This is a genomic window from Bacteroides sp. 43_46 (assembly GCF_001915455.1).
GTDB lineage: Bacteria > Bacteroidota > Bacteroidia > Bacteroidales > Bacteroidaceae > Bacteroides > Bacteroides caccae.
In genome coordinates this window covers 57672-162190 of record NZ_MNQN01000017.1, presented here as the reverse complement: position 1 = coordinate 162190, position 104519 = coordinate 57672, and the positions used below count along the sequence as shown (strand labels likewise).

Here is a 104519-nt window from a genome sequence, read left to right as displayed (position 1 = left end):
ACATTAAATAAGATATTCTTTCTTTATGTGGCAAATATTAGTTTATTTTGCAGAGTTTTTGCAAACGAGTAAAACATAAACCAATTGACGAAAATGAAAATAGTGCACACTATCAAGGACTTACAGGTCGAATTGACTGCCCTGAGAGCCCAAGGTAAAACAGTAGGATTGGTTCCTACAATGGGTGCTTTACACGCAGGACATGCATCTCTGGTAAAGCGCAGCGTAAGTGAGAATGGTGTAACTGTTGTGAGTGTTTTTGTAAATCCCACGCAGTTTAATGATAAAAACGACTTGGAGAAATATCCGCGTACATTAGATGCGGATTGCTGCTTGTTGGAAGAATGTGGAGCTGCATTTGTATTTGCTCCTTCTGTGAGCGAAATGTATCCGGAACCGGACACCCGCCAATTCAGCTATGCTCCATTGGATACTGTAATGGAAGGTGCATTCCGTCCTGGACATTTCAATGGTGTTTGTCAGATTGTTAGCAAGTTGTTTGATGCGGCACAGCCAGATAAAGCTTATTTCGGAGAGAAAGATTTCCAGCAATTAGCGATTATTCGTGAAATGGTCCGACAGTTGCAGTATAAACTGGAAATTGTAGGCTGTCCGATTGTGCGCGAGGAGGACGGATTGGCTTTGAGTAGCCGAAATAAACGTTTATCTGCACAAGAACGTGAAAATGCTTTAAATATTTCTCGGACATTATTTAAAAGTCGTAACTTTGCAGCCTCTCATACAGTAAATGAAACGCAAAAAATGGTGGAAGATGCGATTGACGTAGCTCCGGGATTGCGTTTGGAGTATTTTGAGATAGTAGATGGAAATACATTGCAGAAGATAACCAATTGGGAAGATACTTCGTATGCAGTAGGATGTATCACAGTGTTCTGCGGAGAAGTTCGGCTGATTGATAACATTAAATATAAAGAATAACTAAAAAGACGAAACCTTATGATGATTGAAGTGTTGAAGTCGAAAATTCATTGTGCGCGTGTCACGGAAGCGAATCTGAACTACATGGGTAGTATCACGATAGATGAAGATCTGCTGGATGCGGCAAACATGATTCCGGGAGAAAAGGTGTATATCGCTGATAATAATAATGGCGAACGCTTTGAAACCTATATTATCAAAGGTGAACGCGGTTCCGGCAAAATTTGTCTGAATGGTGCTGCCGCCCGTAAAGTACAACCGGATGATATTGTGATTATCATGTCGTATGCGTTAATGGATTTTGAGGAAGCGAAGTCGTTTAAACCGTCTGTCATTTTCCCCGACCCTGCGACGAACAAAGTAGTAAAGTAAAAAAGTATCTTTGATATTTTTATAAGAAAAACCCTGTCTTACAGAATGTAAGCAGGGCTTTTCTTTTTATCTATTCTATTTTCTTGTTACTACTTTGTTTTTAACTGTTCGTTCATAGCCGCCGCTGCCTTACGGCCGTCACCCATGGCGAGAATCACAGTGGCTCCACCGCGTACAATATCGCCACCTGCATAAATCATCGGGATAGAAGATGCCATGTTCTCATCTACGGCAATCGTTCCTTTCCGTCCTAACTCCAGTCCTTTGATAGAACTAGGGACAATCGGGTTCGGCGACACTCCGACACTTACGATAGCTAGGTCAATATCAATCGTTTCCGTAGCACCTGGGATAGCGACAGGACTACGACGTCCAGAAGCGTCCGGTTCGCCTAATTCCATTTTTTGTAGAATAACCTGTTTTACACAACCCTGCTCGTCTGCAATATATTCGATAGGATTGTGCAGTGTCAGAAATTCTACTCCCTCTTCTTTTGCGTGTTTAACTTCTTCGATACGTGCGGGCATTTCTTCTTCCGAACGACGGTAGATAATCATGGCGCGTTCGGCACCCAGACGTTTGGCCGTACGGACAGAGTCCATGGCTGTGTTGCCGCCACCGATTACTGCTACATTCTTACCGAAAGCTATCGGAGTATCAGAGTCTTCGCTGGCTGCATCCATTAGATTGACACGGGTAAGATACTCGTTGGAAGACATAATATTGATTGAGTTTTCGCCCGGAATATTCATAAAGTTAGGAAGACCGGCACCGGAAGCTACAAATATCCCTTTGAAACCTTCCTCTTTCAGGTCTTCTATACTAATTGTTTTTCCTACAATACAGTCTTTGATAAAGTTAACTCCCATTTTGGCTAGATTGTCAATCTCAACATCAACAATCTTGTTGGGCAGACGAAATTCAGGAATACCATATTTCAGTACACCGCCAATTTCGTGCAATGCTTCGAATACAGTTACGTCATATCCATATTTCGCCATATCACCTGCAAACGATAATCCTGCAGGTCCCGAGCCGATAACAGCCACTTTGATACCATTCTTTTCAGCAATGACTGGTACGGAGATTTGTCCGCTCTCGCGTTCGTAATCAGCTGCAAAACGCTCCAGATAACCGATAGCTACCGGTTTCTCATTCATTTTCAGATGAATACACTTTGATTCGCATTGTTTTTCTTGTGGGCAGACACGACCGCAAACAGCCGGAAGTGCACTTGTCTCTTTTAATGTCTTTGCTGCTTCCAGAAATTCTCCACGCTCGATGTTCTTGATAAAACGGGGAATGTCAATTCCTACCGGACAACCTTCCATACATCCTGGGTTTGCACAGTCGAGACAACGTTTGGATTCTGTTATAGCCTGTTCAGCAGTCAACCCTTGGTTTACTTCTTCCTTGCGGCTATGTGAACGATATTTTGCATCGAGTTCGTTCATCTCAACACGCGGGATAGCCGTGCGTTCTTTGGCTTTCATCGACTTACGCAACTCCTGTCTCCAGGCAACATTACGGCTTTTTTCGTCGGTCTCCTTTGTAGCTTCGCATACAGTGTCGAGTTTGTGCATTTCTTCTCGTTCGATGTTTTTGAATGCCCTCATGCGTTTCAGCATTTCATCAAAATCTACTTGGTGACCATCGAATTCCGGACCGTCTACACAAACAAATTTGGTTTTTCCTCCTACAGTGATACGGCAAGCGCCACACATACCTGTTCCATCTACCATAATCGTGTTCAATGAGACGTCAGTGGGAATTTCATATTTCTTGGTTAGCAAGCAAACGAATTTCATCATGATAGCAGGGCCGATAGCGAAGCATTTATCCACTTTCTCGCGTTTGATAACTTCTTCCACACCTTCCGTTACCAGTCCTTTGCGACCATAAGAGCCATCATCCGTCATGATGATAACTTCGTCGGAGCTTTTGCGCATTTCTTTTTCGAGAATGATAAGGTCTTTATTACGTCCTGCCAATACAGTGATCACACGGTTGCCGGCAGCTTTCAAAGCTTGTACGATAGGGAGCATTGGGGCCACACCTACGCCACCACCGGCGCAAACAACAGTTCCGAAGTTTTCAATGTGAGTCGCTTGGCCGAGAGGACCTACTACGTCTGTAATATAATCACCTTCGTTCAACTCACAGAGGCGGGTAGAAGATAGCCCTACCTCCTGTATCACCAGGGTGATAGTGCCTTTCTTTATATCAGAACCGGCGATAGTCAAAGGCATACGTTCTCCCTTTTCGCCTACACGTACAATGACGAAGTGTCCGGCCTTACGAGATTTAGCAATTAAAGGGGCTTCAATTTCAAATTTGAACACCTTTTCAGAAAAGCGTTTCTTGCTAATGATTTTGTTCATTATCTAATTAATTTGTTGGTTTTATTACGTAACTGCTAACAGAATGTTATAAATTATGGCAAAGATACAGCTTCTTTACGAAAAACAAAAAGAAAAGCCACTCTTTTGAAGAGTGGCTTTCTATATACAGATGAATCTATCTGTTTATTTCGTACGGATTTTGTACCCGGCTACTCCATAATACAAGATGAACAGGAAGCAAGGTAAACACAGCCAATAAGCTTGTTGCGGGCTTGCTACATCCTTTAGCCAACCATACAGGGTAGGGATAACGGCACCACCGAACATTGCCATGATAAGCAATGATGAGCCGGCTTTGGTAAACTTGCCGAGGTCGGCCATGGCAAGCGGCCACAGTGCCGGCCACATTAATGAACATCCTAATGCCATGAATGAAATAAAATAGATAGATATATGGCTCGGAGTTAGTACTACCAACAATGAACCGATAATAGCCAGGATAGAACAAATTTTTAGCGCAGTAGCTTGGCTGAGATATTTCGGAATGAAAATAATACCGCAGATATAGCCGATCACAATACCGATTGGAGCAATCCAGGCATAATTAGCTGCACCTTCTAGTCCAAGTTCTTTTGCGTAATCGACCAATGTACCCAATGAGACAGTTTCAACACCTACATAAAGGAATAAGGCCAGGCAGCCTAGTAATAAGTGAGGAAATTGAAAAACAGACGTTTTTGTGGCAGCATATGGACAGGCTTCGGCTTCATTCTCGCTTTCGTCTTCTCCTGCCGCTTTTACTTCGGGCAGTGGAGCGAAGAATGCCATAATACCCAAAGCTATAAAAGCACAGATGATGATAATGAACGGCTTGTTCAGATCTTCGATACCAATCAGATTGACATCTTTCCCCAGCAACCATACGATAAAGATAGCGGGGATAGGCCATGCCAACTTATTACAGATACCCATTATGCTAATACGTTTTGCTGCACTATCCAACGGGCCAAGAATGGTGATGTATGGATTTACAGACGCTTGTAGGTATGCATTGGCTGCTCCGCTGATAAAAGAAGCCAGCAAAAATAAGGTGAAGCTTTCCTGATCTGCCGATAAGATGAACAGGTAGAATGCTATGGCAAAAATAAAGAAAGACAGCGACATGGTACGTTTGTAACCTATTGCCTTAATTGTGAGTCCGGCAGGATAACCGAAAACTAGAAAAGGAATGAATGTCGCAGCGATAATCAGATAAGAAGCCGTATTCGAGATTCCTAATGATTTTTGTAATACCGGGACTAATAATGAATTGATTCCGAGTGCGAAACCAATCGCGAAAAACATAATGCCAATAAATGTCAATGGCAACACAAAGCTTTTAGTGTTTTTTGTCATGGGGGAAATGTGTTAAAGGTTATATAAAAATCTCTTGTAAGAAAAGGATATACCTGATTCTTACAAGAGTGAAAAATTCTTAGTCTATCATATCGAAACCGCAGTATGGAACCAATGCTTTCGGAATTTTGATTCCTTCAGGTGTCTGGTTGTTTTCGAGTAGGGCCGCAACGATACGTGGCAATGCCAGTGCTGAACCGTTTAGGGTGTGACAAAGTTCAGTTTTCTTTTCTCCACTACGATAACGGCATTTCAGACGGTTGGCCTGATAGGTGTCGAAGTTGGAAACGGAACTTACTTCCAACCAGCGTTTTTGTGCTTCTGAGTATACTTCGAAGTCGAAGCAAAGCGCAGCGGTAAAACTCATGTCTCCTCCGCAAAGACGAAGAATGCGGTAGGGTAATTCCAGTTTTTGCAGCAGTCCTTCTACATGGTCGAGCATTTCCTGATGAGATTGCTTGGAGTGTTCCGGTTTGTCGATACGCACCAATTCTACTTTGGAGAATTCGTGCAGGCGATTCAAGCCACGCACATCCTTGCCATAAGAACCTGCTTCGCGACGGAAACATTGTGTATATGCACAATTCTTGATAGGCAATTGTTTTTCGTCTAGGATGACATCGCGATAGATATTAGTAACAGGCACTTCTGCTGTCGGAATCAAATATAAATCATCTACTTCGCAATGGTACATTTGTCCTTCTTTGTCAGGAAGTTGTCCTGTGCCGTAACCGGAAGCGGCGTTGACCACTGTCGGTGGCATGATTTCAATATATCCGGATTTGCGTGCTTCATCCAGGAAGAAGTTGATAAGGGCACGTTGAAGTTGTGCACCTTTTCCTTTGTATACAGGAAAACCTGCTCCTGTGATTTTAACCCCCAAGTCGAAGTCTATCAAATCATATTTTTTTGCCAGTTCCCAGTGGGGAAGTGCATCTTTGGGAAGTTCGGTTTCCATTCCTCCCATTTTCTCGACGACATTGTCTTCGGCACCTACACCTTCGGGTACACTGTCATAAGGAATATTAGGAATCGTATAGAGTGCATTCTGCATATCGGTGGCAGCTTGTGTCATTGTTGCGTCCAATTCCTTATTACCTTCTTTTAATTCTGCTACACGTGCGCGTGCGGTTTCAGCTTCTTCTTTCTTGCCTTCCTTCATCAGTTGTCCGATTGTGCGCGAAAGAGAATTAACTTCTGCCAGATTTTTATCTAATTGATTTTGGGTACTACGTCTCTTGTCGTTAAGAGCAATAACCTGCTCTATCGTTTCTTTTGCATTTTTGAAATGCTTCTTTTCCAGTCCGCGGATTACCGCCTCTGTGTTTTCTGTAATTTGTTTAATGGTAAGCATATCTATACTTTTTATGAACTTTCACTTAATGGATGCAAAGATACAGAAAAAACGAACAATCAAGCAACGAAAATATCTAAAAAAGAAAAGGAGATGCAATCGCTTGGATTACATCTCCTTCTTTTAAATATTCTCAGTTGTGCAATTATGCTTCAGTTGCAGGAATTACAGAAACATATCTTCTGTCTTCTTTACCTACTTTGAAGTTTACTGTACCGTCTACTAAAGCGAAAAGAGTGTGGTCTTTACCCATACCGATGTTGTCACCCGGGTGGAATTCAGTACCTCTTTGACGAACGATGATGTTACCTGCTTTGCAAGCTTCGCCACCAAATATCTTAACGCCTAATCTTTTACTTGCTGATTCGCGGCCGTTCTTAGAACTACCGACACCTTTTTTATGTGCCATTTCTTTTTACTGTTTTTAATTGATTAAGCTACTACTTCTGTGATTGTTAATTCAGTGAACTGTTGACGGTGACCGTTCAGTTTTCTGTGACCTTTTCTTCTTTTCTTGTGGAAAACAAGAACTTTGTCACCTTTAACCAAGTTTGAAACAACCTGGCAAATAACTTTAGCACCTTCTACGATAGGAGCACCTACAGTTACGTTTCCGTCTTTGTCTACCAAAAGAACCTTTTCAAATTCTACTGTTGAACCGTTTTCTGCACCTTCGATGTGGTGAACGAACAACTTCTGACCAGCTTCTGCTTTGAATTGCTGACCGTTAATTTCTACAATTGCGTACATCTTATATAATAAATGTATAAGTTAGCTCCGGCGGGTGGTCTTTAATCACTTAGAGAACTCTTTATCAAACCCGTTGCGGAATAATCGGGCACAAAAGTACTGTTTTTATTTGTTTTCAACAAATATTTCTTTTGTTTTTTTAGTTGTGTTGCTATTACTTTGCTCATTTATAGAATAGTATGCACAAACTTCGTTGTCAACTATTAAGGGGGACTTTAAAGTAAATCGCTAAGATTTTTCACAATTATTCGGTGCGGATAAGCGCGAAGTTCGTCAGCGGTAGTCATTCCGTTGAGTACGCCTGCAAAATCGACTCTTGCATTCCGAGCAGTTTCCGCATCTACAATGCTGTCTCCGATATACAAAGTTTCTTTCGGGGTACTTCTCAAATGTTCCAAGGCAAATTTGACTCCTTCTGGTGAAGGTTTTGCAGCTTTGACATCTTCTCCACCTACCACTATATCAAGAAAATCTTCCGGTTGGTACTCTTCGAGGAAACTCAGTATCCTAAATCGGTATTTAGTAGAGATAATTCCGATACGGGCACTCCGTTTCTTCAGCTCTTTCAGTGTAGATAACGTGTCGGGGAAAAGCTGGGTGTTCACATTCATGTGTACATCGGCTTCCAATCTGTATTCCTGTCGGAAAGCTTCGAGTTGTATTGGGTCGGTGATTCCGGTAAGAATACTGAAAGATTCTTCCAATGTTTTGCCGATAGTACGTTTGATTGCTTCATCGGTAACGGTTAAATACTGGTGGCGGGTGAGCACAATTCGGAAACACTTAACGATACCACGTGACGAATCGGCTAGTGTATAGTCGAAATCGAATAAATAGGTTTTATAATTCATTGGGGAGAACTTTTCCGCAAAAGTACTAAAATCTTTTCTTATTTTACAGGTTCTACCGTGTATCCTTGTTTTTTTAATAAGTTTAGCAATCCTTTGTCACCGGGAAGGTGCAGGGCACCAACTGCAATAAAAGTAGGAGCTGTTTTCATAATAGCCGGAAGTTTTTCAGACCATGCCTTGTTGCGATTATAAATCATTGCGTCTTCTTCACCGGGAGTCGGGTCACATTGATTACCTTTACGCTCTTCGCTGATACGAAACATTTGGTTTAAGTCCTGTCGCATATAGGCGTTAGTGAGTTTTTTCAGGCTTTCCACTTCTGTATTGATGTTGTTGATCGTACACATTAGCAGTTGTGCTTGCCGTTGCAGCGAATAACCATTGAATAATAAATTGAATTGAAATTCCGCAGTTTCTAGTCCGTCTACTTTTTTCCCGTTTTGGGTAGCTTGTGATTGGAAGAAGGTATCTAGCTGTTCTTGAGGATTAAATTTGCCTATATGTTTTACATATGCTGCCACTACTACGTTGTTCAGCAGGAATGCAGGTTTCAGTTTGGGGGCTGCGCTTAAATCTAGCATCAGGTTTTCTTTGCAGAATTTGTTAGCCGTTGCAAAGTCTTCAGGGGAGAGGAGGGTGGACAGCGTACTGTCGTTGGCGATCATCATAGCTTGTTGCATTTTCTGCATGGTGACCGGTGACTGCATTTCCGACATTTTCAGCTCTCCATATACTTGTTGGGTTTCTTTCATTGCTTTTTGAAGTCCGGCAATACTGTCCATAATGCTGAATGGTGCCAAGTGATGTGTACCTATAATGTAAGAGGGCTGATTTAGTCCGTTGCCGGATACTTTCCATAAAAGTTGGGCGTTTGCGCTAAACGCTACACAGATAAATAGTACTGCTCCGATAAATGATTTCATAAATTTATTTCAATAAGAGTGAATGATTTGATTGTTAACGTATTCTACCACCGCTGATCCAATGCCTGAGATAATAGTCTTCGTTTAGCCTACTGACGATTACCCCGCGACTTGTGCTGGAATGAATGAATTTCCCACTTTTCAGATAAATGCCTACATGAGCTACTCTCTTTCTAGAACGATTACTGCTAAAGAATACCAAGTCACCTTCTTTGAGGTTTCGTTTAGCTACTTTGTTGCTCTTATTCTTCAGTTCTTCTGTGTTTCGTGGCACTTGGATACGATATACTTTCCGATAGATTTGATAAACCATGCCTGAACAGTCGGTCCCTCTTTTCGAATCTCCACCGCCACGATAAGGGGCTCCTATCCAGTCGGCAGCTTCTAGGTAGAGTTTATGGTCGTCTTCCAAGTTGATGTCTATACCCAATAAGACAGAAGCTCGCGCCAGTGCCTGATAATCCAGACGGGGGGCGGATGTGCGGCAGGAGCTGAAAATGACGGTTAGCCCTACCAATATGAAAAAGAGTTTAAAGTTAATCTTCATCGGCTGCCTTTCCTTTTTTGTTGATGATATTTATTCTTCTACATTGAAGTACGCTTCCAGCTCTTTTTCTGCAGAATTATCTTCATTAATTATATCCCGAATGATAATTCCGTATTCCAGCAGAGCAATTCGCGGACACACATCTACAGTATGGTTCAGGTTATGGCTGGAAATGATAACCGTAGCCTGATGTTCTTCATTATATCTTTTGAGCAGATGCTTGATAATGGATTGCGAACTCGGGTCGAGGAAATTGAACGGTTCGTCCAATATTAATAATTGTGGATAATGAAGCATGGCGGAGATTATACCGATCTTTTGTTTATTTCCGGCAGAATAGTTACGGATTAATTTTTTTTGTCCCATTACTTCCCCGTTCATGAAGCGTTCGAAAGGAACGAGGCGTTCATCTACCTCCTCTTTCTTTAATCCATACATTTTTCCGATGAAGTAGAAATATTCTTCCGGGGTCAGATAATCAATCAAAAAACCACTGTCGATAAAAGCACCGGTGAAGGCTTTCCAGTCCTCGTTTAAGCTTACATCAATATCATTTATAACTACTTTCCCATTGTCCGCTTTCAGCAGATCCAGCATTAACCGGAAGAGAGTCGTCTTCCCCGCACCGTTGTTTCCCACCAATCCGAGCATATCGCCTTGATTGATTTCGTAGTGTTCTATATCTACGGCAATCTTTTCACCGAAATTCTTTTTGAGCTTGTCAATGGTAATCATGATTTTCAATGTTTATATAATTAATGACCCATGTATGTCTATTGGCGGCTGTCTCTGAAACCTTCCATATTGTCATATCGCCGTTTCATGAAACGATGATATACATTCTTTATCCATAGCGGAGAAGTCAGGGTGAATCCTAAACCGATGATCAGTAGGATCGTGTAAGTAATTGTTTCTCCTAAAAGTGAGTTTAACAGGCTATATAGGATAAGCGGCACACCGAATGCTCCGAAGTTTACTAACATTTGTATTGCACTATTGGTTTGGCGGCTCGTTACTTTTTCGTTTAGCGGCACAGTTTGTTTATTGTAAACAGCCAGTTGGAAGAAGCAGAAATAGATGAAGCCGATCGTATAAAAGAACCAGGCAAAAGCTCCCAGCAATGTCAGTTTATTCATAATGATAGCGGGAACCATGAGTAGGAAAGGAATGATTTCGCCAATACTATATATATAATATTTAGCTTTCAACAGGCTCATAATAGATTCTTTGCGTGACATCAATCCGTCGATATAATTGCCCTCGAACGACATAATCTGTGACAGGATAATCATTCCGAATACAGCAAAGTTGTATACGCAGATGAAAGAAGTCATCAGGCGTCCATCGTAGACACTTGAGAAACTGAGTGCACAGGAAAAAGCTACCACCACGATAGCGACACTGCGTAGAGAACTTTTGCAACGGCGGTTACGTAAAAGCATTTTCAGTTCTAGTCTCATATATTCGCCGACTTCTCCGTAGCGTTCGAAGAATCTATATTCCGAGACGTGTTTGATTTGTGTATCATCTACTTTGGCCAATTCTGCGTAGATAAGTCCCGACATAAGCTTGCGGTTAACCAGCCACAAAGTGACTATCACAAGTATAGTGCCGAGAAAATAGAGAATATTTCCTTGGATATACCCGTCTCCCAAGTCCATAAAGAAATAGAAAAGAGGACTGTCCTCGGGAATAAAAAGGAGGCAGGCTATTCCACCATAAAAAACAATGGGCAATAGAACCCACCAAATACGTTCGTTGATGAGTGTACGGCACAGCAAGTACCAGTAATTGTTAGCAAGAATCAGCAGTAAGATACCAATAAGATAGGTGATAACACCGAGAATTCCAAAATATTTAGTAATAGTAATGAAAGAAAAAGGGACAAACATAAACAACCAGAATAGGTTGAATAGGCTAAGTCCGGAGCGGATAAGTAAAAAGTCGATGACACGATTTCGTTTAACCGGCAACAGGAGGTAAGGTTTTACCTCCTGTGTCGGTGTTTTTTGTAACGGAACACGCAACAGGAAATCCAGTGCCAGAATAAAGATCAGAACAACGGCGTTCATTACATGATATGGTTCTCGGTTGGGAACCATATTTGAGAAACCGAACGCGAATGTCGTACCGAAAAATATCAGGTAACCGGCCCAAAATGCAGCCATGACATAACCGAGTATTTTAGCAACTTTGTTCTTTTCATACATCGGGTGTCTTCTGGCGGCAAGTCTTCCGTGTTTACGTAGTTCGTTGAGTATCATCATCTATACAAAAGAATTTTTATTTGTTTTCTTCCGGCATAGTCATAACGACTTGAATTTCGTTGTTCTGTTTCAGCAGCTTGGCAAGGAAGTCTTGTACTTCTTTGGCTGTAATGCTGTTGACTAACTTTTCATAGTCTTTCGTATTGTCAATACCTGTGTAGAAATATTCGTCCAGATTATTTAGCCAATAGCCGTTTTCTTTCTGAGCGTCTTTGTATTTCTTCAACATATATTCTTTGATCTTCTGCATGTGTTCGGCAGATGGACCTTCTTTAGCCATTTTTTCTAATTGTTCCACAACGATAGCAGACAGTTTATCTTTCTTAGCTGGGTCAGTCTGGAATACAATCTGAAGTACCAGTTCTTCCTTCGGATATTTGCTGAGGTTTCCGTTACAGCTTACGCCATACGTGCCACCTTCTTTTTCGCGGATTTCAGCGGTGTAAACCATATCTAATGCCTGATCAAGGAAGCTGAGTAGTGTATTGCTACGCAGGTCGTATTTGCAAGTTCCGCTGTATAGGAACATGATGGTAGCCATTGGCGTTTCCTGTTTCTTTGCAAATTCATTCTTGTATTCCCCTTTGCGAATGTACATCTTATTATCCTTGAATGTTTCCTTGCGGTTGATAGAAGGCAGAGCACCCAGATATTTTGCAATCATCGGTTTCATCTGTTCTAGGTTTACGTTTCCTACCAGATAGAAAGTAAAATCGCTTGCATCTTTATAGCGGTCTTTGTACATTTCGAGGATACGGTCATAGTCGATCTGGTCTACCATGCTTTCTTTCAGCTTGATAGCGCGTGGATGGTCACCGTATAGAGCACGTGTCACTGTATCGCTGAATGCCGTCATCGGGTTAGCGTCTGAGTTTTGAAGCTGTGCTTTCAGGCGATTCTTGTATGATTCGAATGCTTCATTATCCTTGCGCGGAGAAGTGAATGTCAGGTAAGTCAACTGCATCATTGTCTCGAAATCTTTCGGAGAACAGCTACCTGAAATTGTTTCTGTTGTATTACCGATACCGGCTCCTACGGAAGCACGTTTACCGGCAAGGGCTTTGCTTAAGTCTACTTTGCTGAAATTACCGATACCGCCTACCAGAGCTACACCGTTTAATTGAGAAATATTGATGATTTCATCGTTCGGGAATACACTGGTACCACCAAGGCTTACACCTTTCATCATGATCTGGTCAGCTTTGAAATCTGTAGGCTTCACATAGACTGTTACACCGTTAGAAAGCACTAGTTTTGTGCTGCCGTAAACGTCATCGGCCTTTTCGGAAACAATCTTTCCGCCTTTAATGTCTTCAGAGATAAGAGGTTCGTTGGAAACTTTGTCTTCGTATGGTTTCAAATCGAATGAACTCATCTGCTTCAATAAAGCTGCAATTTCCTCTTTCGTCGGATATTTCAGACCTTCTTTTTGAGGACCCGCGAGCAGTACTACTTGGTTATTATCAGTAACCAGCTGTTTCATCAATTCGTTGACGGCCGTCACAGGAATGTTCGGAGCCATCTGCTGTACAAGCATATATTCGAATTCGATACCCGGAATCGGTTCTTTATCGAGGAAATTGTTCACATATTCATCGACATAGTTACCACTTTTTGTTTTTTCACGTTCGTTATACGCAGACTCCATAGCTTGCATATAGTTAGCACGCGCGCGTTCATATTCAGTTTCAGTGAATCCGAAACGACGTGCACGTTCTGCTTCTTCCAGAATAGTTTTCATCGCCAAGTCTACACCGTCAATCTTGCTGTTTGCAGTAAGGCTGAATGCTTCTTTGGTCTTGGCAAGGAAATACTCTCCATATCCTGCACCGGCACCGGTAAAAGGAGGATTGGCTGTTTGGCGGAGTTCGTTCAAACGGCTATTCAGCATATTGATAGCCATGTTGAGTACGTACTGTGTAGCATAATAAGAAATCGTATTTTTCAAAGAATCTGGCGTTGCATCTTGTTTGAAGAAGATGTTGATAGAAGGATTGGCAACTTCTTTGTCTGTGCCGATATAGATCAACGGTTCCTGATTGTCTGCTACCGGATAGTAAATACGTTCGGCAGGGTTTACCGGAGCTTTTACGTCTTTGAATACCTCTTTCAACTTGGCTTCCATTTCTTCAGCGTTGATGTCACCGACGATAACGATTCCCTGCAAATCGGGACGGTACCATTTAGCATAGTAATCACGGATATCCTGATAAGGGAAGTTGTTGATAACGTCAATACTGCCGATAGGCATACAGTCGGCATATTTAGAATCCGGATACATAGTAGCCTGTGCATCAGTCATGATGCGTAGCATACCACTGTTGCGACTTCTCCATTCTTCGCGGATTACACCACGTTCTTTGTCGATTTCTTTGTCGGCAAGGTTGATAGCGCTCGACCAGTCGTGTAGGATAAGCAGGCAGGAATCTACCACATTCTGGTTTTCTGTCGGTACGTTACTGATGTTGTAAACGGTCTGGTCGACACTGGTATAGGCATTCAGGTTTGTTCCGAATTTAATACCTTTAGTTTCACACCAGGGAATGATTCCAAGTCCGGTTTCATCGCCGGGGAAATGTTTGGTCCCGTTGAAAGCCATGTGTTCCAGAAAGTGAGCCAAGCCACGTTGCTGTGGTTCTTCCAGAATAGAACCTACTTTTTGTGCGATGTAGAATTCTACGCGTTTTTCCGGGAGTGCATTGTGTCGGATGTAATAAGTAAGTCCGTTATCCAGTTTGCCGATACGGACATTTTTGTCCACAGGCATTTGTTGCATGGGTTGTGCAAAAACGGACTGGAAATTGCAGCATATGATAAGGACTGCAATAAATAATCCACGTAATAAATGTTTCATGTTCTATTTAATTTAATAAAAGTTTCTGTGTTATCTGTCGTGATTGTCTATGGTAAATCACAAACAGGCAGAAAAAGAGTTATTTAATGGCTTGGCGTATCCTTACTAATTTTGTTAACAATCCTTCCAATAAATCAAGCTTCAGCATATTGGCACCGTCGCTTTTGGCTACGGCGGGATTTTCGTGTGTTTCGATAAAGATACCGTCTGCCCCTACGGCTATGCCCGCTTTGGCAATAGTTTCTATAAGTTGCGGCATACCGCCGGTCACTCCGCTTGTTTGGTTCGGTTGTTGTAGTGAGTGAGTGACATCGAGCACGACAGGATATCCGAATGATTGCATTTCAGGAATACCTCGGTAGTCCACTACAAGGTCTTGATAACCGAAAGTTGTTCCGCGTTCGGTCAACATAACATTCTTGTTGCCGGCTTCTATTACTTTGTCTGCGGCAAATTGCATTGCCATTGGAGAAAGAAATTGTCCCTTCTTGATATTAACGGTCTTTCCGGTTTTGGCTGCGGCTACGAGCAGATCGGTTTGGCGGCTGAGGAATGCCGGAATTTGAAGTATGTCTACGTATTCGGCTGCCATGTTAGCTTCGTCGGCAGCATGGATGTCCGTTACGGTAGGGATTCCGAAAGTATCATGTACCTTTTTCAGTATTTTGAGGGCTTTTTCATCACCGATACCCATGAATGAATCCAGACGTGAGCGGTTCGCTTTGCGGTAAGAACCTTTAAATACGTAAGGAATTTGCAATGTTTCGGTGATTTTGACTACTCGTTCGGCAATGCGCATGGCCATTTCTTCACCTTCTATAACACATGGGCCGGCCAGCAGAAAGAAGTTACCGGCAGGATTGTTTTTAAGTTCGATCATATTGTTAATTACAAATTATAAGTTACATTATATAGGTAATACAGGTATCTCCTTGTTTAGAGGAGGCGTGTTTGTTTTCTTAGTTCGGGATAATAAGCGTGGTCTTTTCCGGGAGAACGCCTACTTCCAGAGGAAAGTGTTTCGGCAGTATCCGTCCGTCCAGATCTACTGAAGCACTTTGTGCTCGGAGTACTTTCACTTTCTTTGTCCGATAGCACTTCACGACTTTGTGATTCAGAATCCTTCCCTGTATCAACATCCACAATCCGGAAATGATTTGCAGGAATTCCGGGCGATAGATCACAGATACATCCAGCCAGCCGTTGTAAGGAACGGCACTCGGTGTCTGTCCCCAGCCCCAGGCACTTCCCACACATACCGTCATGATGCGTCCACGGATATGTTCGTCGTTGATGCGGAGGTGCATTCTGTACAACTTACGTTCGAATATCAGAGAGAACAAGGCGGCAACATACGACAGGAATTTTACGCCCCAGAAACGCTTTGTCTGGTCGGTAATCTTGACGATTCGTGCGCCTAGTCCAATATTAACAGCGTTGAGGAAGTAACGGTGTTGATGTTCTTTTCCATCGTAGAAGTTGCAATAGCCTACGTCTATTTTCTTGAGTCGATGATTAATGATACAGTCGACAGCTGGCTTGTATTCGGTACTGAGTCCCCAATATTTGGCAAAGTCATTCCCGATGCCGTTCGGAATCATGCCAAGTGCGATATTGTCTTTATCCTCTGCATCGGATAGCATAATGCCGTTGATAGCGTCATTCAACGCACCGTCACCGCCCACAACGACAATCGTACGATAACCATTGTTGGCTAAAATCTTAGCGAGACGTTCTACTGAACCGAAACCTTCGGATTGCACATAGTCATAGTCGACGCCTTTGCTGTCCATGTATTCCTTGATCTCTTTCCAGCGTTTTTTTACCTTTCGGGTACCAGCTTTCGGGTTGTAAATCACACCCCATTTCTTCGGTTCTACACTCATATCCGTATTTCTATCCTACAATATTAAAAATCTCACTATATTTCACTGCCAAAGATACTAATTCCCCTGCAGTTTTTCTTTCACAAACGCTATCTTTTCTTCCATTGGCAGTTTCGCGCTTATCCAATGAATAGTAAATCCTCGTCTTTCCATGCCGCGAAACCAAGTCATCTGCCGTTTGGCGAATTGATGAATCGCAGTTTCTAATCCGTTAAACATCTCTTCGTATGTCATTTGTCCTGTGACATATAACGTCAGGTATTTGTATTCCAGACCATAATATATTAAATCTTCCGGTGAAATTCCTTCTCTGATCAGTTGTCGTACCTCATCAACCATACCTTCATCCAACCGCTGTTTTAATCGTAGCGTAATTTTCTCGCGGCGTAGTTCTCGTTCGATGTCTACGCCAATGATGAGGCTGTTCAGCTTCGGAAATTCCCGTTCGGGGACTGGGTGGGCGGCATAATATTCTTCAATCTCTATTGCACGAATGGCACGTTTCACTGTGTCTACGTCCGTAGAGTTATGCAACGTTTTGTATTGGCTTAAAATTTCCGTCAGTTCTTCAAGAGAATAACTTGCCAAACGGGTACGCAACTCCGGATTTTCCGGTACGGGCATTAGTTTATAACCTTTTAAGACTGATTCCAAATACATCCCTGTCCCTCCACATAAAACGGGGAGACAACCTTTTTGTTTGACTGTTTCGTAAGAAACCAGAAAATCTTGTTGATATTCAAAAACATTGTATTTGTATCCGGGAGCGGCTATATCAATCAGATGATACGGGATTTTATGTCCATTGACCGTATAATCGGCCAAATCTTTTCCGGTGCCGAGATCCATTCCCCTGTATATTTGACGGGAGTCGGCACTGATAATTTCTGTATTCAATTCATAGGCCAAAGCAGCGGCAAACGGAGTTTTGCCTGAGGCGGTAGGTCCTAATATGGTGATTAAATCATAGTTCGGCATAGTTTTATTTTTTCTACATCTGCAAAATTACGAAATAATTTTCACCTGCTTGGTATTCAGTTGTTTTTTTTGGTTGAAATGCTACATTCATACCTTTACTGCACTTTCTTTATCCGGTAGCTGTGTCGATCGTTCTATTTCTTCCTGTCTATTACCTCCCCTTCATTATTGTTATATAACCTTCCGCTTGGTGGAATATAAAGCACCGCTTTAGAGAACGTAAAGCATAGCTTTAGGTAGTCTAAAGCAGTGCTTTATAAAAGTCTAAGTGTTTGTTTCAATTATAAGGAAGAAAAATATATGAGGCTTTCAAAAGTCTGTTTTTTACTTTTTCAATCAAGGAATAAGGGTGATTTTATGTATTTTACTTTTAAACGGTAAATTCCCATGTCTTAATATTATTAATGCGAATCAGTATTTGGTTCGCATTAATAATATTAAGACATGGGAATTTACCACTCTATGGCAAATTCTTCGTCATCAATCAGCGTATTGATATTGCGTTGCATGGTCATGCTTCCTTCAACTCTGTAATGCGCCGTGTATCCCTGAGTTTCCCATGGATCTACAAATGTATAATTAAGTTCTCTTATCGTAACGGTTCTGCGCATCAGGGCAGGCCGTGAGGCATCCATCATTTCAGAAATCTCATACGTTGCTTGCTTCTTCGATTCAAATTCAATGTTTGGATTTTCTGCCCTCAACTCTACCGTACCTTTCATTTTGTCATCCGGGTCCTGATTAAATGTCGCATAAATTTTGAATTTTCTACGGTCGGTTCTTTTTTCTTTTATAGCACCCGCATAGAAGAATATGGTATTTTCGTCAACCACGTATGCTTCACGAGTGTCAACTACAAGTGGTTTGTTGGTATCTTCGGGAAAAACATTCAAAGCCGTGGTTCCATAGTTTCCCGAGAAATCATTGAAAGGAGTTATCCATAGTAGAGCATTGTTGAAATTTTTCCGTGGATGAGAGGTGTAATTATAAGAAGGATCATCCTTTATGATAAGGGGCAAAACCCACTTCTCCGACAAATCAAGCCCGTTAAAATTAAAATTGATATCCATCAGAGCCTGACATTCGCCGGCCGGAATATGTATGTCATAATTCGGAATAGAATAAAAATTCTCGGGTAACTGTTTGTAGTACAAATCTTCCCGTTCATAGTAATGTTCATAGTTATAGATGTCGAGTGTATCGTTATCTATACCTACATGTACATCGATGTCTTTATTATTCATCGTGGAACCGGCCACTATAAGAGGAAGACGATAGGGAGAAGGTTGTCCCTTTCTATACTTCAAACGGATACGAGATACGGTAGATGTAGGAGCTTTGAACGAAACATAGTGTTCATATTGCTCATCTGAATAAAATTCGCTGCAAGAACTCAGCATTACAAGTAACGTAACCAAAAGCAAAGAGATATTTTTTTTCTTCATAATCGTTTTTTTTAATAGTAATTACTTTTCACTCTGCCAACCCGGGTTTTGAGTCAATCTCACATTTTTTTCCAACTCGGAGCGGTCGATAGGCCAAAAATAAGTTTTCTCGGCAAAACAGGTCAAAACATCAGAAACAGGAACCGGTTTATAGAACAAGTCGCGTTCTCCTTTTGTCATAAAAACATTACATCCGTACATAGGCAGAGATTCTTCATCTTTAGCGTCTTTCCAACGTCTCAAATCAAAATAGCGTTGCCCTTCAGCCATAAGTTCAATCTGACGTTCGCGTTTGATTTTCTTACGGAATAGTTCCTTATTACCATACTCTTCTGGCGTAAAATCAGGTATTCCGGCACGGATTCTTACAGGCTGTACTCCTTTCTTCAGTTCATCCTCATTACGTGAAATACTATGAGTACCAGAGTTATCCCAAGTCTCAATCTGGTATGAACCATCAAGTTCATTCAATGCTTCAGCGTACATTAACAAGATATCGGCATATCTTATCAAAGGATCCGCCTTCTTTGAGATATGAGAAAATTCACCATTTATGTTCTTGTCATCATTGGTATCTGTTGGACGTACATACTTCATCAAGCCTATACCGGTTTGAAGCCAGTTTTCGGTATTGGACATACCTTCCGTCTCGCCCCGATAATACCAGCTTCTATAAGGGCCTCTATCACTGCTCAGTGTCGCATTTGTCAGCCACCAGGTCGCTCCGTTGTATGCTACCGATGCATAGAATCGGGGTTCTCTATTAGCATATTGAAGTGATACATTTTCTTCCAGTGGCTTATAAAGTCCTTTGCTCACGTCACTTGCGGTGACAAAACCAGTAGGCCTTTTTGAAGAACCATCGCCGCGGCCAATTTCAATATCTTTGCCCGGAACGTCTTTGCCATCTTTCATATAATAGGCATCACATTGTTTTTGGGTCACACAAGTTGTATTGTTTCCTTTAGCTTTACTAACCGGAAGTTGATAAAAGACCATATAGTTCACTCCATAACTACCCTGATTGTTTCCTCGTGTAAATATCAATTCAGGGTTTTCTACTGTTGACAGCTCACCGTTAAAGACCGAACGGTATGATTCAAACGGGTCTATGTCCTTATATCCGTTAGGCCAAGACTTTGTTGCAAAATTCTTGTCGTCATACGGTGGCAGTGTAACCGGATAACCGTCAAATCCTTCAGTGCGTTTATAGGCCACATACAGATTATAGGTTTTAAGGTCAATCACGTCTTTTGCCGCAGCAGCTGCTCTTGCCCATTTCTTTTCATCATAGGTAGCAGCAAGAAGTCGGTTGCCTTTGTCATCCACCAACTTTTCGGCATATCCATCGGTGTTACCGTTCATTAGCGGACTGGCTGCATATAATAGTGCTTTAGCACGTACAGCCAAAGCAGCACCTCTTGTGGGACGTGACACAGACATCAATTCACGCTTCAAAGGAAGATCCTTTGCAGCCAGGGCCATTTCTGAAGCAATGTAATCGGCACATTCATCGTAAGTGTTGCGAGGTATTGAAAGAGCTTCATAACTGTCAGTGTAATCCTGGCCCTCTTCAGGTACAATGGGCACAGGACCATATTTCTGTAACAGCTTCCAGTAATAATAAGCACGTACAAAACGAGCCTGAGCTTTATAGTCTGCACGTTCCTCCGGGGTCAGTTCATTGCACATATCCACATTCTGAATAAAGATAGCGGCCTGACGTATCCCTTGGTAACTGTATTTCCATGTATACGGCCATTGCTCTTCACCATAAGTCACTTCTTTAAAACTCTTGTAAATGGGATTATAGATATCGTCACTGAAATTAAAGGGGTTTGCACCGGTGATGCTGATATCGGCAAATTCACTGTTTGACAAGTAACTGTATGCATTGGCAAGCCATTGTTCCGTATAGGTTTCATCGGTAAAGACTTCTTCCAGTGACATTCTGTCCTTGGTATCGGTATTCACATCAAGATAATTACACGAAGCCATACTCAAGCCTGTTGCAATCAATAATATATTTCTTATAAGTTTCATATTCGTAAGTGTTTCTTTATAAACTAACATTCAAACCAAATGTAACAGATTTTGTAATAGGATAGAAACTACCATCGGTGCTTCTTGGTTCCGGATCCCACAATTTGAATTTAGAGAAAGTCAACAAGTTTGTTCCGGTAAAGAATAGTCTTATTTTACTAAAACGTATCTTGCTTACTATATTTTTGGGTAAAGTATATCCTATTTCTACTGTCTTAAGACGAAGATAAGAACCGTTTCTCAACCAATGTGTGGAATACTGGTTGTTGTTCACATTATTTTCTCCTCCAAATTTAAGTCTCGGATATACGGCATTCGGATTTTCGGTTGCTGGGTCGCCCGAAATATCTCTTGAAATCCAGCGGCTTGAATTGACAACATCCGTAGATACATTTCCCCAAGTTCCGCGGCTGAAAGGATGCACCAATACACCGTTGATGAAGAAAGAAGATTTACCGGTTCCTTGGAAATGGACACTTGCGTCAAGCCCCTTCCAATTGGCAGAAATACCCATACCATAAACGAAACTCGGTCTGTTGGTGTTTCCTACAGCCACGCGGTCATTATCGTTTATCACTCCATCACCGTTCACATCCTTGTATTTGATATCTCCCGGTTCAACGCTTCCCCAAGTGTTCTGTGTAGGACTGTTTCTTATGTCGTCCCAGTCCTTGAACAATCCGAGAGCAATCAATCCTCTTGACTGGCTTACACTGAAACCTGTTTCATACAAATAAGGATATAGCTTATGGCCTTCATCTTTTTCAAGAATTTCATTATCACTATAAGTAGCATTAGCTCTGATGGTAAGGCCCACGTTTCCGATGTTCTGATTGAATGAAAAGTTACCGTCCCAACCTCTGTTAATTACGCTTCCTACATTAGCATAAGGCTTGTCACCATCATAAAGTCCCACAGTAAGAGGCAATGAACCTCTTGACATGAAAATGCCGGTTCTTTTTTCATTGAAATAATCTACGGTAAGAGAAAAACGTTCGTTGAACAATACGAGGTCCAAACCAATATCATGCTTCTTGGCTATTTCCCAGCTTATACCGTTTGATGCCACACTTGTATAAGTAAGTCCGCTATAACTTTGGTTAAAGCCAAAATCGGCCCATTGATAGTTCTTGAAACTTCCGATAGTGTACATATAAGGGAAACGTACCGATACATTGTCATTACCTACTTTACCCCAAGAATAACGTACCTTAAACATATTCAGCCATTTGAAATTATTCTGTATAAACGGTTCTTCTGCTATATTCCATGCCATAGAGAAAGCGGGAAAAAAACCAAACTGATTACCTACAGCAAAGTTTTCGGATCCCGTATAACCGAAGTTGAAATTAACAAAGTAACGATATTTCCAGTTATAGGTGAAGCGTCCTGAGAATCCCTGATGACGAACGGGAACACTATTCTTCAAATCGTCACCCAGATTATAAGTACGTATTTTTGAATCCTGATTATACTTCAATACAGAACCTACATGATGATGTTTGTTGAAAACACGGTTATAATGCAACTCTGCCTCAAAGAATTCATGACGGTCGCCACTACCTCCTGCACTTTGTGTCATCTTTTGCTCCTCATTCAGTCGCTTGAAGACCAAATTACCTTCACTGTCTCTGAAACGTTCCGCTTTCCATCTTTCCGGCGCTTTCAACTTGTTTATATAATTAGAGTTGTTTGTATCGTAGCCAAAACGTCCGATAAACTTCAATCCTTCGGTTATGAAATCGAGTTTCTGATTTAAGGTCACGTTGGTCTGTATTTGGTTAGTCCAGTTTTGTCTGTAACCAGTCTGTGTAGACGCAATCCAAGGATTGTCACGATAATTTTCGTTATATTCTGATGCCGGGAAATAACCGTTCGAATAAACTTTAGGAATGGACACCGGAGTCTGTCCCATAAGGCTGTTCCACACAAGCGACGAACCTCGTCCGGTATCATTTACCTTTTTCAACATTCCGGATATGCCGACATTTAATAAAGTAGATTTAGTAATGTCTATATCCGCATTCATTCGATAGTTCCATCTGCGGGCATTGGCATTGGTATTATATTGCTTTTCAATTTCTTTATCCGTTTTATACATACCTTCTTCTTCCACATAGCTGGCAGATACAAAATAACGTGTGTTTGTACTACCACCGGTGATGTTGAGTGAAGCCTTGTATGTCATGGCTCCTTTCTTCAAAATCTCATCCATCCAGTCTACGTTAGGCAGTAAATCAGGGTCGAGTCCGTTCTTCAATATATACAGTTCATCAGGCTGATAAACCGGTTCTTCGTTTCTTGTGATTCTTGCCTCATTTATCAAAGATGCGTAAGTGGGTCCATCTATAAATTCCGGTGTTATGGTTCTGGTATTATAAGAAGTTTCCGCCTTGGCAGATATGGTAATCTTACTGGGTTTACCATGTTTGGTAGTTATCAATACCACACCGTTTGCACCACGGGCACCATAAATGGCGGTTTCTGAAGCATCTTTCAATACTTGAAACGATTCAATATCTTCAATACTGATATCATCCATATCTCTTTCAAAACCATCGACAAGTACAAGGGCGCTTGTTTTGGCACCAAAAGTAGAAATACCACGGATCCAGAATTCGGAAGTATTTTGGCCCGGTGCTCCACTGCTCTGCATGGATAATACACCGGGAACATTTCCTGCCAAGGCATTAACAAGATTTCCTGAAGGAGAAACATTCAGATGTGCTATATTAGCAGAAGAAACAGCTCCTGTAACGGTTATCTTTTTCTGTTCTCCTGTTCCGGTAATCACAACTTCATCCAATACACTAGATTTTGACTCTTGCATTATCACAGTCAGTGTTTTCTTATCTTTTATAAGTATCTCCTGACTCTCAAAACCAATGTATGAAACGATAAGACGTTGATATAACTCCACCTTTATCTTGAATTTTCCGTCAATATTGGTTATCACACCAAGTCCAGGCACATTCTTTACTACAATATTAGCACCTATAAGAGGATCTTTATTTGAATCGAGTACAATACCTGATACTTCTATTTCTTTTACGTCTGCATGATTTTGTGCCGTTGCCTGAAACACCAGCATAAACATACAAAAGAAAATAATAATAATGTTTTTCATTCGAGGTAACATTTTAATATTAAAAATTTATTCATCTTTCGCTATATTTCTAATTCTATAGTTTTCGATATCACCAATGTAAAATATCTTATTTACTTCATCGTAGTGTATTCCGAAAGGATAATTAAAGCGCGCCTCTTGCCTTAAATCACCATCTACATAACCATTAGGGTTATTGTTAACCCCCTGACTGCCACGACCGGCGTATGTGTGTACAAATCCTTCGGGAGTTACATAACGAATACAGTGTATCGAAGAGTCTGTGAAATAAAAATCGTAAATATCATCTTTGCCCTCTTTTATATATTGCTCGTTTTTTATGAATACGCCTTGTGCCGGATTACCTAACTTGGCATTTGTTCCTTGACCGTCAAGCCATCCTTCCTGTTTTTGTTGGCCACATAATATACTGGCGGTTAAAAGCGTCTTGCTCTTCCAGTCATAGGGTATTTTCAATATTGTCTTCCATTGGGAGAATGAGATATAAGCGTAATTGCCCGACGGATGCATAAAGATAAAAAACATCGGTTCGCCATCTCCTAAGGCATATAAAACCTTTTCTTCTTTTGTTTGCATATCAAAACGGATAAGTTCTCCGGTCTTTCTCTTTACATAATATAACTCCCCGTTGGGATGTACCGCAACAGAAACGATTTTTCTTCCGATAACAAGAGGTTGTGGTTTCTTAAAACCGTTTGCTCTGGTAGTATAAGAAATACCTATGGCATTTTCAGTATCCTGCTGATTTGTAATCAACATAGTGTCACCGCTTAAAGTGAAATCTATGGTACGAATACTTTCCCAGTTACCCTGTCCTTTGGTCAATAATGTTGAGACTTCCTTCTTTTTTAAATCCAGTACTCTGATACTTGTCCCGCCATACCTGTTTCCATCGACCACATAAAGTACGTTTGGGTCTTTCGGGTCAACAGTCATATATCCCGGACCGGAAAAGCCGGCCTCTTTAAATGAACCATCCTGAACCTTTACTTTACCGGTTTCATCCACATAGCCGGCTACGGTTCCGACAATCGTTTTGGAAACATAATTGAATTTCTCTGCCGCAGTAATGGGGTCTTGCCCTTTTATGCTTACTTCAATAGTTCCTTCTGAGGCTTTGAAAGGAACCATACAATATATAATATTTCCATTACTACCTATAACCTTGGCTGGTAAACCGCCGATTTTTACCTTTATATCATCTGTATTACTTCCAAAGTTATTTCCTTGGATATACAATCTTGTGCGAGCTCCTCCTTCCGTAGGTTCAAAACCTGTAATTTGAACCGGTTTTGAAGGATCGTGAATTGTACTAGTTGTAGTAGTTTCATCTTTACAACCAATAATCAATAAAGAAATTAGGAAAAAAATTAATGTATTTCTCATAAAGTTTAAATATTACATGAGTTCGTGATAATTTCAAAATAGAATAAGCCGATTTTTCAGGTTAAAAGGTCTGATTTCGGATAATGCGCTCGAATCTCTGATTCTGACCGAAAACATGCAACAGGATATTGCAGATGCCGTAAAAGATTTTTTCTTACTTAAAATAAATGTTTTCTGTTTCATATAGCTTGAATTTAAGATTAAATAATGGAATGAAAGTTTTTTCTCTGTTTTATATATTACTTCAATACTCAACTTTATAGTCTTTTCTGCTTGGTTTACCGCTCCAGATCTTGCAAGAAGTCCATTCTTCAAAACTATTTGTCCAAAAGTAATCATCTGCCGGAAGTCCCAGTGCTAAAAAACCAAGTGTTGCCATATACAAACTACCGGTAGTAGTATAATAATCAGCCAATTCAGGTTGATGACCATTAAATCCCAGTACCAACCAGCCGTTTTTGTCGAAATTCTGATTACCGTCGTACATATTCACAAATACGGCAGTGAGCGCACAACGTACTTGTGCAGGATGTATATAAGAAGGCAGTATTTTCATCAATGCTACTTGTGATAAGCTTTGAAATGCCCCTGTACGATAAGTAGCCGAACGTCCAAAAGCCGGAAAAACTCCGTCAGGCATTATCATACGCTCAGAAAAATCAGAATGGCGTATCATCCTTTTAACAGCTGTATTATATTGCCTTTCCGAGACTATTTTTTTTTCCTTTAATACCTGATAAATGTCTACCAGCATGGGATGAATAACATAATCATTATAATAATCCATAGAGAAACTTGGTCCGTCACTATACCAGCCGTCACCCACATACCATTCTTCTATTTTTTTACAAGCTAAGAATACTTTAGCTTGATCAACTTGTTCACCGACTTTCAACAAAAAAGTTTCTATGATAGCCGCAAATAACAAATGATTATTATACACGGGTTTATTTCTACGGAGTGACTTAAATGCGGTCACATATCTTTGTTTGGTGAGCGTATCCAGTGGCTCCCATAAAGCCTTGGGGGCACGTAGAAAAGCTTGTGCTAAATAAGCTGCATCTACAGTGGGCTGATAATTGCGGGTAAAGTTCAGACAATCGGGAGATTCGGGAGAAACACTATTTTTCAGTCCTTTAAGTACTGAAGTTCTAAAACTTTTCCTTAGTTTACCTTCTTCTGTATTGTCATCAGGTAAAGCCAACCAAGGAGCAATGCCGGCAAGTGTTCTTCCTACAGCCTCTAAGTAGGTAACGTCACGTGGATTACCATAGAAATTTTTTCCGGTCTCTACGGGCATGTTGGCCTCCAATGTTCCCTTGGCTAAATTGTCAATAACCGGTGAGGCTATACGACACAAATACTTTACCCATAACTCGCGGTCTTGCGCACCTGTACGCTTTGAAGCTACCATAGAACTGAAGGAACAAATGCAAAATAGTATAAAAAGAATTTTACGCTTCATAATTATAATATCGGTTTATTGTTTATCATTCGATTGTAACGTAAAAGAGCCTCTAAAAAATAATAGTCCGCATAAATTAATGGCACGTCTACTTCTGAACCGTGAGGAATAGCTCCTGTGCTGTGTTTTAAAATAAAGTTTCCGTTTTTACCTTCTTCTGCACGATATTCAGGACTCGATAATGAGGTGAGTATTTGTAGTGCTGTCTCTGTATAAATTTTCTTCTTGTCATCCTTTACATAAGAGGATAATTCTAACAAAGCAGAAGCGGTAACAGAAGCAGCGGAGGCGTCACGATAGTTTTGTATGTATTTATTGGTCTTAGAGAACTTGCCAGGGATAAACCCCGGTCTATGCGTATCAAAATCCCACCAAGGAATTTTATCAGACGGAAGATTCGGGTGATTGATGTAATAATCCGCCATACGCTGGGCTGTTTTCAAGAAACGCGGATCCTTTGTTTCACGATAACATAATGTAAAGCCATATATTCCCCAACCTTGTCCGCGAGACCACGTAGACTCGTTGGAGTATCCCTGTGATGTTTCGCCTTTAATGAAATTCCCGGTCTCAGGGTCATAGCATGCCAGATGATAACTGCTACCGTCTTTTCTTATCTGATATTTCATGGTCTTTTCCGCATGCGATATCGCTATGTTTCTGAATGAAGGGTCACCGGTTGCTTTTGAAGCCCAGAACAGCAATTCCAAGTTCATCATATTATCTATGATAACGGGATATTTAAAAACGTGTTTGTTTTCCCATGAACGCCATGAGTCCCAGGACTTGATTGTACCTACTTGAGGATTAAAGCGTGTAGCCAAAGAGTATGCGGATTGTATAAGTATATCCTTGTATTTTTCATTCTGCGTAAGGCGATAAGCATTACCGAAGCTACAATACATCATGAAACCTATATCATGATTACCTTTGAATGTTTTAACTGGTTCAAGCTTTTCTGTCCATTTTTTGGCAAAGCTTTCAAAAGCTTTATCACCTGTATATTCGTTTATATACCATAATATTCCAGGAAAGAATCCGGAGGTCCACCAATAGATGCTCCGACATGAAGTATTTCCTTTACCATTTATGGAGTGCGGCATTTTAGCTTCTCCTTGCGGTATATTTTCAAGCATGTGTACCATTTGCCTTTTGGCAAAATCAAAGTTATCACTTACTAATTTGTTTCCGTTATTCTGTGCCAAGGCATTACTTGAACATACTAAAACTGTGATAGCCCCCAATAATAGCAGCTTATTTTTTTTCAAATAAGGAAAATGTCTCTGTACTTTATTCTTCATAATTTGGTAAATATAGATTTAGTTATAATGGCTAAAACGATTCTTTGCGAAGGCAAAAATAGAAATAGCGTTTTCTATAACTGTACCAAAATGTCCGAACAAAGTATCCAAAAAATATGAGTGCCTATTTTAACGTTCTATGAATTAGAACGTTTTAGACTATCCCTGGTCTTGTTTCCTATATTGTAGCGGAGAAATTCCAAAATGATTCTTAAAGCATTTACAAAAATAGCGTCCTGAACTAAAGCCCAAATATGCAGCAATATCATCCATGCGAAGTGTCGGGTTCTTTATCAGTAATGCAGTAGCTTTATTAAGTCTACATTCCAAAATGAAATTGGCAGGGGTTGTACCTGTAATGTCTTTTATCTTTTCAAAAAAAGCACTACGTCCCATACATACCTCTGATGCAAGTTGCTCTATATTAAAATCAGGATTCTCGATATTTTTCTCTACTATCTCTTTTATTTTATCAAGTAGTTTTTTGTCACTTTCATTTTGAACCACTCCTGGAACATTTGTAGACTGGCTGTTATCAGTATTTGTATGATGAAGCAACTCTCTATTACGGAGTATGTTATTAATTTTAATCAGAAGAATTTTAGCATTAAAAGATTTGGATATATAATCATCTGCCCCCGACATTAATCCCTCCACTTGTTGTTCGGGAGATATTCTTGCGGTTAGCAGAACTACCGGAATGTGACATGTGTGTATATTATTCTTTATTCTTCTACACATTTCATTTCCACTTATACCGGGCATCATTACATCGCTTAATACAATATCCGGTTGTTCCTTTATTGTAATTCTCAAGCCATCGTCCCCATTTGTTGCTTTGTATACCTGATAAAGTGGAGAAAATATCTCCGCAAGCAAATTCAGGAGTTCTACATTATCTTCAACAATAAGTATTCGTCTGACATCGGCTTCATCAGGATCATTTTTATGATAGACTATCTTATTATTCTCTTTTAGTGTTTTCATAAAATCACTGTCCGGTATTGAATTCTGCACAATAGACTTGCTTTCTTTTATATCATGCTGTATGTCTACAAGCGGGTCATTTATAAAATGTTCATTACCGGTTTTCAGCATGACGCTGAATATGCTGCCATAGCCGGGTTTGCTTTCCACTGTAATTTTACCATGATGCAGATTGATAATCTCCTTACATAAAGCTAGTCCTATGCCTGAACTGAATGTGTAGAATTTACCTTTAGATTGATAATAACGTTCAAATATCCTATCAATCTCTCCTGCTTCGATTCCTATGCCATTATCTATTAATCGTATGATAAACATTTCGTTGCTTTTAATCAAAGAAAGTTCAACGCTTCCATTGTCGTTGGTAAACTTTAAGGCATTAGAAATCAGATTCGAGAACACTTTTCTTAATTGTACACTGTCAAACCAGCAAAACGCCGATTCGCAGCTTGTTGTAAACAGGTATTTGATGTTATGTGCTTCTGCCTGTTCTTTAAATGACAAATACACTTCATCTAAGAAAGGAATAAGATTTTTTTCTTGAACAGATAAACGCATTTGTTTTTGATCTAGCTTATGAAAATCAAGTAATTCGCTAATCTGGTTCCGCATATCAGATGCATGTTTGTGTAATTTTAATATTTTATCATAAACAGGTTTGGAAATATCCTTGCTGTTACTCAAGAGTAGTTCAATCTGAGTAGTTATTAAAGTAAGCGGAGTACGAAGTTCATGGCTTACATTTGTAAAAAAGTCAAGTTTGAACCGATTGATTTTCTCTATATTTTCTTTTTCTCTTTTTTCATTATCCAATAAGAGTTTAAATTTGAAAGATGTTATCTTTTCCTTTGCTATAATGAATAGTATTGATAAAACTATTATAAAATAAATCAACCATGCCCACCAAGTGTTCCACCAAGGTAATTTTACAACAATATCGAGACTTATTCCTTCGTCCTGTTCATTACCATAAATATTGTTTTCTCTGATATGCAACGTATAATTGCCAGGAGGAATATTGGTATAGGTGATATGATGTCCATTAGTTTTTATCCATTTTTTATCCAATCCGTCTAATTTATATTCATAAAATGTCGGAAATATAGAATAATAAAAATCGTTGTCCGAGAAAGTAAATTCCAGATTGTTCTGATTGTGTTTCAATACAATTTTATCTGTATATGAAATAATACGCTTCAGAATTTTGTTACTGTCATTGGGTAACATTAATGCGTTATTTACAAATAATTTTGAAAGATACAAGGACTTTTTGTTAGCTGAATTCTTTAAATTATCCACAGAAAATGCAGCCAACCCCTCCAAACTGCCCGCATATATATCCTTATTTTCGGAAACGTAAAGTCCGTTATCTACACCAAACGATGAAACTGGCAGTTTTTTCCCCGATATAGAATATTTCACTCTCTTTTCTTTTGTATCGAAAAAAGAAAGTCCGTTACTACACATAATTACCATAAATCTTTCATCGAGAGAAATACAATTAAAGCAATAATCATCCAATATTAGGGAATTCTTGGAATTATATATTTGAAAAGTATCTTCTTTAGCATTATATCCTAACATTCCACCACCTTCCGTACCTACATAAATCTCACCGTTACTTGTTTCACATATACATAAGAGTACATTGTGCTTTATGCCAAAATCACTCGATTGGTATCGTTTCATTGAATCTGGCACACCTATTTTCATACAAACTATATTTTTATTATATATCGCCCATATCTGGTCTGATTGATCGATAACAAACGCAAGTACTCCCTTAATACATAATAGCGGGGTAACTTCGTTGGTTTTTTCGTTAAACACATAAATACCATCACTTGAAGAGAATACAATTTTATCGCCATACATATATACATGTGTCACAGTGTGATGTAACACTCTATCCTTTGGAGACTTAAAACACTTGGTGAATTTTCCGGAAGGTATGTCATAAGCTATCAATCCCGATAAATAGGTACCAATATATAATTTATCCTTATTCTTATCATAACAGATAGATTTCATATTATCTGCTACAAGACCGGAGTCTTTCGTACTGAGGTGACGGAATATTTCAGTCTTATGATTCATATAATTAAGTCCTCCGCCATCTGTACATATCCACAAATCATCCCGTTTGTCTTTTACAATTCCACTGACAAATGGAAAATTGAGACAATCAGAGCGTTCCTTGTTTGCGGGATAGTATTTAAAAATTCTACTCTCTGGGGAAAAGACACTGACTCCTCCATAATAAGTGCCGACCCATAATCCTCCCTCCTTGTCCAAATAGAGGGCGAATATGGATGAATGTTTCATGTCACCGGAAAAACCTCCTGAGGCATAGGACTCTATATTACCGGTTGAGATAGAGTATTTGTTCAGTCCTTCACGAGTTCCGATCCATAAATTACCGGACTGGTCTTCGGTTACCACCCTTACGTCATTGCTGCAAAGACTATTCGCTGTTCCGGGATTATTGACAATATGGTTTACACAAATATCATTGTCAAACTGATACAGCCCGTTTGAACGAGTTGCCATCCAAATAGAACCATCTTTACTTTCATAAAGCATTTCGATGGAAGGTATGTCCAATATACATTTCCATAATCCATTTTTATATTCTTTGTAACATCCTTTTGACGTGACGATATACCATTCACTACTTCTATTGCAAAATATAGAACTTATTCTTCCTGAAGAGATTTCTATTTTTTTGAAGAAATCCCAACGATTATCGCCTTCATTCCATTCCAAAATTGAATCTTTAGCAGCTATATAAATTTTGCCACCAATAGAATTAACAGTGTTTATATCTCCTTCTCTGATACACTGAAAACGGTCTTCAGTCAATTTATAACAAACCAAAGAATTGTCAGCACGCAAAAATATATTGTGATTTGAATCTTCAACGATTCGATAAATTGTATTATTTTTAATATAGTTGTCAAAACGTTCTTCACCTCCTTTCAAGGTTATCATTTCATTTCCGTCATAGATACTCAAACCTTGCAATGTTCCGAACCACATCCTTCCCAATTCATCCTGATGAATACTTAGTATTGAAGGTTGCGAGAGTCCGTCTTTTACTCCTATATTTTTAAAATAATATCCGTATAAAGGAAAATGTATGAAGTTTATGCACAAAAACAAAATAATACGAATAAGACTTTTTTTATATAAGCCGGATTTCTGTTTCTTCATGATTGATTAGACTTTATGAGGTTCACGCAATTAAATAAATTGCGTATACAAATATCCTATTTAATTTAGAAATATCAAAAAAATATATGTCTTTTGAGGATATAGGAATAGATTTTCATTTATTTATTGTCTGCGTTAGCCTGTATACTTTCCCGTTTTCATCTATACCCTCAATAATAATGTCTTCCGGTGCGGTGCTGTCTGGAGTGTAATATTCTATTATTGCATTTCCTTCTTCATCCAATTGCAGTGCCGGATTCCAATAGATAGTACTCCTTAAATCTGAACGCCGGGCATCTTTCTTTTCGAGAGTATCATAGGTTGGGTGATAAAATTCCACCGAGTCACTGTACCCGAGTGGAGAGTAAGTGATGATTCCTTGTGCCGGTCTGGCCGGAAGATCTCTTCCGTCTTTTAATGTGATAACAATGGCACCGGCAGCACCACGGGAACCTAATATTGCCGCATCTGCTCCGCGGAGCAGACTTAAACTGGACATATCACTGGCTTGCAGGGTGGTCAGGATCTCATTGTCATCCTCGTACACTACATCGTCAATCACGATAACAGGCTGTTGCGGATTGTTGCGTATATGTATTTCGTTTCCATTCATTACGCTAACTCCCGGCAGTCTCATTACTGCATCAAAGGCTGTATGTGCACCGTATTTTTCCAGTTGCTCTCCTTCGACAGTATAGGTGTTGATTCCTCCTGTATAAATACTTGTTGAACTGGGCTTTTTCCGGTTTCCTGTAATCAGTACTTCTTTCAGATTGTAGACTCTTATGCCGCCTTCCATGTAATATTGGTCGCGGGTATTGAGCAAATAGTCTTCCATAAAGGTTGCTGCTCCGTCACGGAAAGGGGATTTATGGAAGGCAACCGGATACTCAGGTTTTTCTATTTCAATATCAACTCCGGCAAAACCTCTCTTTGTACGTGCTTGTATGAGGAAAGTGGTACTGTCTCTGAATGAGGTATTGACTATAAATTCTCCTTTCTCGTCTGTGGTTGTTGTGGCGATAATGTTTTGTTTAGGAGCTAATAATACGATAGGTCCTTTTTTTACATTCCCTCCGAAGAAACCTTTAATACGCCCACTGATAGTCTGTCCTTTCTCAATATAATTACTGAAGTTCAATGAGGGAGCACGCAGTACATTATCAAATTTGTATCTGCGCCAGCCATGTGTCATCATCAAGAAATCTAACGAGCGTAGGGTTCGTGCATCTTGGCGGAGAAAATAGAACCCCGGGTCTTCCACATATCCTTTCAGATCGGAAGTCAACAGTAGGTTTGATACAATGTTGTCAGCGAGAGAATCCGGTTGGATACTTTTCCGGTTGGTAATGCTGACGGAGAAACTACCGTTTACAGGATTTCCCTTGTCGTCTTTTATTGAAATATTTAATGATACTTTTTCTCTTTTTTCGTATGTCGGTCGGTCCGGAGTTATTTGCCATTGGGGAGTTTTGCGGTCGGGAACAAAGACTAGCCGTTCGCTGAGCGCATTCCCTTGCTGGTCGATTAACATGAAATGAGTGATCCCTTCTGTAAACAGGCTGTCATTCATTTTTCCGAAAGTCCTTGTCGGATTAATAGGTTGAAGTATGGAAAGTTTTCCACGGGTGTGAGCAATGAGAAATAGCTTTTGAGGCCATTCTGTTGCCTCTGTTTTCTGAATCTCATAACGTATTTCCTGTTTATAGTGACTTATGGAAAGTGTGATTCCCTTTTGTTCGATAGCCGGGAGGTCAAATCGTTTGGTAACTCCATCGCTGGACGTAGCCATTACGTAATAGGAACTGCCGTTGGAAGGGTTTAATGTGAAAATCCCCATTCCTTTGTGCTCGGAATGAAAAGATGTCAGTGTATCTCCTTGGGAATCCAGTAAGAAACCTTCTATTTCTTTGGAGAATCCGTCTGCTCCCTGAGCTTTGAACGCTATGTTCTGGTGCTGAACAGCAAGTAGTGCGCCTCCTTCCGGGAAAAAAGTGACGTCAAAGTCATTCGTAAATGTCGGCAAATAAAAAGTCTTTTTATAGATGTATTGCGGGTCGTCAAATTCCACTTCAATGCTGCGGGCAGCAGTTGGCTTCAAATCCGGTAAGGAAATGGAAATCAGTCCGTTTTCATCTGTCTTTTTTCTCCCTTTATCTTTTATTTTTCCGTTTACGATAAACCGATACCGGATTGCTGTGTTCTTAAAAACCTCTTGGGTATTGCTGGTAAACTTGACTTTTGCTGTATAATGGGTATCGTCCTCTTGTTGATATTTGATGTTTGAAAGGATGGTGTTATCTATGGAGTTTCCGATTTTCAGATTACGTGAATAGAAGAATTCCGGTCCTTCATTCAACATCCAGTTACTGTATCCTCGCAGGTAGTAATCACCGGCGGGGAGGGTAGGAGGCAGGGTAAAAGCATTGTGGAAACCTAAAGAGTCTCTACGGATTTTTTTTCGTTCTACGATCGAGTCGGAACGATTGATTAATTCTGTAATGATAAAGTTACTCTGGCTATCATCTTGGTGGGTAATGGCATTTATCAGGTAGCCTTTGAACCAGATTTTCTCTCCGGCACCGTAAAATGGTTTGTCCAGGTGGAGATAAACCTTCTCATGGGGTATTTTCTCTAACAGGCTAAAATTGGCAATAACCGTATCTTGCATACTTTGTGCTGATAGCATTGAAGTTGATAATAACATTCCTGTTATCAGAGCTATTTGACATATTTGTGTCAGTAAGGTAGTTTTGCTTTTCATACGATATATAATGTTAGAGTGTTAACTTTTGTGCATCCAGATAGAAAGTACTTTTCGTTTGACTGCGAGTATATTAATGATTGATACGATAAGGAACAGAAGAATACCCATGCCGATAGCTGCCCATAGTGAACCTGTTTCCAATTGGGGGAATAGCAGGCGGATACTTTCTATGTAATAGCTACGCAGCCAGGTTACTAATCCGATAGATAGCAGTAATACAACGATGTTCAACCCTACTGTGAGTATCTGATAAGGCAATGCTACTCTATTGGGGCTGTATCCTATTAATAAAAGACTTTCCAGCTTGGTCGTATTTTTTTGTAGCAGTAAGAAGATGCTTAACATCAGGATATAGAATGAAAGGATACTGATAAATAGGCCGACTCCCAGCACAATACCTACAATCAGGCGAAGGAAATAGGTCGTCTTGCCTGCATCCAACTTTCCGTCTTCCGTTTCATATCCTTTCTTTTGAAAATAACCGGCAATGGAGGAATCCGCAGGATTGCTGACTTCAATAATCAGTCGTGCCGGTTGTGCTTCCGCATTCGGGGCAAAGTTCTTGTTGGCCCATTCCATAAAAGACTGGGGGACCAAAATGGTGTTCAGTCGATTGGAGAAACCGACGATATTTCCTTTATACTGCTCTACCCGGCCATTTCCGCGCATCATGATGTCCATTTGGATCAGACTCATTAAGCCTTCCGATAGCTTGGGCAGGCTACGGCTTTGGGCAAAGCCGAAGTTATAAAGATTCAGGTAATTGCGGGGAATAATGATAGGAATGGTGTGTGTGGCTTCATCAAAGTGCCATTTATCGAGTTTAATATCAACAAATTCATCGGGAACCGATTCGAAAAACATATCGGTGGAAAGATGAATACCAGCTTCCTGCATACCCAGTCCCGCCGAAACTTTGAATTGGGAGGGGGTAAAAGCTCCGATTGTCTTGGTAAACGATTGTTTCTTCAGGTCGGCGATGTCTTCGGCAGAGAATGTGTTGTTTTTTCCTGCAAAAGAGCCGAGCGTGCTAATCTTCTTTGTGGCTATGATGAAATCTTTCTTCATAAAGCTGTCTCCTTCGGTGAATACCGGAATGATATCTTTATAAAACTGTACACTAAGCAATACAATCATCATACCGAATAGATTGGCTAAAAAGAAACCGGCTAACTGGCCGATACTGATATGTTGGCGGAGAAGTTTCCAGACAAGGGCTGACATTTTATTTATGATTTACAAATTATAATTTACAATAACTCATTACTCGCCACTTATCATAGCTGGAGTATGCGTTGATAAGGCAACTCAATATGTTTTCCTATGGAAGTGGCGATTACTCCGGCTTGTTGCTTTTCAGCTTCGCCAATAATAAGTTCTCCCATGATGCGGCTGTTGTCATCATCCAGATGACTGATAGGTTCATCCAGAAAAAGGAAATCGAAAGGCTGGCAGAGTGCTCGGATAAAGGCAACCCGTTGTTGCTGCCCGAACGAGAGTTTACCGGCCTTTACATTCAGCTTGTCCGAAAGTCCCAGTTTCTCGAAGAAGGCTAGGATTTCTTTCTTCTTTTTGTATCCGGTAAGATTATTTTTCAGTTGTACATTTTCAAGAGCAGTCAGCTCGGTGAAGATACGTAAATCTTGAAAAAGCATACTCAGTGAATGCTTTCTCAGGTCTACCCATTGCTTCACAGAATATGCTTTGATATTAGTCTCATCGAAATTGATAATCCCCTGATAGTCGTTGCGATAGCCATAAATATAGCTGCACAATGAAGATTTTCCGGTGCCGGAAGCCGCTTCTATCAGACACATTTCCCCTTTCCGGAAGATAAGATCCTGATGCCATATATCCGAAGTCACCGAATTACGGTCAGCAAACACTTGGGGAAGTGTTTGCTGTAAATGAATGCTATTCATGCCGTTTGTTTACGAATTACATACCGGTAAATTGTTTGCCGAAGTCAACGATTAATTTGAGCGCATTGACGTCTTTATCTTTCAGGCAAAGGTCGATTTCGCTTGTTTCTCCTTCTGAACTAACGGACAGATAGGAAACTTTTGATAACATCTCAGAACCGGTCCGGAACTTTTCACCACCAAATCCGATCAGCATTTTAACAACGGGAAGTTCAAGTATAGCTTCTGCGTTGATAGCCATGAATACGTTTTTTCCCTTCATTTCCGATGCATACGGAGCGTCTTTGATAGACTTGTCTGCCGCTTTTTCTATATTTTTGTAGAGTAACTCGTCATTGGTGGCATACATTTGTTTGTCTTTGATACCAAAGAATACGTTCATTCCTTTACTCTTATAGACATATTCGTTTTTGCCCAGTTCCAGAATATCTTCTCCTTTTTTCAGTCCCAATGCCTGCTTGTTCTTATAAAGGGCTTCGAGTGCATTGCCGTTTTTTACGTCTGCATACACTATAAAGGTAGGAGCGCTGTTCATGGTTACGTTGATTAACCCTGCGGAGATATCACCGTTGAAGGAACTGAACAATTCTTTAACTTCATCTGCTTTGGAGATAGATACTGTGTTACGGAATTCCTTATTTTCACTTAGGAGATTATAAAGACCTTCTCCTTTTATACCCAGATTGACAAACATCAGGGTAGAAGCCGGGAAGTATTTTACGAACGTATTATTTGCTTTTCCAAATGCTTCCAACTGTTTTTTCATCAAAGCTTTTACAGCCTCGTTCTCCGTGTAATTTTCTGTTTTCAAGGTAATTCTTCCTTTTTCAAAGTTTAATCCGGCTATTATGGTTATGTCTTCTGCTTTCACTTCAGCGGGAAGTCCCATACTGACTTGCTCTTGATAAGGTGCAGGAATAGCTGCCATGGAAGCGAAGAAATTGATGTCACTTTTTTGTTTTTCCATTTTCTGGAAAGCGCCGGATTTCGCAATGCTGTTATCTGCAGTTTGTTTCAACAGATTGGTGATGCCTTCTTTGGCTTTTTCTATTTGAGATGTTCCTTTTACGGAAATGAGCATTACGGCAGAATTGTTGAAAGCGACTAAACCTCCGTTCATGGTTGTAAAGCTATATCCAGCTGCTTCGTTGATTGGTTGGCAGATTTGCTCTTTTACCATTATTTCCAAGGAAGCGTGAAGGTCATCTTCGCTTTTGATTTTCGCAACTGCGGTAGAGTATGGGAAAGAGGGCGAAGTAAATACGTAGACAGGAGCTTCTACGTCAATTCCCGATTCACTGGGGTTATTCATCACTTTTTCTAATTGTTGGAAAGTGGCAGCGTTCATTCCACTTTTTAGTGCTTCCAATACTTTTTGCTTGGCAGCTTCATTCTCTTTATCATTCAATCCGGCCTTACTAGCCAAGGATTTTAGATTTATAGAGGTAACAACCGTAGCATCAGCCGGTATTATATTGGTATATTCCACTGTTTTGGAACATGCTGCCAGGAAAACAATCAGTACTGCAAGTACCGAGAGTCGTGAAATCATTTTCTTTGCCATACTCATATTTTTTAATGGTGTATAAATTTCAAATTAACTGTTCTTTTATTGTTGATTTAGCAGATTCAACGTGTGGCAAGCCACCAATGCCGCTGTTTCTGTCCGAAGTCGTGATTTACCCAGGCTGATCGGCGTGAATCCCCGTTCAATAGCTTTTTCTACTTCGCCCTCACTGAAATCTCCTTCCGGGCCGATCAGCACCAAGGCGTCTTCTCCGGCTTTTAGTACGTCCTTCAGCAGAGGTTTCTCACCTTCGTAGCAGTGAGCGATAAACTTCTGTCCCTTAAACTCCTGATTGATGAATTTATTGAAATCTGTCATCTCATTCAGTTTCGGCAGACGGGCTTTGAGTGATTGTTTGATTGCCGAGATAAGAATCTTTTCGATCCGTTCGTTCTTGATAACTTTACGTTCCGAGAACCGGCAGTTGAGAAATGTCAGTTCGTCGAATCCTATTTCAGTGGCTTTCTCGGCAAACCATTCATTACGGTCCATATTTTTAGTTGGTGCCATGGCGATGTGCAGGTGGCACGGCCATAGTGGTTTTTGGAAAATTGTCTCTTTGATAGCTACCAGACAACGTTTGTTGGTTGCTGCCGTAATTTCTGCCTTGTAGAAACTACCCTTTCCATCGGTAAGGGTGATTTCGTCTCCGATACTTAACCGCAAGACACGGGTACAGTGCTGTGCTTCTTCTTCCGGAAGCTCATTGGTTTTCTGTATATCGGGAGTATAAAAAACGTGCATATAGTAATTATTGATTTTTATTTCTTTGATTGATCTGGTCGCGTATTTTAGCGGCCAATTCATAGTTCTCGTCTTTAATGGCCTGCTCCAATGCTTGTTCAAGTGTTTTGGAAGTGGCACTGCGCGACGACGATTCATGTTCTTCTTCCATAGATTCCTTGTCACCAACTGTTTCTTCAGAACGGTTCCTTTCTTCATCCGGTATGCGCAGGCATTCCCGGTCGAGGATAGATTCATAAATCAGAATCGGGCAGTCGGCACGTACCGCCAATGCAATGGCGTCCGATGTACGTGCGTCAATACGTATAATATCTTCGTCTCTTTTCAGGTAAACATAAGAGTAGAAAATACCGTCTTTAGCTTTGTAAATCAGCACACGTATCAGGCTTACCCCCAATACGGTAAGGCTTGTGGTGAATAAATCGTGTGTTAACGGGCGTGGAGTTTTAATTCCTTTCAGATACAACGCGGTAGCCTGGGCTTCGGCGGGACCGATGATGATAGGCAGTTGCCGTTCACCGTCCACTTCACCCAATAGCATTGCGAATGCACCTACCTGCGCTTGGCTATTTGTGATATTTAAAACTTGTAATTCTACCTTTTTATCCATTGTTTTTTACTTAATTTGTTTTACTCTCCCGTCGGTGCTTATACTTGAATACCAAGGCAAACAGAATTCCGATAACCAACGCATACGCAGCAAAAATCAGCCAGATATCCGTCCATTCCCGACTCACCAATTTGCCGTCGGCATATACCGAGAAAGCATCTACCACAGCTCCGCTGGCATATCCTCCGATGATAGCTCCCAGACCGTTAGTCATCATAAAGAACAACCCTTGAGCACTGGCACGAATGGAGGAATTAGTCTCTTGTTCAACAAACAAGGAACCGGAAATGTTGAAGAAATCAAACGCCATGCCATAAACAATCATGGAAAGAATCAACATCCACAATCCGCCTCCCGGATCTCCGAAGCCGAACAAACCGAACCGGAATACCCATGCAAACATACTGATTAACATCACTTGCTTGATGCCGAAATGCTTCAGGAAAAACGGTATAGCAAGAATAAACAGTGTCTCGGACATCTGTGATATGGATAGCAGGATAACCGAATGTTTCACCCCGAAAGAATCTGCAAACTCCGGAATACCGGCAAAACTGCCTAGAAACAGGTCACCGTATGTATTGGTTATCTGTAAAGCCGCCCCCAAAAGCATGGAGAAAAGGAAGAAAATTGCCATTTTCTTTCTTTTAAATAACACCAATGCATCCAGCCCGAAAGCCGAAAGCAGTGATTTGTTTTCTGTTTTGGCGGGTTTACAAGCCGGAAGGGTGAAAGAATAAACTCCCAGTAACAGTGCGGATATGGCACCGACATAAAGTTGGGCGCTTGAGTTTTTGAATCCGGTAAGGTCTACCGCCCACATGGCACAGATAAAACCGATCGTTCCCCATACGCGGATAGGGGGGAAATCTTTGATTAAATCACATTTATATTGCTCCAATGCATTGTATGAAACGGTATTGGCTAATGACAAAGTAGGCATATATACCAATAGATTGAGTAACATGGCCCAATACATCTGGTCGTATCCCGTAGCGGTGGAAGCGTAGAAAAGACAGGCTGCACCTACAATGTGGCAAAGTCCGTATAAACGCTCTGCATTAAACCATTTATCGGCAATGATACCGATAATGCCGGGCATCACCAAAGAGGCAATTCCCATAGTGGCGAAAATGGCTCCGATTTGTCCTCCTTCGAAATGGAGTTCTCTGCCCATATAGCCACCTAGTGAAATTAACCATGACCCCCAGACAAAAAATTGCAGGAAGTTCATAATAATCAAACGAACTTTTATGCTCATGACTTTTTTAAATTTGTGTTTCTCTTTTGCTAATAATAGATGCAAATATAATATTTTCGTTGATTGGGTGAGCAAGTTAATTGATAAAAAGGCGATAAAAAAGGCATAAATGCAAAGAAGGAAGAATATCTATGATAAAAAATAAGAATGGAAAGGGTATATAAAAAAAGAAGGCTATCTATCCCAGACAGCCAATCTTTGTTAACCTTAAATCTAATACCATGAAAAACACAGTGCAAAGATAAGTGGTTTATGTTATACAACATAATGTTTCATCGAAAAACTGCATATTGTTAACTCTAATTAACTTTGAATACTCCTTTTTTCTGTTACTGCCTCCTGATTTCCTCTTATAATATTCTTTTTTATCCTTCGAATAGAAATCTGGTTCCGACATCTTGCCGGACTTATTCTACGTAGAGTACAAGTCCTTTCAGATATTCGCCTTCCGGATGATAGATATTCACCGGATGATCGGCAGGTTGGGTGAGCTGGTGCAAGATACGCACGCTGCGTCCCGACATGGCGGCTGCGGTGAATACTGCTGTGCGGAAATTATCTTTGGTTACTACCTGTGAGCAGGAGAAAGTAAACAAGATACCACCCGGCTTGATTTTCTCGAATGCTTTGGCGTTCAGTTTCCGATAACCCTGCAATGCGTTCCGCAACGCATCCTTGTGTTTGGCAAATGCGGGTGGGTCGAGGATAATCAGGTCATACTGGTCGCCCATACGGTCGAGGTATTTGAAGGCGTCTTCAGCGAATGCTTCATGGCGGGGATCACCAGGGAAGTTCAGTTCCACATTCTTGTTAGTCAGGTCGATTGCTTTCGCAGAGCTGTCTACCGAGTGGACGAGCTTTGCACCTCCGCGCATGGCGTAGAAAGAAAAGCCTCCGGTGTAGCAGAACATATTCAGTACCGAGCGATCTTTGGCATACCGTTCCAATAACGAGCGGTTTTCGCGTTGGTCTACAAAGAATCCCGTTTTCTGGCCTTTCAGCCAGTCTACATGAAACTTCAGACCGTACTCTTGTGCAATATTATCATTGCTTCCTCCTTTCAGGAAACCATTTTCGGGGAAAAGGTCGGCTTTGAAGGGGAGCGTTGTTTCTGATTTATAATAGATATTTTCAATCTTGTCACCCATGACTTCGGACAAAGCCTCGGCGATCACCATGCGGTCTACGTGCATTCCTGCCGAGTGAGCTTGCATGACGGCAGTTTTGGCATAAATATCAATCACCAGTCCGGGGAGATTGTCACCTTCACCGTGTACGAGACGATAGGTGTCATTGACCGGATTGATAGCGATTCCAATGGCACAACGCATGTCGTATGCAATTTCCAGTTTGCGTTTCCAGAAATCATGGTTGATCGGTTCTTGCCGGAAAGAAAGCACACGTACAGCGATACTTCCGATCTGGAAGTGTCCTTCGGCGATAAATTCTTTCTTGGAGGTGTATACTTCTACAACTTCACCTTCTTCGGGTTCTCCGTCGAAACGGGAGATAGCACCGGAGAAAATCCAGGGGTGAAATCTTTTCAGCGACTCTTCTTTACCGGGTTTGAGGTATACTTTATGCATAGTGTTTTATTTATCTGATTCTATTAAATGTTCTTCTTTCTTTTCTTCGGGAGCTATTTCATAATTACCTGTCCGCTTTAGTTCTTGCAGCAGGTTGTAGATGTTGAGGCATGCCCAGGCGTCGGTGGCGGCGTATTGTTTTTGTCCATCACTCAACACATCCGCTTCCCAATTGGACAGTCGTTGCGATTTGGAAATTTTTTCCTTAAATAAAATGGCATAAATCTTTTGGAGGCTTTTGTCCTGTATGCCGAACTGACGTACATAGTCCTGCAATTCGATACAACTCTGTTGGTTGAAAGGAGCACGTTTATGCAACATCATAAAGTCGTCTTTCAGCGAAAGCCCCACCTTAATAATTCCCGGGTTCTCAAGCAAGTCAACCAATGGCTGTGTAAGTCCCGTCATATTGAGCCGGAACAGAAAACAACATTCTTCGGAAGAAATCTGGAGAAGCGCTACTTTGTGTGATTGCCCTTTTGTGAAAGAGGGCCGCGTTTCGCTGTCGATACCCAATATCGGCTGCGACAACAGGTAGGCTACCGCCTTTTCCGTTTCCGATTCCGATTGGATAACATGGATTCTTCCCGGAAAAACTACTTTCGGGAGTTCCTTTAATTCGTCTTTATCAATGGTTCTTCTTACAATCATTTTTATTTTTCATCATCGTGACAATGGCAACTGCCTTCGTGGCAGTGACATTCGTCGTCATGGCAATGACAACCGCCTTCTTCACAACAACTGTCGTCTTCGCTTGGTTCGTAAAATCCTTCTTCGTTGTTTTCTTCCTCTTCTTCGTTGTCCTGCAGATTATACTTCACGTCGTGGAGGGCGCGCAGTGTATTAACCAGCTTTTGTCCCCACAACATTCCGAAGTTTTCCTGACAAATGGCCAGCGAATCGTTCATCGTTTCGTTCAATCCCAGTTGGAAAACAAAAATAAAGTCTTTGATATCTTGATAAATATCAGCCAAATCTTCAGATATGGACTTCTTGATAGGCTGGTCGCTGTATACCATATCCTGCACAAATACGTCCAGATAATCATCCTTGTCTCCCATTAATCCTGCAAGGTTGATACGAAGAATTTCATAAATTTCTTCAGTCACATACGTCTCGGGTGCCTCATCCCCGATCGTCTCACACTTCGGCAGCATGGAGGCTTTGAGATAGAGTAAAGGCAGTATTTTCAATGATGTATCAACGAAAGTGCTGCGCTTCATGCTTTCGGCACGTTCGAGGAATGCACAAAATTCGGCGGCTACCGTTACGAACTCAATTACATTCTTATCAAATATCGTTTGGCTTTCTTTTTCCATAATCAGCGTTGATTTGAAACGCAAAGGTAAGAAAAAGGATTGAATGAGCGTAGCGCTCGTTATTTTTTTATTATTTTTGCGGCTTAGATTACGATTCCAATTTTATAAAAAGAATAAAAGACTCATGGCAAAAAAAAAATTAGATAAGGAGGCCGAACGTACTTCCTCTTCTCCGGGTAAAATCGCAGCAATTTTAAAGAATGAGACTGTCCACTTTGTTATCGGATTAATGTTGGTCATTTTTTCCGTTTATTTATTGTTGGCTTTTTCCTCTTTCTTTTTCACGGGAGCTGCCGACCAGAGTATTATCGACAGTGGAAATCCGGCAGACCTGTCGGCGGTCAACAATCATGTGAAGAACTACGCCGGTTCGCGTGGGGCGCAGTTGGCTCATTACTTGATTAATGATTGCTTCGGTGTCTCTTCCTTCTTTATTCTTGTCTTTTTGGCGGTGGCAGGATTGAAGTTGATGCGTGTGCGTGTTGTCCGTCTGTGGAAGTGGTTTATAGGTTGCACATTGTTACTGGTATGGTTCTCTATATTCTTCGGATTTGTGTTTATGGATCATTATCAGGATTCTTTCATTTATCTGGGCGGTATGCACGGATACAATGTCAGCCGTTGGCTGATCTCTCAGGTCGGTGTACCTGGGGTGTGGATGATTCTGTTGATAACGGCTATTTGCTTCTTTATATATATAAGTGCGCGTACAGTGATTTGGTTGCGCAAACTCTTTGCATTGAGTTTCCTGAAACGAAAGAAGAAGGAGGAAGAAGAGCTTGCCACTACCGGAGAAGAACCGCAGGAATTTACGACCTCCCAACCGCAGGAAGTAGAATTTAACTTGAAACGGACATACAAACAGACACCGCCTCCGGCACCTGTAATGGATATACAGGCGGAAGAACCCCAAGAAGAATTTCCGGTGAGTGAACCGGAAACGGACGATATATCCTCCGCTTCATCCGATGAGAGTGAAGGGGTAACCATGGTGTTCGAACCAACCGTTTCCAATGTTGTTCCTCCTTTGGGGGGAGAGTCTTCGGAGGATGAAGAACCCGGTTTTGAAGTGGAGTCTGCCGCTTCGGAAGAAGAATATCAGGGACCGGAAATGGAACCTTATAACCCGACAAAAGATTTGGAGAATTATCGTTTCCCCACGATCGACCTGATGAAGCATTTTGAAAACGACGATCCGACAATTGATATGGATGAACAGAATGCCAATAAAGACCGTATCATCAATACGTTGCGCAGCTTCGGCATTGAAATCAGCACGATTAAGGCAACGGTCGGTCCTACGGTTACTCTGTATGAGATAACTCCCGAACAAGGCGTGCGTATCTCCAAAATTCGCGGATTGGAGGATGATATTGCGTTGAGCCTGTCTGCTGACGGTATCCGTATCATTGCCCCGATACCGGGCAAGGGAACCATCGGTATTGAGGTACCGAACAAGAATCCGAAGATTGTTTCCGGGCAAAGTGTTATCGGAAGCAAGAAATTCCAGGAATCCAAGTTTGACCTGCCTATTGTGTTGGGAAAGACTATTACGAATGAAGTCTTTATGTTCGACCTTTGCAAGATGCCGCACGTATTGGTGGCAGGTGCAACCGGTCAGGGTAAGTCTGTCGGTCTGAATGCAATTATTACTTCCTTATTATATAAGAAACATCCGGCTGAACTGAAGTTTGTCCTGGTCGACCCGAAGAAGGTAGAGTTCAGCATCTACTCGGTCATTGAAAACCATTTCCTTGCCAAACTTCCCGTTGGCGGTGAACCGATTATTACGGACGTGACGAAAGTAGTGCAAACTCTGAATTCCGTCTGTGTGGAAATGGATACCCGTTATGACCTGTTGAAAATGGCTCATGTACGTAATGTCAAGGAGTATAATGAGAAGTTTATCAACCGTCGTCTGAATCCGGAGAAAGGACATAAGTTCATGCCGTATATTGTCGTTGTTATCGACGAGTTCGGTGACCTGATTATGACGGCAGGTAAGGAGGTGGAACTTCCGATTGCCCGTATCGCCCAGTTGGCGCGTGCTGTCGGTATCCACATGATTATCGCTACACAGCGTCCGACGACGAATATCATCACGGGTACGATTAAAGCCAACTTCCCGGCCCGTATCGCTTTCCGTGTATCCGCCATGATGGATTCCCGAACGATTCTTGACCGTCCGGGTGCCAACCGTCTAATTGGTAAGGGAGATATGCTTTTCTTACAGGGAGCTGATCCGGTGCGTGTGCAATGTGCCTTTATCGATACGCCGGAAGTAGAGGAAATCACGAAGTTTATTGCCCGTCAGCAAGGATATCCTACTCCTTTCTTCCTGCCCGAGTATGTGAGTGAAGACAGCGGTAGCGAAGTAGGGGATATTGATATGGGGCGTCTTGACCCGTTGTTTGAAGACGCTGCCCGGTTGGTGGTTATTCATCAGCAAGGTTCCACGTCGTTAATTCAACGTAAGTTTGCTATCGGTTATAATCGTGCCGGCCGTATCATGGATCAACTTGAAAAGGCTGGAATCGTCGGTCCTACGCAGGGAAGCAAAGCGCGTGACGTACTTTGCATCGATGATAATGATCTTGAAATGCGTTTGAACAATTTGCAGTAATCAATCGTTTATTAATCAAATGAGGAAATACATTTTTAGTGTTTTAATAGCTTTACTGTCATTGCCTGTGATTGCTCAACAACAGCAGTCGCAGGCTAAAGCTGTTCTTGATAAGACAGCCGAAGCATTTCGTAAGGCAGGCGGAGTGAAGGCTGATTTCATTATTAAATCTGTGACTAACGGTTTGGTGGAAGGGTCGGAAAGCGGTACGATTCAGTTGAAAGGAGAGAAGTTCGTATTGAAGGCGTCCGAAGTGATAACCTGGTTTGATGGGAAAACGCAATGGAGCTATGTAGTCAGGAATGATGAAGTGAACGTCAGCAATCCGACACAGGAAGAACTACAACAGATTAATCCGTATACATTCCTGTATATGTATCAGAAAGGATTTTCCTATAAACTGGGAACAGTAAAGACTTACGGGGGAAAGGCTGTCTGGGAAGTAATTCTCACAGCGAAGGATAAGAAACAGGATTTGGAGCGTATCACTCTTTATGTGACGAAGAATACGTATGAGCCTCTATATATTCTGCTTCAGCAGCGTGATCAGCAGACGCGTAATGAGATTACCGTGACAGGTTATCAGACACGGCTGAATTATGCGGATAGTATTTTTTCTTTTGATAAAAAACAATATCCGAATGCAGAGATTATTGATTTGAGATAAAATGTTTTTGAATAACAAAACGATAAAGGTATAATTAAAATGGCAGAAATAGAAAAAGTTAAGTGCCTGATTATTGGTTCAGGACCTGCCGGATATACGGCAGCGATTTATGCGGGACGTGCAAACTTGTGTCCGGTGCTTTATGAAGGATTGCAGCCCGGCGGTCAGTTGACGACAACTACGGATGTTGAAAACTTCCCCGGTTATCCGGAAGGTATCAGCGGACCGCAGTTGATGGAAGATTTGCGTGCACAGGCGAGCCGCTTTGGGACAGATGTACGTTTCGGTATTGCTACTGCAGCGGATTTGAGCAAGGCTCCTTATAAAATAACGATTGACGGAGAAAAAGAAATCGAAGCGGAGACGTTGATTATCTCTACCGGGGCAACAGCTAAGTATTTGGGCCTGGAAGACGAAAAGAAATATGCAGGAATGGGTGTCAGCGCTTGTGCTACCTGCGATGGTTTCTTCTATCGTAAGAAAGTGGTTGCCGTAGTCGGTGGCGGTGATACGGCTTGTGAAGAAGCGGTTTATCTTGCCGGACTTGCATCGAAAGTATATCTGATTGTCCGTAAGCCTTTCCTGCGTGCATCGAAGATTATGCAGGAGCGCGTGATGAATCACGAGAAGATTGAAGTTCTTTTTGAACACAATGCTGTCGGTTTGTACGGTGACAATGGAGTGGAAGGTGTAAACCTTGTGAAACGTTGGGGTGAACCGGATGAGGAACGTTACAGCCTGCCTATCGACGGTTTCTTTCTGGCTATCGGTCATCAACCGAATTCTGATATATTCAAGGATTATCTGGATACGGATGAAGTGGGTTATATCATTACAGATGGTGCCAGTCCGCGTACGAAAGTTCCCGGAGTGTTTGCTGCCGGAGATGTGGCCGACCCTCATTACCGTCAGGCTATTACAGCGGCGGGAAGCGGATGTAAGGCTGCTATTGAGGCAGAACGTTACCTTTCTGCAAAAGGACTTATCTGATAAATATAATGTTCAGTATAAAACCGAAGGATAGTAATCACACAATTCCGGTGTGGTAACTCTTAAAATAAAAACGGTGGACATCGGTTAGAAACTAGTGTCCACCGTTCTTTTTATATTGGGTTTACTCTAAGATGATTTACACTTGGTTAATACGCTTCAATCTCGTCCAGCCATAATTCGGCAGGAATCACTTCCGGACCATTGATAAAGATAAAAGAAGAAGAGAAATACTTTCCTTCATGATCCTAAAATGTGTGTTAAGTTATAAATAGATTTGACACGACAAATTTGTAATTTCTGTTTGTACAAAATTATTTGTGCCTATTGCTTTATGCGTATAAAAGAATGAATCTTGTTTCTCTTTCTTATACAAGTTGTTTAAAGAACAGACCTTGTGTTTATAATAAAAAGTGAGAACGTTTATTATAAACGGGTCTTAAGTTTATTATAAACGATTATTGGCTGAACTCTTGAAAAATGGGTGAAGAATTTAAACAAAATGGGGCGAAATCCTTGCAGACTTCACCCCATTGTTAGTTCTTACAGTACACTTGCGTGTATGCAATCTGATGATTTATGTCTTTATTTTTGTATGTTTCATACCTGTTGTTTCTGATTCGTTTCTGCAAATATACAAAATAAAAAAGGAAAAGTCAATACCCTGTTTCCGTTTTGAAGCTGAATACATAGGCAATGGTGGCTGGCATCAATACCTCTTTCTCCATTGCTATTATTTGAGAAGCTGTTCCTCAATGATTTGCACGTACTTCTCCGGAGTAGCTCCGACTTCGACGATAGGTTTGCCGCCTACCGGAATAAAGAAAAGAGTCGGCAGCGCCTGTACTCCGAAATGTTTGCACAAGTCTTTCTCTTTATCCGCATTCACTTTATAAAACATGACTTTTCCCTTATACTTTTCAGCCAATTCTTCCATTTTCGGAAGCAGTCTCATGCAAGGGCCGCACCAAGTTGCCCAAAAGTCAACAACCACAGGTTTGTCTCCATTATAAACGAAATCATTTCCTGTCCGGTAATCAAAAATATGTTCCAGAAAGAATTGGCGGGTAATCGGATTCATCTTGCCGTCTTCCGCTTTGACTTCCGTTACTTTAGCTTCCGATTCGGGAATAGGAACCAAGTCGAAAGGCTGGAAGTATATTTTTTGATGAACATAATCAATGGACAAAATGCCGTAGTCCAATAGTTTCTTTCCTAAAACAGAATGTTTCAGAGATGGATTCCTCACGGCAAAGGCATCGTCTATCTTTGTTTTCACGAATATTGTTTCCGGTAAGGTCAGGCTTTCTTCTTCTTGTGCCGTCTCTTTATAGCCGATTGAAACTTTTTGCGGAGTTCCCTTCGGATAAAGTGTGCTCCACTCGTTAAAGTCTTTTTCAGTGAGGTTGATTAATCCGTCGCTCCATGTATCTAAAATAGGAAAAATTGTTTTATCTTGAATCGATATCGAACATACTATACCTAAACCTGTTATCAATTCAAAATTTTCTCTATAGTTTAGTTTCATGTACGAAGGTCGGTACGGCTGAGTGATAGTGATCTTTTTTCGTCGCATGTCAATGGTCAAGACGGAAGTTCGGAATACTGCAGAATTCAATACTCCCATTACTCCCAGTTTGCGTAGATAAGGTTCATCTTCTAATATGAATGTTGGCAGACTATTGCTGAATGTATTATTACCAATAGTTAAGGTTCCTATTTCATAGATTTTCTTTACGGGAACCTGTTTGAATTTGAAATTCTGATAACTTCCAAAACTACTGGCGTTTTTCGTGTTGATTTTCAGTTGGTTGACAGCTTCCGGAAGTAATGCATTATGTCCGGCTAAATCAAGTACAAAATTTGCTGTTTCTCCATTTATATTGGCTTCTATGATAATCTTTCCATCGATTGTTTTAAATGGAATGATTTCCGTCATACTGTTCTGTGTTTGTGCTTTTATGCCTGAAATAAAACAAAAAGCAATCAAACATATATGTATTTTTATTATCATATTTCTCAAATTCATATTGTTTTAAAGTCTATCTTTCTTTTTTGATTTCTATTTTTCTCTCCTGATTGTCCTTTTTAATAATAATATATCCTGTATCTCCGGGAATAGCGTTCATTATCTCTTCTATAGCAATCTGGCTCATCGGACAGTTGCTTAATGAGGTTCCGTTGATATTGATTACCTGATCACCGAAAGATACTTGGTCTTTCATACTATCCCATATCGTTGTGATTTCAAATCGTTCGTTGCGTGGCAATATACTCACATTCCAAAGAACGGGAGCACCTCCCATATCAGTTTTCCCTTTTTCGAATGGGAGGAAGAAGAAGCGTTTACGCATATAGTCTATAATCACTTTTCCATATTTCAGCAAGTCTACTCCTATGATTGTTTCATTCATTACGCTTGTCGTGCAGCCTATGTTTGTGAATTCCTTATCCATGATACGAATAGAAGGTATGTTCAGTTTTTTGATTTCTACAGGATTTCCCAGTCCGGCTAATCCGGCAGAGACAATCCCATGTGCATGATTTGTTTCTTTTATATCGGATATATCAGCCAGCCTGTTATAATCTTGTATCGAATATAGTAGAAAACCTTCTGCACCAGTGTCAAACAATATTTTCATAGTCTGTTCTTCTTGCTTGACAGTGATAAATGAGTGATATTCCGTTTCATCCAGAAGAGGAACTCCGTCTGTTAGTTTCAGTTTCTCGGGGCGATAGGGATAGTTGATGACCATGATTCTATAGCGAGAGTCAAATGTTACTACAGATTGTGAGAATGCGTCTCCACCGAGAATGCCGGCGACTCCTAAATCAGTGAAAAAAGGATCTTTGGGCAGCACCATTGTTTTTAATAGCTTGATTTGGTAACTATTGCCGATGGATACATTGGAGACATATGCTTCTTGATAGTTTTGTCCCTGTCCGTTCACATCAGAAATGCGTGTATATCCTGCAGCGTTTGCCTGCATTTCAAGGGCTATATCGTACATCGTTCCGGTTTTGCCACCGGTGTCGACGATATATTTCGTTTTAACGCCGTTGATTGTGACAGGAATAATGATTTTGTTGTGTACCAATTCATAGGGAATAGTGTCGCAAACCTTATTTTGGATTTGCGACATACATTCCTTTCCATAGATTAGAAACATTAACAGCCATAAACCGGTGAGTATCTCTGCTCTTTTCATATCATTTCTTTTGCGAATTCATTTTTTCTGCTTCTAGAATAGCTTGATAGGCGTTAACAATACCTCCGGAGATACATAAATCATCAAAAAGGAATAAATCTTGTGAAGGTCTGTCGTCTACTCGAATGCCTTTTTCTACTTCTACTCCTTTGCGTGAGGTTACACTTTTTAATAGAATATCACGGATTTGTGAGCCGGTAAGCTTTGGAAAATAAGATTTTATGAGTGTGGCTACTCCGGCTACGGTAGCGGCCGCTAGTCCTTCTCCTGTTCCTGTTCGGTAAGTGTCTCCCATGTATGCAGAATATATATCTGTTCCCGGAGCATAGATATCTAGTGTATTTGCTCCATAATTTGTATCCATAACCGGATTTCCTTTTTTATCAGAAGAGGCGACTATCATAAGATTGGTGAGTTCTTTGTCTTTACTCATTTTCCGGTTCGGGAAGAATTCTACTTTGTCCATATCGATAGATGTATTCCACGCGGGAACTATCACTATGGCTCCTTTCTTTTCCGCTTCTTTCAATTCATGGATTATCCATTGTTTTTGTTCCTCGGGGTATAACATATTCTGTTCAGGCAATACAATCACATCTGCTCCGTGGCTGACTGCATAATGAATGGCTAATGCCATATCTTTCAGGTAAGGTTCCCCTTCTCCTGTACAGATACGTAGCGTCATGATTTCTGCTTGATCGGCAATGCCATCGCTTCCTATTTTATTGTCACGTTTAGCAGCTATAATTCCTGCCTTCATTATGTTGGTTGCTGCATCGGATGTAAGTAGTATATTATTTCCATAATTGTTGTCATTTATGTCCATTGGGTTGTCACCTGTAATTTCTTTCCGTTGGTCCGTACCATATTTTCTTAAGGCTTCTTCGTAAGAGGCTTTAGCTGTTTCCACACTTTTCTTACCCATATTTTGGTATACAGGTTCCCATTTATCTGTATTATATAAACTGAAATAATAGGCTGTACATACAAAGGCTACTTCAGAGAGGCTGTCCCTTTCCGCTTTAGGGTCATAACAACTTTGAAACTCCTCGACGGTTAATTCTTTTCCAGGGAAGCGCTGCTTCATGTCTCTATTAAATTTTTCAACGTATTCTTCGATGACATAAGCAAGTTGCAGACCACTGTAAGTACTTCCTATTCTGGATTCGGGCATTACTTTATATCGATAATAGTTATATTCTTCCATGTTTTCCGGTGCAGCTACTTCCTGACGTGTTCCATTAATAATTTTATAATACTTTTTCCCATCAAAAATATAGTCTGCATATTTATCTTTCAAGCGGAAGAATTCACGTTCTCCTTCTCTCGTCAAAGACTCCACAACTTGAGCATCTTTGCCCCCGAGGAAGTTCCAACCATTAATATCATCAATGAGACCATTTCTATCATCATCTTTTTGATTTAATTTTTCTTTGGGATTGATCCATATAGCCTGTCTCAGATCTTCGTGTTCCACGTCCATTCCGGTTCCGATTAATGCGACAATCGGCCTTTTCTTGAGTTTCTTTTTGTTAGCATTCAAATATTCATAGGCTTTGTTAACTTCAGCGCCATATACACTGTCTCTGTCGAAAGAACAATTGTACCAGTCCAGTTCGGATTGTTTTTTTTGTTTTTCAACTTTTTGTTTTATTAATTGAGCTGATGTAATTCCACAAATAAGGCAGCATAAGATAAGGGATATAAGTTTTTTCATTGTAGGATGAGTTATGATATTTATATAGTCAGATTAATTTCTAGCTTTTAATATGGCTTCACGTACTTGTTCTCCGCGGACATTACGTGCTATTAGTTTTCCTTCTTTGTCAATGACTACAAGGAAAGGGATGGCATAAAAGCCATAAGCTGTCTGGATAGCACTTGGAGCTTCATTACTTTTCGGAAAGCCTGTTTTATCCCACAGCATTACCCAGGGAAGTTTTTCTTCGTCCAGCATCTTTTTCCACTTAGCTTGGCTATCGTCTAGTGATACGCTGATGAACTCCAAATCGTCAGCTTTCAGTTCATTATATATTTTTAGCATACTACGCATCTCCTTACGACAAGGGCCGCACCAGGAAGCACAGAAATCCAAAACGACAATTTTACCGCGAAAGTCTTTTAAATTAACCTTCTGATCATTGACATTCGTGAAAGTAAAGTCCGGACATTCTGCACCAATAATTTGGTGGGAAAGGATTTTGACTCTTTCTACCAGCCAGCGGGCAGATAAAGAGTTTCGCTCATCATCGGAAATCATATCCAATAATTTCTTATTAGAGTAATAGTCATTTACATTGGCCAGATAAGCAAGCGCGGATACCATATTAGGTGACAGTTGTGCGTTAGCCGGAAGAGAAACAGTTGCTGTGTCCGGGTCTTTATCTGCGGGTAAATATTCTTGCAGAGTGAGAAACGAGTCGATACCTTTAAACGACAGGGAACTTTGTTCGGGATTTGTCTCATCATAGTAGCCGATGATGTTCACTTCATGGTTCTCGAAATATATTTTTTCTTCCGTTTTTCCGATTCGCAATGTGTAGATATCGGGTTGAATCAGCTTCTGTTCTGTGGCGAACTCTTTATTGGGTTGGAGTTCACAGCTAAGAATAAGTGTTCCGTTCAGGTCATTCACTTGCAAAGTGGTTGGTTTCAGTATTCTTAACTTGCCTTTAATTTGTAGTCCATCTTTGCACCACGAACTTGTCGTGGCGCATAAGAAGGACGAAAAAAATAAAATGAAAAGTTTCTTTGTTGATATCATAGAATTGTATTTAAATAATAATCGTCACAGGAGAATAGTTACCAGTCAAATCCTGGCCAGGGATCGTCATCGTCTCCACCGTCTTCATCGTTGTTACCCGGTATTTCTGGATGAGGCTGAATATCCCAGTCATTCGGACCTTTAGCTATGGCTTCCAAATCAATTCCATAATTCTCCTTCATGTATTTGCGTACGAAAGCGAATTTCTCAATAATAAGCGGGAATTGACTGTATCTTTCGGTACTTTCGGCTTCCGTATAATATAATGATAGTAAGGCATATCCGGCAAATGTTGCTTCCCGGGTCGGGTTGCTGCCGTCATATTCTTCATTCAGTGTGAATTTATTTGTATTTACAGTACCTGGAAATCCCCTGTTCAAGTGAAAATCAGGACTGTCTGTTTCCCAAAAATAGAATGATATAGGAGTCACGTAATCCAAACCACGGTTGAATTCTTCAGGAATGGTAATTAGCCTTTTTTCTACAGCAGCCTTTATGATATTACCGAGAATCATTTTCCGACGTTGGCTGAACGTTACTTGGTCGTCCGGCATAATATATTTGTCGGTCATTTCTGCCTGAGGTCCGAATAAACAGGTACTCCAGTAATCCAGACCATTAATGATTTCGTGCATGGCATTATTTTGTTTGATAACGACTGCTCCCAAATCTATTTCCGTTGCTATATGCACATTATAAGCCATATACCAATATAACGGTAATAATTTGCTTGTAACCTTTTTACACTTTTCGTTATTGAGGTAGGAGAATACATGTTTCTTCATAAATTCCGTATAGAACTTCGCCATTTCATCGTTGATACACCCTTCCCCTTTATAATTTGTGGATGCACCTCCTGTCCAGCTACGATTGAAATCTTCATCTTGCAAATCTTTATAAATCAGATAGACGCCGAAATCTTTTTGTATTTGTGAGATGTCATCATCCCAGCTATTCGTTCCTTGGGGAACTTTGAAACGTAATTCAATGCCTCCTTCTGTGGGGGTAAGTGCATCTTCTTCATAGCATGAGGTGAATGCTATGCAAGTGAGGAGTCCCCATAATAAATATATATTTCTCATATTTGTTTCTTTTTTAAGTTACTGAAATTATTAGCATTAGTTTTCTCGTTTAGGAGCCAAAGGATTTTGTTCCAGTCTTTTATTTTTAATCAATACTTCATCCGGAATCGGCATGGTATAAGAAGGGTCGTTAGATTTTAGCGTATATGTTTTACCTTCCCATTCGTGTGTGATTTGAGGCATTCCGTAGCGTCTCAGGTCGAACCAGCGTTGTCCCTCAAAACAGAGTTCTTTTCTTCTTTCTGCCTTGATGAAGTTTTTCAACGTCTCACCGGTCAATCCGGCAGGGACAACTAACTTTTCTGGTTCGTATCGATTCTCCAATAAAGTTCTCATAGCTGAAAGCGCCTTACTTTCTTCGTTATTGTAGGCAGCAGCTTCTGCAAGATTCAGATATGCTTCACTCAGTCTAAAAGAGAGTGCAAAATTCTCTGAACCATTAGGCTCGCCCATTGCAGATAGTTGGTATTTCCCGAAAGAACTGTAATAGTCCGGATAAAAACTGTTATTTATTCTGTTATATTCTTTAGCTATGTATTTTTCTTTTCTTAAGTCTCCATCTTTAAAACTTTCCAACAGATCATCGGAAGCTGTGAAGGCTTTCCGATAGTAGGTAATATTTATTCCCCAACCGGGATAATCGGGGTCTTCCTCTTCACGAGATACTGTTTCGTTATTAAATTCTGTGAGATCAGATACATTTCCATATAGCCAGATTACTTCTGATGATTTCAAAGACGTGAAATTGTAATAAGGTTCTGCTGTTGACGTAGAAGGCAGATTATTCAAATTGATTAAAGAGAAAGACCACTCATTGATTACCTTGTCGGCATATATCGCTGCATCCTTCCAATTTTCCATGTAAAGGAAAACACGGGATTTCAATAATTGTATCATAGGAAGGCTGATTAAATAGTTCGGTTCGTATTGCTTATCTTTCGATAAAGTGAGAAACAACCGTTCCGCTTCGCTCAAATCTTCTATAATCTGGTTATAAACTTCTTCTACACTATTACGTGTCATTAATAAATCTTCTTCGGGCAGTAGGTTACTTGTCAATTTAAGAGGTACTCCCGCTGCTTGCTTGTCATAATTATAAGGTGCACCGAAGTGATTGACTAACATGAAGTAGTAGAATGCTCTTAGACCTAAAGCTTGGGCAATCACATAGTTCTTTTCAGCTTCTGTTCCGTTTACATCACCAATATAATCAAGTGCGGCATTTGCCCCTAAAATAAATTTATAGTAACCTTCCCAGATATTGTAAACAACGGGACTGTTCTTTTCCATTATGAAGAACATATCCGGTTGCCATGTGAAAACTGCTTTCTTGGATTCTACATATCCTAATGAGTTGGAATCGAACTCATACCCGGTTTTGTGGAACTGGACATCATCATCGAGGAAACTTAAAAAACCTAGTAAATTGTTGCCTGACTTATGTTGGGGGTAAGCACTGCCGATTAGCATCTCTTGGAGGGCGTTAGCGTCTTTAGGAACATATTCGCTTTGGGATTTCGGTTCCAGAAAGTCGGAGCAGGAGGACAGTGATAATAAAACGATTCCTATAATTGTATATATAAATTTTTTCATCTTTTATTTTTTTAGAAACCAATGTTAATACCTAGTGAGTAATTGCGCGGAAGTACACTATTGCTGATTTCCGGGTCGAACCCGTTGAAACGTTTGCTGGCGATAACGAAGATATTATCCATGTTGAAGTTGAGTGACAAGTTCTTCATGTATATCTTTTCGCACCATTCGCGTTTCATTTGCCAAGATAAACCGATATTACGGCAGCGTAGGAATGAACCACTTACAACCATAGCATCAGACTGCTCCCATACCGGGATTTTGAAAGTACTCTCTCCATTAGGTAATTGTATGAGAGACATATTGCCCTTAGGCAGTGAAGGTATGATAGTATGTGCTTCGTCTCCCGGCTCTTTCCAACGGTTTAACAAATCACGGTTTATATTCGTATATGGGTCTGGCATATAGTAGGAACTGCTAAACTGCGAGTAGGGCGAGGGCAGACGTTTTTTGTTGCCAAGCAAGAGTGAGAAACTGCTGTTCAGAGTCAGTGATTTATACCGGAAACTTAAACTTAATCCACCTGTAAAATAGGGATCTCTTTGCCCTGAATAAACCAGGTAGGTGGTCGGGTCTATCAATCGGCTTCGTTGGTCATCCGGAATATCCAGAAGGTTGAATTGAGGTTCTCCGGTTTGTCCATTCAGACCGGCAAATGAGTATGACCAGAAACTACTAAGGGGATAACCTTGTTTGAGTATGATATCCGAGCGTCCGTTCAGAAAATCACTAGCCTTGACTTCGATATCCGTATGCCCGCCCTCGTTCCAGTTTTTAGATGCATTCAGGCTGACACTTAATGCATAGTCACGTTTTTGTATCGGAGTAAAAGTCAATGTATATTCGATACCTCTGTTGTGGATAATACCTCCGTTACGTTTCATAGAAGAAATTCCATATTCATAAGGCAGGTCTAATTCGACAATCGCATTAGAGCGTCTTGTGTAATATTCCAGATTCATGTTGAACAGATTAAATAATTCCAGATCGATTCCGAAATTCCATGATTTGGTACGTTCCCAAGACAGAGTCGGGTTCGGAATCTGGGAAATAGTAGATTGATATCTATTGTATAGATCAGCTACTGTTCCTTGATTCAGAATTAGATCCGGGCTAAGACGTGTGAGTGCATTTCCCTGAATACCATAAGTGCCGCGGAAGTTTAAGTTAGTTATCCAGCCCACATATTTTCTCATAAACCTTTCTTCTGAAGCCCTCCATGAGAAACCAAATGAGTAGGTTGGGTCAATACGATGATTGGTATCTTGTCCGAAGCGGTTGGATGCGTCATTACGTACATTGGCATTTATTACATAGCGATTTTTGAATGAATAGGCCAGTGTGGCAAATACAGAGAAGAAATTATCCGTAGTATTAACTTTTCTCCAACCACCGTCATATATTCTTTGTAGAATGCCCCAACCGCTGTTTTGAGAACCGGTAATCGGTTCGAAAGCTTGTAAGGTGGTCGGGCTTGTGATGACTTCTCCTCTATCGGGAACATATCCCCATACCGTATTGTTGATTCCTTTGTTGGTAGTAGAACGCAATTCCATACCTACTAGTGCATTCAATCGGTTCTCATCATTAAAAGCCTTACTGAATTGCAACTTGTTCTGTATGTTGTAAGAGTATTGATGTGTGTTGTTAGTAAACAATTCACCACCAAAAGGAAGTAAGGCGGCTTTGAATTCTTTACTGGCTGGTGAAACCGAGTTAAAGTCATATCCGCGATAATTCTCGGCAATGTAAAATGTCCGTTCCGATTCCCATGCCTCGTTTGTACTATTATTATCCGAATATCCTCCGGTGAATTGATAAGTCAGCCAGTCTAGAATGTTCCATTTTAAGTCAAGTGAGGCGGACAGATAGCTGGATGCTGATTTTGAGCCGCTATTCTCCCGTTCATTAATGAAATTGTATGATAACGATCTTACTCCTTCATTATATGGATAGGAGGCTTTCATCTGATAATAGACATCAGGGTCTATTGAACGGTTAGTGGTAGTGGCATATCCTAAAGGATTGACTCCTCCCGCAAATCCTTTATTCGTGTTTACACTTCCATTGATAGCTGCATTTATGGTTAGTTTCTGTACCGGACGTATAGTAATAGCAAGACGGCCGGTCATGCGTTCACTATCATTTCCAATTTCTTGTCCTTCGCTTTTGGAATATCCCATAGAAGCCGAATAACTGTATTTGTTTGTTCCGCCGGAAACACTTAGATTGTGATTATGGCTGAAAGCGCGGCGGGTTAGTAGTTTGAACCAATCTGTGTTTTGTGTTTCCAAAACATTCCGTTGGGCAAGGAACTCTTCAGAGGATATATCATGTGATAAATACATATTCAATAATCCTTCGTACGTGTACATTTGTTTGATAGGTTCAGCACTGTAAGGAGTTCCCCAGTTGAAAGCTTCTTGTGAGAACAGTACCCTTTCTTTTGAATTCATATAATTGAACTGATCGTAATTAGGTCGTGTTCCTATTATAAAATTGGATGTGTAATTAACGCTTAAACGATCAGTAGTATTTTTTTTAGTAGTAATTTCAATGACACCATTAGATGCCTTTGAACCGTAAATAGCAGTTGCAGAAGCATCTTTTAGAATACTGATGCTTTCAATATCGGCCGGATTCAGCCAAGATATCTGGTTACCGATGATATTTTTTAAGTCATTGGTCATTAGAGAGGTCGCATCCAATTCTAATGGGTCCTCCTGAATAATTCCGTCTACTACCCATAACGGGTCCTGATTACCTAATAGTGTACTTGTACCACGAATCTGAATCTTGGGAGCAGTACCTACGCGGCTACTGGTATTGGTCACTACCATACCTGCCACACGTCCTTGTAACATTTGGTCAATAGTGGTATACGAAGGCATTATGATATCCTTGGCTTTGACGGTAGTGATCGAACCTACCAGGTCACGTCGCTGGATGTTCTGATAACCGGTTACCACTACTTCGTCTATTTCTGTATTTGAGGAATTGTTTAGAGTGACGTTGATGGTTCTCTTTCCTGTATATTTGACTGTTTTCTTTTCCATTCCGATGAACGAATAGGTCAATATTAGTCCTTCCTGTGCCGGAATGCTAAAGGTGTAGTGTCCGTCCAATCCGGCAATAGCTCCTTGCTTTGATCCTCGAACACTGACCGTAGCTCCCGGAAGTGCTTCACCGCTTGTGTCACGTATCCAACCGCTAATAGTGATTTTGTCAGTTTTTCTTTTCTTGATAACGATAGCACTACCTGAAATTTCGTAAGTGAGATTAGTTCCTTCCAGGCATTCGTCCAAAATTTCGGTAATTGTTTTGTCTTTTGCTCTTACACTGATATCAGTAATGTTAGCGATATCTTCAGTTGCATACATAAAGATAAATTTTGTTCGATTTTGCAAGTACCAGAGTACTGATTCTAAAGTCTCTTCTCTAAGATCAACCGATATTCTCTGGTTGTCTTGTGCCTGAATCATAAGTGAAGATAGAGAGAATACGCATAAAAAGCAGAGCTTGATAATATTTCTGCTCGTACGCGATATCCCTCTGAATAAGGAATGTGCTCGTCTTTTCATAAGCGTTAGTTATAATGTATTAGTAATTATTTATAAGAGATATGCAGAACGCCTTCTCTTTGTTTTATATCTACCAGGTTCAGTTCTTTTATCATGTCAATAATCGGATTCATATTTGCATATCGATTAAGATAGGCTCCAATTTTTACTTGTTTGACAGCATCATCTTCAAATGTGTATTTGAATCCATACCATTTAGAAAGATATGACATGACACTCTCAAGAGGGATATTTTTGAATATGAATGAACCGGATTCCCAAGATGTGTATAATTCTGTATTTACATTGGTTACAGTATTTCTTTTGGAATTCTTGTCAAAAATGAAATGTTGGTTGGGAGTTAATTCGAAATCTTCGTTTTTACTTTTAATTTTTATAGATCCATTAATAAGTGTAGTGCTTTCAATATTCTCGTCTGGATAGGCTCTGACATTGAAAGTTGTTCCTGTCACTTGAATAGAGGTATATGGTGTTTGGACAATAAATGGATGTTCACTGTCTGGAGCAACATCGAAATATGCTTCTCCTTTGATTTGGACAATACGTTGTTCGTTACTGAAGCATACAGGATATATCAATTGGGATTCTGCGTTTAAATGTACTTTCGTTCCATCTGACAAGGTTATGTGACATTCCATTCCATGTAGTGTTTGCAGGGTGTTTTTGATTTCTTTTATTTGAGGTTTATTGGTAGGCATTTGATAATTGATACCTTTGGAATCAATGATAAACATCTTGCTTGTCCCTTCTGGTAAAGCTCCTTCCGGAATTTTGAATGTAGTGCCGTTACTTAATGTAACTTCTCCGCCATGTGTGCCGGGATTGATTTCGCTAATCGGTTCTTCAGATATCCATTTATATATAGGATAGGAAGCCGGTATCATGAGTAGTAAGATAAGGGCTGCATATCTCATACTTCTTTTCCACAGAAAAAGGTTAGGTGCTTTTTCTCCATTTAACAGAGGATAAATCTTTTCCCATGCTTTTTGTGAGGAAAAGCTCTTTATCAACAGTGAGTGTTCTTCATATGTCCTCTGATTTAATATCCGGTCGGCTATCTTTTGATGTTCCGGATTCTCATTAATCCATTTATGGTAACTCTCATTCTCTTCCAAGGTTGACGAATGAGTGAATATGGAGGCTAATACTTTAGCAATCTTAAATTTTTCTTTAAATGATTCCATCATTTTTTCAATTGGTTCGTATATAAAACAATCCAAATGAAAAAATGGGGTAATCAAAAAGTTACTTTATTTGCATAGAAAAAGACATAAGATGTAATTAATTCCTTTTAGGCTTTCTCGGAGTTTGCGATAAGCTATTTTTTTTAACTTATGGACAGTTCCTTCTGAGATTTGCAATTTGTCAGCAATTTCATTGTTTTTTAACCCTTTCATTGAATATAAGATGATATTCCGCATTTGAGTAGGTAATTCTTCTACCGCTTTGCGAACAATGCGAAATGTTTCTTGCTCAATAATCTCAGCTTCAAATCCATTGTCATATTCTTCTTTTCCGTGAAAAAAAGGAATATCTAGTTGTGCGTGTTTGAGGTAATTCAAACATTTATTTCGAGTGACAGTATAAAGGAAACTTTTTACTTTTAGGATATCGTTGAAGTCTTCTTTTCGTTCCCAATAAGCCAACAATGCGTCTTGAACAATATCTTTGCAGACTTCTTTATCTTCAACATAGTGAAATGAGAAAACGCAAAGAATAGGGTAGTAGTCATCAAATAGCTTTTTGAAAGCTTGTTTGTTACCACGCTTGATGTCTGCAATTATATTTTCTATATGTGTGTTCACTGTTTAAAGCGGCGCAATTGGCATAAAAGAGTTTTTTATCCAATTTTGCTTATTTTCTTCAGCTTTTCTTCTTCGATGATTTTTATCTTTCTTCCGTCGATTGTGATTAATCGTTCTGCGGCGAATTGAGATAAAGTACGAATGGCATTTGAAGTCGTCATATTCGATAAATTAGCCAAATCTTCGCGTGAAAGATAAATGCTTAGGGTAGAACCGTCTTCTTCCAGCCCGTAGCTCTCTTTCAGGAACATCAACGATTCAGCCAGACGTCCGCGGATATGTTTCTGTGTCAGGTTGACGGTACGTTCGTCGGAGATACCGAGGTCAATAGAAAGTTGGCGGATAAAGAACATGGCCAGATCGTTATTCTGGGCAACCAAGGTGGTGATAGCACTCATAGGAATCAGACAGACAACGGAAGGTTCAAAAGCAGCTGCAGCGGTAACGAAGTCCTGTTTCGCAAAGTAGGCGCGGTACGCAAAATATTCCCGCGGTTTGATCATGCGAATAATCTGACTTCTTCCTCCTACACCATCTTTGAAGATTTTTACTTTGCCACTGATGAGACACATCAAATGAGAGGGGGTTTCTCCTTCACAATAAATGGTTTCATTCTTTTTGTAGGTCTGTATCGTATAATTATTCATCAGAAACTCCTTTTGCTCATTGTTTAAAGGAGCTAACATGTCGGATAACGGTTCCGAAATATCTACTAAAGATACAAAATCTTTAGGTAATAACAAAGCCCCAGCTTGTGAAAGTCGGGGCTTTGCGCTTAAAAAAAAGAAGGTGCGCATTTTGACACACCTCCATCTTGAAAACATTTTATTTAGTAAATAACAGTTCCCTATACTTCGGTAGAGGCCATATTTCATCGTCTACTTCCATTTCTAAATGGTCGATGTGATCTCGTATCTGGTCGAGATACGGACGCACTTTATCTTCGTATGCAAATGCTCTTTCCTTGTAGTTTTCAAGGTGGTTGGCTACTTTTCGCGCTTCGGTCATTTCACGGACCAGTATTTTAATGGAGGTCACCCGGTGGGAGATCTCACGAATCAACTCTTTACGGTCGGCGCTCAACACTTCGTATTCTTCGGCAGAGAAGATTTCCTTCATTCCGCGAAGATTTTCGAGCAGGCGATTCTGATAAGCCACGGCAGTCGGCACGATGTGGTTGATAGCGAGGTCGCCCAATACACGGCCTTCAATCTGAACCTTCATGGTGTATTTCTCCAATTCCACTTCCAAACGGCTGTTCAACTCCGTTTCGTTGAAAATGCGTTCGCCGATAAGTACGGATTTGGATTGATTGTCAACGTAGTGCATCAGAGCTTCCGGGACGTGGCAGATGTTGGTCAGTCCGCGGCGTGCAGCTTCCTGTTTCCATTCTTCGGAATAGCCGTCGCCTTCGAAACGGATCGGTTCGGAAGCGATGATTGTCTCTTTCAGCAGACGGAAGATAGCTTCGTCTTTGCCTACTCCTTCCTCCATAAGCTTTTCCACCGATGCGCGGAATTCGTTCAACTGGTTTGCCATGGCAGCGTTGATAGCAATCATGGCGGCGGCACAGTTGGAAGAAGAACCTGCGGCACGGAACTCAAACCGGTTTCCGGTGAAGGCGAAAGGGGAGGTACGGTTACGGTCGGTTGTGTCGAGCAGAATTTCGGGTATACGTCCGATACCCAGTTTCAGCGTTGTCTTTTCTTCTGGGGTCATTTTCTCGTTTCCCACCTGGCGTACAATTTCGTCAAGAGTTGCCGAAAGTTGTGAACCCAGAAAGCAGGAAAGAATAGCGGGAGGAGCTTCGTTGGCTCCCAGGCGGTGACTGTTGCTGGCACTCATAATAGAAGCACGCAATAGATTCTGGTTCTTATAAACCATCATCAGCACATTCACCAGGAAAGTAAGGAATAGCATATTTCCTTTCGGATTCTTGCCCGGTGCAAACAGGTTGACGCCTGTGTCGGTGCAAAGCGACCAGTTGTTGTGCTTGCCCGAACCGTTCACGCCACTATAAGGTTTCTCGTGCAGAAGCACGTTGAAGTGATGCTTGCGAGCAATACGTTTCATCAAGTCCATGACAAGCTGGTTGTGGTCGTTTGCCAGATTACAGTTTTCGAAGATAGGAGCCAGTTCGAACTGGTTGGGTGCTACCTCGTTATGACGTGTCTTGGCGGGAATACCCAGTTTGTGGCATTCGATTTCGAGTTCTTTCATAAATGCCGTGACGCGTGGAGGGATAGAGCCGAAATAGTGGTCTTCCAACTGTTGATCTTTAGCGGAAGAATGTCCCATAAGTGTCCGTCCTGTCAGGCAGAGGTCGGGACGTGCATTATATAAGGAGGAGTCAACAAGGAAATATTCCTGTTCCCAGCCCAGGTTTGTATATACACGAGTGATGTTTTTGTCGAATAGCTGGCAAACTTCCGTAGCAGCTTTGTCTACGGCAGCGAGTGCTTTCAGCAATGGAGTTTTGTAATCCAGTGCTTCGCCTGTGTAAGAAATAAAGATCGTGGGAATACAGAGAGTTGTGTCTACAACGAATGCCGGAGAAGAAACATCCCATGCCGTATAGCCGCGAGCTTCGAAAGTATTGCGGATGCCACCGTTGGGAAAAGAAGAAGCATCCGGTTCCTGCTGGATAAGCAGTTTGCCGGAGAAGCGTTCGATGACTTCACCGTCTTCACCGAACTCGATAAAGCCGTCATGCTTTTCGGCTGTTCCGTCCGTCAGGGGTTGGAACCAATGTGTGTAGTGAGTAACGTTGAGCGACTTCGCCCAGCTTTTCATGCCGTTGGCAATCAGGTCGGCTATTTCACGGTTGATAGGTGTACCTTTTTCGATAGCGTCGATTACCGCTTTATAAGCTTCTTTGGGAAGATACTCCTGCATCTTCTTGCGGTCGAACACATGGCTGCCATAATAATCAGAGAGTTTGTTGGAAGGAGCGGTCACTTCCAAAGGTTTCCGGTTGGAAAGCTCTTGCAGAGCAAAAAAACGCATTTTTGACATAAATAGTCTACTTTTATTGGTTGCTGGGCGCAAAATTATATGTTTTTTCTGAAAGTACCCCTGTTTTTGTAGGGGTATTTTTGAAAATAAGTGTGTTTTTTGAGAAATACCCCTGCTTTTTGTGGGGAAGGTAGGCTTTTTTCTTGTATTTTATAAAATATAGAAGGAGATGATACCAATTGAAACTTTAGTTTTATAAGTTTGCTGTTGGTTCAAAGCAAGTTTATTATTGGGCAACAGGAAGTTTGTTGTTAGTAGATAACAACTATTAATTGATAACTCTTTTTAGTGACACATTGCCTTTGCTTTTCGATATTCTTTTCTATATTTGCCTACGTTAATGAAGGAGATACGACGATTGAGAGTTAAAATATTGATAGGATGCATAGTATGCCTGTTTTCTTTTATATCAAAGGGAACAGCCAACAATTATATAATGAATCCCTATACCAGTACGGAGATCTCGGCTGACTCCATTATCGAACGTGTCATGACTTTTGCCCCTTTGTATGAGACAATAGTAAGCGATTATCGCGCGAATCTATATATAAAGGGTAGAATGGATATCCAGAAGAAGAATTTTATTCTCCGCTACGTACCTTCCATGTTCCGTTTGCAGAAAGGGGTGCGTGAATATATGCTCGAAACATACAGTGACCTTCATTATACGGCTCCCAATATCTACGACCAGAAAGTAAAAGCCTCGCAAGGTACAGTGAGAGGAAACAGGGGATTGCCGGGGTTGCTCGAATATTTTAGTGTAAATATCTACTCGGCTTCGCTTTTGAACGATGAACGCCTGATGTCACCTCTTGCCAAGAACGGACAGAAATTTTATAAATACCGGATAGATAGTGTAATGGGCGACCCCAATAACCTTGACTACCGGATACGCTTTATCCCCAAAACGAAAAGCGATCAGTTGGTAGGAGGTTATATGATTGTCAGCAGTAATGTGTGGAGCGTACGGGAGATACGTTTCTCGGGACGGTCGGAACTGATTACCTTTACTTGCTGGATTAAAATGGGAGAAGTGGGCAAGAAAGACGAGTTTCTGCCGGTTCGGTATGACGTGGAGGCCCTCTTTAAGTTTTTGGGAAACAAGGTTGACGGCTCCTATACGGCTTCTTTGGATTATAAGTCGATCGAACTGAAAGAGAAGAAAACACGTAAGAAAGAAAAGAAGAAATATAACCTGTCAGAATCTTTCTCGTTGCAGTGCGATACGAATGCCTACAAAACAGACGCTTCGACTTTTGCCATACTTCGTCCTATTCCGTTGGCGGACGATGAGAAGAAACTGTATCAGGACTACCAGTTAAGACGCGATACTGTGGTCAGTCAGAAGAAAACGAAAAGCCAGGCTTTTTGGGGAACAATGGGTGACTTGATGTTGGAAGATTATAAATTCAATTTATCCAATATCGGAAGTGTCCGTTTCTCTCCGTTTATCAATCCGCTTTTGTTCAGTTATAGCGGTAGCAATGGGTTGTCCTATCGGCAGGACTTCCGGTATAACCGCCTTTTCAGGGGCGATAAGTTGCTCCGCATTGTCCCTCGACTGGGGTATAACTTCACCCGGAAAGAGTTCTATTGGGGACTGAATGCCGACTTTGAGTATTGGCCTCAAAAGCGGGGATTCTTCCGGCTGAATGTGGGTAACGGTAACCGTATTTATAGCAGTAAAGTGTTGGATGAACTGAAAGCCATGCCGGACAGTATCTTTAATTTCGACCTGATTCACCTGGATTATTTTAAGGATTTATATTTCAATTTCTTCCATAGCGTTGAAGTTACTAACGGGCTGGATATAAGTGTCGGTTTCTCGGCGCACAAGAGAACTGCAGTGGAGCGTTCCCGCTTTGTTATTACCGGTGACTATCCGATGCCGCCTCCCGAGTTTATGGATAAGTTCAAGAATACCTATATCAGTTTTGCCCCTCGTATCCGTGTGGAATGGACGCCGGGACTTTATTACTACATGAACGGAAAGCGTAAGATAAACCTCCGTTCTTTCTACCCGACTTTCTCGGTCGATTACGAACGGGGTATAAAGGATGTGTTCAAAAGTACGGGGGAATATGAAAGGATAGAGTTCGACCTTCAACATCAAATCCGTTTGGGACTGATGCGTAATATCTATTACCGCTTCGGATTCGGCGCATTCACCAATCAGGACGAACTGTATTTTGTGGACTTTGTCAACTTTTCACGTCACAATCTTCCCGTAGGGTGGAATGATGAAATCGGTGGTGTGTTTCAGGTGCTTGACGGACGTTGGTACAACTCCTCCCGCCGTTATGTACGCGGACATTTCACGTATGAGGCTCCGTTCCTTGTCCTGCGACATTTGATGAAGTATACTCGTTATGTACAAAATGAACGGATCTATGTCAGCGCCCTTTCCATGCCACATCTTCAACCTTATTTGGAAGTGGGATACGGCATTGGCACGCATATCTTTGATCTTGGAGTTTTTGTGAGCAGCGAGAACTGGAAGTTTGGCGGGATAGGCTGTAAGTTTACATTCGAGTTGTTTAACCGATAGTTTTCTGCGTTCCGGTTGGATATCCGGGAATTATTTTCTACCTTTGTGTAGAAGAGGATGAGGGCAGAATTTAGCACAAGAGAGGTGTAGTCGCCTCATAAGCACAGGTATTTTCCTAGAAAATAAATTACTAGGTATACATACCTAAATTTATTTTAGTAAATAACTCATCCTCTTCTCCTTAGTTTTATACAGATGCACAATGAACAAAATTCTAATAACGATACTTATTATCACCGGCTTTTTGATTTATAAAATGATTTCCTCGAGCAGGAGACAAGAAGGGTATAAAAGGTGGAAAGCAACAGGCGGTGGTAAAGAAGAAAAGGTTGATAAAACAAAATGGGAGCGAGGATCCTGGCTTCGTCATGCAATGGGTGTTACTACTCCGGTGGCCCCCTATACTCCGAGATTTGAAAAAGAGGCTGTAATCTGGTGTGCTGCTCTGTTAGGAGTGGAAGTGAACCGCCTGGAAGAAATATTGAACAATGTTTCCGGGCATTATCAGGAGTTTTGGATGAGAAAGAGAAGCGGAGGGTATCGTATGATTTCTGCTCCGGACAAGGATTTGCAGGCTATCCAATCTACTATTTATTCGCGTATTTTATCATCGGTGACGATAGTTCATCCGGCAGCCGTCGGTTTTCGCTGCGGTCGGTCTGTGGTGGACAATGCTGCTCCTCATTTGGGTAAGCGGTATGTGTTGAAAATGGATATTCATGATTTCTTCGGCTCTATACGAAGCCCGAGAGTGAGGCAGACATTTAAGAAAATAGGTTATCCGGAGAATGTGTCGAAAGTACTGGGGGCTTTGTGTTGCCTGCACAGGCATTTGCCGCAAGGAGCGCCTACAAGTCCGGCTTTAAGTAATATTGTGGGATACGAAATGGACAGGAAACTCGCAGCGTTGGCTGCGGAATACGGGTTGACTTATACCCGTTATGCCGACGACCTAACCTTTTCGGGAGATGTGTTTCCGAAAGAGCAGATCATCCCTCAAGTCAAACGGATTATCCGTGATGAGAAGTTCGAGCCGAACCATAAAAAGACTCATTTTATGAATCAGAGTAGTAGGAAGATTATTACGGGGGTGTCTGTCGCTTCCGGTGTGAAGCTGACTATTCCTAAAAGCAAAAAGAGGGAGATTCGTAAGAATGTTTATTTCATCCTGACGAAAGGTCTGGCAGAACACCAGCGCAGGATCGGCTCTCATGATCCTGCTTATCTGAAACGGCTTATCGGAATGCTTTGCTATTGGCGGGCGATAGAACCGGACAATACCTATGCATCCGATTCCATTGCTGCTTTGAAACGTTTGGAGAAAGGGTATTAGTCTGCAATCGTTACTTTTTCATTGTCTATTTTGGCATAATTCTTTTTTATGGCTTTATTGATTCCTCTCTGCATGACAGTGTCTATGTTTGATCCCATACGTGTGAAACCGAATTCTTGTGCGCACGCTTTCACCAAATCCGCCAAAGGAAGACTGATAGAATCAGCCAATAGTTGCCGTACTGCGTTGGCTATCTCTTCGGGTGGCAAATCTGTTGCATCCCGATCGGACTCGGGGCGGTAACCGGAATAGAGACAGCATTGTACTTCATCTTTCCAGAAGAAGACGAGACCATCGTATGTGGTACGGTAGAGGTGAAGGCTGTCGAAGATCTTTTCCAGATGCGCTTCTATCCGTTGTCCCAACCGGCTGATTCCCCATTCGACCAGAACCTTTTTGCAGAGTAATGATTTGCTGATGGGTGCTTCGTTTTCTATGAGTTTCCGGATTTGAAAGATAAGAATAGGGATGTTCTCCGTAGCGAAGAAATCTTTCGAAGAATATTTGTTCGGGTTCACTTTCGTGCTGTTATACTTTCGTTGGGGAATATCGGCGGAGATTATTTCCGGTTTTGCGAAAACCGGTGTTGTCTTTAGCGATACTTCCTTTATCGGTGCCTCGTTTAGTGTTACTTCTTTTATTTGCCCACCTTTTATGGGTTCTTCGCTGCGTGTTTCTTTCCGGGTTGGTTCTTCCTGCCGAGGTTCTTCTTGTTTGGAAACGGAGGTTCCTTTGCTGATTGCTTCCTGTATGGATGCAATGACTTCATCCGGCTTCTCCCACCAGTCCATTGTCCAAATGCGGCAGATGTTCCAGCCGAGTGCTTTCAATACATTGTTTTGGACAATCTCACGGTCGCGTGCGGTTTTCGTACGTTTGTAGTTCTTTCCGTCACAGATGATGCCTAGTTGATAATTGGATGTGTTTTGAGGATCCACAATTCCAATATCAATTTTATAGCCAGAACATCCGATGTCCGTATGTACGGTATATCCTAAAGAGCGTAGTTTGTCCGCTATGATATTTTCGATAGATACCGTTTCTTCCGGTAAAGAGGGAAGGGAGCTGCCGAGTGTGTTCCTTGTACCTTTTTCCGCATATTCGAGAAACCGTTTCAATCCGGCCACTCCGATAGACGAAGTCCGGTTGAGGTCTATCATATCCGATCTTAAAGTAGAGAAGATTATCATCTCATACCGGGCACGGGATACGGCTACATTCAGTCGCCTTTCTCCGCCGATCCGGTTTAACGGACCGAAATTCATGCTGACGCGCCCTTCGGAATCGGGACCATAGCCGACAGAGAAAAGAATGACATCCCGCTCGTCTCCCTGCACATTCTCCAGGTTCTTGATGAACAAAGGTTCTTCACTTTCCAGTGCAAGTGTTTCCAGTTCGGGGTGAAAGATGAAGAGGTCGGATAGCAAATCTTCTATCAATGCTTGTTGGACGACGCTGAAAGTAACAACACCGATACTCTTCCGCCTTAATTCTTCACTTCTTAATCTTCTTGCTATTTCGTCTACTACGGCTTGTGCTTCCGCCCGGTTTTGGCGGGACTTTCCTTTGTCATAGTAACCGTCGATTGCTACCATTCTCACTTTGGATTCAATGTTGTCCGGAGACGGGAAGGTCATTAGTTTATTGTCGTAATATTCCGAATTGCTGAAGGCGATAAGGCTCTCATGTTTGCTTCGGTAGTGCCATAACAGATATTTGGAAGGAATAGACAGTGCCAGGCAATCATCGAGAATGCTTTCGAGGTCTTCCAGTTCTATATTATCCTCGTCAACGGTGTTGACGGAGAAGAAGCTGGTGGGAGGCATTTGTTTCGGGTCACCTACGATCACTACGTTCTTGCCGCGTGCAATAGCACCTACGGCTTCGTAAGTCGGCATTTGTGAGGCTTCGTCAAAAACGATCAGATCGAATTTATCCGCATCTGCGTCAATGTATTGGGCTACGGAAAGCGGACTCATCAACATACACGGGCACATACGCGACAGTAGAGTGGGGATCTGGTCGAACAACTTACGGATAGATATGCCACGTGCATTGTTGCGGATATTCTTCTGGAGTATGCCGACTTCGGAACTCTGGATTGCTGCATGAGTAAAAGACGGAATGTTTGAAGCTAATCTGGCGAACAACTCTCTTTGGGTGATTGTCTCAAAATTCGTCGATATTTGTTTGTATTTCGCTATGATATCGTTGAATATCTTGCCGTTGAATAATTCCAGTGTCGGCTCTTTTGAGATAATATATCGGATAGCTGCCTGATAAAAACTCTTGTGGAAGCTGTCGATAAGCTGGTCGGTCGGGATATTCTTCTCTTTATATTCCAGGGCAATGAATCCTATACCCAGTTTATCCAGTTGGCGGTATGCCTGGAGCCACTGGTACCAGTCTTTGAGCTTGTCCAGATTTTCTTTGTGGAGGCGGGCTTTTGCCAGAGCGGTGTTTATCCAGTCGGCAGAGTTCATGTAAAGCGTTTCGGCAGATATGCCCAGCGTGGAAGAAAGCCGGTTCTCAATGTTTACCAATCTTTCGGCAAGTTGGTATAATTCATTTAGGGAATGGGCGTGCATATCTCTGAATGACCGGAGCCCTTCCGTTAGCTGCACGGACAGGTTTTGCTTGATTTGCGTTGCCTTGGCAATATTCTTCGAATAATTCAGTAGAAGGGAATGGAGGACTCCCATATCATTAATGATCTGTTCAATTGTGCTCCAGTCTTCACTTCTTCCGAAGCCTCCGAACAGGGAAGGCAGCCTGTCAGCGTGTTTCCGGACGAATTCCGCTTCTTCCTGATAATGGATGATTTGGTGGAGCAGGGGCTTGACGGCTTCCGGTTTGACAGGCTTCAAAGCATATAGATTGATTGCCTTTTTGATTTTTTTCTGTCCGAAATATCTGGGAAGAAACCATTGGGCGCTCACCCTGTTCCATTCTGCGAGCATTTGTGTTGCATTTATTTCGAGAATCTCTTTGGTGAATCCGGTTTCTACAGTTGCTTTTATCTCATCACGTTTCCTGCCACGAGCGGACACTTCGCGATATTCGTCGAGAGTCTCGCTCAATGAAGATGCTGTCAGCAATCCGGGAGTGAGTTCGGGAATGTCGAGTACTTTTCGGACAATGTCCGCTGTCGTTTGGAAATCCATGCGTGTGGGGTGCATATCCGTATCTTTCAGTAGTGTGGGAAATACGGATAACTTCGGCTGAATTGTGCTCAGCAAGTCGATGAAAGTGCTCAGTAATTGGGCAGCTTCTTCCTTTATGGCAGACGAATATTCCGCAATAGAGATTCCCGATAGCGGATGTTGATAAGGATGTCCGCAAGCATTGGCAGTTCTTACCAGAGTTTCGACAGCTTCTTTCCATTCGGAGAATGTTTCTTTGTTCAATGTATCCAGATAGCTTTGCGGAATATCAAAACAAGGCTCTCCGTCTGTTGATTGATAGTGGATAATGGCATCGTATAAAGAAATGCCGAAAGGATATTCCTTATGTAAGGCTTCTGTGTATCCGTTTAATTCCGCCCGCAGTTGCAACAAGCGTTCCGCTTCCTTTTTAAATTCTTCGGGAGAAGTCTGTTTGATGATTTCAGTCGTTTCTCTAAGTTGTGAGATAACGGCGGATTTCTTAGTCTTGTTGGAGTGAATTTCCAGGCAGAAGGGAGCAAGTCCGATCGCTGCCAACCTGTTTTGAACAACAGAGAGGGCAGCCATTTTTTCTGCTACAAATAATACACGTTTGCCGTTGTATAAAGCATTGGCGATAATGTTGGTAATGGTTTGCGACTTTCCCGTGCCCGGAGGGCCGTGCAGGATGAAAGTCTTGTCGTGTACCGCTTCATAGATAGCCTCCAGTTGGGATGAATCGGCAATAATAGGCAATACGATATCTGCCGGAGACAGTTCCTTATCCATGTAGGTGGCATCTATTTCTTCAGTTGTGGCATTCCATTCTATCTTTCCGTTGATGAGGCTCGAAACAATTTTATTCTGAGTCAGTTTATTGGCATTGTTGTGGATATCATTCCACATGATAAACTTGTTAAAGGAGAATATTCCCAGGATAGCCTGTTCTTCCACGTCCCATTTGCGCTGGTTCTTAATGCTGTTTCGGATAATGGAGTAGATAAGCTTGACGTTTACACCGCTTTCATCAGTCGGCAACGGGTCCAGTCCGGGGACGGAGATCCCGAAGTTTTGGCGGAGCATTTCCAATAAGGTGATATTCATCATCGTTTCCTCCTCACGTGAACGGATGACGTATCCTTTGGCCGCTGACTTACGGATGATTTCTACCGGTAACAGCAGGATAGGAGCATAGCGGGGACGTTCGCTGGAAGGTGACTCGTACCATTTTAGCAGTCCGAGAGCGAGATAAAGCGTATTCGCCCCGTTTTCTTCAATAGAAGTACGGGAAGAACGGTACAAGTGGGTAAGCGCTTTGCTCAAATCATTTTCCGGCAGATAAAAACGTAATCTTTTCTGGGAAAGCTCCGAATTTACAAAATCTGTAATCGGGTCGGAAGCCGGTATTGAAGAATAGATCCCGAACTCCATGCCCGGATTCTCCCAGTCGGAAGGACGGTGCAGGATGCGGAACTCTTCCCCGTCTGCTAAAGCGTCTTCCAGGCAGGAGAGATTGGCGGGAATAAGTTGAAGCGTGTTTTTGGTAATCCGGATATTCAGCAGGTTGTTGCGCAGGCTTAGGTCTAATAGCCGTCGTTCCCACAATAGTTGTTTGGTTATGACCGTCTGCGTTTCGTTGCCGGATAAATCATATGGATTGATACTTTGCGGGGTGGCATAAGCCGTATCTTTATTATATAAAGCGGTATCTTCTTCTATTTCCCAGATCTGTCCGTTCAGTACCCGTTGCGGTACGGGACGGATTCCCGAATGCCTTGCCCGCTTGACATCTATCGCAAGGATGAACTTGCTTGAATCGGTCAGTTTACCGTTTGCGCTTTTCACTGCGTCATCGAAGTCGGAATGCTGTCCCATGTTCATGCTGGTCGTTTCAACCAGCGTGATGTCATAAATCCCCTCGGCAGTCCTTTTGGTTAATAGCGAAACATCATCAATTGTAGCGTCCGGGAAAGTCTCGGGCACCAGCCAAGCACCTGCAAAGGCGTGTCCCCGGGTGATGATGAGGAGAGCATTCAGTCCGATAGCTTCCAGGCAGGAGGCGTAAAGCAACGCCATATCCAAGCAAGTCCCCAGCTTCTGAGCCAGGACGGAATCGGTGAGCCGGATACGTTGCCCGTACTCCTCAAAGCTAGCCGGGATAGTGCTGTAAATAATCTGCTGCTCGGTGATAGCAGTATAGACGGCGGCCATTTGCTTTCTTACCCTGTCCGGGTTACGGCTCTGGTATTCGTCCAGTGACGGATTTCCTGTCCACTGCTCCAGAATGGTAGCGGCTCGTTTGATGACGGGCGAAATAACAGCATGATTGGGAGTGATGAACGCAGCCAGCATTTCGGGCAGGACATTGAGTCCGCCCCATTGGTCATAAGCGAGAATGTCAATCGGATACGTTTGCGAGAATATAGCTTTCGTTTCTGACGTGATTTCTACTTTCAGGCTGCCTGATAATCTTTCGGTCAGTTGGGTGAAATAATTGGTGGACAAGGTGAGATTGAAAGTTTGCAGACAGACCCGGTCGTTAGCCGGAATTGCTTCTATAACTGTTGGAACAGAATTACCAAAGGCCGGTTCGGTGGTGATTTGCACTTGTACATCTTTCAGTGGAGCATGTGTCGTGTTCTCAATTGAAATCTGATGAATAATAGATGCGCCGTTCTGCTGCATCGCGAAATTAATAAGCGGCAAATAGTCGCATTGCACCTTGACTTTGTCCAATCTCTCGTCCATGGCTAGAGCTATATAAATTAAGACTTGCAATATTACAAAAAATAAGGATATAAGCATCTTTTCTTTTGGCATTCTTTTGGCAATCAAGAAAATATTTCTACCTTTGCGCCCGATTTATAGATAATATAATGTCTTATTTAATTAAAGTATTAAACAATTTATTTATTAATGGAAAACTTAAAGAACGTAGCTCCTAAACGGTGAAGCGGTAACAAACGCAAGCCACGAAGAACTTGAAAAAGCTTACGACGGTACGCTTAACAAAGTTAACGACCGTGAGGTTGTTGACGGAACCGTAATCGCAATGAACAAGCGTGAAGTAGTTGTGAACATCGGTTACAAATCAGACGGTATCATCCCTTTGAATGAATTCCGTTATAATCCTGACCTGAAAGTAGGTGATACAGTAGAAGTATACATTGAAAATCAGGAAGACAAAAAAGGACAGCTCGTTCTGTCACACAGAAAAGCCCGCGCTACTCGTTCTTGGGACCGCGTGAACGCTGCTCTGGAAAATGAAGAAATTATCAAGGGTTACATCAAGTGCCGCACTAAGGGTGGTATGATCGTTGACGTATTCGGAATCGAAGCATTCTTGCCGGGTTCTCAGATCGACGTTAAACCGATCCGTGACTATGATGTATTCGTTGGCAAAACAATGGAATTCAAAGTTGTTAAGATCAACCAGGAATTCAAAAACGTTGTTGTTTCTCACAAAGCTCTTATCGAAGCCGAATTGGAACAACAGAAGAAAGAAATCATCGGTAAACTCGAAAAAGGACAAGTTCTTGAAGGAACTGTTAAAAATATCACATCTTACGGTGTGTTCATCGACCTTGGCGGCGTAGACGGTTTGATCCACATTACAGACCTTTCTTGGGGACGCGTTAGCGATCCGAAAGAAGTTGTTGAACTGGATCAGAAACTCAACGTTGTTATCCTTGACTTCGATGACGAAAAGAAACGTATCGCTTTGGGTCTGAAACAACTTACTCCGCATCCATGGGATGCTCTTGATCCTGACTTGAAAGTTGGTGACAAGGTGAAAGGTAAAGTTGTTGTTATGGCTGACTACGGTGCATTCATCGAAATCGCTGCCGGCGTAGAAGGTTTGATCCACGTTTCAGAAATGTCTTGGAGCCAACACCTGCGTTCTGCACAGGACTTCATGAAGGTAGGCGACGAAGTAGAAGCTGTTGTGCTTACACTTGACCGCGAAGAACGTAAGATGTCTTTGGGTATCAAACAACTGAAACAAGATCCATGGGAAACTATCGAAGAAAAGTATCCTGTTGGTTCTAAGCATACTGCTAAAGTACGCAACTTCACTAACTTCGGTGTATTCGTAGAAATCGAAGAGGGTGTAGACGGCTTGATCCACATCTCTGACCTTTCTTGGACTAAGAAAGTGAAACACCCGTCAGAATTTACTCAGATTGGTGCTGACATTGAAGTTCAGGTATTGGAAATCGACAAAGAAAACCGTCGCTTGAGCCTTGGTCACAAACAACTCGAAGAAAATCCTTGGGATGTATTCGAAACTGTATTTACAGTAGGTTCTGTACACGAAGGTACGATCATCGAAATGTTGGATAAGGGTGCTGTTGTAGCTCTTCCTTACGGTGTAGAAGGTTTCGCAACTCCGAAACACCTTGTAAAAGAAGACGGTTCACAAGCTCAGCTGGATGAGAAACTTGAATTCAAAGTGATCGAATTCAACAAGGACGCTAAGAGAATCATCCTGTCTCACAGCCGTATCTTCGAAGATGTAGCTAAAGCTGAAGAAAGAGCTGAAAAGAAGGCTGCTTCCGGTGCTAAGAAGACATCTAACAAGAGAGAAGATTCTCCGATGATCCAAAACCAAGCTGCTTCAACTACACTGGGCGACATCGACGCTCTTGCTGCATTGAAAGAACAGTTGGAAGGAAAGAAATAATAAGAAGTATTTCCAGATAAATAAAAAGGCGTTCCGGTTATTCGGGACGCCTTTTTGTGTTTACGGATATGATGTCGTATGAAAGAGGAACTGAATTTTATATGGATAACAGGGATGATAGAGACAGTCTATTGTAACTTTTTTCTTTATTCTTTGCAAGATTGAATCTGAAATACTCTATCTTTGCATGAAATGGAAAAATTTGAGCTACATATATTAGGATGCGGTTCCGCTTTGCCTACCACGCGCCATTTCGCGACGTCTCAAGTCGTGAACTTGCGTGAAAAGTTGTTTATGATCGACTGTGGAGAGGGTGCGCAGATGCAGTTGCGCCGCTCCCGGCTGAAGTTTTCCCGTTTGAATCATATCTTCATCTCCCATTTGCATGGCGACCATTGCTTTGGCTTGCTGGGGTTAATTTCTACATTCGGGCTGTTGGGCAGGACTGCCGATTTGCATATCCATTCCCCGGAAGGACTTGAAGAACTGTTTGCCCCGATGCTTGCCTTCTTTTGTAAGACGCTGACGTATAAAGTACTCTTTCACGAATTTGAAACGAAAGAACCGGCACTTATCTATGACGACCGTTCGGTGACGGTAACTACGATCCCCCTGAAACATCGTATCCCTTGTTGCGGATTCCTGTTTGAAGAGAAGCAACGCCCGAATCATATAATCAGAGACATGGTGGACTTTTACAAAGTTCCTGTCTACGAGTTGAACCGGATTAAGAACGGGGCGGATTTTGTCACTCCCGAGGGAGAAGTGATTGCAAACTCCCGCCTGACACGTCCTTCGGCTCCGGCGAGAAAATACGCTTATTGTTCCGATACAATGTATCTGCCTAAGATTGCCGGACAGATAAAAGGAGTAGATTTACTTTTCCACGAATCAACCTTTGCACAGACGGAACAGGCACGTGCTAAGGAGACTTACCATACAACGGCTGCGCAAGCTGCCCAACTGGCTTTGGACGCAGAGGTGAAACAATTGGTTATCGGACATTTCTCAGCTCGTTATGAAGATGAATCGGTATTGCTCAATGAAGCGGCGGCTATCTTCCCGCAAACGATATTAGCGAAAGAAAATCTATGCATTGACGTTGACGGAGGAACTGCGCATGAAAAGTAAAAGACTTCTATGGGGTATGGTGATAGGATTGATAGCTTGTCTGGCAGCCTGTAAAAAAGAGCAGCCTCAATCTCCGATACCCGATTCTCCGGCTTCCTTGCAGAAGTTGTTCAATCCCGCTTATCAAATCAGTACGGACAGCATACACCGGATGATTCGCTCATATCTGGACGAGAATAAACAAGTTACTCCCTGGGACTCGGCTCTAGTAGCTTATTATCAGGAGAAAGATGAATTCTTCTGGCTGAATGATTCTCTGGTATCCGATAAACCGGCTACACAGCCAGCAGACTCTCTGTTATACTGGTTAGGAAATATCTCGAAACATGGCATTCATCCGGGGCTTTACCTTACAGATAGTATTCGTAACGATTTGGAGCAAATACGTACCTTGCAACTGCAAGGGAAAAAGACAATGAATCGCTTGCTGGCCGACGTGGAATATCGGTTGACATCTGCTTACCTGTCCTATGTTTGCCGACTGAAGTTCGGCTTTCTGCCTCCCGAACGGAGGTGGAACGATTCGATCGATCGGATTCCTTTAAAACGCTGCGACAAAGAGTTTGCATTGGCAGCTCTCGATTCTCTGCGGATAGATGCAAATGCGGCTTTCCGACGGGCGCAACCTTCCTCTCGGTTTTATAAAAAGATGCAGGAAGAACTGGAACGCGTGAACTCTTGGGGCGAAACGGATACGACAGATTATTACCGAAACTGCCTGCTGGTGAATATGGAACGTGCGCGTTGGCAATATGCATTGGAGAAGGGAAAGAAATACGTGGTTGCCAATACGGCCGCCTTTATGCTGCAAGCTGTCAACGAAGAAACGGATTCCATTTTGGAAATGCGTATTTGTGTGGGAAGTGTGAAGAATAGGACTCCGCTGTTGTCGAGTAAAATCTACTATATGGAATTGAACCCATATTGGAATGTTCCCCAAAGTATTATCAGGAAAGAGATTATCCCTACTTACCGCAGGGATACGACATACTTTACCCGTAACCGGATGAAGGTATACGATAAAAATGGCACGCAGGTAGATCCGCATAGCATTAAATGGGCGAAGTATGCAGGAAAAGGCGTTCCTTATACGGTGAAACAGGATAATAAAGCCGGTAATTCGTTGGGGCGTATTATTTTCCGTTTCCCGAACCCTTATTCCGTTTATTTGCATGATACGCCTTCCAAGTGGGCTTTCAGTCGGAAGAACCGCGCAGTGAGTCATGGTTGTGTCCGTCTGCAAAAAGCGCTCGACTTTGCATTCTTCCTGCTGAAAGAGCCGGATGAATTGTTGGAAGACCGTATCCGCATTGCCATGGATATCAAACCGGTAAGCGAGGAAGGAAAGAAATTGCCTATCAGCGCGGCTTACCGTGAACTGAAGCATTACAGCCTCGAACAATACATACCTTTATTTATAGATTATCAAACCGTCTATCTGTCGGCCGATAATAATATGCGGTATTGTGAGGACATTTACAATTATGATCCGTCTTTATTAGAGGCGATGAAAAGCCTGAATTTGAAACCATAAATAAAAACATACAGAAAACGAGAGACTATGACACCTTACAATGAACCCGAGGTTCTGAAACTTCTCCAGGAGGAGAGTACGCAGCGGAAAGGCTTCGAAATAATTGTGGCGCAATACAGCGAACAATTATACTGGCAAATCCGCCGAATGGTGCTCTCGCACGAGGATGCGAACGACCTCCTGCAAAATACTTTCATCAAGGCATGGACGAATATCGACTACTTCCGTGCCGAGGCGAAGTTGTCTACCTGGCTCTATCGTATTGCGCTGAATGAATGTCTTACTTTTCTGAACAAGCAGCGTGCTACAACGACCATAGCTATTGACGATCCCGAAGCGATGATTGTGCAGAAACTGGAAAGTGACTCCTATTATTCAGGAGACCAAGTGCAGTTGCTCTTGCAAAAGGCATTGCTGACTTTACCGGAAAAACAGCGCATGGTGTTCAACCTGAAATACTATCAGGAGATGAAGTACGAAGATATGTCGGAGATCTTCGGAACATCGGTCGGAGCGCTGAAAGCATCGTATCATCATGCGGTGAAGAAAATAGAGAAGTTTTTAGAAGAAGTAGATTAAACCTTTTAAACCGGACAATGTCTAAAGAAAAGAGAGGAGAAAAACGTATGAAAGAAGAAGATACCCTATTGAAGAAGCTGGGAAAGGAAAATTCCTTCAAAGTTCCCGAAGGTTACTTTGAAAACCTGACTTCAGAGGTGATGAATAAACTTCCCGAAAAAGAAAAAGTAACTTTGAAGGAAGAGCCTGTCAGCACATGGACAAGACTGAAACCATTGCTTTATATGGCAGCTATGTTTATAGGTGCGGCTCTTATTGTACGGGTGGCATCGACAGACCATAAATCTGTTGCGACAGATGATGTGGCAGTGACAGAAGTGGTGGATACTGAAGTAATATCTGATGAGATGATTGATGTGGCACTGGACCGTGCCATGCTGGATGATTATTCGTTATATGTTTATTTGAGTGACGCGAGTGTAGAATGATTTATTAAAACCGATTGAATACAGAAAATGAAAAAAGTAATCGCATTAGTCGTTTTGTTGTGTGGCTTTATGCCTGTTCTTTGGGCTGCCGACGGGTGTGACCAACATCTGTCCCGTGAAGAGTTCAGGGCGAAACAAAAAGCATTTATAATAGAACAGGCAGGCTTGAGTAAACAAGAAGCTGCCAAGTTCTTTCCCGTTTATTTCGAACTTCAGGATAAAAAGAAAAAGCTGAATGACGAGTCATGGGATTTGATGCGTAAAGGTAAAGATGATAAGACAACGGAAAGCCAATACGAAGAAATAAACGAGAAAGTTGCCAATAACCGTATCGCTGCCGACCAACTCGATAAAACCTACCTGAGCAAGTTCAAGAAGATTCTTTCCAGTAAGAAAATATTTCTTGTACAGCGGGCGGAAATGCGTTTCCACCGGGAAATGATAAAAGGCATGAACCGCAAGGGTGGCGGAAACGATTCGAAAAGGAAATAATGATGAAAAACAGAGGCTCTGTTTCGTGCAAACAGACGCTCTGTTCAGGTAAAATAGAGGCTCCGTTTCACTGAAACAGAGCCTCTGTTTTTTTGTTTATAAGGGAGGTTTATAATCCTTTCTTTTTTGCTTCATTCCAGATCGCGTCCATTTCTTCAAGAGACATATCTTTCAGGTTTTTCCCTTCTTTAATGGTATGTTCCTCCAGATAGTTAAAGCGGCGGATGAATTTCTGGTTGGTACGTTCCAAGGCATTGTCGGGATTGATTTTATAGAGGCGTGCCGCATTGATGAGACTGAACATGACATCTCCGAATTCAGCTTCCGCCTTGTCCTTGTCCATGTTGGCTACTTCCTCCTGAAATTCACCGATTTCTTCTTTCACTTTATCCCATACTTGTTCCCGTTCTTCCCAGTCGAAACCGACATTGCGTGCTTTATCCTGAATGCGGTATGCCTTGATTAACGAAGGGAGGGCGGCAGGGACTCCGCTTAACACACTTTTGTTTCCGTCTTTCTCCTTCAGTTTCAACTGTTCCCAGTTTTCGGAAACCTGTCCTGCCGTTTCCGCCTTGACTTCTCCGAATACGTGGGGGTGACGGAAAATCAGTTTGTCGCAGAGCTTGTCGCAAACATCCTTGATGTCGAAATCTCCTGTTTCCGAGCCGATCTTGGCATAGAAAGCGACGTGCAACAGGACATCTCCCAACTCTTTACAGATATCCTTCTTGTCATCTCTCATCAGGGCATCGCAAAGTTCGTAAGTTTCTTCTATCGTATTGGGACGAAGGCTTTCATTTGTCTGCTTGCGGTCCCACGGACATTTGACCCGCAATTCGTCAAGTATGTCCAGGAAGCGTCCGAAGGCTTCCATTTGTTCTTGTCTGGTATGTGACATAATCAGTTTATTTTTTTAGAATGCTGCAAAGTTAGTTTAATCCTGCTACACAAAAGAAAAATTTCTTATTAATTATCGGTTCTTCCACTCTTGATAGGAAATCAGTAATCCTATCACCTCCGAATAGTTTCGGCGACCGCTCTCTATCTTGTTCCCTTTCAGGTAAAGGTCGTATATCCAGTCCTGCACAGCACCGACGACCGGGCTGTATTTGGCGGCCCAATATGTCTGATTGGCCTTCGCTAGTTCGATAATCTCCGGGCGGATACGTTTCAGGAGTTTCGCGTATTCTTCTTTCGGCAGCAATCTTTGCGCATTTCCCAGTACATGATTGAGCACGGAGAAATATCCGGAGAAGCGAATGCCCATGGCTTGCGAGCGGGTACAAACCTGATATGCATAGAAATTTGCTTCCGCTTCGCTGGTGATACCAAGCAGGTGGGCTAGTTCGTGGGCGTAAGTAGCCGGATAATTGGCCGGAAGTAAATCTCCGTTGAGTGTAAACTCACAAAAGAAAGGTCCCATGCTGCCGGTGACTCCCACCATTGAAATAAACGGAGTAAACATCATTGTTTTTACTCTCGGGGCATCATGTGGCGGACGGTGAACGCCCAGACTGTCGCTTAACTGTTTGTATAGCCGTACGGTTTCTTCCCGGATCAAATCCCGGTTAATACTGTTTATGGGAGTGTACGAACGGTTCAGTCGGGTAATATATTCGTTCACGAACTTCTGAAAATTCTCGGGTGTGTAGGCGGTATACGGAATTTCGGTCCGTTGGTAAAAGTTCTTTTGAGAATAATTCAATCCCCAGGCAAGATAGAACCATACATACACCCACAACAGGTATTCGCCGTCGCGCAGCAAAATCTTTTTCCAAGGTGTCTTCTTGCGCAGGCGGGCGTAGATCGGATAAATAATGATTCCGGCAATGCTGAGAAATATAAATAGATCTCCTATGGCGAAAGGAAACAGGTTCGAAAAAGAGGATAGAATATAGGAAAAGCAGGGGTAGACTGTTTGCGAATAAAACGTCGCCAGAGCAGGAATTAATTGAGTCAGCCACACCAGGCCCAATAATACTCCCAGAACTAAATATCTAACATTTGGCTTCATTTTCATCATTTGTCTACTATTGGTCAACAAAAATATGCATTAAATAAACGTCGCGCGAAAAAATACCTCTATATTTGCAAAAAATCTGTTAACAGTGACTTTATTCCCCGTGTGATAGAGGCGATTGTTGAACATAAACCGGATAAAAAATGGCTACGACCGAAGAAATTGAGAAGTATTGCCGGAATTGCGTGTCGCGTGATTTTGTGAATGGAAAAGGCCTTGTATGTTCTCGCACCAGAGACCTTCCTGCATTTAAAGAGGAGTGCGAAAGTTTTCAGAAAGACGAAGAACTGGAGAAAATGGCTCCGCCCAAACCGGATGACTTCCCTGTAACGTTGACAAGAGAAGAAATGCTTGCCGAAGAAAATCTGCCGAAGGGTGTGTTATATGCAGTTATCGCTTGTATAGTGGGTGCGGCGGCATGGGGATTAATATCTGTTTCTACCGGCTATCAGATAGGATATATGGCTATCGGTATCGGTTTTCTGGTGGGTTTCGCCATGCGGCAGGGAAAAGGGATACGTCCTGTTTTTGGAATAATCGGTGCAACGCTGGCTTTACTTAGTTGTGTGTTGGGTGATTTCTTTTCTATCATCGGATATATTGCCAAGGATTATGATATGTCCTATACGGATGTATTGTTTGGAGCAGACTATGCTGAAATCTTCTCTTTGATGACCGAGAATCTGGCTTCCATGACTATCTTATTTTATGGATTTGCTGTTTATGAGGGATATAAATTCTCATTCCGTGCACAGAATCAGCCCGAGGGTGGTAAGATTTGAATTTTAATTATTAATTTTGCACCCGTTATTTTTGAATATACATTATCATATACATAAAACAATATGGAATTAGCAAGTAAGTACAATCCCGCCGACGTGGAAGGAAAGTGGTACCAGTATTGGCTGGACAATCATTTATTCAGTTCAAAACCCGATAGTCGTGAACCTTACACTATCGTCATTCCTCCTCCTAACGTCACCGGTGTGTTGCACATGGGACACATGCTTAATAATACCATTCAGGATATTTTGGTTCGTCGTGCCCGTATGGAAGGCAAGAATGCCTGTTGGGTACCGGGAACTGACCATGCTTCTATCGCTACCGAAGCAAAAGTAGTAAATAAACTCGCTGCTCAGGGGATCAAGAAAACTGACCTGACCCGTGACGAGTTCCTGAAACACGCATGGGAGTGGACCGACGAACATGGAGGAATCATCCTGAAACAGCTTCGCAAGCTTGGTGCATCGTGCGACTGGGATCGTACTGCCTTCACAATGGATGAGAAACGCAGTGAAAGTGTAATCAAAGTATTTGTCGACCTATATAATAAAGGATTGATTTATCGCGGTGTCCGCATGGTAAACTGGGACCCGAAAGCATTGACTGCCCTTTCTGACGAAGAAGTTATCTACAAGGAAGAACATGGCAAACTGTATTACCTTCGTTACAAAGTGGAGGGTGATGCGGAAGGTCGTTATGCAGTAGTGGCAACTACCCGTCCGGAAACAATCATGGGCGATACTGCTATGTGTATCAATCCGAATGACCCGAAGAATGCGTGGTTGAAAGGAAAGAAAGTGATCGTTCCGTTGGTAAACCGTGTGATTCCTGTTATCGAAGACGATTATGTAGACATTGAGTTCGGTACAGGTTGTCTGAAAGTGACTCCGGCTCATGACGTGAATGACTATATGTTGGGTGAAAAGTACAATCTGCCCAGCATTGACATTTTCAACGACAACGGTACACTGAGTGAAGCTGCCGGTATGTATATCGGTATGGACCGTTTCGATGTTCGTAAGCAGATTGAGAAAGACCTCGAAGCTGCCGGTTTGTTGGAAAAGACAGAGGCTTATACAAATAAGGTAGGATATTCGGAACGCACGAACGTGGTGATCGAACCGAAACTGTCTATGCAGTGGTTCCTCAAAATGCAGCATTTTGCAGATATGGCGTTGCCTCCTGTAATGAATGATGAATTGAAATTCTATCCGGCGAAATATAAGAATACCTACCGTCACTGGATGGAAAACATCAAGGACTGGTGTATCAGCCGTCAGTTGTGGTGGGGACACCGTATTCCTGCTTACTTCCTGCCGGAAGGCGGTTACGTAGTGGCAGCCACTCCCGAAGAAGCCTTGGCGAAAGCAAAGGAAAAGACAGGCAACGCAGCTTTGACAATGGAAGATCTCCGTCAGGACGAAGACTGTCTGGATACGTGGTTCTCTTCCTGGTTGTGGCCTATTTCTTTGTTCGACGGTATCAACAATCCGGGTAATGAAGAAATCAAATATTATTATCCGACAAGCGACCTGGTGACAGGGCCGGATATCATCTTCTTCTGGGTAGCCCGCATGATTATGGCCGGATACGAATACGAAGGACAAATGCCGTTCAAGAACGTTTATTTCACAGGTATCGTTCGTGACAAGCTGGGACGTAAGATGTCCAAGTCGCTCGGTAACTCTCCCGATCCGTTGGAACTGATTGATAAGTACGGTGCCGACGGGGTACGTATGGGTATGATGCTTTCGGCTCCTGCCGGAAACGACATCCTTTTCGATGATGCACTCTGCGAACAGGGACGTAACTTCTGTAATAAGATATGGAATGCTTTCCGTCTGATTAAAGGCTGGACCAATGCCGAAGGTTCGATTCCGGTACCTGAAGATGCTCATCTGGCTGTTCAGTGGTTCGAACAGCGACTGGACGCTGCTTCAGTTGAAATGGCCGACTTATTCTCAAAATATCGTTTGAGTGAAGCGTTGATGTTGGTTTACAAACTGTTCTGGGACGAATTTTCTTCCTACTTGCTGGAGATTGTGAAGCCGGCTTACGGTCAACCTATCAATGGATTTATTTATTCAATGGTTATCAATTGCTTCGAACGTCTGCTTGAACTGCTTCATCCTTTCATGCCGTTTATCACGGAAGAATTGTGGCAGCAACTGCGTCAACGTGAACCGGGTGCGAGCTTAATGGTTACCCGGCTGAGTGAGACATTCGAAGTGAATGAGAAATTCCTCCAGGAGTTTGAAGTTGCCAAGGAAATCATCAGTAATATTCGCAGTATCCGTTTGCAGAAGAATATTGCCATGAAGGAACAACTCAGATTGCAGGTGATAGGTAATCATCCGGTAGAGAAACTAAATTCGGTTATCATGAAGATGTGTAACCTGTCATCTATTATGGTAGTGTATAACAAGGCGGAAGGTGCTGCCTCTTTCATGATAGGAACAACAGAATTTGCCGTGCCGTTGATTGATATGCTTGATATAGATGCGGAAATCAATCGTTTGCTGGCAGAACTGAAACATAAGGAAAGTTTCTTGCAGGGAATTGTGAAGAAGTTGAGCAACGAGAAATTCGTGAACAATGCTCCGGCAGCCGTAATCGAACTTGAACGCAAAAAACAGGCAGATGCGGAAAGTATTATCAAATCTTTGAAAGAAAGTCTTACCATTTTGTTGAAAAGATAATCACTTGATACTTAATTTTATGCAATACAAAGGCATCCCGCTAGATTTGGGATGCCTTTCTTTTTTAGATTGAATTTTAATGCTATCTTTGTTCTCTCTTTTAATATCACCGACAAATGAAGCAAACACTACGGATTATTATACTTTGCTACTCCTTCATTCTTTTTGAGGGGCTTCTTTTTTCCATGTTGGCAGATACCGGAAAGGCGGATAAAGAAGTATTGGTCTTGAATTCCATCAATTTCAATTTACCTTGGTCGAAACATTTTTACTGGTGCGTACATGATGAACTTCAGCAGAGGGGTGTTTCTGTTAAGGCGGAATCATTGTCTGTTCCCGCTTTGTTGGATACAATGGAAGTAAATGCGGTGATTACCCGTCTGCGCGAGAAGTATCCAGTTCCGCCTGCCGCAATAGTACTGATTGGTGATCCGGGTTGGATTGTCTGCCGTGAGTTGTTTGATGATGTCTGGAAAGATGTTCCCGTGGTAGTGACGAATGCCCGTGACCGTTTGCCGGCTTCGGTGGAAATATTGCTGTCTCACGCTCCGTTGACAGAAGCAAACAGTGTTCCGGCTAAAGAATGGAGGCGGGGATATAACATTACCACTCTAAAGCAGCATTATTACATAAAAGAAACGATAGAGCTGATTCGTCAGTTGATTCCTGATATGAAACGTCTGGCATTTATTTCAGACGACCGATATATTAGCGAGGAGACTCGTTGTGATATGAAAGAAGTCGTAACCAAGTATTTCCCGGATTTGCCATTGGAACTGCTTTCTACCACTCAACTGTCAACGGAAGCGTTGCTGGATACTCTGCACAGCTATAAATCGAATACCGGAATTATTTATTATTCCTGGTTTGAATCACACAATAAAGATGATAATAATTATCTTTTTGATCATATTCAAGATGTGATATCCAATTTTACTCCATCTCCTTTATTCCTGCTGTCGTCCGAAGATTTGTCTAACAATACTTTCGCAGGCGGATATTATGTCTCGGCGGAGTCTTTCGGGCAGTCTTTGCTGGAGATACTTTACCGGATTCTGGACGGAGAACAAGCCCGGAATATTCCGGAAACTACTGGTGGAAAGGAGAATGCCTATCTGTGCTATCCGGTGTTGGAGGAACATAATATCCCTTCTTATCGTTATCCGAAAGCAGCTGTTTATATCAATCAGCCCCAAAGTTTCTTTCAGCAACATAAAGTCGAAATCCTTGTCTGCATAGCTATATTGGTGATTTTGGTAACGGCTATTACCTATTATATCCGTATTCTTCGGAAAGCGTACAGCCGTTCAAGTGAAGCTATGGAAAAGGCGGAGCAAGCCAACCAATTGAAGTCTGCTTTTTTGGCTAACATGAGTCATGAGATACGTACCCCGTTGAATGCTATTGTTGGCTTTTCAAATATGTTACCGGAAGTTGATGATCGTGAGGAAATGCGGGAATACACAGATATTATTGAAACAAACACTAACTTGTTGCTTCAACTGATTAATGACATTCTGGATATGTCGAAGATTGAAGCCGGGACATTCGATTTCTGTCCGGCGCTGATTGATGTGAATCAGACAATGGAGGAAATAGAGCAAAGTATGCAGCTGCGCTTGAAGAATGATGCGGTAACTTTCACTTTTTGCGAACGTCTGCCGGAATGTATGCTTTATATAGATAAGAACCGCCTGATGCAGCTACTTTCTAATTTTATAGTTAATGCCATAAAGTTTACCAAATCCGGCAGTATCCGTATGGGATACCGTATGAAAGATATTAATACGATCTATTTTTATGTTTCGGATACGGGGTGCGGTATGTCGCCCGAACAATGCCGGCACGTATTTGAACGTTTTGTGAAATATAACCCGTTTATTCAGGGGACAGGACTGGGACTTTCCATTTGTCACATGATTGTCGAGCATTTGAAAGGGGAAATAGGCGTTAACTCAGAAGAAGGAAAAGGTTCTACTTTCTGGTTTACGTTGCCTTACCGAAAAGGGTAAATTTTGTATTAAGGAAATAGAATCGGCAGTAGTAACGGAAGATAATCTTTCAAGTCCGTGCGCAGTTGCTTCAAAGCTTGCTGGATACGGTAATCTATTGTTTTGGGTGATACTCCCAGTGTTTCGGCGATCTCTTTGTAACTCATGTCCCGGAAACGGTGCATCACAAAAGATTCCCGATAGCTTTCGGGTAGCGCTGCGATAGCCTCCTCAATTCGTTTGGTCAGTTCTTCCATCTGATAGTAGTCCGTATCTTGCAGCATTTCCTGCATTTCTTCATAAAAACGGGTATCGGCCCGTTGGGTGGCGTCGATATGCGCGAGTTTGTTTAAAGCCCTGCGGTACACCATTTTGAAAAGGTAGGAACTCAGTGAAGATTCAATGACAAGAGTTTCCCGGTTTTCCCAAATCCATAAAAGAGAGTCTTCTACAATTTCTTCCGCATCCTCCAGATCAACAAACCGATGACCGTATGCACAAAGCATCGGATAATACTTTCGAAACAGCGTGTCGAAAGCTTTTTGATCTCCGTGTCGGACGGCTGATAATAAGAAATCGTTTTCTGAGCGGTAGGTTTCTTTCATGTATTAGTTTTGTAAATTCACTGCAAATATAGCTTTTTTATAAGAAAACAAAGATTTTCTGAAAAAAAATGGATTTTAGTTTAGGAATCTATCCGGAGTCTCCTGTCTTATAATAAAAGACAAGAAAAAGAGGATATGGACAAACTTGATAAAAATAAAATAGACGAATTACTTCCCCGCTATTGTGAGGGACAAGTGACAGAAGAAGAACGTCTGCTGGTTGAGACTTGGATGAACGAATCGGAGGAGAACCGGCGGGTAGCCAAACAGATTCATTCGCTTTATCTGGCTACGGATACCATTCATGTAATGAAGAAAGTCGATACGGAAAAAGCGTTGTCGAGGGTAAAAGGCAGGATAACAGGTAGAAAGAAAACGATGTGGTGGGAATGGGCACAACGTGCGGCCGCAGTTCTGTTCATTCCACTTCTCGTTGTTCAGTTGGTGCACTATTGGGGAGGAGACGAACAGGAACTGGCACAAATGTTGGAAGTAAAGACCAATCCGGGAATGACCACTTCATTAACTTTATCGGATGGAACGGTAGTCTTCCTTAATTCAGAATCACGCCTGACTTATCCTTCACATTTCAACGGAGATACACGAAACGTAACCTTGCAGGGAGAAGCCTATTTTGAAGTTGCCAAGAATCCCGAAAAGAGATTTATCGTTTCCACTTCTCATCAGTCGCAGATAGAAGTGCTGGGTACACATTTTAATATAGAAGCCTATGAGAAAGATGATAAAGTGCTGGCAACACTGGTGGAAGGAAAGATAGGATTCATCTTTACACAGGATAATGTGTCGAAAAAGGTATTAATGGATCCGGGACAAAAACTTGTTTATGATTCGAGAGATTGTAAAGTGCAGCTTTATGCCACTTCCGGTGAATCGGAAACAGCATGGAAAGAAGGAAAAATTATATTCAGGAACACTCCTTTGGAAGAAGGCTTACGAATGTTGGAGAAACGATATAATGTAGAATTTATAATTAAGAATGACCGCTTGAAAGGAGACTCGTTTACAGGAACATTCACGAATCAACGTCTGGAACGTATCTTAGAGTATTTCCAACTTTCCTCCCAGATTCGTTGGCGGTATCTTGATTCTCCGAATATAAAAGATGAAAAGAGTAAGATAGAAATATATTAATTGATTTACCTTAAAACGAAAAGTAATTGTATGAAAGACAGACCCCCTTAAATGAAAAACATACGGGATGATATTGGCGTATCTTCCCGTATGGAAACCAGTAAATCTTTTTAATGCTTGTTTGGCGACAAGCTTAGATAAACTTTTTATTAACTTTAAGTCATTACAAATTTATGCAAAATTATTTTAGCATCCAATTTTTATGGGTGATAAAGTCGCTTTGGCTAACCTCAAAAAAAATCCCATTATCTATGAGACTATTAGTTTTGTTCTTAGTATGTTCTATCGGACTAAGTTATGCAGCCGATAGTTACGCTCAGAAAGCTATGATCAGTATCGATGTTCATAACCAGCGTGTGGAGGATATTTTGAAAGAGATTGAAGCGCAGTCGGATTTTGACTTCTTCTTCAATAACAAACATGTAGATTTGAATCGTCGTGTTTCTGTGTCTGCTGATAAAAGTAATATTTTCAGTGTGTTGAAGGAAATCTTTGCCGGTACGAATGTGAAGTATTCGGTGTTGGATAAGAAAATAATATTGTCTGTTGAAGCGCAATCACCACAGCAGGAAAAGAAAGTAACAGTATCGGGTACGGTACTGGACACTCATGGTGAACCGGTAATCGGAGCTAGTGTATTGGAGAAAGGCGTACAGGGAAATGGAACGATTACAGACATTGACGGTATCTTCAAACTTTCCGTATCTTCATCGAAAGCACAATTGGATATTTCCTATATCGGCTATCAGTCACAGACTGTTGCGGTGCAAGTCGGTAAAAATCTAAAAATCATTTTACAGGAAGATTCCAAACAATTGGAAGAAGTAGTAGTGGTAGGTTATGGTACACAGAGTAAAAAGACATTGACAGGTGCTGTTTCTATGGTAAATATGGGTGATGTAGAAATGAATACTGTTCCGAATGTATCTCGTGCATTGGCAGGTAAGGCTGCCGGATTTCGTGTAAATCAGATCTCTGCGCAACCTGGCGGTGAGGCTAAATTCCGTATTCGTGGTGAGGCTTCTACAGGAGCAGGTAACGACCCTTTGTTTGTTATTGATGGTTTTCCGGTATCGTCTTCCGGTAATTTAAGTTCGGGGAACGGCTATTATGAATCCGGTAATATTGATAATGTGCTGGAGTCTTTGAATCCGGATGATATTGAATCAATTTCAGTTTTGAAAGATGCCGCTTCTACGGCTATTTATGGAGCACGTGCCGGTCATGGAGTTGTTCTGATTACAACAAAACGCGGTAAGAGTCAGAAGCCCAGAGTGACTTATTCCGGTATGGGATCTGTGCAGGTAGCCCGTTCGAATTATAAGATGCTTGATACTCGTATGTATATGGATATGTATAATAAGCAGCAGCACGAGGAGTGGCTGAAGTTGAATGGAATGGGGATTTATAAAGGATATGTGGAGAAACCGGATACTCCGCCCACTCAATATAAACCAGCTTTCAATAATGATGAGATATTGTTGGCAAGTGGTACTGATTGGCTTGATGCGGTAATGCGTAACGGATATACGCAACAACACAATCTTTCTGTTAATGGTGGTACGGAGAAAACCCGTTATTTGGCTTCCGTCAACTATATGGATCAAGAAGGTATTGTCAAGAATAATGGTGTCAGCCGTTTTTCTGCCCGTTTAAATCTGGATCAAGAATTAAGTAAATATGTATCTTTCGGATTAACCGCTACTTACTCACAGAATAAGTATGATAACGTTCCTTTAGGAGATAAGGTTAATGAATATTCAGGTGTGTTGACCGGTGCTATTCAGTCCAATCCTACTATTCCTATTTATGATTCTGAAGGGAATTATTTTATTGACCCGAAACGTCCTTTTGTTGCGAATCCGGTTTCTTTGTTGGAAATAAAAGATAATACGGTAAAAGATCGGTTGATCGGTTCAGCATTTGTTTCAGTAAAACCATTGAAAGAATTAGAAGTGAAATTACAGTTGGGAGCTGACCGCAGTTTCCAGAAACGTTCCAGTTATTTGCCTAAGACAACTTTGCAAGGGGCAAATAAGAATGGAAGGGCAGATATTTCACAAGAGACAAGCACTACTTATCTAATGGAATTGACCGCTCAATATTCTAAAAGTTTTGGTGATCATAATCTGAAAGCTATTGGTGGTTATTCATTCCAAAAGTTCAAGAATGACGGATTCAGTGCCGGAAATTCAGATTTTCTGGTGGATGGATTTGGGTATAACAGTTTGGGGTCGGGTAATTATAAAAAGCCTTCTGTCAGTTCATGGGCTTCTATAAATAGTATTGCTTCTTTGTTTGCCCGTGCTAATTATTCTTACAAAGGAAAATATTTGTTGGAAGCCACGGTACGTGCTGATGCTGCATCTAATTTTGCACCGGAAAATCGTTGGGGATATTTCCCTTCTGTATCAGCAGGTTGGATGATTAGTGAAGAAAATTTCATGAAAGGGGCTTCTAAATGGTTATCCATGTTGAAATTGAGAGCTTCTTATGGACAGACCGGTAATTCTAATGTCGGTTATCGTATTTATGATTATTATGAGGTAGGAAGAAATGCCATTATTGGAGGCGCGGAGTCAACAGGAGTATATGCTTCGGATTTGGGAAACAAGAGTATCACTTGGGAAACAACTACGGAATTTAATCTTGGAGTAGACTTTGGAATATTTAATAACCGGTTTAAGTTGGCTGCCGAGTACTTTAAGCGTAAAATAACAGATTTGTTAGTGACAAACAAGCCCTTGCCATTTTATAATGAGGTAAATAAAATTGCAGGAAATATAGGATCAACGCAAAGCCAGGGTGTGGAAATCACATTGAATACAGTGAATATTGTTACAAAAGACTTTGAATGGGATACCACATTGACTTTATCGCATTATAATGACCGTTGGTTGAAACGTGATCCGAACTGGAAGCCAAGAGCCTATGAAAAAGAAGATGACCCGATACGGGCATGGTGGGAATATGAAGCAATCGGTATCCTGCAACCGGGAGAGAAGGCACCGGATGCCCAGAAAGATTTGGTTCCGGGAATGATGAAGTTGAAAGATCGGGATGGAAATGGTGTGTTAGGAGATGAAGATAAGGTCTATATGGGGAATGGTGATCCGAAAATAATCTACGGTTTGAACAATTCATTCCGCTATAAGAATTTTGATTTGAATATCTATTTTTACGGAGAAGCGGGTAGAAAGCGGGGAGCCAGCTATTATGAAGGTTGGACACGCATGGATAATGGTATCAACGTTTCCACTTACGCATTGAAAGCGTTCAGTAGTAATAACTTGACAGCTACTGATCCTACCTACGTGAGAGGGGGAAACGGTTGGGGAGACTATTACGTAAAATCTATCTATTACGTTCGTTGCGGAAGTATAACATTGGGATATAAAGTACCGATCAGCCAAAAGATCGTGAATAATCTTCGTGTATATGTAGATGTGAACAATCCGTTTGTGATTACCAATTGGACAGGGCTGGATCCTGAAACGGATAACGGAACTTATGCATATCCGAATGTGACCTCTTATAATTTTGGTGTATCAATATCTTTCTAATAAGTTATGAATATGAAAAAGACAATTTATACTGTAATAGCAACTCTTTTGTTCCTCATATCGTCTTGCACGCTGGAACAGGAAGTTTATAATAAAATAAATCCGGGAATGTTTCCGCAGAATGCTGAAGATGTAAATGCGTTGGTCAACTCAAGTGCTTATTACGTTTTTTCTCCGTGGGGGATTTTTGAGGTGGCGGCAGGTTATGTGACGACTTCGGAAATGGTGACCGATTATGTGGAAAATACATGGGGGTGGACTACCGTATATAATTCGTATGAAGCTAATGACTGGCATATCGACGGAGATTATCGCCGCGTGTATGACTATTCCCAATATCTGGCTTCCATGACTTTGACAATGGAACGTATCAAGAACGTGGATATGGATGAAACATTGAAGGCCCGTTATATGGCCGAATTAAAATGTGGACGTGGTTTTCTGGCTTTTCTGATGTATGATATGTATGGTCCGATACCTATTGCAGATTTGGAAACTTTGCAGAAACCGGAAGCTGAGATTGTGATTCCCCGCTTGTCTGAAGAAGCGATGCGTGAATACATTGTTACTAACCTGAAGGAAGCGGCCGACATACTGCCTTATAAATATGAAGATACGGATTACGGACGTTTTACAAAAGGATTGGCCAACACATTGTTGTTAAAATTCTATATGATGACTAAACAGTGGGATGAAGCAGAGAAAATAGGACGTGAATTGACTAAATCCGAATACGGTTATAAACTGGTAGATGATTATCATTCTTTGTTTTCTTTATCAGGAGAAAAGAATTCGGAAGTAATATTCTCTTGTGTAGCGGAAGCTGGTGTGATGGAGCAGAAGTGGTTTGCACATGTATTAACATCCGACTATCCTATTCCGGCAGGAATGGCGGTGACTGCATGGGGAGGGTATAAAATATCCTGGCCTGCCTATGAATCTTTTGATCCTAAAGACAAAAGACGGGAAAGAATTATAGGTGAATATACTGGTACGGAAGGCGTGCATCACAGTCGTGCTCTTGACCGTGACGGAGGTACAACAGGTGTACTCTTTTATGGTGCAATTCCGGTTAAGTATAAAATCGAAGGGGTGATAGGAGAACTGTGTGAAATAGATATGCCAATCTACCGTTATGCAGACGTATTGACTTTACTTTCAGAAGCTATTGTCCGCAATGGAAATAGCATAACTCAGGAAGCTGTCGGGTTATTGAATCAAGTACGTGTTACCCATGGCGGACTGAAAGCTTATCAATTGAGTGATTTCGCTTCAGTGGAAGATTTCCTTGATAAATTGTTGGAAGAACGTGGACATGAGTTCTATTTTGAAGGTGTACGTCGACAGGATTTGATTCGTCACGGAAAATTCATAGAAGCGGCACTTGCTAAAGCAAGATTTGCAGGTCAGCCGACTGGTAAAATCGAAACGAAGGTAGACGGGCAATATAAATATGAGAAGTTTCCGTTACCTACTCATTTGATTACTGAAGGACAAGGTCTTATAATTCAAAACCCCGGTTACTAAAAATGGATAGTATTATGAAACATTTATTATATACTCTATTAGGTATTTTATTACTTGCCGGATGTAAAGAGGACAAGTATAATGTAATTATTCCTATGTCGGATATTTACCTGAGTGCGCCTCAGGATGGAACGAAAATTGACTTGAATGATTTGTCAATCGATGAATATAGTTTCTCATGGGATAAGGCATTGGAGAAAGGTGCCAAACTGATTCTTTGTGCTACCAGAGATTTCAAAAAGCCGGTGAAGATTGACGCTGGTAAATCGACCTCTTTTACTTTGTCCGTATTGGCAGCCGATCAGTATTTCTCTCAGTTGGGAATAAAGGCCGGTCAAGAAGCGCTGTTGTATTGGACTGTTAAAGAGACTGGCAATACTACGGCTGCTGCGTCGGATGTGCATACGATTCATGTGAAACGTATGTCTACCAAGTTGTTACAACCTGAGGATATGACTGAGATTGCTTTGGCTGAAGATAAACCAGAAACTGCCGTACAGTTTGAATGGGATACGGAAGGAAGGCCTGAATCAACCTCATATTCACTCTGTCTGTCACTTGATCCTGAAATGAAACAGACTGTAGCCGAGCAAAGTGTAGGGATTGTAAAAGGTAAGTCTTCTCTGACACACGAGCAACTTCAGACCTTGCTCGACCAACTTTCTATTAAACGTTGGACATCCAACGCTATATATTGGAATGTGAAGACTGATGACGGGCAACTGGTGTCACGTTCTTCCGGAGTACTAAATATGACGGAAATGATGCGTTTCATTGATGTTCGCGGTGATGAGAAGATAACCTATCGGGTTGCCCGTATTTCTTATAGCGACGGAACTTCACTGGTTTGGCTGGCAGATAATTTGAGGACGACCAAGTATCCTGACGGAACTGATATTGAGTCAAATAATTATAAGAATACGCCGGAATCTTTTGGAGAAGGCAGAGTGAAAGCATACGGAGTTCATTATCATTATGACATTCGTGACAAAATAGCTCCTACGGGTTGGCGCTTACCGACTATGCAGGAGTATAAGAACCTGTTTGCCGAAGCGGGAACAGCTGAAGGTCAATGGAATGTTTTGAAAGACCCTGATTATTATGAGTCAGTGAAAGGACAGACTCATTTGAATGACTGGAAATTTAATTTGTGTGCTTCCGGTCAATGGGTAGAACCGAATATTAATAATCACACCGGACAGTATTGCTATTTGTTGGTGACTGATAATACAGAGCATGGATGTATGCTTCATGATGGCGGAGCAACATTGTGGACTCCTTGGACAACAGGGGCTCCTGCACGTTTTATCTTCAATGAAAATTAATCAGGTGAAAATTAAAAATAGATCAATCATGTTAATCAATATAAAGAAAACTATGACCATATTATCTACCTTATTATTAGGTATTATGTGTAGCTTTTGTTCTGATACGATAGATGTGTATGCAGGACAGTATGGAGAGGAAGAAGGTACGAATGAACCGGAAACTCCGGAAGTTGTAGGTAAAATTGTTCATATCGAGTCGTTGAGAAATCCTGATAGAGGCTTTCATCTTGAATGTAATTTGCTGGCTGATGAGATGAAAAGTCCATATAATGATTATGAAGTATATGGTGAGGATTTGTATAAAAAGAAAATAGAGCAGTTTGATGCGAAAGACGATAATCTGACTCTTGTGCAGCAATATATCTATCTGACCAAATGGGTGAGTAAAGATCTTGATGATGAGGCTTTGAATAATATCCGCAAGGTGTTTGAGTTGATGAAAGCGCAGGGATATAAAGCCATTCTTCGTTTTGCATACAATCATGCGGGGCTTAATACGTCCGGCGGTGAATCTAAACAATGGATTCTTAGGCATATTGAACAATTGACACCTTTGTTGAATGAATATATCGGTCAGATTGCTACGGTGCAAGTTGGTTTTATTGGTGCTTGGGGAGAGTGGCATACATCGCCGTTGGCAAATGATCAGGATGCGAAGAATGCAATTGTCAGTGCACTGTTAAGAGCTTTGCCTGTTCCATATTGTGTAGAAATGCGTTACCCGAGTCATAAGAAAGCATTGACATTGGAGCAGGAAGAATACCGCGGACGTATCGGATATGCGAACGATTACTTTACAGCCGGTGAACATTCTCATGCGCCGGGCAATGACTTTGTTCCCAATACGGATGATTATAAACAAATAACCGGGGAGGTAAAAGCGAATAATTTCTATATGAGTGGTGAGATTCCTTATAATGAAGATACCGAATGGGGTTTGGCTGCACTAATTACTCCGATGAAGTCATTGCGTATTTTGCGTGAACACCGTTATTCGGCTTTTGATATAACGCAGAATTTTGATTTGAATATCATGAGTTGGAAACAAGTAAAAGTATATCCTTCTTTGCTGAATGATAATAACATTCTCTTTGATGAGAGTTATTTTAAAGACGCTGAAGGAAATGAGGTTGTCCGTTCATTCTATGAATTTGTACGTGACCATTTGGGATACCGGTTGAATCTGCAAAGCGAATCGACAGTGGAGGCGAAAAACGGAAACTTGGAATATAATCTGACGATAACTAATACCGGTTTTGCTACGGTGATTAATCCGAAAGAAGTATATCTTGTGCTGGTTTCCGGAGACGGTCAGGTAGCTAAAGAAATAAAGCTGGATGTTGATCCTAAAACATGGATTCCTTCTACAAATGAAGAACCGAATCAGGTAGCGAAGTATGTTATAAAAGGAAGTGCAGCTGCCGGATTGAGCGGGACATACAAAGTTGGAATCTGGATGCCGGAGAAAGTGGCCGATTTGAAATACAATCCGGCTTACGCCATCAAGTTTGCTCCGACGGAGAAACTCACTCATTGGTATGATGACGCAGGAAAATATGCAGTGAATATTTTCGGTGAAGTTACATTCTGATACGGATTGATGAATGCTTCGGCCGGGACAAACCGATATCTTGTGGGCAAGTCGGAGCAGATTACTCTTTAAATTTGTCGGTAAGGTGAATTTGTAAAATAATGATTTGCTAGTTTATAGTCGATAGTATCCTCCATTCTCCTTCCCGAAGGAGGGGAATGGAGATACCACCGACTTGCTAAATAACCACCAAATTTGAAGAAGCCCCCGGAACATTCAATACTTATGATATAATTTGAATAAAGATGAATAAAAGTAGAAGCAACGTATTTATTATGCTTAACTTAATTGTATCATTTTTTATTTCAGCCTGTTCCTCCCCCAGGGAACAGGTTAAAATAGAAAATGGTACTTTTAATATTAACGGGAAAGATGTGCAATTGATATGCGGAGAAATGCATTATCCCCGTATTCCGCACGAGTATTGGCGTGACCGTCTGCACCGAGCGCGTGCAATGGGGTTGAACACCGTGTCTGCTTATGTATTCTGGAACTTCCATGAACGGCAACCCGGAGTATTTGATTTCAGCGGACAAGCGGATATTGCCGAGTTTGTACGTATTGCACAGGAAGAAGGGCTGTATGTCATTCTTCGTCCCGGGCCATACGTGTGTGCGGAATGGGATTTCGGAGGTTATCCTTCGTGGCTCCTGAAAGAAAAGGACTTGACTTATCGCAGTAAGGACCCGCGTTTCATGTCTTATTGCGAACGATATATCAAGGAACTTGGCAAGCAACTGGCCCCTCTGACTATCAACAACGGCGGTAATATTATCATGGTACAGGTGGAAAACGAATACGGTTCGTATGCGGCCGACAAAGAATACCTTGCTGCTATCCGTGATATGCTTCAAGAAGCCGGATTCAATGTTCCGTTGTTTACTTGCGACGGCGGTGGGCAGGTGGAAGCCGGACATATTGCCGGTGCATTGCCTACTTTGAACGGCGTGTTCGGCGAAGATATATTTAAAATCGTGGATAAATATCATCCGGGCGGTCCGTACTTTGTGGCGGAGTTCTATCCGGCTTGGTTTGATGAATGGGGGAAACGTCATTCTTCTGTTGCCTACGAGCGTCCTGCCGAACAACTGGATTGGATGTTGGGACATGGCGTATCTGTCAGTATGTATATGTTCCACGGCGGAACAAATTTCTGGTATATGAACGGTGCCAATACTAGCGGAGGATTCCGTCCCCAACCTACCAGCTACGATTATGACGCTCCGCTTGGAGAATGGGGCAACTGCTATCCGAAATATCATGCTTTCCGGGAGATCATTCAGAAATACCTGCCGGAGGGAACACAGTTGCCGGAAGTGCCTGCCGATAATCCGACCACAACCTTTGCGACGGTCGAGCTGAAAGAAAGTGCTCCGTTAACTACGGCATTTCATCAGACTATACAATCGGAAGATGTTTTATCCATGGAAGATGTAGGAGCCGATTTCGGATATATCCACTATCAGACTACCATTAAGACACCGGGAAAACAGAAATTGATTATTCAGGATTTGCGTGATTATGCCGTTATTCTGGTGGACGGTAAACAAGTAGCCAGCCTTGACCGTCGTTATAATCAGAATAGCACGACATTGGATATTCATAAAGTTCCCGCCACACTTGAGATTCTGGTTGAAAATACCGGACGGGTCAATTATGGTCCCGATATTCTTTTTAACCGTAAAGGAATTACAAGTCAGGTGCTTTGGGGGAATGAGAAATTGACAGGGTGGTCAATCACACCGCTTCCTCTTTATAAGGAAGAAGTATCTTCCTTGTCTTTCGGACAAGAAATCAAAGGCGTTCCGGCATTTCATAGAGGGACATTCATTATCGAACAGCAAGGCGATTGCTTTGTCGATATGAGCCAATGGGGTAAAGGAGCTGTCTGGGTAAACGGTAAATCGTTGGGACGTTTCTGGAATATCGGTCCGCAACAAACTCTTTATATACCTGCTCCCTGGTTGAAAAAAGGTGAGAATGAGATTGTTGTTTTCGAAATGGAGGATACGGGAAAGAGGAACTTGCAGGGATTGGATAAGCCGATTCTCGACAGTTTGGGTATTGATAAAAACAAGCCGGAGAAACAGCAACGCAATCAAACAGGCAGTCCGATTCTCGAAGAAGGAGATATTCTTCTGAACACCACTTTGGCGGAGACAAACGATTGGCAGCAAGTTGATTTACCGGTTATGCGCACTCTGCGTCATTTTTGCATCGAAACGCTTTCTTCTTATACGGAAGACAATCAGGCGTGTATTTCAGAGGTTGATTTGTTGGACGATAAGGGACAACCGATTGATAAGACCAAATGGGAAGTTGTTTACGTAAGCAGCGAGCAGGCAGATAAGAATCTGGGTATAGCGGAGAACTTGTTCGACGGAGATATTTCTTCATTCTGGCATACAGATCCGGCAACGGAACCCGGACAGCCGCACCGTATCATTGTGGACATAAAGGAAATCTATAAAATATCAGCCCTTCGCTTCAAAGTACGTAAAGGTGCTTTTTTGTCAGGGAAGGTAAAAGAGATAAACGTATACGGTCGCCCGCAATTCTTCTTGTTTCATTGATTAAAGTGTACAGGTAGTAAGAAATTTGATTTCTATTTACTATCTTTGGCAAATCTAAAAAACACGATTATGAACATACGTATTTTGATAACCTTATTATTTGGAGTGACTTTGTTTTGTAGCTGCCAACCGAAGCAGTTACCGGTAAATTCTTTGGCAGAACGTGTAACGGAAGGAACCTCGAAAGATCGAATCCTTTTTCGGATGACACCGGAAAAAGACGATGTGTCTAAGGATTACTTTGAAATAACTGCCGAAGACGGTAAAGTCCTGATAGTCGGAAATTCCGATCTGTCATTGGCAACAGGACTGAACTGGTATCTGAAGTATGTAGCCGGTATTCATCTTTCCTGGAATAACCCGTCACAGAAGTTGCCGGAAGTGCTCCCTCTTCCCACGGGGAAAATCCGTCAGGAGACAGCTATGCAAAACCGTTATTATCTGAATTATTGTACTTATTCCTACTCAATGGCTTTCTGGGATTGGGAACGTTGGGAGAAGGAGATTGACTGGATGGCATTGCATGGCATTAATATGCCTTTGAGCATAACCGGAATGGAAGTAGTCTGGTATAATCTGCTGAAACGTGTCGGATACACAACGGAAGAAATCAATGAATTTATCTCCGGTCCGGCATTTATGGCCTGGTGGCAGATGAACAATCTGGAAGGGTGGGGCGGACCCAATCCTGACAGTTGGTATCAGCAACAAGAAGCACTTCAAAAGAAGATCGTATCCCGTATGCGGGAACTGGGAATTGAACCCGTATTTCCGGGTTATGCAGGAATGGTTCCCCGTAATATCGGTGAGAAACTAGGTTATCAGATTGCCGACCCCGGCAAGTGGTGCGGTTTCCCTCGTCCGGCCTTCCTTTCTTCGGAAGACGAGCATTTCGATTCTTTTGCGGCTATGTACTACGAAGAATTGGAGAAACTTTACGGAAAAGCTAAATATTATAGTATGGACCCATTCCATGAGGGAGGCAACACAGAAGGGGTAGACTTGGCGAAGGCCGGAACTTCTATAATGAAAGCCATGAAGAAAGCCAATCCGGAAGCTGTTTGGGTCATTCAGGCATGGCAGGCAAATCCGCGTCCGGCTATGGTTGATGTGTTGAATGCCGGAGATATGTTGGTGCTGGATTTGTATAGCGAAAGACTTCCTCAATGGGGGGATCCGGATTCGATGTGGTATCGTGAGAAAGGCTTTGGCAAGCATGACTGGCTTTATTGTATGTTGTTGAACTTCGGAGGAAATGTCGGTTTGCATGGACGAATGAATCAGTTGGTGAACGGATATTACGATGCGTGTACACATGCAAATGGGAAAACATTGCGTGGAGTAGGTGCTACTCCCGAAGGTATTGAGAATAATCCGGTGATGTTTGAATTGTTATATGAGTTGCCGTGGCGTGCGGAACGTTTCTCGCCGGATACATGGTTGCAAGGATATCTGAAAGCCCGTTATGGTGGTGAACTGTCACCGGAAGTTATGGAAGCATGGAGAGCATTGGAACATACGGTTTATAATGCTCCCAAGAATTATCAGGGTGAGGGAACGGTGGAATCCTTATTGTGTGCCCGTCCGGGTTTCCATTTGGACAGAACGTCTACATGGGGATATTCCAAACTGTTCTATTCGCCTGATTCTACTTCGAAAGCTGCGGACTTAATGCTCTCTGTGGCTGAACAATATAAAGGCAACAATAATTTTGAATATGACTTGGTGGATATCGTACGTCAGAGTAATGCTGATAAAGGCAATGCATTGCTCGATGAAATATCCCAAAGTTATGATCGTAAAGACAAAGAGAATTTCCGGAAGCAGACGCAGCAGTTCCTTGAACTCATTTTGTCGCAAGACAGTTTATTGTCTACCCGGAAAGAATTCTCCGTATCTTCTTGGCTGACTGCCGCACGTTCTTTGGGCAATACGGACGCGGAAAAGAAACTCTATGAATGGAATGCATCTGCATTAATCACAGTCTGGGGTGATAGTATCGCTTCCAATCAGGGAGGTTTGCATGATTATTCTCATCGTGAATGGAGTGGTCTTTTGAAAGATTTGTATTATCTGCGTTGGAAAACTTTCTTTGAGCAGAAACAACAGGAGTTGGAAGGCAAAGCTAGCGGTGAAGTGATTAATTTCTATGGTATGGAGAAAGCTTGGGCGGAAAAGGCTCATGAGTATTGATTCAAAAGTATGAGATAATAGCAATTTTATTTTTATACTCTTATTGAGGGTTCATCAGGTTCATCTTCGTGTTGGACTGCCGATGAATAAATAGATACAGGGTGAAGGAGAGAAGGAGAAACGATTGAAAGCGTCCTTCACTTCTTCACCCTGTACGTTTTACTTCCATGTAGTGTCCTTTTTTGAACTCTAAAGCGGTGCTTTAGAGTGTGTAAAGCATAGCTTTAGCCTACCTAAAGCGCTGCTTTTCAAAAGTCGAAGAATTTGTTTCAACTATGGACGAAAATAAATAAAGTAACAGCAATTTGTCTACCTGGTTTAACGGGCGGGTAATCAGGCTGTTATGGATGAGATGCTGAATCTATATGTCCAGCGTATTGGATCTATATGCCCAACGCGCTGGCTATATATGTCCAACACATTGGATCTATATGTCCGATAAACTAGTAATATAGAAGTAATAAAAAGAGGAGCTGTCCGACAGATCAGCAGTATCTCCCCATAATACGGCTCTAAGCTGGAAAAGTCTGTTCTATTGGGGAGATATCCTGAAAGTGGCTATTACTCCTTTATGGTCAGAAGGCCATATGCCTTTGGGGGTGATGAAGTAGTCTTCTGTATTCTCTTCTATGCGCTGACTTTTGACAATGGAACGGGACGGACCGAGAATCATAGAGGATATTGGTGTAATGTCCTGATTAGGATAAAAGTAAATAAAATCAATCCGGTCTCTTTCGTCCGCATCTGGTGCCCAGGTTAATTTGCTGACAGGCATCTTGTCGTTGTCGGAAGGGAAAGTGAATCCCGGGTGGGTGATCGGGTTCGGATATAGCGTTCGATATGTGTCCTTGAATCCTTCTTTGCAGAGTATACTTGAACAGTCCCAATTGATAACTACCCCATTATGGTCCCATAGGTCTTTTGTATCTTCTTGCCAGTCGAGGTGAGAAGGTTCGTTGAAATCTCCTCCTAATAGAACAATGGCTCCTTCGGCAATGTCTTGCCGTGCGTTTTCGATGAATACTTCAATGGCTTCTTCGCGAAAGGCGATCCGGTTGGCCGCTAAAATGGAATCCGCATTATGAACAGGTT

General features: G+C 41.7%; 69 protein-coding genes and 1 pseudogene (1 of these 70 only partly in view). 23 read left to right on the top strand and 47 right to left on the bottom strand.

Going from position 1 to position 104519, the window contains the following annotated elements; all coding sequences use genetic code 11:
* Positions 1 to 93: 93 nt before the first annotated feature.
* Together panC and panD are read left to right on the top strand one after the other, a co-directional pair.
* Positions 94 to 939 (top strand): pantoate--beta-alanine ligase, encoded by an 846-nt coding sequence (gene panC, locus BHV72_RS01815; RefSeq protein ID WP_005677408.1) that lies wholly within the window; start codon positions 94 to 96, stop codon positions 937 to 939.
* 18 nt (positions 940 to 957) lie between these two features.
* A complete protein-coding gene (gene panD / locus BHV72_RS01810) occupies positions 958 to 1311 on the top strand; it encodes an aspartate 1-decarboxylase (protein WP_005677409.1) in 354 nt (117 codons plus the stop codon).
* 89 nt (positions 1312 to 1400) lie between these two features.
* On the opposite strand, the gene BHV72_RS01805 is transcribed toward panD, so the two are convergent.
* The 31 genes from BHV72_RS01805 to BHV72_RS01655 all read right to left on the bottom strand — a co-directional run bounded on the left by BHV72_RS01805 (position 1401) and on the right by BHV72_RS01655 (position 44201).
* Complete coding sequence (locus tag BHV72_RS01805) at positions 1401 to 3692, bottom strand: bifunctional dihydroorotate dehydrogenase B NAD binding subunit/NADPH-dependent glutamate synthase (protein WP_286853869.1); 2292 nt, start codon at positions 3690 to 3692, stop codon at positions 1401 to 1403.
* Positions 3693 to 3836: 144 nt separating this feature from the next.
* Positions 3837 to 5048 (bottom strand): glucose/galactose MFS transporter, encoded by a 1212-nt coding sequence (gene gluP, locus BHV72_RS01800; protein WP_005677411.1) that lies wholly within the window; start codon positions 5046 to 5048, stop codon positions 3837 to 3839.
* Positions 5049 to 5127: 79 nt separating this feature from the next.
* Positions 5128 to 6402 (bottom strand): serine--tRNA ligase, encoded by a 1275-nt coding sequence (gene serS, locus BHV72_RS01795; RefSeq protein ID WP_005677413.1) that lies wholly within the window; start codon positions 6400 to 6402, stop codon positions 5128 to 5130.
* A gap of 145 nt (positions 6403 to 6547) precedes the next feature.
* On the bottom strand, positions 6548 to 6811 hold the full coding sequence (gene rpmA / locus BHV72_RS01790; protein WP_005677416.1) for a 50S ribosomal protein L27: 264 nt from the start codon (positions 6809 to 6811) through the stop codon (positions 6548 to 6550).
* 23 nt (positions 6812 to 6834) lie between these two features.
* A complete protein-coding gene (gene rplU, locus BHV72_RS01785; protein ID WP_005677419.1) occupies positions 6835 to 7152 on the bottom strand; it encodes a 50S ribosomal protein L21 in 318 nt (105 codons plus the stop codon).
* A 215-nt stretch (positions 7153 to 7367) separates the two neighbouring features.
* Positions 7368 to 8003: an HAD-IA family hydrolase gene (locus tag BHV72_RS01780; protein WP_005680144.1), complete on the bottom strand. Its 636-nt coding sequence runs from the start codon at positions 8001 to 8003 to the stop codon at positions 7368 to 7370.
* Between the two features lie 38 nt (positions 8004 to 8041).
* Positions 8042 to 8926, bottom strand: coding sequence for a TraB/GumN family protein (locus tag BHV72_RS01775; protein WP_286853860.1), 885 nt, complete (start codon positions 8924 to 8926; stop codon positions 8042 to 8044).
* A gap of 34 nt (positions 8927 to 8960) precedes the next feature.
* Positions 8961 to 9473, bottom strand: coding sequence for a C40 family peptidase (locus BHV72_RS01770; RefSeq protein ID WP_005677425.1), 513 nt, complete (start codon positions 9471 to 9473; stop codon positions 8961 to 8963).
* Between the two features lie 30 nt (positions 9474 to 9503).
* A complete protein-coding gene (locus BHV72_RS01765; protein WP_005677426.1) occupies positions 9504 to 10208 on the bottom strand; it encodes an ABC transporter ATP-binding protein in 705 nt (234 codons plus the stop codon).
* 38 nt (positions 10209 to 10246) lie between these two features.
* Positions 10247 to 11740 (bottom strand): DUF5687 family protein, encoded by a 1494-nt coding sequence (locus tag BHV72_RS01760; protein WP_182317076.1) that lies wholly within the window; start codon positions 11738 to 11740, stop codon positions 10247 to 10249.
* Positions 11741 to 11756: 16 nt separating this feature from the next.
* Entirely contained in the window at positions 11757 to 14594 is a 2838-nt protein-coding gene (locus tag BHV72_RS01755) for a M16 family metallopeptidase (RefSeq protein WP_005677428.1), read from the bottom strand.
* A 79-nt stretch (positions 14595 to 14673) separates the two neighbouring features.
* Entirely contained in the window at positions 14674 to 15474 is an 801-nt protein-coding gene (kdsA, locus tag BHV72_RS01750; RefSeq protein WP_005677429.1) for a 3-deoxy-8-phosphooctulonate synthase, read from the bottom strand.
* Positions 15475 to 15553: 79 nt separating this feature from the next.
* Positions 15554 to 16480: a diacylglycerol/lipid kinase family protein gene (locus BHV72_RS01745; RefSeq protein ID WP_022042697.1), complete on the bottom strand. Its 927-nt coding sequence runs from the start codon at positions 16478 to 16480 to the stop codon at positions 15554 to 15556.
* A 57-nt stretch (positions 16481 to 16537) separates the two neighbouring features.
* Positions 16538 to 17458, bottom strand: a complete 921-nt coding sequence (gene miaA / locus BHV72_RS01740; RefSeq protein WP_005677431.1) for a tRNA (adenosine(37)-N6)-dimethylallyltransferase MiaA — start codon at positions 17456 to 17458, stop codon at positions 16538 to 16540.
* Between the two features lie 452 nt (positions 17459 to 17910).
* On the bottom strand, positions 17911 to 18903 hold the full coding sequence (locus BHV72_RS01735) for a DUF4973 domain-containing protein (RefSeq protein ID WP_005677434.1): 993 nt from the start codon (positions 18901 to 18903) through the stop codon (positions 17911 to 17913).
* A gap of 21 nt (positions 18904 to 18924) precedes the next feature.
* Positions 18925 to 20946 (bottom strand): RagB/SusD family nutrient uptake outer membrane protein, encoded by a 2022-nt coding sequence (locus tag BHV72_RS01730; protein ID WP_286853842.1) that lies wholly within the window; start codon positions 20944 to 20946, stop codon positions 18925 to 18927.
* A 16-nt stretch (positions 20947 to 20962) separates the two neighbouring features.
* The gene (locus BHV72_RS01725) at positions 20963 to 24073 is read right to left on the bottom strand and encodes a SusC/RagA family TonB-linked outer membrane protein (RefSeq protein WP_286853840.1); all 3111 of its coding nucleotides are present in this window, start codon (positions 24071 to 24073) and stop codon (positions 20963 to 20965) included.
* A gap of 27 nt (positions 24074 to 24100) precedes the next feature.
* On the bottom strand, positions 24101 to 25459 hold the full coding sequence (locus tag BHV72_RS01720; RefSeq protein ID WP_005680152.1) for an IPT/TIG domain-containing protein: 1359 nt from the start codon (positions 25457 to 25459) through the stop codon (positions 24101 to 24103).
* A 244-nt stretch (positions 25460 to 25703) separates the two neighbouring features.
* Positions 25704 to 26924 (bottom strand): DUF2264 domain-containing protein, encoded by a 1221-nt coding sequence (locus BHV72_RS01715; protein ID WP_286853836.1) that lies wholly within the window; start codon positions 26922 to 26924, stop codon positions 25704 to 25706.
* A gap of 2 nt (positions 26925 to 26926) precedes the next feature.
* On the bottom strand, positions 26927 to 28225 hold the full coding sequence (locus BHV72_RS01710; RefSeq protein ID WP_286853833.1) for a glycoside hydrolase family 88 protein: 1299 nt from the start codon (positions 28223 to 28225) through the stop codon (positions 26927 to 26929).
* Between the two features lie 159 nt (positions 28226 to 28384).
* Complete coding sequence (locus tag BHV72_RS01705) at positions 28385 to 32425, bottom strand: two-component regulator propeller domain-containing protein (RefSeq protein ID WP_286853830.1); 4041 nt, start codon at positions 32423 to 32425, stop codon at positions 28385 to 28387.
* 115 nt (positions 32426 to 32540) lie between these two features.
* Positions 32541 to 35189 (bottom strand): TonB-dependent receptor plug domain-containing protein, encoded by a 2649-nt coding sequence (locus BHV72_RS01700; protein WP_055256648.1) that lies wholly within the window; start codon positions 35187 to 35189, stop codon positions 32541 to 32543.
* 21 nt (positions 35190 to 35210) lie between these two features.
* Positions 35211 to 36416, bottom strand: a complete 1206-nt coding sequence (locus BHV72_RS01695) for a transporter (RefSeq protein ID WP_005677444.1) — start codon at positions 36414 to 36416, stop codon at positions 35211 to 35213.
* A gap of 53 nt (positions 36417 to 36469) precedes the next feature.
* Positions 36470 to 37114, bottom strand: coding sequence for an ATP-binding cassette domain-containing protein (locus BHV72_RS01690; protein WP_055172855.1), 645 nt, complete (start codon positions 37112 to 37114; stop codon positions 36470 to 36472).
* Between the two features lie 16 nt (positions 37115 to 37130).
* A complete protein-coding gene (locus BHV72_RS01685) occupies positions 37131 to 38678 on the bottom strand; it encodes a DUF4836 family protein (protein ID WP_286853824.1) in 1548 nt (515 codons plus the stop codon).
* A 45-nt stretch (positions 38679 to 38723) separates the two neighbouring features.
* Positions 38724 to 39425: a 16S rRNA (uracil(1498)-N(3))-methyltransferase gene (locus BHV72_RS01680; protein ID WP_005677448.1), complete on the bottom strand. Its 702-nt coding sequence runs from the start codon at positions 39423 to 39425 to the stop codon at positions 38724 to 38726.
* Positions 39426 to 39432: 7 nt separating this feature from the next.
* Positions 39433 to 40035 carry a bifunctional nuclease family protein gene (locus tag BHV72_RS01675; RefSeq protein WP_005677449.1) on the bottom strand — a complete coding sequence of 201 codons (603 nt, stop codon included), beginning with the start codon at positions 40033 to 40035 and terminating at the stop codon, positions 39433 to 39435.
* Between the two features lie 10 nt (positions 40036 to 40045).
* A complete protein-coding gene (locus tag BHV72_RS01670; protein ID WP_005677451.1) occupies positions 40046 to 41296 on the bottom strand; it encodes a nucleoside permease in 1251 nt (416 codons plus the stop codon).
* Between the two features lie 407 nt (positions 41297 to 41703).
* The gene (locus BHV72_RS01665) at positions 41704 to 42882 is read right to left on the bottom strand and encodes a class I SAM-dependent rRNA methyltransferase (protein WP_005677452.1); all 1179 of its coding nucleotides are present in this window, start codon (positions 42880 to 42882) and stop codon (positions 41704 to 41706) included.
* 6 nt (positions 42883 to 42888) lie between these two features.
* A complete protein-coding gene (locus BHV72_RS01660; protein ID WP_005677453.1) occupies positions 42889 to 43533 on the bottom strand; it encodes a 3'-5' exonuclease in 645 nt (214 codons plus the stop codon).
* A gap of 2 nt (positions 43534 to 43535) precedes the next feature.
* Positions 43536 to 44201, bottom strand: a complete 666-nt coding sequence (locus BHV72_RS01655) for a DUF5063 domain-containing protein (protein ID WP_005677454.1) — start codon at positions 44199 to 44201, stop codon at positions 43536 to 43538.
* 124 nt (positions 44202 to 44325) lie between these two features.
* Here BHV72_RS01655 and BHV72_RS01650 point away from each other — a divergent pair, with 124 nt between their 5' ends.
* Genes BHV72_RS01650 through trxB form a run of 3 tightly spaced genes read left to right on the top strand, consistent with a single transcriptional unit; the run spans position 44326 to position 48481 of the window.
* Positions 44326 to 46824 (top strand): FtsK/SpoIIIE family DNA translocase, encoded by a 2499-nt coding sequence (locus BHV72_RS01650; RefSeq protein ID WP_286853813.1) that lies wholly within the window; start codon positions 44326 to 44328, stop codon positions 46822 to 46824.
* A 19-nt stretch (positions 46825 to 46843) separates the two neighbouring features.
* Entirely contained in the window at positions 46844 to 47491 is a 648-nt protein-coding gene (gene lolA1 / locus BHV72_RS01645; protein WP_005680161.1) for an outer membrane lipoprotein periplasmic chaperone LolA1, read from the top strand.
* Positions 47492 to 47530: 39 nt separating this feature from the next.
* Entirely contained in the window at positions 47531 to 48481 is a 951-nt protein-coding gene (gene trxB, locus BHV72_RS01640; RefSeq protein ID WP_005677457.1) for a thioredoxin-disulfide reductase, read from the top strand.
* 733 nt (positions 48482 to 49214) lie between these two features.
* On the opposite strand, the gene BHV72_RS01635 is transcribed toward trxB, so the two are convergent.
* The 11 genes from BHV72_RS01635 to BHV72_RS01585 form a co-directional block, all read right to left on the bottom strand.
* Entirely contained in the window at positions 49215 to 50510 is a 1296-nt protein-coding gene (locus BHV72_RS01635; protein WP_055172861.1) for a thioredoxin domain-containing protein, read from the bottom strand.
* Positions 50511 to 50523: 13 nt separating this feature from the next.
* Complete coding sequence (locus BHV72_RS01630; protein ID WP_022042712.1) at positions 50524 to 51690, bottom strand: pepsin/retropepsin-like aspartic protease family protein; 1167 nt, start codon at positions 51688 to 51690, stop codon at positions 50524 to 50526.
* A gap of 1 nt (position 51691) precedes the next feature.
* Entirely contained in the window at positions 51692 to 53407 is a 1716-nt protein-coding gene (locus BHV72_RS01625; protein ID WP_122264979.1) for a S8 family serine peptidase, read from the bottom strand.
* 33 nt (positions 53408 to 53440) lie between these two features.
* On the bottom strand, positions 53441 to 54454 hold the full coding sequence (locus tag BHV72_RS01620; RefSeq protein WP_005677462.1) for a TlpA family protein disulfide reductase: 1014 nt from the start codon (positions 54452 to 54454) through the stop codon (positions 53441 to 53443).
* 38 nt (positions 54455 to 54492) lie between these two features.
* Positions 54493 to 55536 carry a hypothetical protein gene (locus BHV72_RS01615; RefSeq protein WP_005677463.1) on the bottom strand — a complete coding sequence of 348 codons (1044 nt, stop codon included), beginning with the start codon at positions 55534 to 55536 and terminating at the stop codon, positions 54493 to 54495.
* A 36-nt stretch (positions 55537 to 55572) separates the two neighbouring features.
* Positions 55573 to 57129 (bottom strand): RagB/SusD family nutrient uptake outer membrane protein, encoded by a 1557-nt coding sequence (locus BHV72_RS01610; protein ID WP_022042715.1) that lies wholly within the window; start codon positions 57127 to 57129, stop codon positions 55573 to 55575.
* A gap of 11 nt (positions 57130 to 57140) precedes the next feature.
* Positions 57141 to 60611 carry a SusC/RagA family TonB-linked outer membrane protein gene (locus tag BHV72_RS01605; RefSeq protein ID WP_082431414.1) on the bottom strand — a complete coding sequence of 1157 codons (3471 nt, stop codon included), beginning with the start codon at positions 60609 to 60611 and terminating at the stop codon, positions 57141 to 57143.
* A 125-nt stretch (positions 60612 to 60736) separates the two neighbouring features.
* A complete protein-coding gene (locus tag BHV72_RS01600) occupies positions 60737 to 61894 on the bottom strand; it encodes a FecR family protein (protein ID WP_055256655.1) in 1158 nt (385 codons plus the stop codon).
* Positions 61895 to 61960: 66 nt separating this feature from the next.
* Positions 61961 to 62515, bottom strand: a complete 555-nt coding sequence (locus BHV72_RS01595; RefSeq protein ID WP_005680171.1) for an RNA polymerase sigma factor — start codon at positions 62513 to 62515, stop codon at positions 61961 to 61963.
* Between the two features lie 35 nt (positions 62516 to 62550).
* Positions 62551 to 63201 (bottom strand): Crp/Fnr family transcriptional regulator, encoded by a 651-nt coding sequence (locus BHV72_RS01590; RefSeq protein ID WP_286853789.1) that lies wholly within the window; start codon positions 63199 to 63201, stop codon positions 62551 to 62553.
* A gap of 139 nt (positions 63202 to 63340) precedes the next feature.
* Positions 63341 to 65530 carry a glutamine synthetase III family protein gene (locus BHV72_RS01585; RefSeq protein WP_005677470.1) on the bottom strand — a complete coding sequence of 730 codons (2190 nt, stop codon included), beginning with the start codon at positions 65528 to 65530 and terminating at the stop codon, positions 63341 to 63343.
* A gap of 340 nt (positions 65531 to 65870) precedes the next feature.
* On the opposite strand from BHV72_RS01585, the gene BHV72_RS01580 reads away from it, so the two are divergent.
* Both BHV72_RS01580 and BHV72_RS01575 read left to right on the top strand, forming a co-directional pair.
* On the top strand, positions 65871 to 68078 hold the full coding sequence (locus tag BHV72_RS01580; RefSeq protein ID WP_005677472.1) for a DUF5686 family protein: 2208 nt from the start codon (positions 65871 to 65873) through the stop codon (positions 68076 to 68078).
* A 202-nt stretch (positions 68079 to 68280) separates the two neighbouring features.
* A complete protein-coding gene (locus BHV72_RS01575) occupies positions 68281 to 69411 on the top strand; it encodes a retron St85 family RNA-directed DNA polymerase (protein WP_022042718.1) in 1131 nt (376 codons plus the stop codon).
* On the opposite strand, the gene proA is transcribed toward BHV72_RS01575, so the two are convergent.
* Positions 69408 to 75374 carry an anti-phage protein ProA gene (gene proA, locus BHV72_RS01570; RefSeq protein WP_286853780.1) on the bottom strand — a complete coding sequence of 1989 codons (5967 nt, stop codon included), beginning with the start codon at positions 75372 to 75374 and terminating at the stop codon, positions 69408 to 69410. The two genes, BHV72_RS01575 and proA, sit on opposite strands and share 4 nt — an antisense overlap.
* A 96-nt stretch (positions 75375 to 75470) precedes the next feature.
* Between proA and rpsA the strand changes: the two are divergent.
* The 6 genes and pseudogenes from rpsA to BHV72_RS01540 all read left to right on the top strand — a co-directional run bounded on the left by rpsA (position 75471) and on the right by BHV72_RS01540 (position 81402).
* Positions 75471 to 77238: pseudogene (gene rpsA / locus BHV72_RS01565) on the top strand (30S ribosomal protein S1).
* A gap of 192 nt (positions 77239 to 77430) precedes the next feature.
* A complete protein-coding gene (locus BHV72_RS01560) occupies positions 77431 to 78369 on the top strand; it encodes a ribonuclease Z (protein WP_022042555.1) in 939 nt (312 codons plus the stop codon).
* The gene (locus BHV72_RS01555) at positions 78359 to 79903 is read left to right on the top strand and encodes a L,D-transpeptidase family protein (RefSeq protein WP_195651808.1); all 1545 of its coding nucleotides are present in this window, start codon (positions 78359 to 78361) and stop codon (positions 79901 to 79903) included. Before BHV72_RS01560 ends, BHV72_RS01555 begins: the two co-directional genes overlap by 11 nt.
* A gap of 27 nt (positions 79904 to 79930) precedes the next feature.
* A complete protein-coding gene (locus tag BHV72_RS01550; protein WP_005677479.1) occupies positions 79931 to 80482 on the top strand; it encodes an RNA polymerase sigma factor in 552 nt (183 codons plus the stop codon).
* A gap of 47 nt (positions 80483 to 80529) precedes the next feature.
* Positions 80530 to 80910, top strand: a complete 381-nt coding sequence (locus BHV72_RS01545) for a hypothetical protein (RefSeq protein ID WP_122295093.1) — start codon at positions 80530 to 80532, stop codon at positions 80908 to 80910.
* Positions 80911 to 80937: 27 nt separating this feature from the next.
* Entirely contained in the window at positions 80938 to 81402 is a 465-nt protein-coding gene (locus tag BHV72_RS01540) for a hypothetical protein (RefSeq protein WP_005680180.1), read from the top strand.
* Positions 81403 to 81511: 109 nt separating this feature from the next.
* On the opposite strand, the gene mazG is transcribed toward BHV72_RS01540, so the two are convergent.
* Together mazG and BHV72_RS01530 are read right to left on the bottom strand one after the other, a co-directional pair.
* Positions 81512 to 82300, bottom strand: a complete 789-nt coding sequence (gene mazG / locus BHV72_RS01535) for a nucleoside triphosphate pyrophosphohydrolase (protein WP_022042553.1) — start codon at positions 82298 to 82300, stop codon at positions 81512 to 81514.
* 72 nt (positions 82301 to 82372) lie between these two features.
* Positions 82373 to 83425, bottom strand: coding sequence for a DUF3810 domain-containing protein (locus BHV72_RS01530; protein WP_122270703.1), 1053 nt, complete (start codon positions 83423 to 83425; stop codon positions 82373 to 82375).
* Between the two features lie 140 nt (positions 83426 to 83565).
* Between BHV72_RS01530 and BHV72_RS01525 the strand changes: the two genes are divergently transcribed.
* The 3 genes from BHV72_RS01525 (at position 83566) to BHV72_RS01515 (ending at position 88916) form a co-directional block, all read left to right on the top strand.
* Positions 83566 to 84204: a hypothetical protein gene (locus BHV72_RS01525; RefSeq protein ID WP_005677486.1), complete on the top strand. Its 639-nt coding sequence runs from the start codon at positions 83566 to 83568 to the stop codon at positions 84202 to 84204.
* 63 nt (positions 84205 to 84267) lie between these two features.
* Positions 84268 to 86904, top strand: a complete 2637-nt coding sequence (locus tag BHV72_RS01520) for a valine--tRNA ligase (RefSeq protein ID WP_005677487.1) — start codon at positions 84268 to 84270, stop codon at positions 86902 to 86904.
* A 116-nt stretch (positions 86905 to 87020) separates the two neighbouring features.
* On the top strand, positions 87021 to 88916 hold the full coding sequence (locus BHV72_RS01515; protein ID WP_055172874.1) for a sensor histidine kinase: 1896 nt from the start codon (positions 87021 to 87023) through the stop codon (positions 88914 to 88916).
* An 8-nt stretch (positions 88917 to 88924) separates the two neighbouring features.
* Here BHV72_RS01515 and BHV72_RS01510 read toward each other — a convergent pair whose 3' ends face one another.
* Entirely contained in the window at positions 88925 to 89500 is a 576-nt protein-coding gene (locus BHV72_RS01510; RefSeq protein WP_005677489.1) for an RNA polymerase sigma-70 factor, read from the bottom strand.
* A 135-nt stretch (positions 89501 to 89635) separates the two neighbouring features.
* Between BHV72_RS01510 and BHV72_RS01505 the strand changes: the two genes are divergently transcribed.
* The 7 genes from BHV72_RS01505 (at position 89636) to BHV72_RS01475 (ending at position 103427) form a co-directional block, all read left to right on the top strand.
* Positions 89636 to 90652 (top strand): FecR family protein, encoded by a 1017-nt coding sequence (locus tag BHV72_RS01505; protein ID WP_005677491.1) that lies wholly within the window; start codon positions 89636 to 89638, stop codon positions 90650 to 90652.
* A gap of 173 nt (positions 90653 to 90825) precedes the next feature.
* A complete protein-coding gene (locus BHV72_RS01500; protein WP_005677492.1) occupies positions 90826 to 94215 on the top strand; it encodes a TonB-dependent receptor in 3390 nt (1129 codons plus the stop codon).
* Between the two features lie 12 nt (positions 94216 to 94227).
* Positions 94228 to 95742, top strand: a complete 1515-nt coding sequence (locus BHV72_RS01495; RefSeq protein ID WP_005680187.1) for a RagB/SusD family nutrient uptake outer membrane protein — start codon at positions 94228 to 94230, stop codon at positions 95740 to 95742.
* A 14-nt stretch (positions 95743 to 95756) separates the two neighbouring features.
* On the top strand, positions 95757 to 97067 hold the full coding sequence (locus BHV72_RS01490; RefSeq protein ID WP_022042546.1) for an FISUMP domain-containing protein: 1311 nt from the start codon (positions 95757 to 95759) through the stop codon (positions 97065 to 97067).
* Positions 97068 to 97095: 28 nt separating this feature from the next.
* The gene (locus tag BHV72_RS01485; RefSeq protein ID WP_032855144.1) at positions 97096 to 98661 is read left to right on the top strand and encodes a DUF4874 domain-containing protein; all 1566 of its coding nucleotides are present in this window, start codon (positions 97096 to 97098) and stop codon (positions 98659 to 98661) included.
* Positions 98662 to 98936: 275 nt separating this feature from the next.
* On the top strand, positions 98937 to 101234 hold the full coding sequence (locus tag BHV72_RS01480) for a beta-galactosidase (protein WP_232286818.1): 2298 nt from the start codon (positions 98937 to 98939) through the stop codon (positions 101232 to 101234).
* A 69-nt stretch (positions 101235 to 101303) separates the two neighbouring features.
* Complete coding sequence (locus BHV72_RS01475; protein ID WP_055172881.1) at positions 101304 to 103427, top strand: alpha-N-acetylglucosaminidase; 2124 nt, start codon at positions 101304 to 101306, stop codon at positions 103425 to 103427.
* A gap of 532 nt (positions 103428 to 103959) precedes the next feature.
* Here the strand turns inward: BHV72_RS01475 and BHV72_RS01470 are convergent.
* Positions 103960 to 104519, bottom strand: partial view of an endonuclease/exonuclease/phosphatase family protein gene (locus tag BHV72_RS01470; RefSeq protein WP_122294900.1) — the 3' portion only. Its footprint extends 496 nt past the window's final position; 560 of the gene's 1056 nt are visible here — the last part of the coding sequence; its start codon lies beyond the right edge, outside the window; it ends in the stop codon at positions 103960 to 103962.

What these genes read in the sequence shown, in the direction of transcription:
- panC (WP_005677408.1), top strand. Translation starts at nt 94, where the DNA reads ATGAAAATAGTGCACACTATCAAGGACTTACAGGTCGAATTGACTGCC.
- panD (WP_005677409.1), top strand. Translation starts at nt 958, where the DNA reads ATGATGATTGAAGTGTTGAAGTCGAAAATTCATTGTGCGCGTGTCACG.
- BHV72_RS01805 (WP_286853869.1), bottom strand. Translation starts at nt 3,692, where the DNA reads ATGAACAAAATCATTAGCAAGAAACGCTTTTCTGAAAAGGTGTTCAAA.
- gluP (WP_005677411.1), bottom strand. Translation starts at nt 5,048, where the DNA reads ATGACAAAAAACACTAAAAGCTTTGTGTTGCCATTGACATTTATTGGC.
- serS (WP_005677413.1), bottom strand. Translation starts at nt 6,402, where the DNA reads ATGCTTACCATTAAACAAATTACAGAAAACACAGAGGCGGTAATCCGC.
- rpmA (WP_005677416.1), bottom strand. Translation starts at nt 6,811, where the DNA reads ATGGCACATAAAAAAGGTGTCGGTAGTTCTAAGAACGGCCGCGAATCA.
- rplU (WP_005677419.1), bottom strand. Translation starts at nt 7,152, where the DNA reads ATGTACGCAATTGTAGAAATTAACGGTCAGCAATTCAAAGCAGAAGCT.
- BHV72_RS01780 (WP_005680144.1), bottom strand. Translation starts at nt 8,003, where the DNA reads ATGAATTATAAAACCTATTTATTCGATTTCGACTATACACTAGCCGAT.
- BHV72_RS01775 (WP_286853860.1), bottom strand. Translation starts at nt 8,926, where the DNA reads ATGAAATCATTTATCGGAGCAGTACTATTTATCTGTGTAGCGTTTAGC.
- BHV72_RS01770 (WP_005677425.1), bottom strand. Translation starts at nt 9,473, where the DNA reads ATGAAGATTAACTTTAAACTCTTTTTCATATTGGTAGGGCTAACCGTC.
- BHV72_RS01765 (WP_005677426.1), bottom strand. Translation starts at nt 10,208, where the DNA reads ATGATTACCATTGACAAGCTCAAAAAGAATTTCGGTGAAAAGATTGCC.
- BHV72_RS01760 (WP_182317076.1), bottom strand. Translation starts at nt 11,740, where the DNA reads ATGATGATACTCAACGAACTACGTAAACACGGAAGACTTGCCGCCAGA.
- BHV72_RS01755 (WP_005677428.1), bottom strand. Translation starts at nt 14,594, where the DNA reads ATGAAACATTTATTACGTGGATTATTTATTGCAGTCCTTATCATATGC.
- kdsA (WP_005677429.1), bottom strand. Translation starts at nt 15,474, where the DNA reads ATGATCGAACTTAAAAACAATCCTGCCGGTAACTTCTTTCTGCTGGCC.
- BHV72_RS01745 (WP_022042697.1), bottom strand. Translation starts at nt 16,480, where the DNA reads ATGAGTGTAGAACCGAAGAAATGGGGTGTGATTTACAACCCGAAAGCT.
- miaA (WP_005677431.1), bottom strand. Translation starts at nt 17,458, where the DNA reads ATGCCGAACTATGATTTAATCACCATATTAGGACCTACCGCCTCAGGC.
- BHV72_RS01735 (WP_005677434.1), bottom strand. Translation starts at nt 18,903, where the DNA reads ATGAAGAAAAAAAATATCTCTTTGCTTTTGGTTACGTTACTTGTAATG.
- BHV72_RS01730 (WP_286853842.1), bottom strand. Translation starts at nt 20,946, where the DNA reads ATGAAACTTATAAGAAATATATTATTGATTGCAACAGGCTTGAGTATG.
- BHV72_RS01725 (WP_286853840.1), bottom strand. Translation starts at nt 24,073, where the DNA reads ATGAAAAACATTATTATTATTTTCTTTTGTATGTTTATGCTGGTGTTT.
- BHV72_RS01720 (WP_005680152.1), bottom strand. Translation starts at nt 25,459, where the DNA reads ATGAGAAATACATTAATTTTTTTCCTAATTTCTTTATTGATTATTGGT.
- BHV72_RS01715 (WP_286853836.1), bottom strand. Translation starts at nt 26,924, where the DNA reads ATGAAGCGTAAAATTCTTTTTATACTATTTTGCATTTGTTCCTTCAGT.
- BHV72_RS01710 (WP_286853833.1), bottom strand. Translation starts at nt 28,225, where the DNA reads ATGAAGAATAAAGTACAGAGACATTTTCCTTATTTGAAAAAAAATAAG.
- BHV72_RS01705 (WP_286853830.1), bottom strand. Translation starts at nt 32,425, where the DNA reads ATGAAGAAACAGAAATCCGGCTTATATAAAAAAAGTCTTATTCGTATT.
- BHV72_RS01700 (WP_055256648.1), bottom strand. Translation starts at nt 35,189, where the DNA reads ATGAAAAGCAAAACTACCTTACTGACACAAATATGTCAAATAGCTCTG.
- BHV72_RS01695 (WP_005677444.1), bottom strand. Translation starts at nt 36,416, where the DNA reads ATGTCAGCCCTTGTCTGGAAACTTCTCCGCCAACATATCAGTATCGGC.
- BHV72_RS01690 (WP_055172855.1), bottom strand. Translation starts at nt 37,114, where the DNA reads ATGAATAGCATTCATTTACAGCAAACACTTCCCCAAGTGTTTGCTGAC.
- BHV72_RS01685 (WP_286853824.1), bottom strand. Translation starts at nt 38,678, where the DNA reads ATGGCAAAGAAAATGATTTCACGACTCTCGGTACTTGCAGTACTGATT.
- BHV72_RS01680 (WP_005677448.1), bottom strand. Translation starts at nt 39,425, where the DNA reads ATGCACGTTTTTTATACTCCCGATATACAGAAAACCAATGAGCTTCCG.
- BHV72_RS01675 (WP_005677449.1), bottom strand. Translation starts at nt 40,035, where the DNA reads ATGGATAAAAAGGTAGAATTACAAGTTTTAAATATCACAAATAGCCAA.
- BHV72_RS01670 (WP_005677451.1), bottom strand. Translation starts at nt 41,296, where the DNA reads ATGAGCATAAAAGTTCGTTTGATTATTATGAACTTCCTGCAATTTTTT.
- BHV72_RS01665 (WP_005677452.1), bottom strand. Translation starts at nt 42,882, where the DNA reads ATGCATAAAGTATACCTCAAACCCGGTAAAGAAGAGTCGCTGAAAAGA.
- BHV72_RS01660 (WP_005677453.1), bottom strand. Translation starts at nt 43,533, where the DNA reads ATGATTGTAAGAAGAACCATTGATAAAGACGAATTAAAGGAACTCCCG.
- BHV72_RS01655 (WP_005677454.1), bottom strand. Translation starts at nt 44,201, where the DNA reads ATGGAAAAAGAAAGCCAAACGATATTTGATAAGAATGTAATTGAGTTC.
- BHV72_RS01650 (WP_286853813.1), top strand. Translation starts at nt 44,326, where the DNA reads ATGGCAAAAAAAAAATTAGATAAGGAGGCCGAACGTACTTCCTCTTCT.
- lolA1 (WP_005680161.1), top strand. Translation starts at nt 46,844, where the DNA reads ATGAGGAAATACATTTTTAGTGTTTTAATAGCTTTACTGTCATTGCCT.
- trxB (WP_005677457.1), top strand. Translation starts at nt 47,531, where the DNA reads ATGGCAGAAATAGAAAAAGTTAAGTGCCTGATTATTGGTTCAGGACCT.
- BHV72_RS01635 (WP_055172861.1), bottom strand. Translation starts at nt 50,510, where the DNA reads ATGAATTTGAGAAATATGATAATAAAAATACATATATGTTTGATTGCT.
- BHV72_RS01630 (WP_022042712.1), bottom strand. Translation starts at nt 51,690, where the DNA reads ATGAAAAGAGCAGAGATACTCACCGGTTTATGGCTGTTAATGTTTCTA.
- BHV72_RS01625 (WP_122264979.1), bottom strand. Translation starts at nt 53,407, where the DNA reads ATGAAAAAACTTATATCCCTTATCTTATGCTGCCTTATTTGTGGAATT.
- BHV72_RS01620 (WP_005677462.1), bottom strand. Translation starts at nt 54,454, where the DNA reads ATGATATCAACAAAGAAACTTTTCATTTTATTTTTTTCGTCCTTCTTA.
- BHV72_RS01615 (WP_005677463.1), bottom strand. Translation starts at nt 55,536, where the DNA reads ATGAGAAATATATATTTATTATGGGGACTCCTCACTTGCATAGCATTC.
- BHV72_RS01610 (WP_022042715.1), bottom strand. Translation starts at nt 57,129, where the DNA reads ATGAAAAAATTTATATATACAATTATAGGAATCGTTTTATTATCACTG.
- BHV72_RS01605 (WP_082431414.1), bottom strand. Translation starts at nt 60,611, where the DNA reads ATGATTCAGGCACAAGACAACCAGAGAATATCGGTTGATCTTAGAGAA.
- BHV72_RS01600 (WP_055256655.1), bottom strand. Translation starts at nt 61,894, where the DNA reads ATGGAATCATTTAAAGAAAAATTTAAGATTGCTAAAGTATTAGCCTCC.
- BHV72_RS01590 (WP_286853789.1), bottom strand. Translation starts at nt 63,201, where the DNA reads ATGTTAGCTCCTTTAAACAATGAGCAAAAGGAGTTTCTGATGAATAAT.
- BHV72_RS01585 (WP_005677470.1), bottom strand. Translation starts at nt 65,530, where the DNA reads ATGTCAAAAATGCGTTTTTTTGCTCTGCAAGAGCTTTCCAACCGGAAA.
- BHV72_RS01580 (WP_005677472.1), top strand. Translation starts at nt 65,871, where the DNA reads ATGAAGGAGATACGACGATTGAGAGTTAAAATATTGATAGGATGCATA.
- BHV72_RS01575 (WP_022042718.1), top strand. Translation starts at nt 68,281, where the DNA reads ATGAACAAAATTCTAATAACGATACTTATTATCACCGGCTTTTTGATT.
- proA (WP_286853780.1), bottom strand. Translation starts at nt 75,374, where the DNA reads ATGCCAAAAGAAAAGATGCTTATATCCTTATTTTTTGTAATATTGCAA.
- BHV72_RS01560 (WP_022042555.1), top strand. Translation starts at nt 77,431, where the DNA reads ATGGAAAAATTTGAGCTACATATATTAGGATGCGGTTCCGCTTTGCCT.
- BHV72_RS01555 (WP_195651808.1), top strand. Translation starts at nt 78,359, where the DNA reads ATGAAAAGTAAAAGACTTCTATGGGGTATGGTGATAGGATTGATAGCT.
- BHV72_RS01550 (WP_005677479.1), top strand. Translation starts at nt 79,931, where the DNA reads ATGACACCTTACAATGAACCCGAGGTTCTGAAACTTCTCCAGGAGGAG.
- BHV72_RS01545 (WP_122295093.1), top strand. Translation starts at nt 80,530, where the DNA reads ATGAAAGAAGAAGATACCCTATTGAAGAAGCTGGGAAAGGAAAATTCC.
- BHV72_RS01540 (WP_005680180.1), top strand. Translation starts at nt 80,938, where the DNA reads ATGAAAAAAGTAATCGCATTAGTCGTTTTGTTGTGTGGCTTTATGCCT.
- mazG (WP_022042553.1), bottom strand. Translation starts at nt 82,300, where the DNA reads ATGTCACATACCAGACAAGAACAAATGGAAGCCTTCGGACGCTTCCTG.
- BHV72_RS01530 (WP_122270703.1), bottom strand. Translation starts at nt 83,425, where the DNA reads ATGATGAAAATGAAGCCAAATGTTAGATATTTAGTTCTGGGAGTATTA.
- BHV72_RS01525 (WP_005677486.1), top strand. Translation starts at nt 83,566, where the DNA reads ATGGCTACGACCGAAGAAATTGAGAAGTATTGCCGGAATTGCGTGTCG.
- BHV72_RS01520 (WP_005677487.1), top strand. Translation starts at nt 84,268, where the DNA reads ATGGAATTAGCAAGTAAGTACAATCCCGCCGACGTGGAAGGAAAGTGG.
- BHV72_RS01515 (WP_055172874.1), top strand. Translation starts at nt 87,021, where the DNA reads ATGAAGCAAACACTACGGATTATTATACTTTGCTACTCCTTCATTCTT.
- BHV72_RS01510 (WP_005677489.1), bottom strand. Translation starts at nt 89,500, where the DNA reads ATGAAAGAAACCTACCGCTCAGAAAACGATTTCTTATTATCAGCCGTC.
- BHV72_RS01505 (WP_005677491.1), top strand. Translation starts at nt 89,636, where the DNA reads ATGGACAAACTTGATAAAAATAAAATAGACGAATTACTTCCCCGCTAT.
- BHV72_RS01500 (WP_005677492.1), top strand. Translation starts at nt 90,826, where the DNA reads ATGCAAAATTATTTTAGCATCCAATTTTTATGGGTGATAAAGTCGCTT.
- BHV72_RS01495 (WP_005680187.1), top strand. Translation starts at nt 94,228, where the DNA reads ATGAAAAAGACAATTTATACTGTAATAGCAACTCTTTTGTTCCTCATA.
- BHV72_RS01490 (WP_022042546.1), top strand. Translation starts at nt 95,757, where the DNA reads ATGAAACATTTATTATATACTCTATTAGGTATTTTATTACTTGCCGGA.
- BHV72_RS01485 (WP_032855144.1), top strand. Translation starts at nt 97,096, where the DNA reads ATGTTAATCAATATAAAGAAAACTATGACCATATTATCTACCTTATTA.
- BHV72_RS01480 (WP_232286818.1), top strand. Translation starts at nt 98,937, where the DNA reads ATGCTTAACTTAATTGTATCATTTTTTATTTCAGCCTGTTCCTCCCCC.
- BHV72_RS01475 (WP_055172881.1), top strand. Translation starts at nt 101,304, where the DNA reads ATGAACATACGTATTTTGATAACCTTATTATTTGGAGTGACTTTGTTT.